The following is a 115,343-nucleotide window of genomic DNA, read 5'->3' on the forward strand; positions in this document are numbered from 1 at the left end:
GCTCGCTCACGCACCACTCGTTTGCACGCCGTCGAGCGAGGGCTCGCGGATCGGCCCGGTACGGTGACAATGCAGTTGCGGCACTGGGATCACGGGCGACCTTATGCGCCAGGGCGAAGTCTCCAGGTACGGTGCCGATTGTTCGAGGATGCCGACGTATTTCTCCCAGCGCGATTCGCGCGGTTGGGACTGTCGACGAACCTATGGTGATCGGCGCTGAAATCGGGTATCAGGATCCGGCGCAGGCGTGGAAATCGTTGCGGTTCTCATTGCTATGAATAGCATCGATCAAAAGAGCGGCGCGTAGAAGCGACAGGCCGGCAGGTGTGCGGGGATTATGCCCGGTGATCCTGGTGACACGGTCCAGGCGATAATCGACGGTATTGGCGTGCACGCCCATCACGCGGGCAAGTTTTCGCCGATTGAGCCCGTCGCCGGCATAGTGGCGCAGGGTTTCCATCAGAACGGGGTAGGCGCGCAGCGGCTCGATGATCGCGAGGAGTTGTTCGTGGCCGGGACCGGGTCTGCACAGCTGGTACTCGAGCGCCAGATCGCCGAAGCAGTGGAGTCGTCCGATCCGCCCCAGAGCTACCGCCATATCCAGCAGATGATGCGCATCGCGCGAAGCGACCGGCAGCTGTGCTGGCGCCGCGGTTACCACCGCAGCCGTGAGTTCAAGCCCGGTCTTATCGGATATCTCGGCGCGCAGCGTGTCGGCGGCCCGAGTTCCGGCGGTGGTTGCGGGCATGAGGACGGTCCCGCCGGTGACTGACAGCTGAGACAGCACATCGGCTTTGGCGGGTACGGCGAGCAGGTCGTGTATCAGCATCAGATTCCGTTCCGCGGACCCGTTGCGCGATGTCGGCCTTGGAATGGCGAGTGCTATGACCAGGTAAGAGTTGGCGACGGTTATTCCGCACGCGCGTGCCCAGCCGGCGATGGACTGGCCGGTGAGCAGCGCCGCCGCCAGCCGGGCGCGGTCGTCGAATGCCGGCGTCGCCCGTGTGACGCGGGTGCGCGACACCGCATCGACCGCACGGGTGAGGACATGAGCCAGGGTATCGGCCGGCAGCAGTGGGGCAGAGGTGTCCACCTGCACGCGTCTGACCGCCCGGGTAACCATCGCCGCGATCTGAGCACGTTCATCCGGCGACGGTCCCGCCGCCTGGGACCAGCTTGTCGCACAGGACACCAGGTAGGCGATGATCGGGGACCAGTCGAACTCGTCGCCGAAGCTCTGTTCACCGCTGTCGGCGGCGGAGATCGAATGACGGTGGGCTTGTCGCGGTTGCCGAGTGGACATCGAGGTCACCTTCTTGTTCAGTTCGTTCGCAACGCCAGGGTGGTCAGTAGTACAACGGTCAGCGACCGTGGACCGTGCACTCCCGAAACCCGCCGCAGTTCGATATCGCTCGTCGCCGAGGGGCCACTGATCAGTGTGACAGGACGCCCCGGCGACAGGCGCTCGAGCAGTTCCGGCACGCCGCCGACGAGATCCTCGTTGCGAACGACGCAGATGTGGTGGTCCGGCACCAATGTCAGCGCTCGGCGGCCCTGTCCTGGGCCGCCGTCCATGGCGATGGTGCCGGTCTGCGCGCAGGCCGCGGCGCAGAGCGTGAGAACCGTCGGGACCCTATCGAGCGCCGTCGTCGGCAACGGCGGATCATCGAGTACGGCCTCAGGAGGTGTCCAAGCGGCAGGGAAGCCGGCTGGGACGAGGCATGGCCCGCCATCGATGAGCTCACGCAGCAGACCGGGTGTGGAATCGGCTGTGGCGGTGAGAACTTCGGCGCCGTAGTCGCTGAGACGTTCGGCGAACAGTGTGTGGAGTGCGCCGGTGTCGATGCTGCCGCGACAGTAGTGGCGTTCGATCGCCGCGTTCGAGCCGTCACCGGTGGCGGTACGGATGCGGCGCAAAATGTGCTCGCGGGAGGTCATCGGTTCTGCCACCATTCTCGGAAGGTTCGCAGCGGTGGCCGGGGCAGGTCGCGGGTGTTTGTCCACGCCGACAGTGGGGGTGGCAGCGCGCCGATGGTGTCGTGGCGGCGGCCGAGCAATCGGGCGATCCTAAGTGTTCGGGTGGCAGCGGCGAACCGTCGCGGTGAGCGCATCACCCATGCGGTGGTGGCCATAACTGCCGACTGGGTGCTGCTGACTGCTTGTGCGACAGTGGCTTCGGCGCGTAGATGGACCAGCGCCGACGGGATGTCGATGGCGACGGGGCATACGTCGTAACAGGCGCCGCACAGGGTGGAGGCGAACGGCAGTGACGGATTGTCGGCGACACCGGTGAGCTGCGGGGTGAGCACCGCCCCGATCGGACCGGGGTAGACCGACCCGTAGGCGTGGCCGCCGGTGCGTTCGTAGACCGGGCACACGTTGAGGCAGGCCGCGCAGCGGATGCAGTGCAGTACCTCGCGGCCGTGTTCGTCGGCGAGGGTGCGCACGCGACCGTTGTCGACCAGGACGACGTGAAAATTCTGCGGGCCGTCGCCGGGATGGACCCCGGTCCACAGCGAGGTGTAGGGGTTCATCCGCTCGCCGGTGGCCGATCTCGGCAGTAGCTGTAGGAAGACTTCAAGGTCCTGTGTGGTCGGCACCAGCTTTTCAATTCCCACGACGGTGATCAAAGTCTTCGGAAGGGTCAGGCACATGCGGCCGTTGCCCTCGGATTCGACCACGGCCAGGGTGCCGGTTTCGGCGACGGCGAAGTTGGCTCCGGAGATGGCAACCTCGGCGGTCAACATCTTTTGTCGCAAGTAGCTGCGCGCGGCGGCGGCGAGCGCGCGTGGGTCGTCGCCGACGGAGGGGTCGAAACCGGGCATCGCGGCGGCGAAGATGTCGCGAATTTCGCTGCGATTGCGATGGATTGCCGGCACGACGATATGGGAGGGCCGGTCGTCGGCGAGCTGCACGATGAGTTCGGCCAGGTCGGTCTCGTGGGCGGTGATCTGCCGGGCGGCGAGCGCTTCGTTGAGGCCGATCTCCTGGGTGAGCATCGACTTGACCTTCACGACCTCGGTGGAGCCGGTCGTTGCGACCAGATCGCCGATGATGCGGTTGGCCTCGGCGGCGTCTGCGGCCCAGTGCACCGTGCCGCCGTGGGTGATGACCTGCTGTTCGAACTGCTCGAGCAGATCCGCCAGGTGGGCCATGGTGTAGCGCTTGATGTCGCGGGCGGCCGTGCGCAGTTGCTGCCAGTCCGGGAGTTCGGCGACCACGCGCGCCCGCTTGTCGCGGATGGTCGCGGTCGCCGCGAGCAGATTCCGCCGCATCTGGGCGTCGGTGACCGCAGTGCGGGCCGCCTCGGGGAACGGAATCGGCGCGTGTAGTGGCGAAGGGCCTGGTGGGGTGGGTACGCCGAGGAATACCTGGTTCATGCGGTGGCCGCCAGTATCTCGGCCAGATGCACGGTTCTACTGCCAGCGCGCAGCCGGGACAGTCCGCCGCTGATGTGCATCAAGCAGGAGGAATCGGTCGCGGTGCAGGTATGGGCGCCGGTGTCGAGGATGTGGCGCATCTTGTCGGTGAGCATGGCGGTGGAGACGTCGGGGTTCTTCATCGCGAAGGTTCCTCCGAATCCGCAGCATTCCTCGGCGGCGGGGAGCTCGACCAGATCAATGCCGGAAACGTTGCGTAACAAGCGAAGTGGACGGTCGTCGACTCGCAGCATGCGCAGCGAGTGACAGGTCGGGTGATAGGTGACCCGGTGCGGATAGTGGGCGCCGACCTCGTCGAGTCCGAGCACGTCGGTGATGAACTGCGATAGTTCCCAGGTACGTGACCCGATCTCTGTGGCCCGGGTCGCCAGGCGGTCGTCGCCCGCGCGGCGGGCCACCATCGCGTGCTGGTGCCGGACCGAGCTCACGCACGAGGCGGACGGTGCGACGACCGCGTCGAATCGGCCGAATGCTTTGGTGTGGTTGCGCACCAAATCCGTCGCGGCGCCGAGATATCCGGTGTTGATGTGCATCTGACCGCAGCAGGTCTGCCGATCGGGGACAACGACCTCGTGCCCGAGTCGTTCGAGTAACGTCACCGTGGCCAAACCCACCTGCGGGAATACTGCGTCGACGAGACAGGTGACGAACAGAGCGATCTTCATGCGGCTCGTTTCTCCGCGAGGGCCGCCACTCGGTCGGTGGCTCGGTGCCAAGCGGGGTCGCCAGTGGGTTCGTATCGTTGCGGTGGATGGGTGGCCGCGACCAGTGCGCGGGCTTGCGACCAGCTGCCGATGATGTCGGCGGTTATGGCCTGACCGAGCAGATTGCCCAGCGCAGTTGCCTCGACGGGGCCGGCTGCGACGGGCAGCCCGCATGCCTCGGCCGTGAGTCGGCACAGCAGTTCGTTGCGGGCGCCGCCGCCGACCAGATGAATGATCTCCACCCCGCGCCCGCTGGTGCGCACGGCATCGGCGACGGCTCGCGCGTGGCCGAGCGCCAGGCTGTCGAAGATGCAGCGCGCGAACTCGGCGGGCGAGACCGGCGCGGGACCGTCGCAGCGGGCGGCGATGCGGGCGGGCATCGATGCCTCTCCGGCCCCGGACGGTGCCCTGTAATCGGGATCGTCGACGTCGATAACGCTGGTCAGGGCGGGCAGTTCGGCTGCTCGTGCGATAAGGGTGGAGATATCGAGTCCGGGCCACTCTCGAAGACATTCCTCAAGCAACCACAACCCCATCACATTGCGCAGATAGCGGATGCCGCAGACGCCTGTTTCGTTGGTGAATCCGGTGTCGCGGGCCGCGACGGACAGCAACGGCGTGGGGCGCTCCACACCCACCAGAGACCAAGTGCCACAGGAGATATAGGCAAAGGCGGGGCCGGTGGCCGGTACGGCCGCGACAGCGCTGGCCGTGTCGTGGGAGGCGACGCGGACGACGGTGAGGTCGTGGCCGCCGACGACGCCGCGGGCCGGTTGCCGGAGGCGGCCGATGACGGTACCGGCCGAGCTGATCGGCGCGAAGATGCGTTGCGGAAGATCGAGCCGGGAGATCAGCGTCCGATCCCAGTCGCGCTCGGACACGTGGTAGAGACCGGTAGTGGAGGCGTTGGTTCGCTCGGTGCCCGTTCGGCCGGTCAGCCAGAAGCCGAGCAGATCGGGAATCAGCAGCAGCCGCCGTGCTGCAGCCAGCCGGTGCTCGGGCTCGGCTCGCAGCTGATGGATGGTATTGAACGGCAAATCGGCGATCCCGGTTCGGCGGAACAATTCTGATGTTTCGATCGGGGACGCCGGAAGGAGTGCTGTGCGACGGTCTCGGTAGTGGTAGGGCAATCCGAGCAGCGCGCCTTCAGCGTCGAGCAGACCGTAATCGACCGCCCACGAATCGATGCCCGCTGAACGCACCGGCCCGGCCGCGGCCAGACCGGTACAGAGCTCGGTGAACAGTTCGCCAATGTTCCAGTGCAGTCCGTCCGGCAGCTGGATCGGGGTGTTGGCGAACCGGTGCACTTCGCGAACCTCGATGCGGTCGGGCTCGACGACGCCCCGTACGACCCGTCCGCTGGTGGCACCGAGGTCGATGGCGGCGAAGGCGTTATCGGTCATGGCAGTGAACTCCGGTGCAAGGCGGTTGGGGCAGAGGAGCGCGGTTCATCGCAGGAAGGCGGCGGCGACGCCGCTGTCGACGGGAATGTGTAGTCCGGTGGTGTGCGCGAGTTCGCCGCCAGTGAGTGCGAACACCGCCGCGGCCACGTGGTCGGGCAGCACTTCGCGCTTGAGCAGGGTGCGCTGGGCGTAGAAGGCGCCCAGGTCCTGCTCCTCGACGCCGTAGACGGCGGCGCGTTGCGCGCCCCAGCCTCCGGCGAAGATTCCCGAACCACGCACGACCCCATCGGGGTTGACGCCGTTGACCCGGATGCCGTGCTCGCCGAGTTCGGCGGCGAGCAACCGCACCTGGTGGGCCTGATCGGCCTTGGCCGCACCATAGGCGAGGTTATTCGGCCCGGCGAAGACACCATTCTTGCTGACGATGTAAACGATGTCGCCGCCGAGGTTCTGGTCGATCATCGCCCGCGCGGCCTCCCGCGACACCAGGAACGAGCCGCGGGCCATCACCGAATGCTGGATGTCCCAATCGGATTCGCTCGTCTCGAGCAGTGGCTTGGAAATCGACAAACCCGCGTTGTTGACCACAAGGTCGATGCCGCCGAATGCCAGTACCGTTGCCGTGATGGCCGCGGCAACGGCCTGCGGGTCGGTGACATCGACGGTTACCGGAACAGCGACATCGGTGCCGCCGAGTTCTTCCGCCACGAGTGCCGCGGCGTCACCGTCGCGGTCGGCGACCGCCACGCACGCGCCTTCGGCGGCGAGTCGGTGGGCCACCGCGCGTCCGATACCGGAGCCGCCGCCGGTGACCAGCGCGATCCGAGTGGCCAGCGGTGCCGGTTCCGGCATTCGGGCCAACTTGGCTTCCTCGAGTGCCCAGTATTCGATACGGAACTTCTCCGCCTCGTCGATCGGTGTATACCGCGAAATCGCTTCCGCGCCGCGCATAACGTTGATGGCGTTGCGATAGAACTCACCCGCGACTCGGGCGGTCTGCTTGTTGCGGCCGAAGCTGAACATCCCCACCCCGGGTACCAGCACGATGGCGGGGTCGGCCCCGCGCATCGGCGGGGAATCCGCAGTGGCGTGGCGTTCGTAGTAGGCGGTGTATTCGGTGCGGTACTCGGCGTGCAGTGCGCGCAACCGGGCGATGATGTCCGGCAACGGCGCATCAGCGGCGGTATCGAGCACCAGCGGCCGGATTTTGGTGCGCAGGAAGTGGTCCGGGCAGGAGGTACCGAGTGCGGCGAGCCGGGAGTGTTCGGTGCGGCAGAGGAAGTCGAGGACGAGTTCGTCATCGTCGAAGTGGCCGATCTGCGGGGCATCGGTGCTCGCTAAGCCGCGGATCACCGGTGCGAGCGCGGCGGCGCGGCCGCGGCGCTGCTGCTGCGGCAGTGGGGCGTACGCGGCGACAACGGGGCCGAATGGTTCCGCGCATCCGTGACTCTCGATGAATTTCTCTGCAGTACGGATGATTTCGAGCGAGTGGCGCTCGCATTCGGAGGAGGTGTCGCCCCAGGCGGTGATCCCGTGGCCGCCGAGGACGCAGCCGATCGCTTGCGGGTTGTCGCGCCGGATAGCGGCGATGTCGAGTCCGAGCTGAAAGCCGGGTCGTCTCCAGGGCACCCAGACCACCCGGTCGCCGAAGCACGTGTGAGTCAGGACCTCGCCGTCGGCGGCGGTGGCCAGCGCGATGCCGGAATCCGGATGCAGGTGGTCGACGTGAGCAGCATCGACCAAGCCGTGCATGGCGGTGTCGATACTCGGGGTGGCCCCGCCGCGCCCGTGCAGGCAGTAGTCCAGCGCGGCGACCATCTCGTCCTCGCGCTCGACACCGGGGAAGCTGTCGGCCAGTGCCCGCAGCCGATCCACCCGCAGCACCGCCAGTCCGGATTCGGTAAGGGTGCCGAGATCGCCGCCTGATCCCTTGACCCACATCAGCGGCGCCGGGGCGCCGGTGACTGGATCGTGGGCGTGACCCTTGGCGGAGGCATTCCCCCCGGCGTAATTAGTGTTGCGCGGATCGCTGCCGAGTCGGTTGCTGCGGTCAAGCAGGTCGCGCACGGGTGAATCGGTCATGTCATGCTCCCCAGCCTGCGGCGATGCCGCCGACGCGTTGTGCGATGACCGATTCGGCGTAGCCCGATCGGGCGAAGGCGGCCATCGGATCGGGATCCAGTCCCATGTCGGCTCGCAACTCGGCCAGGAGCGGCCGAACATCGGTGTCGAAGGCGTCCATCAGTACCGCCTGCGCGCCGAGCACGTCGCCGGCCCGCTGGGCGGTGTGCAGGGCCGCCCGATCGACGAGCAGCGCCTTCGCGGTGGCTTCCTGCACATTCATCACCGAACGGATCACGGCCGCGACCTTGGGCTCGATATTGTGGCACTGGTCGAGCATGAACCGGACCTCGCCGCCGATGGCGTCGGCCGCGACGATCTCGTTCATGATCCGGAACAACTGGAAAGGATCGGCGGCGCCGGCCATCAGATCATCGTCGGCATAGAAGCGGGAGTTCAGATCGAACGCGCCGAGCCTGCCCTCGCGCAGCAAGAGCGCGACGATGAACTCGATGTTCGTGTGCGGTGCATGATGACCGGTATCGACAACCACTGCGGCTCGCTCGCCCAGTCTCAGGCAGTGCAGGAGCGCGGTGCCCCAGTCCGGCACGTCGGTGGCATAGAACGCGGGTTCGAAAAGTTTGTACTCCAACAGCATTCGCTGCTCTGAGCTCAAACGGTCGTAGACCGCGGACAGGGCCTCGGCGAGCCGTTCCTGGCGGGCGCGCAGATCGTCCTGGCCGGGATAGTTCAGGCCGTCGGCGAACCACAGTTTCAGCCGGCTGGAGCCGGTCGCGTCCATGACGTCCACGCAGGACAGTAGGTGGTCGATCGCCTTGCGGCGCACGCGCGAGTCGGGGTGGCAGACACTGCCGAGCCGGTAGTCGTCGTCCTGGAAGGTGTTGGAATTGATGACACCGATGGAGACGCCATGGTCGATGGCGAAGTCCGCCAGCTCCTTGTAGTCGTCGGTGGCATCCCACGGAATGTGCAGCGAAACTTCCGGCGCGGCGCCGGTGTAGCGGTGGACTTGTGCTGCATCGGCAATCTTCTCGAACGGGTCGCGGGGAACACCCGCCTGAGCGAAAACCTTGAACCGGGTCCCAGAATTGCCGAAGGCCCACGACGGCAACTCTATCCGCAGCGCCCGCAACGCCGCGCGGACTGCATCGGGTGTCACTGGCGTACCGCCATCAGCTCATTGAAACGTTTCATAATGTGATCGACACTACGATTCACTGCGACCGTCGTCAAGATGTCGAAGTCGATCGAGGGCGTGCGCAGTACGCTCGGGTGAACAGCGGAAGGGTCTGCATTGGTGGTGAGCATTCGGGACGTGGCCGAGCGCGCCGGCGTGTCACTCGGCACGGTGAGCAACGTGCTCAACCGGCCGGAGCAGGTATCGCTCGCGACGCGCCGCCGCGTGGAGAAGGCTATCGCCGAAACCGGTTACATCCGTAACGACTCGGCGCGGCAATTGCGCGAAGGCAGCAGTCGGACTCTGGCGATGGTGGTGCTGGATATGGCCAATCCGTTTTTCACCGATGTGGCTCGCGGCGCCGAAGCCGAAGCCGAAGAAGCCGGCGCGATGCTGGTGTTGTGCAACAGTGGCAACGATCAGCACCGCGAACAGCGCCACCTCGAGCAGATCGCGCAGCAGCGCATGCGGGGAGTGCTGATCACGCCGGTGGACGGCGACGGCGAGGACGCCTTGAAAATACTGGCAGCGCAAGATATCCCCGCCGTGCTTGTGGACCGCAGCAGTCGCCGCCACGACCGCTGCTCGGTAGCGGTCGACGACGTGCTTGGAGGTGAACTGGCCGCACGCCACCTCGTCGAATCAGGGCACCGTCATCTGGCCTTTGTCGGCGGCCCACTGAGCATCGAGCAGGTGGCGGATCGTCACCGCGGTGCCCGAGAGGCGGCCGAGGCGGCCGGTGCCAGGCTGGACGTGGTGTCGACGGCGGCATTGACCGTCGAGGCCGGACGTACGGCGACCGACGCCCTTCTGAAGGCCGATCCGCGGCCGACGGCCCTGTTGTGCGCCAACGATTTGCTGGCCTTGGGCGCATTGCAGGCGTTGACCGCCCGTGGGCTGTCGGTCCCGGCGGATATGGCGGTAATCGGCTACGACGATATCGATTTCGCCGCGGCCGCGGCGGTGCCGCTTTCATCGGTGCGGCAGCCGCGCGAAGAGTTGGGGCGGGCTGCGGCGAGGCTGTTGCTGGAAGACGCGGGAGCACGACAGCACCATCGTCATCAGCGTGTGGTTTTCGTTCCGGAGTTGGTAGTCCGGCGTTCGACAAGCGGTTGAACGTGGAGTCGTGGCCGAAGTTGCCGTGTATGTCGGCTGCACGATGACATAGATATCAGCGAACACCACATCGAAGTCGGCATGGTTGTCACCGACAGTGTCGAGGCCCGCGAGAGGGTGCGCTGCCCACGATCACCGGGCCGGCCGATTCCCGGTGCCGGATCTGCTCGGCCTGCACGGCGGAGGCGAGGTCGAGGTCGTCGGCGCCGATGAGCTCGCGGACGAGGGCGATCGGGCGCCGGTGCGGTAGGCGGAATCGAGCAGGTCCGCGACGCGGGAGACGGTCTCGGTGTTCGCGGCTGCTGTTCCGGCGCTCATTTCCGCACCGCCGTCACCACGGAGTAGCCTGCGATCCAGGCGGGGATCGCCTCGTAGAACCGGCTCTGCACCGCGTAGTCGCCGCCGGCGGCCAGGGCGGAGAAGGCAGCCACCCAGGTGCGGACCTCGTGCGCGGAGCCACCGCCCTGCTTCCCCATCCATTCCACGTTCCAGTCGTCGAACGCGGCGAGGTCACGGGTTTCGAGCAGATCGAGCAGCTGGTTGTCCCAGTCGCTGTTGATCGGCAGCATCCGACTGGTGCCGACCACGTAGTCGCGCCCGGCCTGCACCACCCGCTCCTCGCCGCGAGCGCGCTGCTGCGGGGTCGGCGGGTGTCCTTCGATCAGCGCGTCCGCCACGCGCGGCGGGGCACCGGCGAGCACCGGAACCGGCGGGTCGTGCGAGAGTCCGCCGGAGGCCAGGTGCAGCACCCGCTTATCCAGATCGGCGGCGGCCTGACCGATCGCGGTGCCGAGCGCCCGGATCCGGTTCATGGGCCCGAGCGGAGTGGCGACGCCGTTGACGAACACCGGAACCACCGGCACCCGGTCGATCCCGCCGAACAGCTGCTCGAGCGGCTGGGCGAAACCGTGGTCCACGGTCATCCGCGCCGAGATCGTCAGGTCGACGCCCCGATCCAGCACGCCCTGCGCCAGCGCGCTCGCAGCCGCAGTGTCGACAGACAGATCACCGGCCGAGGAATCGAAGTCGCCCACGGCGCGCGCGGCGGTGGCCAGGCAGAACGGCGGCATCTCCTTGTAGAAGAAGCCGTTGTAGTGGTCCGGGGCGTAGAGCACGACCAGCTCCGGATCGAAGTCGGTGATGAAGGCGCGGGCCTGCGCCACGGCGGCGTCCACCCGGGCCAGCACCTCCGGCTCGGGGTCGTTGCGCCCGATTAGTGGGGAGTGCGAGAGTCCAACGGCGGCAACGGAAGTCACGAGTCAGTCCTCGAGGTGGAGTGGGGTGCGTGGATGACGAGCTTGCCGGTGATGTCGCCGTCGATCATGAGCTGCAAGCCCTTGTGGATATCGGTCAGGGGCAGCACCCGGTCGATGGCGGGCCGGACCCCGGTCGCTTCGAGCATGCGCAGCATCGCGACCAGCTCGGCGCGGGTGCAGCCGGTGGAGCCGAGCACCCGCTGCTGCAGGTAGAAGATGCGGTTCAGGTCGGCACCGGGGTTGGCGCCGGTGGTCGCGCCGGCGACCACGATCGCGCCGCCGGGGCGGAGTGCCTTGAGCGAGTGCTGCCAGGTCGCCTCACCGACCGTCTCGATGACCACGTCGACCTTCTCGGGCAGCCGCTCACCGGTCGGCAATGCGGCGTGCGCGCCCCAGGCCAGCGCCTCCTCGCGCTTGGAGGCGCTGCGGCTGGTGGCGTAGACGACCGCGCCCGCGGCGGCGGCGAGCTTGATGGCCGCTGAGGTGACGCCGCCGCCTGCGCCCTGCACCAGCACCCGGTCGCCGGGGCGAATCCCGGCCTTGGTGAACAACATCCGGTAGGCGGTGGTCCAGGCGACGGGCAGGCAGGCGGCCTCGTCGAAGGAGAGCCAGTCCGGCTTGGGCACCAGGTTGCGGGTGGGCACCACCAGGTACTCGGCGAAGGTGCCGTCGTGGTGCTCGGACATCAGCGCCCGGCCCGGGTCGAGGGTCTCGTCGCCGCCGCCGGCATCCGGGTCGGCGATCACCGGGTGCACGATCACCGGGTTGCCCTCGGCGTCGTAACCGGCCGCGTCGCAGCCCAGGGTGATGGGCAGCCGCTCGGGTGGGTGTCCAACTCCGCGCAGGGCCCAGACGTCGTGCATGTTCAACGAGGAAGCGACCACGCGCACCAGACACCACCCCGTTTCCGGAGTGGGTATCGGGATGTCGTGCAGCTCCAGACCCGACAGCGGGTCGGTCGCGCTCTGGCGCAGGGCTCGTGCAGCAAGCATGGCCTCACCTTCGCCCCGCCGCACCGGCCGTTCCAGCGTCCGTGCCGTCGTGCGGAACGATCGGTGGAGCTCAGCGGCACGGCCCGGTTGCCTGAATGTCATGACCTCCACCATCGAACCGCCGCGGTCGGAGAGCGCGACGGCCGCCCCGTGCGGGTCGCTGCGCCGGCCGGCCGCGCTCACTCGCGACATCGACGTCTCGGGACTCATCGATGCCGAGGGCGGCCTCCTGGACCGGGCGATCTTCACCGACACTCAGCTGTATCAGCAGGAGCTGCGCCGGGTGTTCGCCCCGAGCTGGCTGTTCCTGGCGCACACCGACCAATTCCACAAGCCGGGCGACTTCTTTACCACCTATATGGGTGAGGACCCGGTGATCGTCACCCTGGACCGGAACAAGCGGATTCGGGCGTACCTCAACTCCTGCCGGCACCGCGGTGCGCGCGTGTGCCGCGCGGACATGGGCGCCACCCGCAACTTCACCTGCACCTATCACGGCTGGGCCTATGACCTGGACGGCAAGCTGGTCTCCATCCCGAACCAGGACGGCTACCCCGCCGACTTCGACACCGCCGACTGGGGTCTGGTCGAGGTGCCGAACGTGCAGACCTACCACGGCCTGGTCTTCGGCACCTGGAACCCTGAACCCGTGCCGCTCACCGAGTACCTCGGTGATATGGCCTGGTACCTGGACGCCATGATCGACCGCGACCCCGCGGGCACGGTCGTCGTCGGCGGGGTGCACAAGTGGGAGCTGGAAGGCAACTGGAAACTGGCCGCCGAGCAGTTCGCCACCGACTGGTACCACGTCAACATGAGCCACGCCTCGGCGCTCATGGTGCTCTCCAAGGACAAGAAGCCCAAGACCGAGATCGTGCATCGCACCGGACGACAGTACCTGGACCCCAACGGTCACGGCGCCGGGTTCCCGGTGCACCCGCGCAACCGGTTCAACGCCCAGACCGTTCACGAGTGGACCGACTACGCCGCGCTGCGCGAGCGCCTCGGCGACGCCCGGGTGGAGGGCCCGCTCACCGACGGCCACGCCACCGTCTTCCCGAACTTCTCCTACCTGCCCGTGATCGGCACCATCCGGGTCTGGCACCCGAAGGGCCCGGACCGGATGGAGGTGTGGTCTTGGACCGTGGTCGACAAGTCGATGCCGCCGGAAGTGCGGGAGGCGCAGCGACTCTACAACCTGCGCACCTTCGGTCCCAGCGGCATCTTCGAGCAGGACGACGGCGAGAACTGGAGCGAGGTGCAGGCCATCTCACACGGCTTCATCACCAACCGGGTGCCGCTGAACTACCAGATGGGGCTCGGCTCCGAGCGCGAGGACGGCCGCCACCCCGGTACGACCAGCGAGCTCTACAGCGACGCCGCCGGGCGCTCGTTCTATCGCCGCTGGCGCGACCTGATGAACACCCCCGCCTGGCACGAGGAGCAGCGTTGAGCGACAGAGAAATTCGAGTGGCGGCACTCGCCGACATCCCGGTCGGGGAGGGTATCGCGATCGACAAGTCGATCACCGGCACCGCCGACAACATCGCGCTGCTGCGCGACGACGACGGCAGCGTCTACGCCCTCGACGACACCTGCACCCACGAGGTCGCCTCGCTGGCCGAGGGGTGGGTGGAGGACGGCTACGTCGAATGCCCGCTGCACTCGAGCAAGTTCCGCCTCGAGAGCGGCGAGGTGGACTCCATGCCGGCCACCGAAGGGGTCTGCCCGCACCGGGTCGAAGTCCGCGACGGCGAGGTCTTCCTTTTCCCGGGGCTGGCGCCGTGATCGGCTCGATCATCGTGGTGGGCGGCGGCATCGCCGGGGTGAGCACCGCCGCCGCGCTGCGCTCGGGCGGCTTCACCGGGGATCTCATCCTGGTCGAGGCCGGGGACCTGCCCTACGACCGGCCGCCGCTGTCCAAGGAATTTCTGCTCGGCACCAAGAACCACGCCGATCTCGCGCTGCAGGCGCCACAGTGGTACGACGACAACAAGATCCGGCTGATCACCGGCCGTCGCGCCGTCGCGCTCCGCACCGCCACCGGGCGGGTCGAGCTCTCCGACGGCACCGAGCTCACTGCCGACCGCGTGGTCCTGGCCACCGGCGGACAGGCAGCCCGCCCGGCCATTCCTGGCCTCGACGGGCCGCGGATTCATGTGCTGCGCACCATCGAGGACGCCGAGGTACTGCGCGCCGCGTTGGCACCCGGCGCACGCCTGCTGGTGGTGGGCGCGGGGCTGATCGGCGCGGAGATCGCCTCCACCGCTGTCGATCTCGGATGTGATGTGGTGATCGCCGACCCGGTGTCCCCGCCGCTCGCCGCGGCGCTCGGCCCCGAGATCGCGGAATGGCTGCACGGCAGGCATGCCCTCCGCGGGGTGCGCACCGTCACCGCCGCCATCGGCTCCGCTCGCGACATCGGGCACTCGGTGGCGGTCGAGTTGCCCGGCGGCGACGGTGGCGAGCACTTCGACGCCGTCGTGCTCGGTGTCGGCATGCGCCCGGACATCGCGCTGGCCGAGGCCGCCGGACTCAAGGTCGATCGCGGCATCGTGGTAGACCCGACCAGGACCACCTCCAATCCGGCGGTGCTCGCGGTCGGTGACCCGGCCCGGATCCGCCACGACGGCGTCGTGCGCGCGCGCACCGAACACTGGGACGCCGCCCGCCACGATGGTATGGTCGCCGCCGCCACCCTGCTCGGCGCCACTCCACCGGCCGACCCGGCCCCCTGGTTCTGGACCGACCGCCACGGTCTGCATGTCGAAGCCATCGGCCACCTCGCCGACGCCGACCGTACCGTGCTGCGCGGCACGATCGACGCCGCGCCCTTCTCGGCCTTCGGCCTGGCCGGCGACCGCGTCGTCGCCGCTGTCGCCGTGAACGACTCGACCGCCGTACGCGCGGCACGGCGGCTGATCGAGCGCCGCACCACCGTGGATCCGGACCGTCTGGCCGACCTCGGTACCGAGCTGCGCGCCCTGCTGCGCGGCTGACGTGCCGTCAGGCGGAACGACGTCTTCGACCCCCCGCTTCTGAAGAGATGGAATGACATCGTGAGCACCACCACAGCGCAGGACGCGCCGGGCGCCCTCGCCGACCGCGACACCCATTTCGTAGTCGAGCAGTTCTACTACACCGAAGCCGCGCTGCTCGACGACAACCGGTTCGCCGATTGGCTGGACCTGCTCGCCGACGACCTCGAGTACTGGATGCCGGTGCGCACCAACCGATTGCGCCGCCAACAGGCGCTCTCGATCGCTCCGCGCGGGGAGGCCGCCTACTACGACGAGACCAAGGACAGCCTGGCGTTGCGGATCCGCCGTTTCGACTCCGGCATGGCCTGGGCCGAGGACCCGCCCTCGCGCACCCGGCACCTGATCACCAATGTGCAGGTGCGCCATGTCGATCCGGAGGAGCAGCCCGGTTTCGGCCCGGACGATCTGAGCGTGCGCTCGGCGTTCCTGCTTTACCGCAATCGGCTCGAACGCGAACAGAACATCTTCGCCGGGCAGCGCACCGACCTTCTGCGCCGCACTGACGGCCGGTTGCAGGTGGCGCGGCGCACCATCCTGCTCGACCAGAACATCCTGTTGTCCAAAAACATTTCGACGTTCTTCTGATCCGAGGAATCCTGTGAGCGACATCGACGTCAGCACCACCCGCCACACCGTGACCACCTCGCTCGGTGACATCTCGGTCGCCGAGGCGGGGTCCGGCCCAGTTCTGGTCATGCTGCACGGCGGCGGCCCCGGCGCCTCCGGCGTGAGCAACTACCACCAGAACCTGCCCGCGCTGACCCGCCACTTCCGGGTGCTGCTGCCCGACCAGCCCGGCTTCGGCACGAGCTACCGCCCAACCGAGGCGGACCTGAAGGCCAGGTCGATCACCGAGATCACCGTGGACGCGCTGTTCCAGGCACTGGACTCGCTCGGCGTCGATCAGTTCCACCTGCTCGGCAACAGCCTGGGCGGCGCCGCGGCCATCGCCATGGCCCAGGCACGACCCGAGCGGGTGAGCCGACTGGTGCTGATGGCGCCCGGCGGCGGGTGGCTGCCGTTCGGGCCCACCCCCACCGAGGGGCAGAAAGAGATGTTCCGCTACTACAACGGCGGCGGCCCGACCGAGAAGAAGATGGCCAACTTCATCCGCACCATGGTCTTCGACCACAAGCAGTTCGGTGCCGATGTGGTGCGCGCGCGCTACGAGGCCTCGCTCGACGAAAGCCATATCGAGTTCTACCACCGCTACAACGCCGCGTTCGCCCAGCGCCACGGCATGGACCCGCTCTGGCGTGACCTGCACCGCATCACCGCGCCCACTCTGCTGCTGTGGGGCCGCGACGACCGCACCATCACCCTGGACGGCGCGCAAATCATGCTGCGCAACGTCCGCGACGTGCAGCTGCACGTGTTCGGCAACTGCGGGCACTGGGTGCAGCTGGAACGGGCCGCCGAATTCGAGCGCTTGGTCACCGATTTCCTGGGAGCCGACGCATGAGCGGCTGGCTCGAGGGCTACTCCGCGCTGATCACCGGCGGCGGCACCGGCATCGGCCGGGCGGTGGCCGAGCGCTTCGTCGCCGAGGGCGCACAGGTCAGCATCGTCGGCCGCAACCTCGATCAGCTGCGTGCGGTGGTCGACGCCTCGGCCGATCCGGGCCGCTGGCACGCGGTCGCAGCGGATGTCCGCGATTCCGAGCAGCTACACACCGCGGTCGCCGAAACCGTCGACCGTTTCGGCAAACTCGACACCCTGGTCGCCAACGCCGGGATCTGGGACTACAAGCGCTCGCTGACCCGACTATCGGCCGCCGAGCTGTCGGCCACCTTCGACGAGCTGTTCGCGATCAACGTCAAGGGCTACCTGCTCGCCGCAGAAGCGGCGTGGCGGGAGCTGGTGCGCAGCCGCGGCAGCATCGTGATGACGCTGTCCAACGCCTCGTTCTACGTCGACGGCGGCGGCCCGATCTACACCGCCTCCAAACACGCCTGCCTGGGCCTGATGCGCCAGCTCGCCTACGAACTCGCACCCCGGGTGCGCGTCAACGGCGTCGCATGCGGTGGCATGAATACCGACCTGCGCGGCCCGGAATCGCTTGCGCTGCAGAGTCGCTCGCTGGCGGCGTCGTTCGCCAAGCGCGGCGCCGACGCGCCCCCTCCGCCGATTCCGCTGCACGACTCCAGCACCGACCCGGCGGACTTCACCGCCCCCTACGCGCTGCTGGCGGCCCGGGAGCAGAGTGGCCCGATCACCGGCCAGGCATTGTCGGTCGACGGCGGCATCGGCGTGCGCGGCTTCGGCGCCGCCGCCGGTGGTGACAACCTTCTCGACACTGTCGTATCTCGATCGCAGGACCTCTCGATATGACCGCCTCCACCAGCGCACCCGTCGATTTGAATCCCGCCGCCGCCATCCGCCGGATCGTCGGCTACCAGCCCGACGCCGTCGCCATCAGCTACCCCGGCACCGAACTCGATTACGCACACCTCGACGAACGTATCGCCCGGCTGGCCGGGGTGCTGTCCGCGTGCGGGATCGGGCAGGGAGACCGCGTCGCCTACGTCGGGATGAACAGTCCAGCCTTCCTGCTCACACTGTTCGCCGCCGCGCGGGTGGGCGCTGTCTTCACCCCGGTGAACTTCCGCCTCACCGGTCCAGAACTCCGCGCCGTACTCGACCGGAGCGGCGCGATCGCCGTGGTGGCCGAGGAGGGGCACCGCGCGGTGGTGGACAGCGTGCGCGCGGAGACCGCCGTACGGCACCTGTTCCTCGTCGACGACGACCCCGAGGTGCCGGCCCCGGCCGGCCCGGTCGCGCCGTGGAAACCGTGGTACCAGCTGATGCGGGACGCCGACCCCTTCGACGACGTGGTGCCGCGCGGCTTCGACGACCCCGCCGTGCTCATGTTCACCTCCGGTACCACAGGGCTACCGAAAGGCGTGGTGCTCACTCACGGCAACATCTGGTGGAACGGCGTCAATGTCGATTCCCGGCTGCACACCCGCCGCGACGACGTCACCTACGGTGTCGCACCGCTGTTCCACATCGGCGGGCTGAACGCGCTGCTGCTGCGCACCCTTACCCGCGGTGGCACCGCGGTGATCCGGCGGGCCTTCGATGCGGTCGCCTTCCTGGAAGACCTCGTCACTCACCGGGTCAACTCGTTCTTCGCGGTGCCCGCCATGCTGGCAGCGCTCGCCCGCGTGCCCGGGATCTGGGACGCCGATCTCTCCGCGCTGCACAGCGTCGTGGTCGCCGCCGCCCCGGTACCCCCGACCCTGATCGAGCAGTACGCCGCGCACGGCATCGTGCTGCAGCAGGCGTGGGGCCTCACCGAGACCGCGCCGTTCGCCACCCACCTACCGGCCGAATACGCCCTGACCAAACTGGGGTCCGCCGGTATAGCCATGCCGCACACCGAAGTGCGCGTCGTCGACCCGGCGACCAATGCCGTGGTCGCCGCGGGCACGCCCGGCGAGGTCGTGGTGCGCGGCCCCAACGTGACCCCCGGCTACTGGAACAACCCCGAGGCCACGGCGGCGGCCTTCGACGCCGAGGGCTGGTTCCACTCCGGCGATATCGGCTACCTGGACAGGGGCGGCTTTCTCTACATCGTCGACCGGCTCAAGGACATGATCATCAGCGGTGGCGAGAACATCTACCCCGCCGAGGTGGAGAACGCGCTCGCAGACCTGCGCGGCGTCACCGACGTCGCGGTAGTCGGAGTCGCGGACGACAAGTGGGGCGAAGCGGTAGTCGCGGTGCTGAGCACAGCGGACGGCGCCGCCGTCGAACTGGCGGACGTCCGCGAGCATGCCGCCCGCAGACTCGCCCGGTACAAGCTGCCCACCCGAGTGGAGAAGGTCGAGACCATGCCGCGCAATGCGGCGGGCAAGCTGGACAAGCGCACCATCCGCCGGATGCTCGCGTCGGAGCAGCCGTGACCGCCACCCCGGCGATCCCGGTTCCCGAGCCGGAAGCGCCGTGGACGTGCTCGGCACCGCGGCGCTCGGAAACCGGGTTGTCACTTGTAATGGACCGCCCGGGTCTCGACCCGATTCCCGTCCGGCTGCAACGCTGCGCCGACAGCAGGCTCGCACTCGCCTACCCTGTGACCGCGCACGACATCGACGTACTGGTCGAGGCGGCGCTGCCGCCGAGGGTCCGCACGGCCCTGCTCGGCGCGCTCGGTCCCGCCATCCTGCGGGCTGATCCCGGGTGTCGTCGGATCGTGGTCGCGGTAGCTGCAGACGACCACGAGGCACTGGCCGCGGTTGTCGACGCGGGGCTGCGGCCCACCGTCGAGGTCGATCTGCCGGAAGGCGAGTTCGTGCTGACGGTGGCCGAGCCGACCTGGGTGACCGCCGTCGATATCGACCTTGACCACGTCCCCGGTACCTGACCTCCGGCCCTCAGCTCACTTCTTCGATCTTGTTTCCGGCGGCGGTGTCGCTGAACTGGCGTACCTGGGGCACCGTCGTCACCATGTGCACCACCGCGCGGTCGCTCAGACAGACGTACAGGTGTGGCACGTCGCCGGGAAATCGCACGAAATCACCCGCGGCGAGTTCCACCGGATCGTTCACCGGTCCGGTCCGGATTTTCCCTCTCACCACGTACAGGTGGTGCAGCGTTCCGAGTGAGTGCCCGTCGATGATCTCGGGTTGCTTGCCCGAGCGCTCGAAGCGCAGCATGAGGGTGCGCACGTAGCCCGACCCGTAGACCTCGTCGAGCAGCCGCTCGGAGCGGGTGCCCTCCGCCGTCCACGTGCTGTCCGCGCCGCGTTGCACGTAGACCGGGGTTCCCCACTCGGTGAGCAGCCGCCGCGCCGACACGTTCAGCGCGCCGCCCAGCAGCGCGAGCGTCTCCACAGTCGGATTCCCCGCCCCCTGCTCGATTTTCGACAGCGTCTGCTTGGATAACCCCGACCTCCGGGCCAGTTCGCCCAGGGTCATGGAGCGCTCTCTGCGGTAGCGCCGGACGTTCCGAGCGACCAGCTCGTTCTCGCTGGCCTGGGCGTCACTTCTGGAGTTCATTTCGTCATTCTCAGCGAACACCGGGGGTGTCTCAAGTCGGTCCTCGGTGTCACTTTTAATATTGATATCGTCATCTTGACTAGCACCTCGGGGGTCCGCACGATAGAGGTCACGGATGGCCGACCGGCCATCGGAGCTGGGACACCTGGGAGTACGACCATGCCGGGAACCATGAGCGCGCGCGATGACCGGGCCGCCGTCGACAAGGCTGTGAGCCTTCTCGTCGCACTCGGCGATCACCGCCCATCCGGGACCGGCGTCAGCGAACTCGCCCGACGCACCGGACTGAGCAAGTCGACCGCTTTCCGCGTCCTCGGCGTGCTGGAACGCAACGCGGTGGTCGAACGGGTCGGGACCGGCTACCGGCTGGGCACCACGATGCGGCATCTGGGCCGCGCCGGTCAGCCGGCCGAGTACGACCACCTGCGCGACCTGCTGCTGCCCTTCCTGGCCGATCTCTACGAGATGTCGCACCACACTGTGCATCTCGGCGTCCTGTCCGGCACCGAGGTGGTGTACCTGGCCAAGTTGTACGGCCACCGCAGCATCCCCGCGCCCTCCCGGATCGGGGGCAGGCTGCCCGCCCACCTAACCGCCATCGGCAAGGTCCTGCTCGCCTACGACCCAGAGGCCGCGAGGGCGGCCGCCGCTCGCCCGCTGGTGGCCGCCACTCCGCACAGCATCACCGACCCAGGGATCCTCACCTCGCAGCTCGCGGAGATCCGGCGCACCGGGCTCTCCTTCGACCGCCAGGAGAGCCGGCTCGGGCTCAGCTGCGTCGCGGCGCCCGTGCTCGGCCGCAACGGCACCGTGGTGGCGGCCTTCTCGGTATCCGCACCACATCGCAGCGTCGATCCCGCGTCCTTCGGCCCGGGCCTGCGCCGCCTCGGCGCAGCCGCTACGCGCGCGATCACCGGCCGTCGGCCACCGGTACTCCCGGGCAACGGCGATGCCCGCCACGCAGCCGCATCCCGCACCTCTCGCCCGGCTCGCCGGAGCACGGACCGTTCCGCGCATGAGCATCCTGTCCGGGAGACGGCGCCCGCGTGATGACGGAGGGGGCTCGGCTCACCCGATGCTCACGAGCTTCGCAAAAGGGCCGTTCGGTAGGCAATCTCGCTGAAGGGGAGGACGGCACCGGACCGTTCCCGTCCCTTCTGAGCGCCACGACTCTCGGGCCGTCGTGTGAAAGGACCCCACATTGCCTGCGAACCACCGTGGTCAGGAGAATTACGAATGACGATCACGGACGCATGTATTCTGCGCCACCGGCGTTCGGCCGAGTCCCCCGCCGGGCTGCCGAATACTCGGCTGGATCTCCTCACGATCTCGACCGATGAAGGCAGCAAAGGTCACACATTCGTCAGCGCGCCGGGCTGTCGGCGGAACGTGAAAGATTTGCGTTCCGTTGACACCGGGCACGGGGCGAATGCGTGTTCCGGCGCATGATCTCGGCGACGTCGTCTGCGGATCGGTGACGGCGACGCGCAGGAGCACCTAATCGAGGACGGTGGTGACGCCGTCACCACCGCACGGGTGACGCCGTCTCCACAATCCCGTTACCTTCGGTACCGAAATGCAGCGACATGTTGTGAACCTGCATGTGAGAAGCAGGTCAGATGTCACCGGAAAGCCGCTGACCAGCGTGTTTCCGGGCGGCCGGGCGGAGGGATCGACACCCCACTTCCCGTCTGTGGCATCGCCATGGTGGCCTCGATCTAAAGGCCGCAACGAAGAGTGAGCCAGAGCCGTCTTCTGATAGACCTTGATGTACTACGGCTCGGAGAGCCCAGGAAATGGGCCCCGCGCGAGTAGGTGTTCTTCTCCGGTGAGCGATTGCAGTGCTCGGGCGACGTCGTAGATGCCGGGGCGGTTGTAGGGGAAGAGGGTGTTTCTGCCTTTGCGCCGCTGGTGGCCTCCGTAGGCGCGGGAGATTGCTTTGCCGAACTGCCGTTCTACGTAGTTCAGTGTGGTGTATCGGATTCGGGTGACGGTGACGCGTTCTTCGACGGCCCAGGGCAGATGCTTGCGGAATCGGTTGTGGAGGTTGTCGTAGCGGCGGTATGTGATCGGTTGGCCGGTGTGGTCGCGCAGTACTTGGGTTGTGGTGCGGGGGCCGCCGCGGGTGTCGATGTGTTCGAGCAGATGCTGCAGAAGGGTGGGGGAGATGGGTTGCCAGCGCAGATCGCCTGATTCGTCGCGCAGGCGCAGGGTGCAGTCTTCTTGGATGATGTCGCCGATGTGCAGGTGTAGTGGGCTGCGGCGGTGACAGGCTGTCTCCATGTGCAGGCGCACGATCAGTCCGTAGAGTTCTCGGTCGTTGCCGGTTGTTTCCGCAACGTCGGCGAGTTCGTGCAGGCGCTCGATGCTCAGCGGCAGTTTGGATCGGCGCGATTGGGGCGGCCTGGGGACTTGGCGAGCCGTGTTGTGCGAGGGGTCGATCAGTCCGTCGTACTCGGCGAAACGGTACAGGCAGCGCAGAGCGTCGACCAGACCGCCAGCGCCACCGCTGCCTGTTGCGTTGAATCTCGAGGCAGCGCGGTTCTGGTGTTTTTTCACCAGTTCGGTGATGTCTGCGATGGTGGGCTCGTTGAGGCGTCGGTCGCCCCATGCCTGTTCGACCAGCTTCCAGTAGCCGCTGTAGGTGTTGCGGGAGCCAGCGGGCACAGATTCGGAAACCCGGGAGATGTACTCGCCGACGGTCGGCATGGGCCGTTGCTCCTGCTCGGCGTGGACGACGATGTGTTCCAGTCGTTCGATGGTTCGTCGTAGGTGTTCAGGTAGCTTGTCAGGCTTCATGCTGTCCTGTGCAGTCGGTTCGGTCACCCGAGCGGTGAGTTGTCGCCGGGGCGGTGAAGTGCAGGTAGTGGCCGGAAAGCCGCGTGGTCGAGGCGACTCGGGCCTAGCGATTTCATCGAGTCCATAGGTGCGGGTGTTGGCGCTGCACCATGAGATGCATGCTGGTGGGCGGATAGAGCACCAGGAGCCGTTGTTCGGGTGCGGCGACAGCCAGTAGCCGGTCACCGGACTGGATGCGGTAGCAGCGGCGGACCTCAGCCGGCAGATGCAGATGATGCTGGGATGTCACCGAATAGGGACCATCGCCGCACTCGGTCACGACGATCACCTCATCGACCACCTCGATCGCCACAGCCTGATTCGGCTCCCAGCCAAGCCTTTTCAGTGGCGAGCTGTCGGCTAAGCGACCGTTGCCGCCGATGGTGGTCACCGTGTAGTACAACGCCGCAGCGTCCTCGGGCACAACAGGTGGTCCCGGCTTGCGGAACGGGCGGAACACCGGCTGCCGGTCGCTGACGGGATCGGCGGGCTTGGAGTTCATGCCCCCGTACATTCGGGAATCGACTGGCCAGTTCACGCGTCTCCTCGTCGACCGAGATCATCGGATGAATCCCCCACAGCGCTGCCACCGACAGGCAGCGCTCCTCCAGCATCCAGGCACCCCGAAGCCTGGTCAACCGATACAAACCCCCATCGGGCACGGTCCGATGCCGGCGACCGCTTGCCGACTTCGCGGATGTGTCCGGGCAAGTCTTCAAACACCCCAACAGGGCATCCATGCCCTGAAACAGAGCAGAAAAGGCCGGAACATGTGCGAGAACACACACTCGGAGCAACAAAAAACACGCATTCAGTGCATAGATGCACTGAATGCGTGTTTTTTCGTGTCCGGAGGGGGACTTGAACCCCCACGCCCGATAAAGGGCACTAGCACCTCAAGCTAGCGCGTCTGCCATTCCGCCACCCGGACCGGTGTGCTCAGCAAGATTATCGGATCGCTCCGCGTGGACCAAATCGCGGCTGGACCTGCGGATTCTCGGAGTGGATCGATGGGGAGCTGCGTGGGTCGCCGTGACGGTGTCAGCTGTGTGCGGTGCCGATCCATTGGTGTGCGCGATCGCGTTCTGGCGGTTCGGCTCTGCGGTTACAGAATGGTCGGTGTCGGAGGCCTCGCCACACATTTCGGAGGTGCCGGCAAGACGCGGCGATCAGCAGGATCTGCTGGATCACCTGCCGAAGTGGTTCGGCGTCGCCGTCGGCTGAGCGTGCCTGCACAATGATCATGTCCCGCGGGCTGGGATTCGGCGGATCCATGGCTCCACGGGTTTAACGGTCACCTGCGGCTCGTGCTCGGCGACCCACAGGACGGGATCGAACATGCGGAAGTCCGCGGCTACCGCAGGTGCGGGAAGCGTGCACGGTGGAGAGCCTTGATCGAGTCGGCGAGTTCGGCGACCGGCCCGTCGACCACGGCGTCCGGCACGACTTCGGTGATCGGCAGCGCCGCGACCGGGGCACGCGGGACGCCCCACTCCGCCAGCCAGGAGACGAGCTGACCGGAGGACACGGCGTACACGATCCGGCCGAGGCCGACCCATCCGTGGCTCGCCGCGCACATGGGGCAGTGCTCGCCGGAGGTATAGACGGTGGCCGCGGCCCGCTCGTCGGGCGGCAGATGGGCCGCTGACCACCGCGATATCTCGAACTCGGGATGTCGGGTGGCGTCACCGGCCTTGATCCGGTTGCGGTCTTCGAAGAGCACCTTCCCTTCGGCTGAAACCAGGAGCGAGCCGAAAGGCTCGTCTCCGTCCTCCAGCGCCTCGCGGGCGAGTTCGATGCCGCGGCGCAGGTGCGAAAGGTCGGCGGCTGTGATGGTCATGGAATCCTCCGCTGGGGAAGCGAATGGGCCTTGCCGAATCGGCAAGGCCCATTCGCCGACGCGGTCGAGCGGCTACGGCGCCGGCGCAGGTCCGCATTCCTTGCCCATCACGTCGGGAAGATGAGCCCATCCGGACGAGCAGCTCACGACCTCGCCACCGTTCACCATGAACGGCTGCGTGATCTCTCCGCTCATCGGCGCACCGTTCGCCGCCGTGCACTCCAGAGCGGTCACCCTGCCTTCCCACACCGGCGAGTGCGACGAACAGTTGTAGCTCCACATCTCCTGCGCGGAGGCGGTCGGCGGACAGAACAACAGTGCCGCCGCGGCGGCGAGGAAGGGGGGAAGACCCAGACGAATGCGACGTGTGGCTTTCATGACGATCTCCTTGTCCTGGTTCCGTGCGGTCTGAATCGGTAACCGTCCCGGACGGGTCGTCCGAGCGGTAGCGAGCAGAAACTGCGTGGTTGCTCAGGAGAGAACGTGCACACTGCGCCAGGAACGATACGCGTGGGTAGCAAGCCTCGTTACGGAATGCCGGATGCTGTGATCATCCGGATGCGACGGCCGCTCACCGGGGCCTCGAGCGGATTATTTCTCGACTACGTGCGGGTAACACCCACACGCTGTACAGATATTCGGGTTAAGGGTGCACACTCGCGAGACCGGGGTCGCACACTCGAGTGGGCCAATGCTTAGGACAGGAAGGAGCTGGCGAGTGTTCAGCCGCATCGCCATCGTGAATCGGGGAGAGGCGGCCATGCGCCTCATCCACGCCGTCCGAGATCTGGCTGCGGAGACCGCGCTGCCGATCGAAACCGTCGCACTGCACACCGATGTGGACCGCACCGCGACGTTCGTGCGGGAAGCCGACATCGCCTACGACCTCGGTCCGGCGTCCGAGCGCCCGTACCTGGACCTGAAGGCGCTCGAGCGCGCCCTGGTGGCGACCGGCGCCGATGCCGCCTGGGTCGGCTGGGGCTTCGTCGCGGAGGACCCGGCGTTCGCGGAGTTGTGCGAACAGATCGGCGTCACCTTCATCGGCCCCAGCCCGGATGCCATGCGCAAGCTCGGCGACAAGATCGGCGCCAAGCTGATCGCCGAAGAGGTCGGCGTGCCGGTCGCGCCCTGGAGCCGCGGCCCGGTCGAGACCGTGGACGCCGCACTGGCATCGGCCGCCGAGATCGGCTACCCGCTGATGCTGAAGGCCACCGCGGGCGGCGGTGGGCGCGGTATCCGGGTGATCACGAACGAGGCCGAACTCGTCGACGCCTACGAGCGCACCCGCCAGGAGGCCGCGCGGGCATTCGGCAGCGGCGTGGTCTTCCTGGAACGGCTCGTCACCGGTGCCCGGCACGTCGAGGTCCAGGTCATCGCCGACGGCCAGGGGACGGCGTGGGCGCTGGGTGTCCGTGACTGCTCGGTGCAGCGGCGCAACCAGAAGATCATCGAGGAGTCGGCCTCACCGGTGCTCCGTCCGGAGCAGGCCGCAGAACTGAAGGCCTCGGCGGAACGGCTGGCGATCGCGGTGGGTTATCGCGGCGCGGCGACCGTGGAGTTCCTCTATCACCCCGGTGACCAGCTGTTCGCGTTCCTCGAGGTCAACACCCGACTGCAGGTCGAGCACCCGATCACCGAATCCACCACCGGGTTCGACCTGGTCCGGGCGCAACTGCTGGTCGCCTCCGGAGGAAGGCTCGAGGGCGAGCCCCCGGCCGAACGCGGGCACGCCATCGAGGCCCGGCTCAACGCCGAAGACCCCGACCGCGACTTTGCGCCCGCCCCGGGCCGCATCGCGCGGCTGAACCTGCCTGCCGGGCCGGGCATCCGCGTCGACACCGGCGTCAGCGAGGGCGACACGATTCCCGCCGACTTCGACTCGATGATCGCCAAGATCATCGCCTACGGCCGTGATCGCGACGAGGCGCTGGGCCGGTTGCGCAGGGCGGTGGCGCAGACGCGGGTAGTCATCGAAGGCGGCGCGACGAACAAGAGCTTCGTGCTCGACCTGCTCGACCAGCCCGAGGTGATCGACGCCAGCGCCGACACCGGCTGGATCGACCGCGTCCGCGGCGAGGGCCGCCTCGTCACGCATCGCCACTCGGCGGTCGCGCTGGCCGCCGCCGCGATCGAGGCCTACGAGGAAGAAGAGCGCGTCCAGCGGCATCGGTTGCTGTCCACCGCCGCGGGCGGGCGTCCTCAGGTCCAGCACGAGAGCGGCAGGCCGCTCGACCTGAAGCTGCGCGGCGCGGGCTACCGTGTGCGCGTCGCGCGCATCGGCGCCCACCGGTTCCGGATCGGAATCGAGACCGGCGGCGATATCCACACGGCCGATGTCGACCTCGAGCGCTTCGATCGGCACACCGGGCAGATCGTGGTCAACGGCTCTCGCTACCGCTTGACCATCGGCACGCACGGGCCGATCCACCTCATCGACGTCGACGGTGTCACCCATCGAATCAGCCGCGACGAGGGCGGTGTCGTCCGTTCCCCCGCGCCCGCGCTGGTCGTCGGCACGCCGCTGGAGGTCGGTGCCGAGGTGGAGGCCGGCGCTCCGGTGCTCGTGCTGGAGAGCATGAAGATGGAAACGGTGCTGCGCGCGCCGTTCCGCGCTCGGCTGAAGGAGTGCGGTGTCTCCGTCGGGACGCAGGTGGAGACCGGTGCGCCGCTGCTGCGGTTGGAGCCGCTCGGCGAAGACGACGAGGCCGAGGACACCACGGCGACCGAGTCGGTGGAGCTGGACCTGCCCGGCTTGCCCGCCCAGGTCCGCCCGCACGAGCGCACCGCCCGCGGTCAGCAGGACCTGCGCAGTCTGCTGCTCGGGTTCGACGTCGACCCGCACGACGATCGCCGGGTGCTCGACGAATACCTCACCGCGCGCCGGGCCGCCATCGCGGACAACCGCAGGCCGCTGGCCGAGGAACTCGAACTCGTGCAAGTGTTCGCCGACCTCGCCGAACTGTCGCACAACCGGTCCTGGGACGAGGACGGCGGCCAAGGCCACGTGCACAGCGCCCGCGAGTACTTCCACACCTATCTGCAGAGCCTCGACGTCGAGCGGGCCGGGCTGCCCGAGTCGTATCAGGCCAAGCTCGCCAAGGCGCTCGGGCACTACGGAGTCACCGAGCTGGACCGCTCACCCGACCTCGAGGCCGCGGTCTTCCGGATCTTCCTCGCTCAGCAGCGCCCGTCCGACACCGTCGAGGTCATCACCACGCTGCTGCGCGAGTGGCTGCAGGAGCCGGTTCCGGACCGGGCGCTGCGCGAACCCGTAGGCCTCGTGCTGGAGCGGCTCGTGGCCACGACGCAGGTCCGCTTCCCCGTGATCGCCGACCTCACCCGCGGCCTGGTGTTCGCCTGGTACGGCCAGCCATTGCTGCGGCGTAACCGCGCACGGGTCTACACCAATGTCCGCAGGCACTTGCGCCACCTGGACGCGAACCCGGGCTCCCCCGATCGGGCCGAGCGCATCTCCGACATGGTGCGCAGCACGGAACCGCTGGTACGACTGCTCGGCCAGCGGCTGGAACGCGGCTACCCGGACCACACGGTCATGCTGGAAGTGCTGACCCGCCGGTACTACGGCAACAAGGGACTCACCGGCGTTCGCACCCACGAGGTGGGCGGCTGCACGTTCGTGATCGCCGAGCGAGCCGGCTCGAGCCTGGTGTCCACCGCGGTGAGTTTCGACGCGCTCGACACCGCGCTGCGCGGGCTCACCGAACTGGCCGCGAGCGCCGCGTCCATCGACGCCGACATCTACCTCAGCTGGGAGAAGCAGCCCGGCGACTTCGACGCGATGGCGGCGGCGCTGCACGAGGTCATCGCCACCCACCAGTGGCCGAACCAGGTGCACCGCATCACCGCCACGGTCGCGGGCAGCGGCGGCGCGGTGATGCACCACCACTTCACCTTCCGCCCGTCGGCCACCGGCATGGCGGAGGAGCGGCTGATCCGCGGCCTGCACCCCTACATCGCGCAGCGGATGCAGCTGGAGCGGCTGCGCAAGTTCGACCTCACCAGGCTGCCGTCCTCGGACGACGACGAGATCTACCTGTTCCGGTGCGTCGCGAAGGAGAACCCGGCCGACGATCGCCTCATCGCGTTCGCGCAGGTCCGTGACCTGGCGGCGCTGCGCGAGCACGACGGCAGGCTGCTCGCCCTGCCCACGGCGGAGAGCACCATCGCCACCTGCGTCGACTCGATCCGCCGGGCGCAGTCGCAGCGGCCGTCGGCGAAACGCTTCAACACCAACCGCATCGTGATGTACATCTGGCCGCCGATCGATGTCACTCGCGCCGAGCTGGAGACGATCGGCGGGCACGTGCTGCCGACCGCCGCGGGCGCCGGGCTGGAGGAGATCCTGCTCATCGCGCGGCAGCGGGACCCGGAGACGGGTGAGCTGGCCAAGATCGCCGTCCGCATCACGTTCAGCGCCACCGGCGGCACCGACGTGACCGTCGGCGAGCCCACCGACGAGCCGGTCGAGCCGCTGGACGAATACCGGCAGAAGGTGCTGCGGGCGAGCAGCCGCAACACCGTGTACCCGTACGAGCTGACCGGTCTGCTCGGTGATTTCGCCGAGTACGACCTCGACGACCACCACGCGCTGGTGCCGGTCGACCGGCCCAAGGGACGCAACACCGCGGCGATCGTCGCGGGCGTGGTCACCACGCGGACCGAGCGGCATCCGCAAGGCGTCACCCGGGTGGTGCTGCTCGGTGATCCGACCAAGTCGCTGGGCGCGCTGTCGGAGCCGGAGTGCCGGCGCGTGATCGCCGCGATGGACCTGGCCGAACGGATGCAGGTGCCGTTGGAGTGGTACGCGTTGTCCTCCGGCGCCCGGATCTCGATGCGGTCCGGCACGGAGAACATGGACTGGGTGGCGGCGGCGCTCAAGCGCATCGTCGAGTTCACCCAGGACGGCGGCGAGATCAACATCGTTGTCGCGGGCATCAACGTCGGTGCGCAGCCGTACTGGAACGCCGAGGCGACGATGCTCATGCACACCAAGGGCATCCTGGTGATGACGCCCGAGTCCGCGATGGTGCTGACCGGCAAGCAGGCGCTGGATTTCTCCGGCGGTGTGTCGGCCGAGGACAACTTCGGCATCGGCGGCTACGACCGCGTGATGGGCCCCAACGGGCAGGCGCAGTACTGGGCGCCGAACCTGACCGCCGCGCGAGACGTGTTGATGGCGCACTACGACCACACCTACGTCGCGCCCGGCGAGCACGCGCCGCGGCGAGCGCAGACCAGCGACCCCTTCGATCGCGATGTCTCCGACTTCCCGCATGTCGCGGCGGACAGCGATTTCACGACGGTCGGCGAGATCTTCTCCACCGCCAAGAACCGGGACCGCAAGAAGCCGTTCGACATCCGTACCGTGATGCGTGCCCTGTCCGACCAGGACCACCCGGTGCTGGAACGCTGGGCGGGCATGGCCGACGCCGAGACCGCGGTGGTGCAGGACGCGCATGTCGGCGGCATCCCGGTGTGCCTGTTGGGCATCGAGTCGCGGGGTGTCCCGCGACGCGGCTTCCCGTCCACCGACGGGCCCGACACCTACACCGCGGGCACGCTGTTCCCACGGTCGTCGAAGAAGGCCGCGCGGGCGATCAACGCGGCCAGTGGCAACCGCCCGCTGGTCGTCCTGGCGAACCTGTCCGGTTTCGACGGCTCGCCCGAATCGATGCGGAAGCTGCAGCTCGAGTACGGCGCCGAAATCGGGCGCGCGATCGTCAACTTCCGCGGCCCCATCGTGTTCTGCGTGATCTCCCGGTATCACGGCGGCGCGTTCGTGGTGTTCTCGAAGGCGCTGAACCCGAACATGACCGTGCTCGCGCTGGAGGGCTCGTTCGCCTCGGTGCTCGGTGGCGCTCCGGCCGCCGCGGTGGTGTTCGCCGGTGAGGTCGACACCCGCACCGCGGCCGATCCGCGGGTGCGGGACCTGGAGGCGCGCGCCGCGATCGCATCCGGCACCGAGCGCGCCTCGCTGACCGCGGAACTCGACGAGATCCGGTCGTCGGTCCGGACGGAGAAACTCGCCGATGTGGCTGCGGAATTCGACCGCGTGCACGATATCCGGCGTGCTGTCGAGGTCGGATCGGTCGACGCGATCATCCGCGCCTCCGAACTGCGTCCGCGCATCATCGAGGCCATCGAGGCGCGCCTGGGCGAGTGACCCGGCCGTTCGGACGGCGTGCCCGAAAGGCACATGACATCAGGCCCCGATCTCGGAGTACCGCCCTACAGCGGGTACCGGGTCGGGGCCTGGTGTCACCGGCCGCTGGGCGCGGTGTGGGCTTGCCCCAAGGCCTGAGCCTTCAGTTGCTCGAATTCCGCGTCGGTGATGACACCGGAATCGTGCAGGGCCTTCGCGTCGGCGATGCTTTCGGCGGGGGACTTACCCGCGACCTGCCGGATGTACTGATCGGTGGCTTGCTGGGCCTCGGCCTGCGCTCGTTGAGCGCGCAACGCCATGCCCCGCCCCCGCACGATCAGGTACACCAGCGCCGTGAGGTACGGGAAGATCACCAGGGCGATCACCCACACCGCTTTCGCGATGCCGGAGACGGAGTGGTCGCGGAACAGATCCACCAGAATCTGGAACAGCACGATCAAGTACGCCACGAAGGCGAACACGAGGATCGTGTACCACACGTAATCCCAGAACGAATCCATCTTGTGAACCTCCTCGGGCAGTTCTCCCGTATCGTTGCGGGGCTTCGGAGTCGACGCGGCATGAATCGGACCGCCGGTCGGCGCATGGAGCGAAAACAAACCTGCGTTTTTGCGGGTGGCCCGCATTGCGCTTCGCTGACGGCTATCGGTTCGGTTCGAAATTAATGAAGCGGCGGCGCGAGCGCCCGAAGAAATGCTGAGCATATGGTACACGGGTAACGAGCGTGGCCGAATGCAATTGTCGGCCGGTCGATACGGCGGATGCCGAAAGACACGATCATGCCGCCCTGTGGCTGCTAAACTCGCCGCGTATGGGCCGCCGCGAGCGGTCTTCGGTTATCCGAGCCGGCTCCGGCGCCGACCCGAGATGCGCCGCTGAAGACGGCAATCATAGTGATTCTATTCGATACCATATTGATTTCATTTCGGATTCGGCTCGGCTCGAACCATACGGCTGGAGACGGAGGCGGACATGACCACAGGCGACGGGGATTGGTCCAAGCCGGCCGCGATGGCCATCCCGAAGGAAGGGTATTTCGAGCTCGAGCAGGGACGTTACGGGCCGATCTTCCCTCGCACGCCGGCCAATTACGGCTTTTCGATCATCGCGAAGGTGAAACCCGGTCGCGAGGCCGCGATCCGGGAGTACGGTAAGCAGATCGAGGCCGCCGTCGAGGAAGACCCCACGGTGCTGGCGCCGCTGCGATTGCACTACCTGCGCTGGGTGCTGTTCGACCTCGGTGACGGGTTGTGTTTTCAGTACCAAGGAATCTTCGACACCGACTTCGACAAGTACGTCGAGGATGCTGTCGCCTTGTTCCTGTCGACCGGCATCACGACCGTCTTCGTAAATCTCGAGGGTTTCCCCGACGACTGGAGGACCAATACCGATGCGGTGGTCGACTTCTTCCGCAAGCATCAATGCCCCAGCTTCCTCGAGTACGGCGAGTACCCATACGTGACGGCGGACGAGATCAAGAAGGCATTGCGCGTGAAGGCGGCGTTCTCCGACATGCTCGACCAAATGCAGTAGCGCCACGAGGTCCGCTGATGCTCGAACTCGACGACATCCAGCACATTCTGCTGACCCGCGTCCCCGCGCTGACCGGACGCTACGAGTTCCTGTCGTTCGACGGTGCCACCAGCGGGCGGGCGTGGCTGTCGGCCATGGTGGACCGGGTGTCCTCGGCTGCCGACGCACAGCGCTCCGTGACCACCGACCGCCGATGGGTGACACTCGCGTTCACCTGGACCGGACTGCGCGCACTCGGTGTGCCCGAGCAGTCGCTGGCGACATTTCCCGACGAATTCCGGCAAGGCATGGCGGCACGCGCGGGCATCCTCGGCGACACCGGCCCGAATCACCCCGACCGCTGGGTCGGCGGATTGGCCGCGGACAACCTGCACGCGATCGCGATCCTATTCGCCCACGACGACGCCGAACGAGCTCGCTGCGTGCGCGCACACGACGAACTGGTCGCCCGCTGCCCAGGAGTGACAGTGTTGTCGTCCCTCGACGTGGCGGCCGTTCCGCCGCTGGATTACGCCCACGATCATTTCGGTTACCGCGACCGTTTGTCGCAGCCGGTGATCCAAGGCTCCGGTGAGCAGCCCACGCCGGGCACGGGTGCTCCGCTCGAGGCCGGGGAGTTCATTCTGGGATATCCGGACGAGGACGGCCCGCCGGTGGGACTGCCGCAACCGGAGGTCTTGTCGCGCAACGGCAGCTATATGGCCTACCGGCGCCTCCAGGAACACGTCGGGCGATTCCGCGAGTTCCTGGCCGAATACAGCGACAGCCCCGAGGAGCAGGAGTTGCTGGCCGCGAAGCTGATGGGCCGGTGGCGCAGCGGCGCACCCTTGGTGCTCGCCCCCGAGCAGGACGACCCCGAACTCGGGGCCGATATGCAGCGAAACAACGATTTCAACTACAAAGAGATGGACCCCTACGGGTATGCGGCGCCCTTGGGCTCGCACATCCGCAGGCTGAATCCCCGTGACACGGCCGCGAACATGCAACGCAGGCGGCTGATCCGCCGCGGCGCCACGTACGGACCGCACCTTCCGGAAGGCGTCCCCGAGGACGGCGCCGAGCGCGGAATCGCGGCTTTCGTGCTGTGCGCAAGTCTGGTGCGGCAGTTCGAATTCGCCCAGAACGTATGGATCAACGACAAATCGTTCCACGAACTCGGCAACGAGCGGGACCCGATCATCGGCAATCAAGACGGCACCCTGGAATACAAGATCCCCAAACGCCCGATCCGCAGGACCATCAAGGGGTTGCCGGCGTTCACAACTCTCCGAGGCGGCGCGTACTTCTTCCTGCCCGGTATTCGTGCCCTGCGCTACCTCTGCACTCTCACCGACGACGAGGTGGCACCATGAGCACCAGCACCCCGGCACGCACCTACAACCAATCCCAGCTGCCCCGCCCCTACACTCCCGGCAGACGCCGGTTGAGCATCTACTGGACCTGGAGCTACCCCTGGGAAGCCCAGCGCGACCCCGCCGCGCTGGACAACCGTTTCTCCACCATGACCGAAGTACGCCAAGCCGCTTGGCCGGCCTACGAGACGCCCGAGTACGACGCCGCGCATTTCCTGCAGGGGATCGCGGGAACGCTGGAGCTGTTCCACCGCTCCACGCTCCTTTTCCAGCAACTCGCCAGGGAGGCCACCGGTCACCCCGTCGCGGTCTTCCAGCGCATCGATCAAGCAGGGTTCGAACTACCGGTCGACGAACGCGTCCTCGCCGACACCGACACCCTCCTGATCTTCGGCCTCGATCACGTACTCGGTCAGGCAGAAGCCGGGCCCGACGAGATCGAAGCCATCGCCGAATGGCTGCGACGCGAAGACACCTGTCTGCTTCTGGCGCCACACCACGACGTCGGCTGCACCGACGATCTGCACCAGCGTCAAGTCGAATACGACCATCATGGCGACCCGCTCGTGCCACGCCAGCAACGCTTCAGCGCCTATACCCGCTCACTGATGAAGGCTCTCGACGTTCCGGTGCACAACATGTACGGCCTTCGCCCCGCCGTCGTGCCAGGGACGAAATCCATTGCGCCGTTGGCACCGTTCCGCGATTTGGACGACCTGCACCTGCTCGACAACGTCAGCACGTTCAACTTCCACCCACACCTCCCGCACTATCAGCTCACCAGACCCGCGAGCGAATCCCTGCGGCTGCTGGCACGGCAACCCGTCGACCTCGACCGGCCGCACCCCTTCACAGCCGAAGGCCACACCGAGTTCAACACGCTGATCTGGTTGCCGCCCAACGACCGGCGCGCAGGGGACATCGTCCTGATCGACTCCACCAACTTCACCACCTTGTTCGGAGGAACCGAAAGCCTCACCAACCTCTGGCGCAACCTCGCACTGATGAAATGACGGCACATCTCGGCTCGGCCCGCCGCCCGCATGCGCCCCGGATGGCAGAAGTAGGGGGTGACGATGAGTGACGTAACTGATGCCGACCACACACCACACCTGAGCACGACTGCCATGTGGCGTTACGTTCGCGGTGCTCCGTGGACATTCTCCTGGCTGGCATTGCTGTTGGTGACGACGATCGTTCAACACCTGGTGCCGCGCAGCGAGCTGCAGGACATACTGGGGGAGCGGTCCACCAATCTCCGTCACCTCGAATCCGACCCGGTGCACGTCCTCATCGCCAGTCTGCTGTGGATCGACGGCTATTTCTGGCTCCCCTACTTCTTTCTGTTCTGCGTCTTCCACGCTCCGGCGGAACGGTGGCTGGGCTCGTTTCGCTGGGCGATTGTCGGTCTCACCGCGCACGTCGGGGCCACCTACCTCAGCGAGGGAATACTCGCCCTTGCCATTCGCCACGGTTATGCCGATCCCGGAATGATCGACGCGCGCGACATCGGTGTCAGTTATTTTCTGGCCGGTATCATCGGGATTCTCACCTATCATCTGGCTCGCCCGTGGCGGTGGCTGTACCTCGGCGGGATCCTGGGGTGGTTCGCCGTTCCGCTGTTGATCCATCCGACCTTCACCGGTATCGGGCATTACTCGGCCATGCTGATCGGACTGACTGCCTACCCCATCACCCGTAGACGGAAGATGCCGGAGTGGAACCCGGCCGCCCTGTGGCGGCGACGGGTTCGCGTCCACCGACGCGGAGCCTAGGGATCGAGACGCGTAGGGCGAAGCGTTATCTCATCCATAGTGCTGTCAACTTCGTTCCGGGTGATCAGCTTTCGGTCTCTGCCGCGAGACGCCCTCGCCGGATCGCCTGCAGGAGTTCGGCATGGTCTCGTGCGGTCTGCTCGGCGTAGGTTTCGGCGTATTCCGCGACAGCGTGGTCGAATTCGTCGGTGGTTCCGAGGTAGGAAGCGATCGCTATCCGATCGCCGCCACGGGCATGCGCGTACGCCAGCACCCGGCCGCACAACCGGCCGTACAACCGCATTGCCTTGGGCCGCATGGTCTCGATCACCGCCGAGCCCTTCCCGTCGCGTAGTTGCCGGATATAGAAGTCTCGCGTCTCACCGTCGATGTCAGGGCCTTTCTGCCAGCCCAGCAGGATGTCGCTCACCGCCTGCATCAGCCGCTGGCCCTGCACGACTCGCTCACCCTGGTTCGCGAACGTCGGCCCTGTCAGATACCTTGCCAGCACGGATGGCTGTGCCTCTTTCGCCTGCAGGATCAACGGATCACCGTCCACACCCAGCAGCAGCACGATCCAGGCGCGCGTACCGACGCTGCCGACGCCGACCACTTTGCGCGCGGCTTGGACGAATTCGAACTGGTCCAGCAGTGCGCGGCGATTGTCCTGCAGGGTCGCGCGGTAATCGCTGAGACGTCGACGTAGCTCGCGATACAGGTCGTCGGCGTCCGCGTCCGCGAATACCTCCTCGATCGGCATGATCAGGGGAGGATCGCTGATGATCCTCGGTCTGCCGTCGACACGGGTGGTCAGTTTGGCAAGCGCCTGATTGCTGTCGCGACTCCGCGATTTCGCGACCGCTTTCCGCACTCGTTCGCGCGTCGACGTATCCAGTTCGTCGCGCAGTTCGGACAGCTCGGCCGTCGGATCGAAACGCGAGTACCACACGGCCATGGTGCTTTGCTCGGCCTGGTGCCGCATGGTCGTCCGGTATTCGGACGCACATGCCTGGATGACCCGAAGTCGCTGTTTGCCGGAGAAGTCGTTCTCGCGGGCGGCGATTCCGAGGCTGGTGACCAGTCGCTTGACGTCCCATTCGAACGGCCCCGGGTACGTCTCGTCGAAATCGTTGATATCGAAGGCCAACCGGCGTTCCGGACTGGCGAAGATGCCGAAGTTGCTCAGGTGGGCATCCCCGCACAGCTGAGTCGAGAGACCGGTCGCCGGCGTGTGAGACAGATCGTCGGCCATGATCAGAGCAGCACCCCGATAGAAGGCGAAAGCCGAACGCGACATGCGTCCGTGGCGCACCGGAATCAATTCTGCGATGCGGGATTCAGCCTGCCAGTCGAGCAAGCCGAGCGGGTCTCGCCGACGGGCCGCATCGTGTTCGGCGAGCGCGGCAAGGGGAGTCGTCCGCCGGGCAGACGCGCCCCGCTCGGCGCGTGCTTCGCGGGTGGCGATTCGATGGTTCGTACTGCTCGGGATCGGCTCGGTCATAAGTCTCCTTCCCTCTCGCCTGAACCTCTGATCGTTCGAATGCCCGTACCGCGCCGGGCTCGGTCAGTGCGTCATGAAAACCTTCACCACGACGACGGTGGTGGCCGCAGCCGCCAGCAGCAGGGCCTCGAGCAGGGTCGCACGCCGGGCCCGCGCACCATTGAGCCGCTCGATGACGAACACGATTCCGCCGATCCGGATCAGCATGACCACCTCGGCGAGCAACTGCCCCGTGCGTGGTTCGATCCAGCCGATACCGGCGATGGCCAGAATCACGCAGGGTAGTACCGCTGAGCTGAGGATCGGTACGGAGTCCCGCAGATCTTTCCAACGCTCGCTCGAGGAGATCGGGCGGTTCTGCTCGACACTTTGCCCGACCCCCTCGGCGAAGGCGTGCGCCAGGAATGTCGACAGGGCCGTCCCGAGCACGATCAAGATCCCGACGTGCTCGGCGGACGTGGTGACGGGGATGAGCGCCGCCAGGATCAGAACGTTCCCGTAAACGTAGGCGCTGATCCGGCTGGCCGCGTTGCGGCGGTCCAGCGGCGCGCTGCGCGAGAACAGCGGGCCGTGCAAGAGCGCTTGTTTGCCTGCTTCCATCGGCCCTCATATGGTCGTCGCCGCCAGGTGGCTTCCCGAACCGTACCGAGCCCACCGTGCGTGGTGCGCGGGAGGCCGATCGCACCGGTGGCACGCAGCGCCGCCGGTCGGCGAGCCGCGACGCCAGGCGCTGCAATTCGAAGGTAGCCATTGTATCGCTGGAGGTATGCTTACTCGATGAGGCGAGCGCCGGTAGCGGCGACCGCTGTGGTCGTCGGATTCCGATGGAATCCGGGTGTGGCAGACGCCCGAGGGGCGGGAGGGCGCCCTTCTCTTTTTCGGTGGCGATCCGGTGATCTCCCTCGCGCACAACGATTCTGCGCAGGCAGCTGCACTCAGCGGCCGTTCGCAGTCGATCCGCAGTTTCGGCAGGCTCGCCCATCGGGCCAGTCCTACCACCACTGACGAATCCCATCCCTATGTCACTGGTGAAAGAGGTGAACGGCAATGTCAGCAACCGATGAGCATTCCGTCAAGCAGGCGGTCGCGGCCGGGACGTCGATCGGCGCCGCAGTCCTGTTGGCGGCGGCCGGCATCCTATCGATCTTCCAGGGGATCTCCGCCATCGCCGAAGACGAGGTTCTCGTCTCCGGTCCCAACTACACCTACAAGTTCAGTACGACCAGCTGGGGCTGGATTCATCTCGTGCTGGGGATCTTGATCGTGATCGCCGCGGTCGGACTGATGGCCGGAGCCATGTGGGCGAGGGTGATAGCGGTATTCCTCGCGGCGTTGTCGATCCTGGCGAACTTCCTGTGGCTGCCCTACTACCCGTGGTGGTCGACTGTGGTCATCGCCTTGGACGTCGTCGTGATCTGGGCGGTGACGACTTGGCGGCCGGATCGGATGTGACCCCCGCGGGGGCCTCGGCGTCGTCGTCCGCCTCCGGCTCTTCGTGGTGCGGCCGGGCGAGCGCGGGACGAATCAGCAGTTCCAGCGCGAGCAGCGCCAGCAGCGCACCGAGGACGAGCCACACCACCACGAGCCCGGTGGGGTAGGGCCAGAACACCAGCAGGAGGGCGGCGATGCCGATGATCGCCCAGCGCAGCGCCGTGCGGGCGCGGAAAGCCCACGTTTCGATCGGGTTCGGCGGGCGTGATCGCCGCAAGTGCTGCACCGAGTCCATGCCGCGCCCGAACTCGCGGCGCAGCGCGGTGGCCGACGTCGAATTCCCGGTCAGGTAGGCGCCGAGGGCAATCGCCAGGCCGAGCACGGCGACCCCGCGCAGCGCGGTCCGCAGCGGCACCAGCACCGTGTCGATGATCGCAGTGGCGGCGTCGGGTGAAAGCACGTCGGCCGGAATCCGATCCAGATACAGCGCCCGGGCGACGATCAGCGCGATGGCCAGAATCAGCATGCCTACCGCCAGCGCGAGCCCGACGTACACCAAGGCGCGTCGGCGGCGGCCTGCGGGTGCCGCGGCGATCGCGGCCACGGCGGCCGCGATCGTCACCCACGGCAGCACTGCCGAAGCCTTGTCGAGATTGTCGACGGCGCGTTGCGCCCGGACGAGCTCCGGGGACCGGAACAACACGAATTGCTTGTCCACCGCGGGGACTTTTTCGGCGAAGGTGAAGCCGCGATCGAGAAGCCGCGCCTTCACGTTCTCGATCACCGTTCGCAGGGAAAGGGTCACGGTGCCGTTCTCGTCGACCGTCACCGACTCGGGACCGAGCTCACCGGTCACCGTCGCCACCAGCGTGCTGTGGGCCGCGCGGTTGGCTTGCAGCCACAGATCCTCGAACTGGTCGCTGCGCACGAATGACAGGACGGTGTCGCTGACGAACCCGCGCGCCTGCTGGGTGATCACCGGCGCGAGTCCCTCGATCGCGCGGTCCACTCGCGGCCGGTTCTGGGCCGCCGGGACCGCTTCGGTCAAGGCGGCCAGGGCGTCGGCGGTCAGGCCCTCGATATCGACCCGGGCGAAGATCTCGTCGGTGATGGTGTTCGAGATCTCGTTCTGCAGGATCGGGTCCGAGCCCAGAGGCGCCACCGTGGTCACGTACCGGTTCGTGTCGAGGATCTCGCCCCGGACGAACCGTGACAGCACCGTGGTGATCGCCAGTGCGGCGACCAGAACCGTCAGGATCGCTACGGCGGCCCACCGCCACGCGTGCCGCGGCGGCCGAGTCGCCTGCGCCGCCGCACCGCGAGTCTTCGCTCGCAACGCGGCCACCTCGGTGCGAAGCCGGGCGAGTTCCTCGCGCTCGTCGGTGTTCAGCGGTTCGCCGGGGACGTCTCCGGGTGGGTTGGCATCCATCTACACGCCTACTCCTGGAATGGATTCTGGCAAATGGGACAGCCGGTGGTCGGCTTCGCCGGGCGAGGAAGTCGAGTGACAACCCTTAGCCGGCCCCTCGGGTGGGCGGCGCCGCCCCGGTCTCGGGGGAGGGCGGCGCCGCCCCGGTCTCGGCGGTGCGGGCCGCCGAGGGCGCGGTGGTTTGCGGATTCCAGGTCGAGATCGCCCAGATCACTACGACGTCCAAGGCGATGATCAGCGTCGACCACCAGGGGTAGTAGGGCAGCCACAGGAAGTTCGACAGGATCGACAAAGCCGCGATGACGATCGCTGTCACACGCGCCCACGCGACGCCGGTGATCAACGCGATGCCGGTAGCGGCCATCACCGCTCCGACAACGATGTGGACCCAGCCCCAGGCGGTCGAGTCGAACGCGAATGTGTAGCGCGGGCCCTGGACGATCAGCTCGTCCTGAGCGACCGCCGCGATTCCCTGGAAGAACTGCAGGAGACCGATGGTCGTCATGATGATCGCGGCGCCGATCGACGTTCCGGCGGCGATACCTTGCTCGACCCTGTTGCCTCCTCCGGCGACACGCATATTCTCCGACATCATGGTTCTCTTTCGAAGCGGAACTAGTATCCGAGAAGCAGGTTTCACCCCACCTCGATTGGAATGGACCTCGATGGGGGGATTTGCCACCGCAGTCCACCGCACTGTCGCGATCAGCGGGCGTACGCTGTGCATGAGATTAGCATCATGGACGCCGCTACAACCGGGATTATCGTTCTACCGGCATTGCCGGCTGAATCTGTTGCCGCGCGACAGTGATCTGTAGCGAGACAAAGTGATCCGGCTTCTTTCTCGTAATGAAAAGGAGGCACTGTGACCGAAACCGATATCGACGCGTTAGGCCCGGTCGATTATCTCGTGATCGAATTTCCCGCCGATCGCCCTCCGGACGGTTCGGCTCTGCCCTTGCTGCGCGACCTCGTCGAGCGCGGCATCATTCGAGTACTCGATCTGGCATTCGTCCGCAAGGGTACCGACGGTTCCCTCGCCGGAATCGATATCGCCGACGTGGGACTCGAAGGGGACCTGGACATCAGCCTCTTCGCCGAGGCGGGGTCGGGCCTGCTCGACGATGCCGACCGCAGGGAAGCGGGCGCGGCGCTCGAGCCGGGATGCTCGGCTGCGATCTTGGTCTACGAGAACAGGTGGGCGGCGCCCTTCGCTTCCGCCTTGCGCCGCAAGGGCGCCCAACTCGTGGCTTCCGGGCGCATTCCCGTGCAGAGCCTCCTCTCTTCCCTCGACGTTCTCGAGACGGAAAGTCGGTAGAAAGACACCGGAATTCGCTGAGGCGAATCGACCCAGCCAGGAGAATGTCATGCCCGGATTGCTTCGTGGCGTAGCCCGCACCGCCATGGTCGCCGGAACCGCAACCGCTGTATCGAATCGGGTCTCCCGGCGTCAGGGAGAGCGCTGGGCAGCGCAAGAGCAGGCGCAGCCCGAGCCCTACGCACAATATGCGGCAGCACCTACCGCGCCCCCACCGCCGCGCAGCGGCGTCACCATGGACAGAATCACCGCGTTGAAAGAACTCGCTCAGCTGAGAGCGCAGGGAGTACTCACGGAAGCGGAGTTCGAAGCGGAGAAAGCGCGAATCCTCGCTTCGTGAGATTTCGGCACGGCCTCTGCGGCGAGTATCTCCGACCGCGCGGATCGGACGCACCCACGACTTGGGCCCCGCCGAAGCCTCGACCGAAATCGCGGATCGGACCGGCATCTGCCGGCGTGAAACGAGGTATTCGGCGGGACTTCACGCTGAGCCGTGCGGTGCGATGGGTGGCGCAGGTGCCACACGACGAGGAAGAAGACTCGCCGCGAGTAAACCGGCGAGTCCGATCGCCGCGAGGGTGATCATCGCGGCCGCGTAAGCGTGACCGGTGAGCTCGGCGACCAGGATCGTGCCGGCGACGGCGGTGCCGAGCGAGGACCCGAGGTTCGACACGCAGCGGGACAGCCCGGAGATCTCACCCTGCTGCTCTTCGCCGAAGCTGGACTGCACGACATTGACCGATGGCGTCAGCATCACCCCGAGCCCGAGTCCGATCAGCAGCAGTCCCGGCGCGAAGGCCCAGGGATTCACGGTGCTGCCTGCCAGCGTAAGCAGGACGGCAACGCCGACGACAGCCACCAGGAAACCCACCGTGATGAGGGCGCGGGGAGTGCGCCGACCCGCCAGCCGCTCTGCCGACAGCGAGGTGACCAGAAGACCGATCGTCGCGGCGGTGAAGATGACGCCGGTCTGGATCGCGTTGTACCCGCGGACGACCTGGAGATAGGCCGAGACGACGAACGACGTGCCCATCAGCAACAGCCACTGGATGCACTGGGTGATCAATCCGAGGTTGGACGTCCGGTTGCGGAACAGGGCGGTCGACAACAGCGGTTCGCGACCAGCACGCTCCTTGGCGCGCATGGCGAGGAAGAAGCCCGCGAGCACCGCCGCTCCGAGCGCCAGCAGCGCCAGCGTCAGCCAGAGATTGTCGTCGGCGGCGAGGATGCCCAGGACGAGCAGCATCAGTCCGACCGCCGAAAGAATCGCACCGCCGAGATCGAAGGGCCGCGTGGGATCGGGGGCCAGCGGGTCGCCGATCCGGCGGCTGAGCAGGATGATCAGGACGATGACGAGTGCTTGGAAGCCGAAGGCCGCACGCCAGCTGAGCCCGGAGGTGATGAGTCCGCCGATCAGCGGGCCTGCCGCGGCGCCGATGCCACCCATGGCCATGATGGCGCCGAAGGCCTTTGCCCTGGAGGTCGTTTCGGTGAACAGCAGCGTGGTGAGGATATAGACAGGCGGGATCAGTAGCGCGGTGCCGACACCTTCGAGGATGGAATTGCCCACGATCAGCACACCCAGTGTCGGTGCGAGTCCGCTGAGCACGGCGCCCACACCGTAGACGGCCAAGCCGACGATGAAGCATCGTTTGCGGCCGTACCGATCGGTGATCTTCCCGCCGGGAATCATCAGCGCGGCCATCACCAGCAGGAATATCGTGATGGTGACCTGCACGCCGTGCACAGTGGTGTTCAGATCCACGCTGATGTCGGTGATCATGACGTTCATGTTCGACCCGGCGAAGCTGCAGATGAACTGCGCCAGCGCGAGAGGTATCAGGACTCCGCGAGGCGGGCTGGAACTCCTTACTTCGGCCATTCGCCCGGCCTGGCTACGAACCATCCGGTCGAGCTTCGGCGCGGTCCAGTTGTTCGTCCAGGGCCATCGCCGCCGCGACCAAGGCCAGATGCGTGAACGCCTGCGGGAAGTTGCCCAACTGCTCGCCCGACGGTCCGATTTCCTCGGCGAAGAGACCGACATGGTTGGCGTAGGTGAGCATCTTGTCGAACGCGTAGCGGGCCTGGATCAACCGGCCGGCGCGTGCCAGCGCCTCCACATACAGGAAGCTGCACAGGTTGAAAGTGCCCTCGACCCCGCGCAGGCCGTCTGGGGAGGCTTCCGGATCGTATCGATAGACCAGGCTGTCGCTGACCAACTCCCCGTCCATCGCGTCGAGCGTGCTCAGCCACGCCGGGTCCTGGGGTGCCAGAAAGCCCATCCGCGGCATGAGCAGCAGCGAGGCATCCAGCACCTGGGTGGCGTAGTGCTGCACGAATGCCTGTCGCTGCGGGCTCCAGCCGCGGTCGACGATCTGGTCGAACACGGCGTCGCGTTCCCGTGTCCAGCGCGCCACGTCCGCGGGCCGCGAGTATTCCGTTGCCAGCCGTATGCCACGATCGAACGCGACCCAGGTCATCAGTCGGCTGTAGGTGAATTCCTGCTGGCCGCCGCGAGTCTCCCAGATCCCTTCGTCGGATCGGTCCCAGTTCTCGGCGAGCCAGTCGATCAGCTTCGCGAACGCTCGCCAGCCCGAGATACCGCCGATATCGGATGCCTGGGCCAGCGCGTCGGCCGCCTCACCGTAGATGTCGAGCTGGATCTGATCGGCCGCCGCGTTACCGACCCGCACCGGCGCCGAACCGCGGTAACCCTCCAGATGAGTGAGGGTCTCCTCCTCCAGTCGCGGATCGCCGTCTATGCGGTACATGATCTGCAAAGGCTCACCCGAAGCCGTGCCACCGGCTTCCAGGCGCTCGCGCAACCAGCGCCGGAAGGCGTAGGCCTCCTCGGTGAAGCCCAAATCGATCAGCGCCCGCACCGAGAGGGAACCATCCCGGATCCAGGTATAGCGGTAATCCCAATTGCGCTCGCCACCCACCTGCTCGGGCAGTCCCATGGTGGCTGCGGCGATGGGCGCCCCGGTGGGCGCGTACGTGAGCAATTTCAACGTGATCGCCGAACGATTGACCATGTCCCGCCAGCGACCCCGATATGTGGACGATCGCAACCACGTCTGCCAGAACTCGCGGCACGCCTCCAACTCGGCGAGCACGGCCTCCCGCTCGGGGGGCACAGGCGCCGCGCCATCGGTGTCCATGCTCGTCAGCACGATCACGGCCGTCTCACCCTGGGACAGAGTGAATCGCGCGGACACGTCACTGCCCTCGGCGTGTAACCGCACCGGGTCGCTCGTCTGCAGATGCAGATCGGTGTCCGGCCCCTGGAACAGCACCCAGCGCTCGTCGCGCACAGTCAGCGTGTGGGCGGCGCGCGCGTAGTCGAACCTCGGACGGCAGGTGAGCGTGAACGGCAGGCGACCCCGCACCACCCGCGCGATCCGCACCAGCCGATGCCGATCGCTGGGTGCGGGATCTCGGATCGGATCCATGAAATCGATGACCTCGCCGACCCCGCCCTCCGCCATGAAGCGGGTGACCAGCACGGCCGTGTCCGAAAGGTAGAGCTGGCGAATCGTCACCTCGTCCGCCGGGAGATTTGCAGCCAACTGACAGCAACCACCGCGTTCGCTATCCAGCAACGAAGCGAAAACGCTCGGTGAATCGAACCTCGGCGTGCACCACCAATTGATCGTCCCCGTCGAGGACACCAGCGCCGCCGTCTGTAGATCGCCCACAATGCCGTGCTCAGCGATCGCTGGATATGCACTCACAGGCACTCCTCCGTAGGAATCGACCGGACCGGACAACCCATCCAACTCCACCGATCGCCACGCCGATATCGGCGAGATGCGACTCTCACAGTGTGCGCCATCCGGCAGGAGAAAGTGAACAGCTCATCTCTAGCAAACGAACCGGGCGGCCCTCGAACGGTTGTTTGCTTACCGGTCGGTCCGGTTCCGTCTGCGAAGGGGCCGATGCTCGCGTGTGCTGGTGGAACTCGTGTGGCGACGCCTCGATCTGCTCCCGGCCGGCAATGACTCCGGCCGGAATTCCGATCAGCGGGTGGGACTGCGACTACGTCGCGGTAGTCGCCGTCCCGCTCGTGCCGATGAGCGTCGAACCGGTCTTTCAGGGGCGGAGTGGACGGGGTTGCTGTTCGGTATCGATGCCGGCGACAGCGGGCCGTCCGCCGACCGAGCCGACCCGCCGCATCTCGACGCCGGCGCGGCTGGTCGCGGGACAGGGGTCCGCTTTGTCGCGGACCCATGTGCCGGTCAGGAATTCGGTGGGGTCGGGTCCCGTATCGGAGGGGAACAACTCCCACTGAAATGTCGCGTTCGTGTACGGCTCGTTCGATCCCGCGAAACAGGGAAACGGACTGCTGTAGCCGGCCCGCCAGACCCCGCCTTGGAGTACGAACATCGGAGCGAAGACGGCGCGAGAATCGGTGCGTGGATCGGTGCGAGGATCTGCTTGTGTCGTCGCGGCGCAGCGGTCGCCGCTGCGCAGGCAAATGGTGTCGTATCGTTGCCGGATCCTGTTCGGGGGCGGGGGATCGAGCACATCCGGTGTCGCGGTGTAGGTGATGGTTACGTCGTAAGTGCCGCTGATCGGCGCGGGAGGCCGGGTGTCGACGCGGGCGGGAATGGTTTCGGGCGGTACGACGGTGACCTCGGGGTCGATCTCGCCGACGCGGGACAGTGTCATCCCCGCCTCTTGGATGTATGCACAGGGGCCGCCTGCGAAGCCGAGGTAGGTTCCGGCCTGCGACGGGTCGTCGGTTCGGAATTGGAGTCGCTGCCATGCCGAGACGATGTTGGGCGCGTGGGTGATCGGGCTTTCGCAATCGGTATCGGGCTGGGGTGGAGTCTCTCGTGTGATCACCCACGTGCCGTCGCGATAGTCCGCGACGAACTGAGTCGGGGATTTCTCCGGCTCCGAGGGGTTCTGGCTGGTTATCGAGGCTACGCAACGTTCACTGGGCGAGGGGCAGTCCGATCGGACCGACCACACCCGGGTCGCCGGAGGCCCGGTGTCCGGCTTCCCGTTGATGGTTCGGGGCGTGTAGGTGATCTCGTATCTGCCGTCGAAGGCGAGTTCGGGCTTCGAGTTGTGGGTCAGCCACCAAATCCCCGCCGCCGTCGCCGCAGCGATCAGCAGGGCGGCCACCGCTATCCCGATGACAGGCCGTTTATGTCCTGGCGGTGCGATGCCGTCCCGTCGGATCCTCCCCGGTTCGGACGGGCTGGGCTGGAGGCCAGGAAGGCGGGTGGAAGGTCCCGGGCTGATCGTCGACTTGTGGTCCGCGTTCGGTTCTGTGGCGGGGACAGGCGGTGCGCCGGGTCGATCGCTGTGACCGTCGAAGCCGGGCGTCGGTATCGATGGAGGGGTTCCGGCGGCAACTGCTGGGACGGTGGCGAGGGCCCGGCCGGCGGCGGCTGCCAGCTCTCCGGCGGTCGAGTAGCGATCGTCCGGGTTCTTCGCCATACCCCGGGCGATGACCTCGTCGAATCCGACCGGCAGATCGAGCCGTCGCAGGCTCGGCGCCGGAGGGGCGGCTGTCAGGTGCGCCGCGATCTGCTGTTCGGCGCTGTTGCTCGGGTAAGGCGGGATTCCGGTCAGACATTCGCACAACACGCAGGTGAGGGCGTAGACGTCGGAGCGAGCGTCGGCGATGCCGTTGGTGAATCGCTCCGGAGCCATGTAGGCCAAGGTTCCGATCATCGTGCTGGTGCTGGTCAGTGGGGTGTCGCTGGCGGAACGTGCGATGCCGAAGTCGATCAGGTACACGAAGCCGCTATCGGTGACCAGCAGGTTCGACGGCTTGACGTCTCGGTGCACCAAACTCTGGGCGTGTGCCGCATCCAGCGCCGCGGCGGCCTGCGTGATCACAGCAACCGCTGTCTCCGGCGTCATCGCACCCTCGCGGTTGAGCAATGTTCGCGCGTCGGCACCGTCGATCAGGCGCATGTCGAGGTAGAGGTGACCATCGATTTCGCCGTAGCCGTGAATCGGGACCACATGTGGTTCGCGCAGTTGAGCGGTGTCGTGGGCTTCGCGCCGGAATCGCTCCCGGAAACCCGGGATGACGGCGTAGTGTCCAGGCAGCAGTTTGATCGCCACGATGCGGTCGGTGTCGGTGTCGTAGGCCCGCCATACCTGGCCCATGCCGCCCTCACCGATTAGCTCGTGCAACTGGTAGCGACCGAACGCTATGCCGTTCACCGACCACCTCCCGCACGGATGGATCGCCTTCGTCAAGAAGGATTAGCATCGTGAAAAGGTCGCATATCGATCATATCGGCCCCGGCATTCGTCCTGCATCACTCGTTGCGGGCCCGCTCGTGCCGGAGATCGGGACAAGAGCCGCCGCATGCCGTACCGAGCGTTTCTTCGAACGGCACACGATGGCGGAGGACGGCTTCGGTATGACAGAGGACGGGCAGTGGGCCGTCCGGATCGACTTCCCACCCTGCCGGGGTCACAGCCCGAGCAGCACGGGGCGTCGCGGCATAGCTTCGGTCATCAGTACCTGCAACAGTGTCGCGAGATCGCGCGGTGCGAACACGTCCGCGCCGCGATAGCCGGAGATGCCCGGTAACCGCCACCAACGGAAGTCCGTGATGTTCTCGGCCGCAGGTTCATGGTCGCTCAGCGCGCCGCGCGGGGTGAACGACGTGGTCCGGACAAGGTAGAAGTCGCCGACCACGGCGTCGAAACCCGGCGCGTGGCCGGGTGCGTGAACTTCTTGATGCCAGATGTGCGGCGGATCGGTCTCGACCGCGAGGCCGATCTCTTCGCGCAACTCACGCCGCAGCGCGGCGAGCGGCGCTTCCGTGGGCTCGACTCCCCCGCCGGGAGCGGCCCACACCACGGTTGCCGCGCGGTCCTCGAGGGAGTGACGGCACGGCAGGAGGCGGTCGTCGGCATCGAGAACGATCGCGCGCGCCGCGTGTCGCAGAACCGACGACAGACTATCGAGCACAACTGGTCCACTCCCCGGCGCGCCGCCCGCGCGAAAGTGTTGTCTTGGCTCAGCCCCACCGCCGACGGCGTACCGCCCGTGCCGGCTGGATGCGGGTCACGATCCGAACATCAACAGCAACCGGTCGGCATCACCGACGACCAGTGTCCGCGACTGCGCGGGCGCACCGCGGATGTCGGCGTCGCGCCGAGCGAGCGGATCGCCGGCGTCGGGCTCGCGACGGAGCGATGGCGGATATCGACACGCACAGAACGAGTTTCGGCGGCATCGTCCATCATGGTGATGACCACGACCCAACTCGGAGGTGCGAAGCGGTGAGGCGATGACCACGACGGATACCTTGCTGTACGGCGGCACCCGCTGGGACGAGCGCGGCCGCTGGTGGTATGAGCTGATCCGCAATGACGGCACGACCGAGCGTGTGCCCGGTCTCGAGCGACGCCTCGCGTTCCGGGTCCGTGACACGGCGCGATACTGCCTGGGATACTACGGATTCGGCAGTTTCCCGGGGCGGCGAGCTTGTCCGGAATCCGCGCAAGTCACGAGCGGCCGGCAGTGTGCGGACTGCCGGGTGCAGGAAGGGTGGACGGCGGTACACGCGCACCGCGGACCGATCTCCGCTCTGCCGGAGCAGATTCGCGATTACGTGTCGCAGCCCCACCATCTCTATATCGCCTATTTCGGGGACGGGCTGGCCAAGGTGGGCACGGCGTCCGCGGTACGCAGGCATCGCCGCCTGTACGAACAAGGCGCGCTCGCCGCGCGATTCGTCGCCGACTCGCCGGACGGTTTGCACGTGCGCGAACTGGAGCGCGTGGTGTCGGCGCAGGCCGGTTTCCGCCAGGCCGTGGGCAGCGCGGCGAAGACTCGCATCCTGGCGAAGCCGCTGGCTCCGTGGGCGGCGTTGGAGGCCGCGGTGGCCGCCGCAGCCGCTGACGCGCTCGCCGTGCTGCCTGCCGGGACGTTGCGCACCGACACCGCCTGGTCGGGTGGCAGCGAGTTCTACCGCACCGTGGCGCAGCGGGGCCGCTACGCGACGGTCGTCGATTTCGGCGGGGCGGCGCTGGGGGAGTACGTTCTCGACGCGGTGACCGCGCATGGGCATACCATCGCTTGTCACAACGGGTCCGAGACCGGGGAACTCCTGCTGGTCAACGACACTCAGCTCGTCGGGCGACGTATCGAGCTCGACGACTCGATCACCGCCGCCCCGGTGGCCGCGCAGACCAGCTTGTTCTGACCCGCGCCGCCGGGTGTGTCCGAACGATCGCTCACCGAGGGGCGGTGGATCGGTGGACGAGGTCAGGCATCTGGTTCGCGTCCGACGCCCGGCCTGACCATGCGCTGTTCACCGGCACCGTCGGGCGAGCGGCCCGCGTCGGCGAATCCGTGGCGCCGATACAGTCGAATCGCGGCCTGGTTGTCGGCCTTGACCGACAAGCCGACGTCACGGCCGACCGCCCACTGCAGGACGGAGCCGATCGCCGCATCCGAGATGCCCCGCCCCCGGGCGAACGGCGCGACCCACATCGATACGAGCTCGACAGTGCCGATATCGGCGACGTAGGCGCCGGCCATTCCTGCCGGTGTTCCACGCCACCGGACGATCACGTTGAACGGAATGTCGGTCAGCCGAGCGCGCCACCGAGCTTCGGTATCGCGGGATCCACTCCAGTCGGCGAGTGCCGAGCCGAACGCTGCGGGTGCGTCCGCCAATGCCTCACGGCGAAGCCTGCGCCACAACCGCCAGTCATCGGGTGCGAGCACCTGCACCTCTATCACCGCTACCCCCGTATCGCCGCAACTGTCCGGGCTGCTGTCTCCCCACGCTATCGGGCACATGGACGACGCGGCGAACGAATATCGCTGCGGCTTCCGCGCCGATCGACATGTGCACGTCGCGGGCAGCGTCCGGCCACGAGCAGACTCCCGGGGATTCGCGATCGACCCAGTTGATCGCGTGGGCTGAGAGTCGCACTTCGGATACTCGATTCTTCGGGCAGTACTCACAGTTCCAGTGGTCGTCGACGCTCGTGTGCGTCGGGTGCAGCAGTATGGTTCCTGCCGTGCATCCCGGCCGCCTGCTTCAGCGGCGCAGCCACTCGCCGTAGATCAACTCGCTCAGAACATGTCGACAACCCATACCTCCATGTCCTTCAAGGGGTCGTTCGGATGGTTCGGATCGGCGATGCGGTGCTGCTGGATGACGGTGCCGAGACCGAGGATGTCGGCGCGGGGGGTGACGAACCGTTCTCGGTTCGATCCGTAGGTGAAGCGGCATCCACCGACCAGCGCCGACTGCGCCAGACGCCGGATCTCGTTCCGAGTCACCGCACTCAACTCCGTGTCGCGCATACAGATATCGCTGGCGCACCCATCTACCAGCGTCGAGGTCATCGGCCGGTTGCGGGCGAACTGGGGTTCGGTGGCGAAGTCGGTGAAGCCGACATAGTCTGTCTCACCTTCACCATAGATATTGATCTTCATCGCGGTGCCAATGGGGTTTATCGGCGTACCGCGATGCTGCGCGCGCCCGTCGGGGCCTGGGTTCACCACCCGTGGCGGAGTCGGACACGCTTGGTGATTGTGCGGCAGCCCCGCCTGGGTAGGCGAGACCAGCCCGGATTCAGGAGGCGTCGTATTCTCGAATTCGAATACCTCCTCGTCGAGGGTCTTGATCGTGCGCTTGCCGACGAGGCGATCGGCCTGGGTCTGCCCCGGAGCCAGAATGTGGCGCACGTTCTTGTAGTTCTCGACCGCGTCACCGGTATCCGGTCCGAATTTGCCGTCGACTTCCAGATCGGCGTCATCGACCTCGTTCAGCGCGATCTGAATTCGCCGCACATGCTCGCCGACTTCGTGAACACCCTCCCCGATATGCGCAGGATCGGACACCAAACAGTTCTCCAACTGCTGATCGGGTGTCGGCGAGGTGAGCAGCATGCTTCTGAGTCCCATGATTGTTTATTCCTTCCAGATAGGGGCCATGGCAATGCATCGTTCTCATGGTTGGATGACGGTTACGGTGCCCTCACCGCTGTTGGCGACGTAGGCGTGGCCGGTGTTGGGGTCGACCGCGATTCCGGTGGGTCGCAAGCCTGCTTCGACCGTGGCCGTGACGGTGTTGCTCAATGCGTCGATGATCGACACGGTGCCGGCGTCGTGCGTGACCCAGATCCGTTCCACCGGGCCCGCGGCCACGCCGAACGGCCGTGGCCCCACATCGACCGCAGCGATCTTCTCTTCGCCGCGAATCACCGTGAGGGTGCCGGATTTCGCGTCGGCGACATAGGCCAGTGGCTGATGCGGATGAGTGGCGACGCCCACCGGCCGCCGGCCGACCCGGGTGAGCGCTCGCCGGCGCGGGAAGCCCGCACTCGTGTCGAAGACCGAAACGCTGTCAGCGGCGGGATTGGTGACGTACACGAACCGGGTGGGATCGGATGCGAGTGCTGCCCCGTGCGGACTGCGCTCGGCACCGTCGAAGACGAAGGGATGATCGCCGCCGTCGAAGAAGGTGCCGGTCGCGGGTAGCGCCCCGCCGTGGTCGATCTTCGTCACCCCGCCGTTCCGGTTGATCACGACGACCATGGCCGCACCGTGCAGATTCACCAATCCGACCGGCCGTGGTGGACCACCGGCGCTGGTATCGAGTGCGATGGTGGCGCGCAAGGTGTGATCGCGGTTGAGAACCGTAATGGAGCCGTCGCCGCTGTTGGCCACGAAGACGCCGGACTGCGGATCGATCGCCACACCCATCGGGCGTGAGCCGACAGGCACCGTTGCGATGACGGTCTTCGTCGCGCATTCGATTATCGACACGCTGTCGTCGTCGGTGTTCGTGACCCACACGTGGTTGCCGGACGCGGCAAGGCACGTAGGCCGGGCTCCGACGGCGATTGTTGCGATAGTTTTCATTCGGTCATCGCCTCCCGAACGGAACGATTCCGGGCCGGGTCATCCGGCGACTCTTGTCGCCAGCGTCAACACCCCCGTGACGTTCGGTACGGCCGCGAAGTCGCGCAACGCGGCATCGAGGACGGCAGCCGAGGCGGCGGGCGTGTCGTCCACCGGCGCCGCCAGGATATGGACGATGTGACCGTAATCCGGCGCCTTGCCGATGACGATCTGCCTGGCGTTGCCGAGAGAAATCCGGAGGTCGTCGTCCGTGACGCCCGTTCCCTCGATGAGAACAAGACTCGAGTGCATGAACCTGCTCCTTCGTAGTGCTGTGTTCGTCGATGGCGTCGGCATGGGGCCGCTGCCACGCGTCATCTGCTGTGCGAACTGTCGTTCACTTCCGCTGTCCCTCGCCGCCAGGTTCATCGAAAGTCGCGGGGCTCCGGAAACAGGCCTCTCCCGGTGGGATGAGGTGCGTTCGGGTCGGCGGCGATGACGTCGGCGGTGTCGGCAGCGTCGCGGAAGAGCCGTGCGCTGATTTCCTGCCGCTCGGGTTTGCTGCTGAAGGTCAGCCGGGCGGTCTGCCGGAGCCACAATGCGATCTGCCGGTAGGTCTTCTCCCTGCTCTGCAGCATGTTCGCGATGTAGCCGTTGTCGAAGAACAATTGCGGGTCGGTCTCCGCGAAGTAGAAATGCGCGGCCTCGCACAATTCGGCAGGTGGCAGGAATCTCGCCGCGAAGGGATCTCCGGCCTCCTCCTTCTCGATGACCCAAGTGACGTGGCGGGCGTTCATTTCGTTCGCGAAATGCATGAAGACAAAGGCGGTCCCCGGCAAGCTCGCCGCGAGGATCGGGTCGAGGAAGGTGTCGGTGTCGAACGTCGGCGTCAACTCCAGGTTCGCGCCCTCGTTGCGCATGTGTGTGAGCTCGTGGCAGAGCTGGCCACGGAAACTGGCCTTCGCCCGGCGACCGTCGGGGCGGTGGGTCAAGAACATGCGTCCACGTATCAACAGATCGTTCAGCCCGATCACGCTACGTTGCCGCCCATCGGAGTCCTTGTATCCGACGGTGACGCCGGACGCGGCTGCCGGAAGCCGCGCGAGTTCGTCTTCGACATCGGCGGGGATCCGAGAATCGTTCAGGCCATGGGCCCGGCTGGCCGCGACGATAGCCAAGCAGTCGCCGGAGTTGAGACGGTCGAGCATGGTGAAGCCGAGGTCGTGACGTTGACTGGTCAATGGAGCCTGCAGCAGTGGCGCGAGATCCAATCCGACGAAGGGCTCCACGCGGTGGGCGGCGACGTGCCCGGCAAGCTCTCCGAAGTCGGCATCGCCCTGGACAACGGGATCGTTGAACATCATCGCGTCCAGGCGGCCCGAAGTGCCCTGACCTACGACCGGATCATCCGGGGACAGATGCTGTTGCCGCTTGAATTCGGCGACCGCCGCTCCGGTCTGCCCGCCGAAGATGCCGTCGAGTACTCCGGGGTCTTTGCCCAGCCTGCGCAGTGCTTCCTGCACCCGCATGACGGAAAGGTTCTCCTCCGGCTCCATCATTCGGTGGGAACCGGCCAAGCATCGTTCCAAGACCGGATCGCCGGAGAAACGGTTCGACATCAAGCCCATGTCTTGCCTCGCATTCGTTTCGGCTCGAACGCTCCCAACGTGATCTCGCCACGAGATGAGCAATTCGGGGGCGAGAATCTGCGGGGCGAAGGCTCGCACGATTCTCGCGTCATGGGACTATGCGCTCGAAGAGGGAGTCCGCACGCGAGTAGTTGGTACTCGATTCCGATGGCCGTGTGTCAGCCGAGAGTGAAGCGGATGATGTCGCGGTGGCGGTGATCGCTTGCCTCGGCCGTCGGCGCGTCAGATGCCCCCGCACCGGGGCAGCCGGGACCCGCCGTTTCGAACTTGGGAGGAAAATCCAGCGGGCGCGGTGGGCATGAAATCGGATGCCAGCAAGTTGCCTATGGCGCTCGGTCAGTGTTAGCCAAGCCAGATCGGTGCTGGGGCATGCCGAGTTTCGGGTGCGGCACTTGTGCCCGAACAATGCTTCTTATCTGCCCAAAGAGGTGGAAGTGCGGTGAGCCTATCCCCGCTGCGGCGACGATCGCCGGCGCGATTCCGCAGGTGAGCGTGACGGAAACGAGTAGTTAGCTACTCGCGTTACGCGGTCGGGGCAAGCCCACACTCGATTGGATTCCTGGGGCATACCGGTCTCCGGGGGAGGTGATCATGAGAAACGACTCGCCAGCACTTCTGGTCGTGGCAGCCATAGCGGGGCTGCTCGGCGCCGTGCCGGTATCGGTCGCGGCACCGGAGCCGATTCCCACCGTACCCGCCTCGCCACCCACCATGCCGGGACCGGTGTGGCCGATCGCTCCGACAGAGAACTTGCCGCCTACGACCGCGCACACCGATCCACCGACCACCACGACCGGATCTGACCCGACGACCACGACCAAACCCGAACCGACGACCACGACGACCAAGCCGGAGCCGACGACCACAACCACAACCACCAGACCGGAGCCGACAACCACCACGACGAGTCCGGAATCGACCACCGCTGCGACGAAACCGGATTCGACCACGACGAAACCGCTCCCGACAACTGCGCGACCACCGAGCGCGGGCCCGACCCCCGTACCGCGCGAGAGTTCCGATGTGCTTCCCGCCCCCATTCTCGCCGCACCGGCCACCGCCGAGCGAGGCACCGCGGTCACCGTGCACGGCGAGCGCTGGCCGTGCGACTCGGTTCGGGTCTTTCCGGACTGGTCCGAGGCAGTGACCGCCCGGGTCCGAGGTGGTTCGTTCGATGCTCGGACCGATGTGCCCGACGGAGCCGAACTGGGTCCGCACGCCGTTACCGCCGCCTGCCTGGGAACGGCTCAGCGCGTTGTCGTGAAGGCATCCGTCGAAATAGTCCCCGCGGGGTTCACCGCTACCGAGGAACCCACGAGTCCCGGGCCCACCGGCGGGCGGACCCCGAAGGACCGAGACGAGGACCGCGACCAGGACATCGGGGCCGGTGGCATCCTGGGCCTCGGAGGGTTCCTCCTCACGCTCGGGGGCGCAGCGCTGGCCCTGCGCAGCCGCCGGAAACGTCCGGATGAGGCGTCGCCCGACAAGGATTCGCATCCGCCTCGGGTGCGAGTGCACGTGGTCGCCGACGTCCCCCCAACAATCCACATTCGCCAAGTCACCCGCGCTCCGGACGTGCGGGTACGGCTGCGGGCCTGCGAGCCGTGGCTGAACGTCAAGGAGGTACTCGGATGACGAGTCCAACGTCGATGAGGGCCCGCGCAGTTCTGTTCCAGAACGCCCCGCACGATGCCGCGGTGGATGAGCTGGCCGAGTGCCTGCACGAAAGGGGTGCCGAACGCCTGGCCCTGCGCAGGGCACCGGGTGTGGCCTCGATGCTGGGGTCGGCGGCTCTGCGCGAGGTGGCCGAGACCATCGATGGGCTGCTCGAGGTCGACCTGGGCAGTGTCGCGATCGAGGGTTGGCGCCGCTACGACCGGCTGCGCAGGGCGGCGATGCGCACCCGCGCCGGTGGAGCCGAACAGGTGACGCTGTTCGAACACGAGATCACCCAGAGCTACCGTCCGTGCCTGGACGTCACCGTCGACGAAAACCCCGTGGGGGAGTTCACGATAGAAATCTGCGTCGCGATACTGCTCCAGCCGCTCGCCGCCACCGTCCGCAACGGGATGCTGATGGCACTCGGCCCCGGCGACTGCACTGTGACGGTATCGATCGGCGCGCCGGAACTCGGGCCGATCCTGAAGCGCGAACGCACATTGCACACCGCAACGATGGTCGACCTTCGATGGCCCATACCGCTCGTCGAGCAGCCTCCGGCCTCGCCTGGTGGTCACGTGCCGATGGTGCGCTTGCCGCAATCCCGATGGGCGGGCGGCTGACGGACCGGATGGGGATGAACCAATCGCTACTGGGGCCGCAGTCCACCACGTCGTGAAGCCGCTCGGAGCATGGAGACGGAATTCCGATTCCGACCCGGAAAGATACGAAAGGAATGATTCGATGATCAACACTCACACGCTCGTGGCAGGAGATTCCCTTGCGGCAATTGCGAAAAGATATTACGGGCAGGAGGAATTTTTCAAACTGATCGCCGCCGCCAGCGGTATACGGGATTTCAATGCGATAGAAGTGGGGATGGTGCTGATCATCCCCGATGTCAACCGCAAGCACACCGTCGCTGTCGGCGAATCCCTCGCAGACTTGGCAGCGCAATTCTATGGCCCGCGGAATTCGCACCTCTTCTCGTTGATCGTCGCGGCGAACGGTATCGGTCACCCCGACGAGATCCGCGTGGGCCAGGTGCTGATCATCCCCGGCATCTCCTACCGGATTGCTTCCGGTGACACTTTGCACCGGCTCGCCGAGCGGTTCTACGGTGACGCGACGCTGTTCCCGCTGATCGCCGATGCGAACGGGATCTCGGATCCCGGCCGCATCCGCATCGGCCAAGAACTGCTCATTCCCCCGAAGGACTAGGCGACGGCAATCGTGATCGTCCTCGTCCGGGTCTCGGCGGGCAGCTTCGTGGTGTCGACCATCAGCACCTCACCCGAGTCCTGCACGCCGTTGGCCAGGAGTTTCGCCTTCAGTCCGAACGGCGGCCGGTCGCCGGTGGCGGCCTCGATGCCGAAGTCGCTGTCGTCGGAGATGTAGAGGGTTCTGCCGCCGTCACGGGTGGCGACGCCTTCGATCTTGTCGTGGCCGAAGAACTCGCCGTCGGCGTTCAGTCCGTCCAGGAGGCCGCCGAGGTCCAGGTCGGACTTCTTCGTGACGGGGGCGATGCCCGCCTTCCGCAACACGGCGACCCCGTCGGCGGTGGGCACGGCGCCGACGAGGAGCTCCAGCGGCTTGCCGTCGACCAGCAGGCCCAGTTTCGGATCATATTGCGCACCGGGGATCTTCGCCTGCGGGCCGATGTCGGTGGCGCCGGTGATGTCGATGGTCCACAGTTTCTTGTTCGCCTTGGGCGTCTTGTTGCCGTCGCGTTCGTCGACCAGGAAGGTGGTGTTGGTCAGCGCCGTGATCTCGGAGACCGCGAGCTTCTGCTTCGGGTCCTCCAGTGGATACACGAATTCCCTGACCGCTCGGGTCTTCAGGTCCACGGTGACGATTCGGGTCATGGGCACCTCGCGCGCCGAAGCGACGCCCGGCGCGCTGAGCCCGCTCTGCACGATGCCGACCAGGGTGCTGCCGTCCGGCGTGATCGTGAGCCCCTCCATGCCCTGGTTGGGAGTGCGCAGCGAAAGCTCTTCGGGCAGACCCCGTCCCGGTGCCAGTCGCTCCAGCTCGGTGCCGTTGGCGTCGAAGTGCACAAGGAACGGCCCGTACTCGTCGGACACCCAGAAGCTGCCGTCCGGCATGGCCGCCAGACCCTCGCTGTCGATCCCGTGATCGGTGGGCGGCAGGATCAAGCCGTTGAGGTCGCGGATGGTCTCGCCGGTGCCCGCCGAGGTGTCGATCAGGCCGTTGAACGGCAGGCCCGCCGAATTCCTCAACGGAATGGTGCGCTCCAGCACCATTTTGGTGCCGACCATCTTGAATTCGGCGATGGCGGGCGTGAACGCCGGTACGGGAGTGAGCTTTTCGTTCTTACCCTTGCCGTCCACATTCGGACCGCGGTCGGTCAGACCGTAGAACTCGTCGGTCGAGCCGGGCACCGGTGTGAACGCCGACCCGTAGCCGCTGCCCTGCAGGCTCACCCCGCCGAAGTCGCCGAGCGGTGGGATATCGGTGGTGAACAACTTCACGGCATCGGTGGTGGTCACGGTAAGGCGGTCGGACCCGGTGTATCCGGCGGCCGGCGTGTACACGACCGCACCGTCGGGGCGCCGGGTGATCGTGCCGTGCTGCGGATCGGCGATCCCTACCGCGGCGCTGCCGCCGGTCTCGGCGAGCAGATCATCGAGCGAGATCACCAAGGGCTGGTCCTTGGTCGCGGTGAAGTCCGCCTCCGAACTCGGCGACGAGCAGGCGGGCAGAAGGGCGGTCGCGCACACGGCGGCCATGACGAGTGCGCTTCGGGTAGTGCGGTGCGTTCTCACCAGCGATGCGTACCGATCCGGGCCGACCATCGGTTGGCGTCCAGCTGAACACGAATCATCGATCCCCACAACCATCCGATTATTCTGTCGTGACACCAGCGTTGGCGAGTGTCGACCGGGACACCGGCGACGCTTCTCGCGCGGGTGCGCGCCGGGCAGTGTGACCGTGGGCGGGTGGCAACCCGCCGGTCGGTGGTGCTACTCGCGCCAGACGGGAGGGCGCTTCGCCAGGAAAGCCGCCATCCCCTCGCGGGCGCCGGGAAGTTGAGCGGCGGCGGCCATGACTTCCAGAGCGAGGGCGTAGGCATCGGCTTCGGGACGGTCGAGCTGGCGATAGAGGGTGCGTTTGCCGAGTGCCTTGCTGGCTCGGCTGCCCCGGGTAGCGCGGGCGAGCAACTCGCTCACAGCGGTATCAAGGTCGGCGTCGGGTACCGCTCGGTTGATCAGGCCCCACTGCTCGGCGGTGCGGGCGTCGATCGGGTCGCCGGTGAGCGCCAGTTCCATCAGTCGTTTACGGCCCACCGCGCGAGCCACCGGCACGGCGGGAGTGTGGCAGAACCAGCCACCCTTGCCGCCGGGGAGCGCGAAACCGGCCGACTCGGCGGCAACAGCCAGATCGCATGAGGCCACCAGCTGGCAGCCCGCGGCCGTGGCCAGACCTTGCACCCGGGCGATCACGACCTGCGGCACCGACTCGATGGTCGACATCAGCTCGGTGCACAGGGTGAGCAGTTCCCGCACGCCGAGCAGGTCGCGCGCGGCGACGTCGGCGAAATCGTGCCCCGCGGAGAACACCGGACCGTGCGCCCCGAGCACTATCCCGGTGGCGTCGGTCTCGCCAGCGGCCTGGAACGAGGCGAGCAGTTCGGCCAGATGCTCGCCCGACAGTGCGTTGCGCCGCTCCGGCCGGTTCATGGTGATGCGTACCGTGTCGCCATCCCGCGTGACCAGCAGATGCCGATACTCCAAGGCGGTCATCACCCCACCGTAGAACGGAACGAGCGACAACACGACACGTTGCCGCCGCCAGTGGTACGCACGATCGAGCACCGTGCGGGCAGCGCATCGCCCCTGCTGCGGTCAACTGCAGCAGGAGACTCCAGAGGCGATCGCTTCCTTCTTCGCGGTGGAGCCGCAGCACGCGCCTTCGGCGGCTGCCTCTTCGGCGGTTCCGCAGCATGCTTGGACCGCGTCTTCGCCGCCGAGTTCACCGCCGCCCGGTGCGGGTGCGGTGCCGAAGGTGTCGCTGTCGGCCAGGACGGTGTAGACCTCCCAGCGCTCGTCGTTCGGGCCGGTGACCCAGACTTTGTCCTGCGTGGCGAAGCAACAGGTCGTGGCGATCTGTTCCTCGGTGAACAGCCCGGCCTCCGACAGGCGGGCGATCTCGGCATGCACCTGGTCCGAGCTTTCGACCTCGACGCCCAAGTGGTTGACGCCGCCGCCATGGCCGGGGTTCTCGATCAGCACGAGTTTCAACGGCGGCTCGGCGATGGCGAAGTTGGCGTAGCCGGGCTTGCGCTTGGCGGGCTCGGTCTGGAACAGGGTCGAGTAGAACCGCACGGCCTGGTCGATGTCGTCGACGTCGAGGGCGAGCTGGATGCGGGACATGACTACCTCCACTTGTGTGACATATATCGAAGAACTGGGTCGATGTCGAGTCTGCCACCTTTTCGACATATGTCAACAAAGTGGGTAGGGTGGATCCCATGCCCAAGACGCTGCCCGTGATCGATATGTCCGCCCCGGTCTGCTGCGCGCCGGTCGCGGCCGGACCGGTCGACGACGCCGCCGCACTGGAAGTGGCGCTTCGGCTGAAGGCGATCGCCGACCCGGTGCGGGTGAAACTGCTGTCGCTGCTGCTGACCAGCGCGCCCGGCGAGGAGAACGGCGGCGACCTCGCCGCTGCGGTCGCAGTGTCGGAATCCACGGTCAGCCATCACCTCGGCCAGCTTCGCAAGGCCGGGCTGGTGGAATCCGAACGCCGCGGCATGAACACCTTCCATCGCGCCCGCCGCGACGCGCTCGCGGCGTTGTGCGTGGTGCTGGACCCGAACTGCTGCCGCTGACCGGGTATGGGGGAAACCCAGCCGTCGCAGACTTGCATCCTGTACCCGAGTACAGGCTTACCGTGGCGTCATGACGACTTCCTCTGCTCCTGCGGGGTGGGTGCCGGACGCGTGCACACTGCCGACGGTCGAGCAACCGATTCGCGTCGCGGAATTCGACCGATTCTTCGCCGAGTCGGTGCGGCGCGCCCGCCGGCGAAACCCGACTCGGCTGGATCTATTGCTGACCGTGGACGCCGGTCCGGCGGCGCGGGAGCTCGCCGCGCGAGAGGCGAACTGCTGTTCGTTCTTCACCTTCGGATTCGACTTCACCGATGCCGGGCCCGTCATGCGTGTCGGCGTCCCAGAGGCGTATACCGAAGTGCTCGACGTGTTCGCGGCGCGGGTCGAGACCGCAATCGGCGGTACGCGATGACGGCCGGATTGCGCACGGGCGAACTCGCTGCGGCCGCGGGTGTGCATGCGCAAACCCTGCGCTATTACGAACGGCGCGGGCTGCTGGCCGAACCGGATCGCTCACTGGGCGGCCATCGGCTCTATCCGGAGCAGGCAGTGACCGTCTTGCGTGTGATCAAGGCCGCCCAGCGTCTCGGGTTCACCCTCGACGAGGTCGCCGAACTGCTCGCCGCGACCCCTCTCGGCCGCCGCCGCGCCGAAGCCGGGTTACCGGCGCGGGTCGCGGCGAAACTGTCCGAGGTCGATGCGAAACTGGCCGAGCTGACCGCGGTGCGCGACATGCTGCGCGCCGCGGTGGCGGCAGGCTGTGACGACTTGATCGCGTGCAGCGAAAGACCGGGCTGCCCGGTGCCGTTCAGCACCGCTGCGCCGCGAGGTGGCGGCTGTGATCGTTGACGGTCGACACCGCGTTCGTGGGCTCCGATCGGGTCGGCGGTCTGTGTGCGTCGGCTGCTGCGTGGACCGGCACGGTCATCCGAAGCCAGACGCGACGACGACTGCGATGCCTTGATCACGGCGCAGGAACGAGGCGGCCTGCGACAGCAAGGATTCCTCGTCAGGCCGGTGGCGTGTGCCGCATGCCGCGCCACCCCAGCGGGAAGCGGACCCCGTGGGCCTGGACGTCGTGGATCAGCTGCGCATAGCCTTCGCAGACCTCACCGAGGTGAAGCCATGCCTCATGCCGCAGGTCCTTGTCGGAGACGTGCAGAACCGCCCACCACGCGTGGGCGTACGTCTGGGCGATATGGCTGATCACCTCGCCCAGGGAATGGGTGTGCCTGCGCGCTCCGGGGGCTTTCGGCACATGGACGGTCGCCCACGAATCGATCGCACCGATGATCTCGGCGATGCCGATGTGGACGCAGGCTTCATCGAAGTCGGCGGGTAGACGCCTTCGATTCTGGCGCACCGGGATCAGCGCCGCGTGCAGATCGCCCAGCTCTCTTGCCCATTCGATCAGCGACGACCCATGCCTGAGGTGGCCGGCGATCGCCGCCAAAAGCTGAGCGGGGCCGGGCAACGGTGCTTCATCTCGACCCGGATCGTCGTGATCGCGCTGCTGGGGTGGCTCGGCTCGGCAGCGAAAGGCCGTGGCGGTCACGACCACAACTCCTTCGGAGGTGCCGTGCAGGTGGGCGGAGGCCACCGGAATACTGCGAGGGTGGTTGTGGTCATGGTGATTTCCTTCGGCTGGGGGCGGGTTTGACGCCGAGGACCGGCATCCGTCGTCCTCGACGCCGCGGTCGAACATCCCGGCGCGTGGGCCTGCCGCACGATGTGGATCCGATCGCAGGCGATGGTCTCGCCGGGCCGGGGCTAGAGGGAGGGAAGCGGCGGGCGGTCTGTTCAGTCTCCTTTCAGGATCGGAAGGAGCAGGCGTGAGCTGGAGTGCACTGTGTTGACGCCCGAGATGCCGAGGGGGGCGTGACTGAACAGCAGCATGGGCTGGAAGTCCTCTCGATTGTCGTCGCTGGTGAGAATCAGCCGGATCCGGTGCCCACGCCGGAAACGGCGGGCGTTGGCGACCAGCGGGATTCGGTAGTCGACCGGCTCGCCTGGAGGTACGGGAATCCGCGCCCGCATCGGGAGGACGGGCCGGCCCGTCTCGCTCGCGTCCTCGTCGACCTGTCGCATGCCTGCGCGCAGCCAGCCTTGGGTGACGTCGATGGACTTGCCGTCCGGCCCGACGTCCTGCAGGAGCAGGATCCATGCCGTGTCCGCCGCGCTGCTGGTGGCGGTGAGGTGTAGTTCGGCGTGCCCGACCATGTCGAGGTCGCCGGGCAGGGGGTCGCTGGTCCAGCTCAACTGCGCCGGCATGCCGTTCGCGCCGTCCGTAGCGTATCTGCGCTCGCCGGGCCGCTCGTCGGCGGTGAGGGAGCCGTCGGCGTTCAGGGACAGGGGCATGTGTGTGGCCGGCGGGGGCCAGGTGTCGGCGGTGCGCCACTGTTCGGCTCCGGGCAGCCAGTAGCGGACGGCGGGGCCTTCGAGAATGCCGGTGTCGCGCCCCTTCAGCCAGTGGTCGAACCAGGCGAGGGCCTCGATGTGCATGCTCTCCCATGGCCAGGGCAAGCTGTGCTCGCCGAGCATGGCCATGCGCACGTGCGGATTGTGGGCGAGCGCTTGCCAGGCCTCGAAGAGGCCGGGCAGGTGGAGAGGCACGTTGGACCACTCCCCGCCGAGATAGACGGGAATGTCGACGCGGGCGAGCAATTCGGTCAGGTCACGCTCGTCCCACCACGCGTCCCGGAGCGGATGCTCGGTGGCCACCGCGCGCAGCAGGGCGTCCCAGGGATGGGCCTCATGGCGGAATCGGCTGACCAGCCGCAGGCCGCGGGTGGCCTGGATGCCGTCGGTGCGACCGAACCGTCGGTGGACGGCGGGAACGGCGAGCACTCTGCGCAGGAGGCGGGACAGGCCCTTGCGGTAGAGACGGTCGCCGTGGGCGGACAGAACGCCCAGCGCATGGAACCAGGGGGAGATGAAAGCTTCGCTCAACAGTCCGTTGTGGTAGGCGGCTTCCCAGACCTGCACGGTGACGTTGAAGGGAAACACGGCCTCGAGGTGCGGCGGGCGCTGGGTGGCTGCCTCCAGTTGGGTCATGGCGTAGTAACTGATGCCGATCATGCCTACCCTCCCGTCGCACCACGGCTGCGCGGCGACCCACTCGACGAGATCGAACAGGTCTTCGCGCTCCTGCTCGTCGAAGAAGGTGTAGGTGCCGCCCGAACCCACCGTGCCGCGCAGGTTGGCGATGACATGGGCATAGCCGCGCGGCACCCAGAAGTCGCTGGTGCCGGCCTCGATGACGGCAGCGGGAGCGCCCAGATCCTGCAGTTGGCGGGGATAGGGAGCCGCCGCGATGAGCGCGGGGAATCTGCCGTCCGCGTCGGGGCGGTGAATGTCGGCCAGGAGGCGGGTGCCGTCGCGGACCGGGACGGACACGTTGTCCTCGCGGGTTACCCCGTGCAGAGCCGGGGACAGGTTGCGGTACCGACGACCGGTGGTCTGCGGTCCGTTCAGCTGACGCTGACCGGGCTCCACCCCAGCTGCCTCATACCGGAACATCGCACCCTCATTTCCACATGTACTGAAATTATGGGGTTCACGGTACGCCTGCGGTGTTGGACCAGGCAAGAAAATTTCTACACAGAGTGAAATTCGTGCCGATGGCGACCGGCTGCCGTCCGGTTTGCCTTCGCGGGGTGTCGCTGACCTCGCAAGCGGCCGCCGCGCGCGTGGCTGTCAGGAGGTGCGCGTGCGCAGTCGCAGACCCCGACTTGGGCTTACGGCTGTCGCAGCGCGGGATGAAGGGGCTGCTTCACGGGGCGAGGTTCGCGCCGGTGGTCATCCGCCGCTCAGGTGCCCTGCGAGACATCGCTACCCAGGGTCCCGGTGAGGTAGTGCTGCACGGTCGGCCCGATCAGCCCGACGATCTGCTCGTCGAGCAGGGCGGCGATGCTGTCGAGGGCCCAGACGTAACGCGTCATGGCCAGTCCCACGATCTGCGTGGACACGAGGTCCGCGCGCAGCGCGGCCTCGTCGTCGGGAAGGCTGGCCGATACGACCTGCAGGACGAGACCGGAGAACACGGCGCGGAGGCGCTCCATGGCGAAGGGCTCGTGGCTCGCGGCCAGGATGATCGAGCGCAGGATCTCCGACGTGGCGGGATCGTCCCACATCCGCAGTGCTGCCTCGACGAAGGCCCGTCCGCGCTGCTCCAGCGGCACTTGGGCGGCCTCGGCGATTGCCTCGCCGAAGGCTTCCGGCGGCTCCAGCGCTGCCTCGAGCAGTCCCGTCTTGTTGGAGAAGTAGTAGTTCACCAGGGTGGGGTCGACGTCTGCTGCCTTCGCGACGGCCCGCAATGAGGTCCCGCTGTAACCGCGCTCGGCGAAGGATTTGCGCGCCGCCGCCAGGATGTGGTCCGCCTGCGCGCCGCGTTCCCCCCTGGGGCCCCTTCCTGCTCGTGCCGCCATGGTGCGCCTTGTCTCCTTTGCCCGTCCGCGTTCGCCCGACTGCTCGCGACGAAGTTTCCACACATGTTGAAATATGTGTCAGCTTACCGCGCAGCCGAGCCCTCGACGGCGTTCCGGCGTACGATTCACCTCGTCCTTCTGGACAATGACCGGCCTGGCGCCGACGCGCTCACGACCGGGGCGCGCAGTGCCGCGCCTCATCCGGTGTCGAGGTCGGACTTGTGAGTTTCCAGTGACGTTCGCAAGCCGTAGTGCGGAGCGATATCGAGAAGCGAAGGTGCGGCCCCGTCGGTCCCCGATCCAGGCTTGGTCGATTCGGCGTCGAGTATGCGGCGGCAACGGTCGATTCGGGACGGTCATCGGCGGCCAGTGGGTGGCGGGCAGTCTATTCGAGCGATGGGGAGATGATGTCGTCGGCGAGGGGTGCGACCGCCGCGATGATCTCGGCCGTAAGCGCCCGTGGTGTACCAGCCGCATGAAGAGCTTGTGCCAGATGTCCTGCGACACAGTCGAAGTGGTGCCGAGTTATCCCTCGGCCTTGGTGGACCCGCTTCATTCCCGGCCCCGTGTATGGTCCCGGTCCTCCCAATGCGGCGGCGAAGAACTCGACTTGGCGGCCCTTCACTCGAGGCAGGCTGACGCCGGTGAAGAACGGCGCCAGTTCATCGTCGGCCAGAATGCGGACATAGAGGTCTTCCACGACGATCTCGAGGGCCGCGTGGCCCCCCACTCGCTCGTACAGCGTTCCGGCGCAGGGCGTGTCCGGCGTTGTATCCACGGTGGTTCCTCGGGTTGCTGGGCTGGCTGGGGCGCCGATATCCGCCCCGTGCACCTCGTTCATGGCCGTCCTCTCGCCTCTCGGGTACCGACTGATGGTTGAAGTACCCGACGCAGTGATAATACGAGACTGCCTATGAACTTCACAGCATATTTCCGCACTTCATCGCCTGAATCAAGGGAAGAATGCGTAGTCACATAATTCGTCGCCGGTCGTCGCCGACGCGTCATCGCCTGCGCCGAAGGTGTGGACGAGGTCGATCATCGAGCGGGGGTCCGGCTGGCCCCGGCAGACATCTTCGCGGCCGTAGGCCACCGGACCGCCGGACGCCGGGTGGTGTTTCAGTGCTTTTGCTTCGGGAACCGCTCGTTCAGCGCGGGGGTGCTGGCACCCAGCTATCGCCCAGGGGCTGCCGGAAGACGCGCAACCCTTCGCGGAACCGCGTGATACCCGCAAGCTCGGTGAGGCGGAGAAGGAAGCGGCTCAGGCCGCGAAGTCGGTTCGGCGCGGGTGATGGGGCAAGCGCAGTACCGGTTTCACCGTCAAGCGGGGAGGTGGCCGTAACCGACGAGGTTGATGAAGTAGTTGCCCGGGATCAGTTGGTTCATCGCGTGCCACTGTCCTGCCGGGTCGCGCTGGTAGTAGCTCACCGGTAGCGAACCGACGTCGTAGCAGACGATGTCCGCGGTGCCGAACGGGCTCCAATAGGTGCTCGCGCCCGGGCGGCCGGGTTCGAGCGGAGTTGTGAACAGGTGACTGCACGGGGTGATGCTCGGTTCGTAGATCGAGGGCGCGGCTGCGGCGGTCGGCGCGAGGCCGGCCATCGAGATACCGCCCAATCCCGCACACACCGCCGCGGTCAACGCACGAGGGACGAGTCGTCCCATATCGGTTCTCCTCTACTCTCCCGACCGGAAACAGTGAGCACACGATAGTGGCTGGAAGCGAGGGCCGGGGCGTCGTGGGCGGGGAGGAATCGTCCGGCAACGCAGCCGCCAGTAGGTCCGGCGCGCCGCCGGTCAGGGACGCTGGTAGTACCTGGAATGAGCGGCACTCCCGCTGGAGAATGCCGCTCACGTACATGGACTCGGCGGACCGGTCCGCCAGGACTCGGTGGCGGGCCTGTTCGCGAGCGATGACCGCGCCGAGCCGGATGGCCGGTGACACGTGAGCTACGCGGAAGGCGGCTTGCTCGCCCGTGAGCTCGGGCCCTGGCAGACCGTCTCGTGGGCTCTGGTCCTTTCCTCTCCTTTGATGCTCACGCTCACCGGTGTCGCTGTCGCTCGTCAGGCGCCGTCCGCGCCCGGCTGGGTCTCGCCGCACCGGCTGCGCAGCGGTGACGTGGACCATGCGCGATCGGGCCGGTGCGGTCTACGAGCACCTCGCCGGGTGGGGCAGCCTCTCGTTGCTGTGAGATCGCCGTTGTTGGGGTCGCGTGCCCCATGGATCTGTCGGTGGTGTGCGGTAGGCAGAGGTCATGACTCATTTCGTCCCAGATCAGGACCCCTTCCTTCCTCCATCGGGCCCCCGCTTGCTGAATGTTCGCCGCATATGGGCTGAACCGGACGCGCTGGCGAGCCCGCGCGGTCGGCAGGTGCGAGCGCGCTTCCCCGATGCCGAGATCGTCACCGTCGCCTCGCATTGGAACATCGACCGGTTACACGGCAATGCGGGCAATGTCGACCGCTGGATCCGGGTCAAGACCGAGGACTTGGTGCTCGGAGTCAAGAAGTCGCTGACGGCGCGGCCGAACGGCCGTTCGGCCGATTGGATCGCACCTTCGACATCCAACGGCTGCGCGATGGCGTGCGCCTACTGCTACGTCCCCCGGCGCAAGGGTTACGCCAACCCGATCACGGTGTTCACGAACATCGACAAGATCGTCGGCTACCTGGAACGTCACGTGCGCAGGCAAGGGCCGAAGACCGTGCCGAACCAGTGCGACCCCCACGCATGGGTCTACGACCTGGGCGAGAACAGCGACTGCTCGGTCGACGCGCTGGTCAGCGACAACGTCGCGGACCTGATCACCGCGTTCCGCGCGTGGCCCACCGCGAAGGCGTCGTTCGCCACCAAGTACGTCAACCGCGACCTGCTCGATCTCGACCCCCGCGAGCGGACCCGGATCAGGTTCTCGCTCATGCCCGAGGCCGACTCCCGGCTGCTGGACCTGCGCAGCACGCCGATCCGGCAGCGCATCGCCGCGATCGATGACTTCGTGGCAGCGGGCTACGAGGTGCACGTCAACTTCTCACCCGTCGTCGTTCGTCCCGGCTGGGAGGAGGACTGGGCGGAACTGCTGGAGCAGCTCTCGGACGGCACGGGCGGGGCCTTCAAAACGCAGGCCGCCGCGGAGATCATCATGCTCACTCACAACGAGCAACTGCACGAGGTCAACCTCGGCTGGCACCCGAAATCCGAGGACCTACTGTGGCAGCCGCCGATCCAGCAGGCCAAGCGCTCACAATCGGGCATGTGGAACGTGCGCTATCGCAACGACGTGAAGGCGGCCGGGGTCCGGGCCTTGACCGACCTCATCGCCGAACGGACGCCCTGGTTGACGGTGCGTTACGCGTTCTGAGCGCTCGAGCAGTGCGGTTGGCCGGTTGCTCATCGGCCCGGCACGCCGGATAACGATGTCGAGCGCTGCCCACGGACCGGCCTGCCTGGCCGCATCGGCGGGCGGGGAGTCGACTGGTTCGTTCGCGCGAGCAGCGCGATGCCCTCGGCATATCGCTGTCGCGCCGAAGTTCGAAGCGTGCCGCCCGCTATATGAATCCCCTCGAGGCGATATGCGCTGGTTGTGGGCGGTCACAGCAATCACGCATACTACCGGCTGGTAATGATAGGCGTCACATGCCGGTGGCGGTCCAGGAATTAGCTGGTCCTCGGATGGTCCGAAGGCGTTGGCGCGCAGAGTGAAAACGTCGTTACGTGACTTCATATTCTTGCCCCGATGCGGTAGGAGCGATTCGAGTTATAAATACCGATGGGTTGGTATTTGTTCCGGATGGCCCGGCGGGTGAATGCCGCATGAACAGCACGGTCTCCGAAAATGACGACTTTATTGTGTCGCGCGGTGACAGTTGACGCAGGCGCACCGTGAACGCCTGTGTGTCAAATCGTCTGGGACAGCGCCTTTCCCGGGGTGTCTCCCATGGGGTTCCGCTTTGTTTCCGGAAACACAGTGGCGAAAATTAGCCAGAAAATTGCATTCTAGCGAAACGTGCCGTTCGTCAGGGTTTTTCGAATTGCAGCCCGCATAGTGTGGGTGTACAGATGTGTGAACGTGTGACGCTGCGGTGAGACGCCGCACGCAGAAGGCGGGCAGTGAGATTCGCAGTCCCGTTCGCAGATATCGGAGGGTGCGTGGGTGCGGGCTCGGCAGGCGTGAAAATTTGTCTTGAACTGTGTATATGCGGCCTTGATCGACCGGGTGGGCATAGCGCTGTGGGTGTATTTCGCGCCACCGGAAAGGTTTTGTGTGCGGCTGAGGAGGCGCATAATGAATGAATTCGATGCCGTGACCGACCGGGTTGTCGCCATGTTTTCACGCGGCCTGCACACGGTGGAAATAGAACTGGACACGCCATTGCTGGATTATGGCCTGGACTCGGTGCGGTCGGTGGAGTTGGTGATCGAACTGGAGCGTGAGTTCGGCATCACCATCTCCGATGAGGAAGCGGCGACGTTGCATACCGCGCGCCAGGTGATCGCGTGCGTGACGGCGAAGTCGAGCCGGACCCGGCACACCCGGGCCGGGGCACGGGCGTGACCGGGCGTCCAGGGCAGCAGGAGCAGCTGCCATCCGCGGGATCCGACCCGTTCGGCGACTTCGCCGCGTACAACCGTCCCGGGCTGGCCGCGCTGCTGCGAGCCTGCCACCTGGACGTGGTGTACACGGTCGCGGACGGCGACCATCTCGTTCGCGAGGACGGCACCCGGGTGCTGGATCTGGTCGGCGGCTTCGGCGCCGCACTGTTCGGCCACAATCATCCGGCGCTGGTGCGTGCCGCGACCGCGATGTTGAACCAGCAGGTGCCATTCGTCGCGCAGGGCAGTGTCCGGCCCGGCGTCGGGCGGTTGGCGAAACGGCTGTCCGAGTCGGTCGGCGCGTGCACCGGGCGGCGATATGTGGTGACATTCGGTTCCACCGGAGCCGACGCCGTCGAGGCGGCGATCCGGCACGCAGCCGTCGCGCACGCGCGCGCCCTGTCCGAGCTGGACGCCGAGCTGCGGCGGGCGCTGCGCAGGCTCCGCCGCGACCGGCTGGACGATGTGCGCCCACTGGCGGCCGCGGGGGACGCCGAAGCGCGGACCGCCGCGGCGGTGCTCACCGAGTCGCTGGATCGGATCGCGCGATTGCGTGAGCGTGGGCCGGTGTTCGTGTCCCTCGCGGGGGCGTTCCACGGAAAGAGCGCCGGAGCCTTCGCGCTCACCGAACACGCCGATACCCCGCCCGATCTGGTCGTGCCCGGGCCGCCGCGCCGACGGCTCGCCACCTGGGCGCCGGACGAGGTGGCCGCCGCGTACGCGGACGAGCTGTGCACCGTGGGCGTCATCGGCTTCGCCGCCGACGGCGCGCCCGTGCGCACATGGCGGCGGCTCTCACCCGTCGCGGCGGTGTTCGCCGAGCCCGTCCAAGGCGAAGGCGGTGTGCGGGAGGTTCCCGCCGCCACCCTGCGCGCGCTGCGTGACCTTGCCGATCGGCACGCCGCGGCGCTGGTCTTCGACGAGATCCAGTGCGGCATGGGCCGAACCGGCACGTTCCTGGCATCGGCGCCGTCGGGTGTGCGTGCGGACTACTACCTGATGTCGAAATCGCTCGGCGGCGGACTGGTGAAGATCGCCGCGCTGCTGGTGGACAGTGCGCACTCCGTGGCCGATTTCGGGCGGTACCACACCTCCACCTTCGCCGACGACGAGCTGTCGGCGGCAGTCGCGGACGCGGCGCTGGATCTGTTGCGCGACAATCAACTCCGGATCAGTGATGCGGGAGCGCGGTTGCGGTCGCGTCTGGACGAGGTGGCCCGCCGCTGGCCGCGCGAGATCGTTGCCGTGCGTGGGCGCGGGCTCCTGCAGGGCGTACAGCTGCGAGCGCCGGAGCCGGAATCCGCGCTGCTGCGGGAGATCTGCGCGCCCGACATGTTCGGCTATGTGGTGGCCGGATACCTGCTGCACCGGCACGCGATCCGTATGCTGCCCACTCTCTCGGCCCCGACCACCCTGCGCGTCCAACCCTCGGCTTTCGTCACCGAAGCCGACATGGCGCGGCTGGCGGCAGCACTGGACGACGTCGCGGCGCTGCTGCATCGCGGCCGGTACGACGTACTGCTGGCGCACCTGGCCGCTGCGGCCGCGACGAAAGCCGTCGTGACGGACCGGGCCCCGCTGCCGCGGCGTGCCGACCTGCCACCGGCGCGGGATCCGCAGGCGCCGGTACGGGTGGCGTTCCTGGCCAACCTGCCCGAGACCGCCGACCTGCGCCGCTCGGCTCCCGAGCTGGACGCGTGGACCGACTCGGAATTCGCCGCCTTGCTGGAACGGCTGCGCGCCGTCGCCGATCCCTTCGAGCTGACCAGGCAGACGATCTCCTCGCCCACCGGCGCCGAGGTCGAGATGATGCTGTTCGCGCTGCCTTTGACGGCTGAACAGATCGTCGCGCATCAGCGTGCCGGCGAGCGCACCCACGTGCGGGAACTGGTGTGGCACGCGGTGGAGCAAGCGATCGCGGCCGGAGCCACGGTGATCGGGCTGGGCGGCTATACGTCGATCGTCACCGACGCCGCCCGCGAGGTGGCGGAGGACACCATCACGGTCACCTCCGGCAATTCGCTCACCGCGGCCTGCGCCTACGAGGTGCTCGGCGCCGAACTGGCCGCGTTGCCGCCGGGACAGCGGCGGGTCGGCATCGTCGGCGCACTCGGCAACATCGGCGCGGTGATGGCCGAACTCCTTGCCCCGCTGGCCGATTCGCTGGTGCTGGTGGGAAGGCCGGGGGCGGGGACGCGCTTGCGCCGGGTAGCCGCCGGGCTGCCGGGCGAGGTGGCGGTGAGCGAGGACCTGGCGGCACTGAGCGCCTGCCGGGTGGTCGTATCCGCCACCAACTCGGCGGAGCCGCTGATCACCGCACATCATCTCGCCGCGCACCACCCGGTGCTGATCTGCGATCTCGCCGTACCGGGCGACGTGGACCCGGCGGTCGCCGAGCAGCCGCACCTGACCCTGGTCGGCGGCGGCCGCATGGCGCTGCCGCTGGGCCAGACCCCCGCGCTGCCCGAAACCGGGTTGCCCGCCGGAGTCGTCTACGCCTGCATGGCCGAGACGCTGCTGCTCGGTTTCGAACCGCGCACCGCGAGTCCGTCCTATGGCGCGCTCACCGTCGCCGGTGTGCGCGCGGCGCGAAGTCTGGCCGCTCGCCACGACCTGCGCCCCGTTCTGCTTCCGACAGGAGCCACCACTGTGATCACCACGGCCGAAGCCTCCGCCCCGATGTTCCTGGGCGCGGCCGATTTCACGCCCACCCGGGCGGGCGGCAAAGCCGCCACCCTGCACGAATTGCTGGCCGACGGATTCGCCGTGCCACCGGGCTTCGTCGTGCCCGCCGATCTGGACCTGGACGGTGTCGGCGACGACGACCTGTCCGCCTGGGTGCGGGCCATCGGCGGGTTCCCGGTGGCCGTGCGCTCCAGCGGCGTCCTCGAGGACCTCGACGACGCCAGTTTCGCCGGCCAGTACGAGTCCTATCTGGATATCGCGGAGGTGGGCGCGCTGCGGGCGCACATCGAGCGGTGCCGGGCGTCGGTGCGCAACGAGCGTGTGCGGGCGTATCTGTCCCGCCGTGGCATGGCCGACGCCGAGGCGACGGTGGCCGTCCTGGTGCAGCGCATGGTCGAGGCACGCTGCGCGGGCGTGGGTTTCAGCATTGATGCGCTCACCGGCGCCGAGGAGCACGCGGTGCTGGAAGTCTGCCACGGCGTGGGCGAGCGTCTGGTGTCCGGGCAGGTCACGCCGACTCGCTACACGCTACGGCTGTCCGACGGCGAAGTGGTGGCGCGCGAGGCAGGCGACGAGGATGTCCGGCTCGACGGCGCCGACACCGAGGCGCTGGCGGCGCTGCTGCTCGCGGTGCAGGCGCGCAGGCATCGGCCGCAGGACATCGAATGGGCGATCGATGGCGACGGCGCCTTATGGCTGCTGCAGTCGCGTGCGGTCACCGCGATCAGCTGGCGCACCGACATCGACCAGTTCTCCGACGCGGACCTGCGCGACGGCGGCGTCTCGGCCCGGGTGTGCACACCGATGATGTTCTCGCTGTACGACAACGCCTTCCAGTACTCGATGCAGCGGTTCTTCGAAGGCTTGGGCTTGGCCGGGCCGGGCGAAGAGCCGGACTGGATGGCGATGTACTACGGCCGGGCCTACTGGAACGTCAGCGCGGTGAAGAAGTGCTTCCAGCGCATACCCGGTTTCGACGAACAGCACTTCGACGACGATCTGGGTGTCCGCAACGACTACGGCCCGGAGGGGCCGATCCGCACGCCGAACACGCCACTGGCCGTCGCCCGCGCACTGCCGGTCGCGCTCGCGGTGCAGCGCGCCTACCGCGAACAGCTCGCCGTCGTGGACACGTTCGCCGCGAGCTGGCCCGCGAAGTACGCGGCGTGGCGTGAGCGGGTACTCGCGCTGCCGCATACCGACGAGGCGACTTTCGCCGCCGATCTCGCCGACTGCCTGCTCACACTGCACGCCGCGACCGAGCGCACCTACTTCACGACGATCTATCACAACTCCAGCGTGCAGACCGACTTCAAACAGCTACTGGACAAGGTCGACGCGGCCACCGGCGCGACCACCTCGGCCATCGACCTGATGGGCGGTCTCGCCGAGATCAGCCACATGGCGCTTCAGCGCGGCATCGTCGAACTGCACCGAGTGGCGACGCGTTCCGGACTGGACGGCCGGGAATGGGACGAGGCGCTCGAGTCCTTCCTCGCCGAGCAGGGCTTTCACGCCGACGCGGAACTCGACCTCACTTGCCCGCGCTGGTCGGAGGACCCGCAGCGGGTGCGATCGATGATCGCGGCGATGCTCGAGAACGGCGCCGCGCCCGCGGATCCCGCCGCCACGCTGGTGGAGCAGCGCAAACGTTTCGAGTCCGAATCTGCCGCGGTGCGAGCCCGGGTCCGTGCCCGGCCCGCGATACGGATGCGGTTCGCCAAGGCGCTGGACAAGCAGATCGAACGGATGCGCCGCTATCTCGTCGCCCGGGAACGGATGCGGGAATTCTCGTCGCAGTGTTACGCCGTCGTGCGCGCCTACGTGGTCGAAGCGGGCATCCGCTTGGCCGCCGCGGGTGCGCTGGAGCACGCCGATGACGCGTTCCAGTTGACCATCCACGAGCTCACCGACCTGGTCGCGGGTCGCGTGCAGGCAGCCGGTCTCGCCTCCGTGATCGCCTACCGCCGTGCGATGTACGCGGGCTACCGCGATCTGACACCACCACACGAGCTCGGTGGCGGGGTGACCGTCGCGGCGGTGCGCGCCGTCGCCGACGGCGACCTGTCCGGCCTCGGCTGCAGTCCCGGTGTCGCGGAGGGAACGGCGCGGGTGATCACCGCGCTCGCCGACATCGGCCGACTGCGCGAAGGCGACATCCTCGTCACCCGTTTCACCGACCCGGGGTGGACTCCCGCGCTGGGATTGGTGGCCGGTGTGGTGACCGAGGTGGGCGGGATGCTGTCCCACGCCGCCGTGATCGGGCGTGAGTACGGCATCCCCGCCGTGCTGAACGTGGCGGGGGCGACGAGCGCCGTGCGATCGGGTCAGCGGATCCGGATCGACGGCAGCAGGGGAGTGGTGCGGATCCTGGAGGCGGATTCCGCCGAGGCCCCCCAGGCGGACGAACCGGCCACTGCCCACCGGCGAACGGACGTCGCTGTTCGCGCGAAGCCGGAGCGGGATTCGCCGCCGGCCGCAGTGCTCGACGAAACACTCACGACGGCGACGGATGCCGCCGGATCACCTCGCGCCCCGCGCCGCTCGGGAAAGGACACGACACTGACCGCACGTAAACGTCTCATCTGCCTCGCGGGTGGCGACGGCTCGGGCAAGACCACCCAGGTGGCCAGGATCGCCGCCGAATTCGAGGCGCAGGGGCACAGTGTCGCCGCGGTGACGATCTGGGACGCGTTCCTGGACCCGAAGGTCTCCTCGAAACTCCCCTGGGGCAGTCCCGCCGAGATCTACGGCTACCTCCAGTTGCTCACCCCGCTCAGCCGTGCGCATTTCCTGTTCCACGCCATGCAGCTGTCCCTGGACCTGGCCGCCGAACGCGGCGCGGACATCGTGCTCGCCAACGCGTACTGGTACAAGTACTACGCCACCGAAGTGGCCCACGGCGGCGATCCGGCCGTCCTGCGCAGTCTGGCGGCGGGTTTCCCGGAACCCGACCGCACCTTCTATCTCGCGGTGCGGCCGCAGGACGCGCTCAGCCGCAAACGGTTACGCAGCGACTACGAGAGCGGGTACGGCGACGAGGAGTCGTTCCTGACCTTCCAGCAGCGCAGCCACGAGGCGCTCGACGCGCTGTCGGACGAGTTGGGCTGGATCCGGCTCGACGGCGCGGCGGCGCAAGCCGAGATCACCAGCGCCGTGCTCGCCCAGTTGCGCGAGGACGACCGATGAGCGGCGCGCACACCCGCCGGGTCGCCCTGGTCGGCATCGACGGCGCGGGCAAGTCCTCGGTGCTGGCCGCGCTTCGCGCGCTGGCGGCCGAGGACAGCGGCTTCGCGTCGATGACCTGTCCCGACTTCCACGACACCCGCGACGTTCCGCTCGCCGATCTGTCCCGGCAGCTCCGGGCCTTCAGCGTGGGCTGTGACGAGATCGGCGACGTGGCGATGAAGGCCACCGCCATGTATCTGCAGATGACCCTGTTCGGGCCGGTGGAAGAGCACTTCCTGCGCACCTGGTCGCCGAATGTGCTGGTGTGCGAACGGCACCCGCTGATCGAACTGCTCGTCTACGGCCCGCTGTACGTGGCGCTGGCGGGCACCGACGGGCGCTGCCGCGAGCGGCAGGACGAGATCGCGGCCGTACTGGAACGGCATCGGCCGGGCACGTTCGCCGACATCCTGGCCTGGCAGCACGCCCAAGCCGCACGGCTGGGCAGCTCACCGGACCCGTGGCTGCTGCTGTCGGAGATCGCGGAACTGGTCGGTCGTGACATCGCCGGTGCGGTGTCCGGCTTCGCCGAACGGTTCCGCACCACGCTGCCGGACGCGGTGCTGTGGCTCGACGCGCCGCCCGAGCAGGCCGCGGCGCGGTGTGTGCGGCGATCGGCGCGCGGTCCGGTCGAGGCCCACGAGACCGCAGAGCGGCTGACCGCTCTGCGCGCGGGCTACGAGCGGGTGCGCGAGACACTGACGACCACCTTCCCTGAAGTGGCGTTCCACCGTATCGACACCGGCGACGACGTCGACCTCGAGCAGACGGTGCGCGCCTGCGTGACGGAAGGGAAGTTGCTCGGATGAGCGGGCGCGACGACATCGGCACGGCCGATCTGGAGGCGCGGGTCCGCGCGATCGTCGGGGAGGTGCTGTGGGTGCCCCCGGCCGACCTGAACCCGATGGCGCCGTTGATCGACTACGGACTCGACTCGCCGACTGCCATCGAACTCACCATTCAGCTCGAACAGGCCTTCTCCGTGAGCATCCCGGAGGACGTCGCCGTCCGGCTGACCACGGTCGCCACGATCGTGCGCTACGTCGAGGACCAGACATGACCACACCATCCGGGGCTTTGCGCCCACAGCACCCGAGCATCGTGCACGCACTGCTGTCCGGCGGTGAACGAGGGACCGCGGCGGCGTCGACGGTCATCCTGCCCGAGCGCGCGGCGCGGGACGACGACGAGATCCGTTGGCGGCACGATGATCTGGCGAGCGCCGCGGGCCGCGCAGCGGCGGGCCTGGCCGCCGAGGGCGTCCGCCGGGGCGACCGCGTACTGCTGTGCCTGCCCACGTCTGCGGAGTTCGTCACGGCCTTCTTCGGTGCGCTGCTGCTGGGTGCGGTGCCCACCGCCATCGCCACTCCGGGCGGTTTCGGGGCCGCCGACCTCTTCTTGGACCGGTGCACCCGGCTGCTGGCCTATCTGGAGCCGACGGCCGTGGTGAGCACGTCCGCAGTGCTCACCACGTTGCCGCTGCCCGCCTCGGTTGCCCCGATCGACGCCTCGGCGCTGTATGGGCTGGCCCGCACACCGAACGCTCCCGCGCTCCCGCCTCGCCTTCCCGCGCCGGACGATGTCGCGTTCATCCAAGCCACCTCCGGCTCGACCGGCACACCGAAGGGTGTTCAGGTCACCCACGCGAATCTGGCCGCCAACTGCGAGCAGATCGCCGTAGCCGCAGCGATCGGCCCCGGCGACACCTGGGTCGGCTGGTTGCCGCTGCACCATGACATGGGCCTGATCGGCGGCTTCCTGACGCCGCTGTTCCGTGGTGTCGACGCGGTGGTGATGCCGTCGAGCCGGTTCCTGCGCCACCCGGCCGATTGGCTGCGCGCGGCGAGCAGACACCGCGGAACCCTCACCGCCGCACCGAACTTCGCCTACGGTTACGCCGCCGCGCGAATCGCCGACGGCGAACTCGACGGGGTGGATCTGTCCGCGTGGCGGTTCCTGTTCTGCGGCGCCGAACCGATCCATCCCCCCACGGTGCGGCGGTTCGTCGACCGGTTCGGGGCCTGGGGACTGTCCGCCGACGCGCTCGTGCCGTGCTACGGGTTGGCCGAGGCGTCGCTCGCGGTGACGGTGTCGGACCCGCGGGCGCCGATCGGGTTCGACTCGGTGTCGCGCCGCGCGCTCGCCGAAGAAGGTGTCGCCGTGGATGTTCCGCCTGGTGACGGGGACGCGCTCGACATCGTCGACTGCGGTGCGCCGGTGGTGGGCACCGAGGTGCGCGTGGTGGACGAGGACGGCACGCCGCGCGGCGCGAATCTCGTCGGCCGGGTGCAATTCCGGGGACCGTCCACCACGCCGGGCTATTTCCGGCTGCCCGACGCCACCGCCGCCACCCGGGCGGAGGATTGGTGGGACACCGGCGATATCGGCTACCTGCGCGACGGCCGGTTGCGGATCACGGGGCGGGGCAAAGACCTGATCATCATCCGCGGCGCGAACTACTTGCCGACCGACTTCGAAGTCGCCGCCGAGCAGGTGCCGGGGGTGCGGCCGGGCGGCGTCGTCGCGGTGGGACGACCCGACGCCGACCGCGGGTCGGAAGAACTGCACCTGATCGTCGAAACCGCCGTGGCGCGTAGCGAGCACGACGCGCTGGCCCGTGCGGTACGGGCCGCGGTGAGCAAACGTACCGGGGTGCTGGCCGCCGGTGTGCGGATCGTCGCGCCGCGCACCATCCCGAAAACCACCAGCGGCAAAGTCCAGCGCATCGCGGCGCGTCGCCTGCTGGACGGCGATGCGGGCGAACTGGTCGGCGCCGGGCGCGGGGGAGACGTGGTCCGGTGACGCCGCCGACCAGGACCGGTGAGCGCCGCCTCGACGGACCGGCCCTCCGGCATCCGCTGGGTGCGTACGCTCGCTACCGGACGGACCCGCTCGGCCTGTTCTACGAGTCCGCGGTGCGCTACGGCAGCGTCCGGCTGCGCCTGGCGCACCAGCACGTGCACCTGCTGGTCGAACCGGAACACATCGAGCAGGTGCTGGTCACCCGTGCGGGGCGCTACGAGAAGGGGATCAGCTACCGGAGCTTGAACCACCTGCTCGGGCCCGGCCTGCTGACCAGCGGTGGCGAGCTGTGGAAACGTCAGCGCGCCTTGATCAAACCGGCCTTCGCGCGCCGGCATGTGGAGACCGAGATCCCGCTCATGGTCGAGTGCGGACAGCGCATGTATACCCGCTTGGACGCACGCGCCGCCGACGGCGCGGCCTTCGACCTGGTGCCGGAGCTGATGGGATTCGCCGCCGATGTCGTGTGCCGGGCGGTGCTCGGCGCGGACATCGACGGCGTGCTCGCGCAGATCGAAGACGATGTGCGCGAGGGAGTTTCGTGGGTCATGCGGCACATGGCCGCGCCGATCCAGCTGCCGCCGCGGGTTCCGACTCCGGGTAACCGGCGACTGCGGGGCGTGCGGCAACGGCTGGACGGCGTGGTGGACGAGGTGATCGGCAGGCACCGGCGGAGCGGCGACGACCGTTCGCTACTGGCCCGGCTGCTCGCCGCCCGCGACGACGCGGGGCACGCGATGGACCACGAGCAATTGCGGCACGAGGTGCTCACCTTCTTGCTCGCCGGTCACGAGACCACCGGCGCGGCGCTGGCCTGGACGATCTACGAACTGGGCCGAAACCCCGCCGTGCTCGATCGGGTGCGCGCGGAGATCGACGCGCTGCCGGGCGCGCCGGACGAGCCGGATGCCGTTCGGGCCGCGCTGCCCGAGCTGGAATACACCGGGCGCGTGATCGATGAGGCGATGCGTCTGCATCCTCCGGCTTGGGCGTTCAGCCGCACCGCCCGCGAGCCGGACCATTTCGACCGGTTCGATCTGCGGCCCGGCGCGATCGTCGTGATCAGTCCGTTCGTCAATCATCGACTGTCCCGGTTCTGGGATGCGCCGCTGACCTTCGATCCCGACCGGTTCACCAAGGAGCGGAATCGGGCCCGCCCGCCGTTCCGGTACTTCCCCTTCGGCTGGGGCGCGCATCTGTGCGTGGGCCAGCAGATGGCGCTGATCGAGGCCCGTGTGGGTCTGGCGATGGTGCTGTCGCGCTACGACTTCGAACTGGTGAACGGGATGCGGGTGCGCGAGCACCCCGAGATCTCCAACACCCCCGACCCGGTCCTGGTGCGGTTGACCCGGCGCCTGCGCGCCGTCCCGGCGACCCGGACCAGACAGGAGGCAGCACGATGACCAGTGCTACCACCGGCGCGATACTGCGTGCCGAAACCCTCGCGGCGGATCCGGCGGCCGCCGTGCGCGCGGGCGCCAAGGCCGCCAACCTCGCCAGGCTGGCGGCCGCCGGATATCGGGTGCCGCCGTTCGCCGTACTCGGCACCGACGCGTGCGCGCGCCTGCTGGCCCCGTCCGCCGATGCCGTCGCCGCCCTGCTGGGCGAACTCGACCCGGACGATCCGGCCGCCTTACAGTCGGTGTCGTCCCGGATCCGCGCCCTGGTCGAGGGACAACCGCTGCCCGGTGACATCGCCGCCGAACTCGACGCCGTGGCCGCCGAACTGGCCGCCGGCAGCGGAGTGCGCTTCGCCGTGCGATCCTCGGTGCGCGGGGAGGACTCGGCCACCGACTCCTTCGCCGGACAGCTCGACACCGTGCTGAACGTCCCGGCGGCCGATCTGGCCGCCGCGATCGGGACGGTCCTGGCCTCCGCCTGGTCGGAGCGCGCGCTGTTCTACCGAGCACGCCGCGGGCTCGACGACGTGCCGGTCGCCTGCGCCGTGGTGGTGCAGGTGCTGCTCGACAGCGCCGTGTCGGGGGTCGTGTTCAGCTGCAATCCGCAAACCGGCGATCCGTCGGAGATCGTCGTAGCGGCCGCGCTCGGATTGGGCGAGGGCGTGGTGGCGGGCACGGTGGATTGCGATACCTACTTCGTCGACCGTGACACCGGCGCCATCACGTCCCGGGTGGTCGCCGACAAGCGCAGCCTGGTGGCGCCGTCTGCGCACGGCACGGGGACCGCTGTCGAAGAACTCGCCGAACCGGTGACGGCGGCGGCGCTGTCGGATACGGAGATCCGCGAGCTGGCGGAGGTGGCGGCCGCGCTCGCCGGCCACTTCGGCGCACCGCAGGACATCGAGTTCGCCTACTCGCCCGACGGGCGATTGCACCTGTTGCAGGCCAGGCCGATCACGGCGACCGGGGCCCGCGAGACGATCTTCGACAATGTCAATGTCGCCGAATCGTATCCGGGACTGTCGAGTCCGCTGACGTTCTCGGTGCTGCGCGCCGCCTATGAGCGAGTCTTCCGCACTTGTCACCGCGATTTCGGCGCCACCGCGCGGATCGTCGAACGCAATGCCGCCGATCTGTATCCGTATCTGGTCGGCACCGCCCGTGGCCGGATCTACTACAACATCAGCAACTGGTATCGCCTGTTCCTCGAGATTCCCGGCATGGAATTCGCCATCGAAGGGTGGGAAGCCGCGCTCAACATCGAGAACCGATACCAGCGGCGGCCCCCGCCGGTTCGCGGCGTCGCTCGGCTGCGCGCGATCGCGCTGCGGCTGCGCGTGTTCACCATCATCCTGCTGGGCTGGCTGCGTCTGCCCCGGCGGCTGCGCGCGTTCTTCACCGCGCTGGCGGCGGCTACCGCGGATCTCGAACGCAGGCTGAAGGGGGAAACACCGGAGCGCGAACGCGACGCACACGCGTTGCTGGCGTGGACGGAGCGCTTCTTCGACGAGCTCGTGCCCGCGTACTCGGTGCAGATCTTCAACGATTTCCTCGCCCAGCAGATGTTTCATGTCGTCGGACTGCAGTTGCGCCGAGCAGGGCTGGCCGAGGACGCGGCGCTGACCCTGCGCAACGAATTGTTCTGCGGCGAAGACGGGGTCGAGAGCGTCGATCCGGTGCGGTCGGCGCTGGCGTTGACCGCGCGGGTGCGCGCCGACGCGCAGTTGCGTGCGCTGTTCGACGGCCCCGCCACCGCCCAGCAGGTGTGGACGGCCCTGTCGGAAGACCGGTTCACGGCTTTCCGAGCGGCCTGCGTGCGCCACATCACCGCCTTCGGCGACCGCACCGTGGACGAACTCAAGCTGGAGACCGATCCGCTGAGCGAGCACCCTGAGCGGCTGGTGCCCATGCTGCGGAATTACCTGCGCGGTGGGCAGAACGCCGACGACATGATCGCGCGGGAGCGGGCGATCCGGCGCGCGGCCGAGCGGACGGCGGCCGAACTGTTCGCCCGCGAACGCGGGCGCCGCTGGGTTTTCCGGGTCGCGCTCCGTCTCGCCCGCGAACACGTCAAGCAGCGGGAGAACATGCGGCTGGGCCGAAGTCGCGCCTTCGGTCTGCTGAAACGGGTGTTCCGGGAGTACGGCAGGCGACTGCACGCGGACGGCCTGCTGGGTGATCCGCGCGACGTCTTCTGGCTCACCTACGAGGAGATCGCGGCCCTCACCCGCGGAACGGCGGTGGACACCGACACCGCGCGCACCGTCGCCCTGCGCAAGGCGGATTACGAGCGCTGGCAGGCGCAGCGTCTGCCGTCCCGCATCGTCACGACGGGGATCGCCGCGACCGGAATCGCCGATCCGGCGCTGGAAGAACCGGGCCGGGAGGCCGCCGCCGCGCCGCGCGTCCTGCACGGAATCGGCTGCGCCCCAGGGCGGGTCGAGGCGCCCGCGCTGGTTGTGCACACCCCGGACCCGGATGTCGCGATCGACGGGCAGATCCTCGTCGCCGCGACCACCGATCCGGGCTGGGTGTTCCTCATGGTCGCGGCGGGTGGCCTGGTCAGCGAACGGGGCAGCCTGCTTTCGCACACCGCCATCATCGGACGCGAACTCGGTATTCCCACGGTCGTCGGAGTCGCGGGCGTCACCGGCCTGATCGGAAACGGTGACGTCCTGGTGCTGGACGGCCGCGCGGGAACCGTGAGTATCGGACGGGAGCAGCGATCGTGACCGCACTCGAGCCGGCCCACGGCGAGAACTTCAGCCTGGAGCACTACCTCGACCCCGCCGCGCACACGTTCGACCAGCGCTTCGCGGAGTTCCGGCCCTACGCGCGGCGCGCTCGCGACAGCGGCTTCGTGTTGCGGGAAGTGGCCGGGCCGTCCGGTCCGGTCGTCCCGGTGCGCGATCCGTCGACCGGCGAGATCGACGAGCTGATCATGCTCGGGTCCAACAACTACCTCGGCCTGGGCAACGAACCGAGCGTTGTCGGCGCCGCCATCGCCGCCATTCGCGAGTACGGGGTTGGCCACGGCGGCCCGCCGTTGCTCAACGGCACCACCACCCTGCACCGGCGGCTCGAGGAACGGCTGGCCGAACTGAAGGGCTGCGAATCGGCCATGGTCTTCTCCTCCGGTTATGCGGCCAATGTCGGCTGGGTGACCGGTCTGCTCCGCAGAGGCGACGTGCTGCTCTACGACGAACAGAACCATGCCAGCCTGTACGACGGCATCCAGCTCGGCCGGGTCCGCTCGATGGCCTTCGCGCACAACGATCTGCGCCATCTGCGCCACCGGCTGATGCAGATCCGCTGGCGCAACCCAGGGGCGAATGTGGTGGTGGCCGTCGAGGGCGTGTACTCGATGGACGGCGACGTCGCACCGCTGCCGGAGATCCGGGCGCTGTGCGACGCGTTCGGCGCGTGGCTGGCGGTGGACGACGCGCACGGCACCGGCGTGCTCGGCGCGCGCGGGCACGGCACCGCCGAGCATTTCGGGCTCGGGCCGGGGTCGGTGGAGTTGACCATGGGCACGTTCTCGAAGGTCTTCGCGGGTACCGGCGGCTTCGTGGCCGGATCCCGGGATCTGGTGGACACCCTGCGCTTCTTCGCCCGCTCCTATATGTTCTCCGCCGCCCTGGCACCCTCGGTGGTCGCGGCGGTGCTCGCCGGAATCGACTTCCTGGGAGCGCATCCCGAGCGCGTGGCGCGGCTGCACGACAACGTCGACTATTTCGTGCGCGGGCTGCGCGCGATGGGGTTCGCAGTCGACCCGCAGACCGCGATCATCCCGCTGCTCGTCCCGCAGCGCCTCGCCGTCGCCGACGTGGTCACCGCCCTGCATCGGGAGGGTGTGTTCGTCAACGGCGTCGAATTCCCGGCCGTGCCCCGCGACCAGCAGCGCCTGCGGATCAGCATGATGGCCACCCTCACCCGCGACCACCTCGACCGCGCACTGGACCGCATCGACACCGTCGCCCGCCGCTTCGGCTTCCATCCCGAACAAGAAGGGATCGCTTGACATGACCGACACTGTGATCGCCGCGGGCGGGACGGCCGCCGAACGGCTGCTGGTGCACGCCGCGCTGGCCACACCCACCGCAGAAGAACGCGCCGAACTGGTCGAGCTGGCCCACCGGGTCACCGACTGGGCGGCCTTCTTCGAGCTGGCTCAGCTCAACGCGACCGTCCCGCTGGTGCGTCGCTCGCTGATCGCCGCCGAGGTGTACGAACTGCTGCCCCCGCTGGTCCGGGTGCGGTTCGACGCCGTGACCGAGCGGATCGCGACCGCGAACGACCGCCGCCTGGCCGGCGCGGTGCGGTTGTTGCGACGGTTCGACGAACGCGGCGTGCGCTGCGTGGTGCTCAAGGGCATGCTCTTCGCCACCGAGGTCTACGGCGACCCGCACTACAAGCGCATGAACGACCTGGACATCCTGCTGGAACCACATCAGGTCGACTCGGCCGTCGAGATCTACCGCGAACTCGGATTGTTCGCGACCTCCGAGCTGCTGGGTAAGGCGCCCAGCGTGCGGACCGAGCGCTCCCACCACCTGCCGTCGTTCGTCTCACGCGACGGCGCTCTCGTGGTGGGCACGCATTGGGGACTGATCACGCCGCTGGCCCCCTACACCGTGGACTACACCGCGATATGGGAACGCGTGCGTCCCATCGACTTCCACGGCGTACCCGCATGGGCGATGGCGCATGAGGACAATCTGCACCATCTGGGTATCCACCTGCCCTATTACAAGACCGGGGTACGCGAACTCGGCGACATCTGGAACCTGGCCCGGCACACCGGCGCGGACCTCGACTACAACCTGCTCGCAGGCCGGATCGCAGCCGCGGGCAGCGAGGGCCTGATGTATCACGCCCTCGCGCTGGCGCACCGGCTGGTGCCGAACCCGGACTTCGCGAGGCTGCTGGACCGGATCGCGCCGCGCGTGGACCGATTCACCCGCGCCGACACCGCGCGCAAGGTCTCCGACGTGCGCACGCTGCTGCGCAGCCGTTCCACGCACACCTCCCGCATCGAGAAGGCCTACACCGAATTCAATATGACCTCCGACAAGCGGGAGAAACTGGACAGCTTCGGGCGGCTGTGGGCCGGGTTGCTGCTGGTCCCCGGTGACGAGGCGGCCCGGATGAGTTCGCTGCGCGATCCGGGGGCCCTGGCCGCCGTCGGCGCCCGCTTGATCGCCCCCTACCGCCTGACCCGGGTGTTCCAGCGTGACCTCGGCCGGTGGTTGTTCCCTGCCGCGCTGGCCAAGACGGTCTACGACCTGGGCGCGGCATACGCCGGGGAACTCCGGTCCCGCACCGGGCTCGGCGGCTCCCGCCCCGAGCCCCTGGGCCTCGACGACTACGCCGCTCGTCTCGGGCTGACCAGAGCGGACCTGCAAGCAGTGCTGGACAGCCAGGAATGAGCCCACGACCGACCGTGCTGTGGGATCTGGACGGCACGCTGATCGGGCAGCGGCGGCGCACCTTCGCGACGCTGATGCCCGCGGGCGCGGCCTGGGTGTTCCGTGATCTGGTTCCGCCGCAGCGTTTTCTGCCGCTGCTGCGCCGAACGATCAGTGACGTGCGCGCCAACGACAGTGACCACACCAACACCGAGCTGATGGTGCGGTTGCTCGCCGAACGCCTCGGCGCCGGTCGCGAGGTGGTCTCCGACCGGCTCGAGCGGCTCGCGGAGGTCGAGTTCGCCCGTTTGCGAACATGCTTCCCGCCGCGACCGGCTGCGGTGAGCGCGGTGCGCGGACTGGCGGAGACGGGGGCGCGGCAAGCGATCGCGACCAATCCGCTGTGGCCGCGCAGCACCGTCGAGGCGAGGATCCGCTGGGGCGGACTCGAACCCACCTTGTTCGCCTTCGTCACCAGCGGCGACATCATGCGCCGCGCCAAGCCGCGGCTCGAGTTCTATAGCGAACTGCTCGACCACCTCGGCGCGGCCGCTGGTGACTGCGTGATGGTCGGCAACGACCCGGCCCACGACGGGCCTGCCGCGCAACTGGGCATCCCGGTCTTCCTGGTCGGCGCGCGCGCCGCCGACATCCCACCGGCCGTGGCCCGGACCGGGCTCGTCACGACGGGAGATCACCGCGCACTACGCCGATGGCTCGGCATCGAGGAGGATTCGTGCTCGTCGTCCTGAACCCCCGGGCCAACGCGGGCGCCGCGCTGCGGCGCTGGGAGCCGGTGGAATCCGCGCTGCGCGCACGTCACACGGACCTGTCCGTCGAACTGCCCGCCGACGCCGAGCATGCCACCGATCTCGTGCGCGCTGCCGTCACCCGGCCGGATCCGCCACCTGTGCTGGTCGCCGCGGGCGGCGACGGCATGGTGAACCTGGTGCTGAACGCGCTGATGGACCCGGCCACCGACCGCCCGCGCGCCCCCGGCTGCGCGTTGGGCGCGGTGGGTCTGGGCAGCTCGAACGACTTCCACAAACCGGTGGCCGACAGCGGGCGGATCGGAACCGTTCCGGTGCGGGTCGACGCCGCGCGCGCCGAACTCGTCGACGTGGGCAAGGCAGGCGTGCTGCTGGCCGACGGTACGCGCGCCGTGCGCTATTTCTTGCTCAACGCCAGCATGGGGCTGGTCGCCGCGGGCAATGATTCGTTCAATCAGGCCACGGGGGTGGTCGGCTGGCTCAAATCGCGCAGCGTGGAAGCCGCCATCATCGCCACCGCGCTGGCCACCATCGCCACCTATCGGCCGCTGCCGGTCGCGGTGCGTGGCGGCGACTGGGTGCACGCGGCCCCGATCACCAACGTCGGCGTGCTCAAGAGCGTGCACTTCGCAGGCGGCATGCGCTACGACACGGCGGTTACCCGCGGCGACGGCCGGTTCGACGTGAACATCTGGACCGAGGCGGGAAGGCTCCGGACGCTCGGCGTGGTCGCGGGACTGTACGCGGGCCGCTTCCGGCGGTCGCGCCTGGCGGTGTGCCATCGGGATTCGGTGGTGGAATTGCGGCCGGATCGTCCGGCGCCGCTGGAACTGGACGGCGAGATCACCATGGTGGAGTCGGCGCGGCTGGAGGTTCTGCCGCGGGTACTGAAGGTGTGTGCCGCGTGACGGTCGTCCTCGTCACGGGAGCCGCCAACGGCATGGGCGCGGCCACCATGGACCACCTTGCGGCGCTGGGGTACACGGTCGAAGGATGTGACCGGGTCGCCGCGCCCGGAATCGCTCGGGTCGACGTGCGCGACGAGGAGGCGGTGAACGGTTGGGTTCGGGACGTGCATGCCAGGCACGGCAGCATCCAGGCGGTTGTCACGTTCGCGGCGTACGGCGTCGTCGGCGCGGTCGAGGAGACCACACCCGCCGAGGCCGCGGCGCTCCACGACACCAACGTCCTCGGCACGCTCCGTGTACTGCGCGCAGTGCTGCCGTTGCTGCGCTCGCGAGGCGCGGGCCGCGTGATCGTCGTGAGTTCCGGTGCGGGGGCCGTCGCCGAGCCCTACGGCGGCTGGTACTCGGCCACGAAGGCCGCGGTGGAGCGGATCGGCGAAGCCGCGCGCATGGAGGCGGCGGGGTCGGGCATCCATGTGTCGGTGCTCATCCCGGGATGGACCGTCACCCCTATCGTCGACACGGCGGTCCATGTGTCGAGGCCGATCACCGCCTACGACGGCGATCGTGCCGCCGTGCTGAACCTCGTACGCGGTTACCTGGCTGCGGGACAGCCCGCCGCCGCCGTGGCCCGTAAGGTCGCGATGATCCTGGCCGCGGACCGGCCACGGCAGACCTACCTGTGCGGCCGTGACGTCCGCTTGTCCTTCTGGTCCCGCAGGTTTCTCCCGAGCCGTGTTTACGAGCGGATGGTGTGGCGATACTACGGTTTCCAGCCGTAGCCGGTCCTCCTGGATTCACCGTGCTTCCGTAACGATCTCGTGGGACTCGAGGCTGCCCATGATCATGTCGGTGAGTGCGGTGATCGCATCGGCGGTCGTCGTCCGGCCGTGGTTCAGTTCGGCCGCGATGGCCTCCGCCGCGCCCAGGATGCCGACACAGCGCAACCGCAGCGCCGAGGGCGCCAGGGCCGAGTGTGGCTGGAGTGCGGCGGCCATCAGGTCGGTATAGCGGTCGTACATCTCGCGTTGGGCCGCCTCGAGGTCCGGATTTCCCTTCAGGGCCGCGGAAATCGCGGTGAGTTCCGGCATGTCGGCGGCACAGGCGAAATAGACGGCACTGGCGACGCGGGCGACCTCCGCCGCGGTGGGTCCGGCATCTCGCAACGCTTGTATCGACGCGGCCCGCTGCCGTTCGTCGAGCCGCCGATAGAGAGCGAGCAGCAACCCGGGTCGGGTGCCGAAGTGGTCGTACACGACCGGCCGGGTCACTCCGGCGGCCTCCGCGAGCGTGACCAGAGTGAGGGCGTCGGCGCCGTGAGCGCGCACGACCGCCAGTGCGGTCTCGAGCAATTGCTCGCGTCTGGCCTGTTTGGACAGGCGAGGCGGCGTGGTGGCCATCGGTCCTCCCTTGCGTTCTCGGTCAAGTTTACCTACATTCTGTATCTACAAAACGTACATACAAAATGTAGGTTCGGCGTAGGAGTGGAACACATGTCGGTACGGTCGAAATCGGTGCTGATTCTGGGCGGTTCGGGGCAGGCGGGCGCCGGAGCTGCCACCCAGCTGCGGCGGTGGCACCCCACGCTGCCCCTGACCATCGCCGGCCGCGATCTCGCGCGCGCCCAGCGGGTCGCCGACGAATTGGGCGCGGCGTCGGCGGTGACCATTGATCTGGAGCGCCCGGACCTCGGTCTCGCGGCTGATCACGGCTATTCGGCGGTGGTCGCGGCGCTGTGGGACCGCAAGTTGTCCGGGCTGCGCTTCGCGCAGGACCGTGGACTGCCGTATCTGAGCATCTCCAGTGGCTTGGTGGAGATCGCGCCGGAGGTCGTCGCCGGCGCGCAGCGCGCGGACGCCGCGCCGGTTCTGGTGGCCAGTCACTATCTCGCCGGTCTCGTCGTGCTCGCGACGTTGGCGGCGGCGGAGGGCTTCGCTCGGGTGGATGCCGTCCGGATCGGTGCCGTGCTGGATGAAACGGACGCGGGCGGCCCCGCGGGGATGGCGGATCTGGAGCGGCTTTCGGCCGCTACTTCGGCGGGGTGGGTGCGGCGTGACGGCGTCTTCACCTGGCTGGCAGTGGCCGACGCCGAAGCCGGTGTGCGCGGCGTCGACGGTGTCGAAGTGCCCGGGCAGAGCATCCCCGTCCTCGATGTGCCGAGTATCGCGCTCGCGACGGGCGCGGACGACGTTCGCTTCGACCTCGCCGTAGGGGAGTCCGCGGGCCGCCGCCGCGGCGGATCCGCTTCCACGGAGGTTCGGATCGACATCGAAGGAGCGGATAAGGCGGGCGATCCGGCGCGGACGAGCCGCTACCTGGTCCATCCGGCGGGGCAGCGGCCTTTGACCGCGCTCGGCATCGCCTTGGGCGTCGAGCGTTTGCTCGGGTTGCGCGGGCACGCTGTCGCCCCCGGCATTTACACGCCCGAAGCGTTGATCGATCCACGCCACGCGGTCGAGTGGATGCGCGAGATCGGCACCGAGTTCATCGACGTCCAACCGACTCGGGTGAGAACAGCGACTGCTCGGTCGACGCGCTGGTCAGCGACAACGTCGCGGACCTGATCACCGCGTTCCGCATGTGGCCGGACGCGAAGGCGTCGTTTGCCACCAAGTACGTCGACCGCGACCTGCTCGATCTGGACTCCCGCGGCCGGACCCGGATGACGTTCTCGCTCATGCCCGAGGCCGACTCCCGGCTGCTGGACCTGCGCAGCACGCCGATCCGGCAGCGCATCGATGTCGTCGGCGTGCATCGGCTCGCCGCCGTGGACGCAACACCGATCGCTGACTCCAGGACAGCACTCGCTACGAGAACACGGAGATTTCAACCGCGCCAGGTCTCCAAGACGTGGTCGACGGTCGGGCGGATCCGGGCTCTGGCCTCCGAGCGGGGGACGCCGGTCATGAGGAGGTGGTCGTAATCGGTGTCGCGGTGTCGGATGGAAGCGATGACGGCGAGGGTGAGCGCTTCGGGGGAGAAGAGTTTGGCTGCGGCCGTGCGGCCTACGCGGCCGCTGCCGCGGACGGCGGCGTGTTCGGCGATCTGGGTGGCGCGGTCGGCGGGGCAGCCGGGGAACAGCCGGCGGATCTCGTCGGACATGCGGGCGCAGTATTCGACGTCTCGGGCGGTGCGTCGGATGCGGTCGCGTTCGCGGCGGCGGGCACGGGCATCGTCGTCGGCCAGGCATTGCTGTTCGGCGCGAGTGAGGGCGGCTTCTTCGACGAGGATGCCCAGCCGTTCGTAGCGTTTGCGTCGCCGATTGAGGCGGACCACGACGGCGGCGAGGGTGCTCTCCTTCTTGGCACGCCGGCTCAGCGCCGCGTTCCCGGCGGGCAGGAACTCGAGATGGTCGAGGTCCGAACAGGTCAGGCACAGCGGCCCGGCCGCGGAGGTGATCGAATACGGGCCCGTTTCGGCGCATTCGGCGCACGTCCACGGCTCTGCGGCCTCGACCACCGTCAGATCCGGCGCCCGGTTCTGACGTTGGACGACCTGTTCGCGGCGCGCCGGGCTGAGCTGCGCGGAGAGCCAGTGCACCCGGAACACCTCGTCCGCGCCGTCGTCGGCGAACCGCAATGCCTCGCGATCGCGCCCACCCGATAGATACGTCGCTGTGCTCGCGATGAGCCCGTGCTCGCGGGCCCACTCGCCCAGTAGTTCCGCCGCCTCGTGCATCCGCCGTGAGTCCACCGCTGCGACCTGCTCCAACGACCGCACCTGCCCTTGCCGCCAGCGATCGATCCGACTGGTTCGCACCCACCCCAGAGCGGCGAAGACGTCGACTGCCGACACATATTTGCGTTGGGCCAGAGCCGCTTCCGCAGCCTCTGTCACTCGCCGCCGCAGCTTGGACACGGGTTCGAACCCTAGCGCACGTCGCGGACCGGCTCGGCGATCGGATGGCGACGGTGTACGAGGGGCAGCATCGGCCGACCGATCCGGCTGAGGGCACCGGGATCGAGATGGCGGCCTTCGCCGGGCGGCTGGTGGCCACGCTCGGGACATTCTTCCGGCTGCCGGAGATCGAGTATGGGCTTGGTGCCCGGCAGCCGGTGGGACCGTCAGCATCCCGCGCCGCATCGGGCGGTGGCGCGTGGCTTGGATGATGCTGACCGGCGATCGCATCGATACGGAAACCGCGTTGCGTTGAAGACTGTTCGACGCCGTGCAGCAGATCCAGGGCCGGCGGTGTCCGGAGCGCGCGGACTCGAAGTGCCGGGTGAGATCCGAGCAGTTCGGCGGAAAGGGCGGCGCGATTCTCGGTTATCGTGTGCCGCTGCGGTGTTCGGCCTCCCACCGATCCAGCAGAGCGGGCAATTCCTTGCCCATCCAGACGAAGAACTCGTGCATATCGCGCACTCGCGCCGCGTCCGCGCCGTTCGGATCATCGAACAGGGCCAGGCCGCGGGAGGTCATATCGGTGAGCTGGTCGTACATGCCGGATTGCTGCCTGGTGAGTTCGGGCAGAATGCCCGGTCGCACCGAATAGTAGTCGCGGCGATCGCCGGGCTTGCTGGTCTTGTCGACCCATCGCATGGTGGTGAGTGTTTTGAGCGCACTGGAAATGGAGCCCTTGGACGCGCGCAGCGCCTCGGCGATCTGGTTGAAGGTCTGCTCCGGCGGGTCGCAGATCAACAACCAGCCGACTGTCCGGCCGACCATGCGGACCAGACCCATCCGTTCGAAGACGAGCGCGAGATCCTCCACGAAGGCCAGTTGGGCGTCGGTGGGGGCAGGTGCCGATTCGGATGCGCTGGTCATGGGATCAGTATTCTTCCTGCGGGAAACGGGGATGCGGGGCGGGTCGGTGCGAACCGCCCCGCAGGAGTTGTCAGACCGCGAGGTCCCGGCGATCGAATGCGATGAGCGACAGCCCGCAGGCGACGGCGACGAGGATGGCCAGCACGAGAAGGTGTCCCGGATTCCAGCCGTTCACCAGCGGTGAGTCGCCGATGGCGTAGTAGAAGGGCGAGAACTTCCTCAGCCACGACGCCCCGTCGACGATTCCGCCGAGGCTGTTGGCCAGGTATCCGCCGAGCACCAGCAGCGCGGTGAGCCCCAGAGTCTGCGCCCGTCGCCCGGTGACCGCGCCGACCAGTTGGGTCAGGGCGGCGACTGCCAGTCCGAGTAGGCCGAGACCGGCCACGGCGGCGAGAATATTCCCGGCCGGCACGTCCAATTGTCCGGCTTCGGCTCCGACGAGCACGCTCGATCCCAGTACGCCGGTGACCACGCCGATCTGGACCGCGAGTGCGGCGAACCGCTGCCGGACCAGGCTGGTGCGGCTGATCGGTTGCGCGAGGAGCAGATCCAGCGTCCCGCTCTCTTCCTGGGTAGCCGAGCGGACGCCCATGGTGACCGCGAAGATCACGACGAGCAGCAGGCCCATCAGGGCGAAGATGGTCGAGTGCAGATAACCGGCGGCGGTGGCGAAGTCGCCCATGCCCATCGCGTCGTAGATGCTGCTCTGTTCGATGTTCAGCGAGCCCTGCTCCGCCAATGACCGATAGGACGGCAGGTATATCAGCGGCACGATGGCCATGCCGAGCGACCAGCCGATCAGGGAGCGCTTCTGTTCCTTCAGGGTCTGCGTGTACACCGAGCGAGTCATGACGGGGTCCTTTGTGCGAAGAGACTTCGGGCTGGATGGGGCAGTGGGTTCAGCGGTCGTAGAGGCTGAAGAACATCTGCTCGAGATCGGGCTCGCTGGACAGCACGCTCACCAAGGGATACTTGGCGGCCGTCTTGAACAGTGCGTCGACCTCGCCCTCGGTGGTGCAATGCAGGGTGCGACCCTCGACGGTCAGATCCCGCACACCGGGCAGGTGTGCGAAGTCGTCGGCGAAGACATCCGCGCCGAAGACCATGTCGACGGTGCGTGGGGCGCGACGACGGAGTTCCTCCACATCCTCGGTGGCCAGTAGCCGTCCGGCGCGCATGATGACGGCGCGGTCGGCGGTCTGCTGCACCTCGGTGAGGATGTGCGAGGACATGAAGACGGTCTGCCCGTTGTTCTTGGCGTCGGTGACCAGGTCCAGGAATCGTTGCTGCAGAAGCGGATCCAATCCGGAGGACGGTTCGTCGAGGATCAGCAGATCCGGGGAGTGCATGAAGGCGGCGATGATTCCGACCTTCTGTTTGTTACCCTTGCTCATCGCCCCGACCTTCTTGGACAGGTCCAGATCCAGTAGTCGCGCCAGCTCCTCGATTCGCCCAGCGGGAACGGTGCCGCGCTGATCGGCGAGGAACGCCAACAGATCTCGCGCGGTATTGCGGCCTTCGAGGGCGAGTTCACCCGGCAGGTAGCCGATACGCCGTCGTAATTGCGCACCACCAGTGCGGGGATCGGTGCCGAAGACCTCGACGCGTCCGGCGGTGGGACGGATGAGGTCCAGCAGGATGCGAATGGTGGTCGACTTGCCGGCGCCGTTGGGCCCGAGAAAGCCGAACACTTCACCCTGGGCGACCTCGAGGCTCAAGTCGGTGAGGGCGATGTGCTTGCCGTAACGCTTGCTCAGGCCTTCGATGCGGATGGCGGGGGCGGTCATGTCACTCCTTCGCTGCAACTTGCAACGAGTTCTGCAAGTACGGTGTGTTCAGTAAATATTGAACACAATGAATTGTCAAACCTAATGTTCATCAAACCAATTTGATGTATTCTGGCGGTGTGGTCGCCTCCGATCCGGTTCCTGTTCCGTTGCTGATGCGCATGGCTTCGCATCCGTTGCGCTGGGCGGTGATGATCGAGTTGGCCGGTGGGGATCGCCGGGTGCGTGAACTGGTGAACGCCGTCGGCGAGCCGCAGAATTCGGTGTCGTATCACCTGCGGCTGCTGCGCACTGCGGGCTTGGTGAGCGCACGCCGCAGCAGCTTCGACGCACGCGACACCTACTACCACCTGGACCTGTCTGCCTGCGCGAACGCTCTCGGTGACGCGGCCGTCGCCCTGCACCCCGCGCTGGTTCCTACCCGCCGCGAGTGGCCCCGCGGGAGTTCGGTGCTGTTCCTGTGCACCGGCAACAGTGCGCGCTCCCCGATGGCAGAGGCGATGCTGCGGCATCGGGCCACCGGGATCCAGGTCACGAGTGCCGGCAGCCATCCCGCGCCGCGGATGCATCCGAACACGGCACGAGTCCTGCGTGCGGATTACGGCATCGATCTCGAACCTCGGCGGCCGCAGTCGCTGGAGGCGATCACCGGGCGGCGTTTCGACTACGTGATCACGTTGTGCGACAAGATCCGTGAAGTTCCCCGCGATCACGGAGCGGCCGTAACGACACACTGGAGCCTGCCCAACCCGTCCACCGCCGCCGACACCGATTGTGCGACATATCCGGAATTCCAGCGTGTCGCAAGCGAGCTCGATATCCGGATCGGATTCGGGCCCCCACCATCGCGGCAACGTCGCGTCACCGCGCCTCTGTAGCCACCGCCGGCTGGTGACGGCCCGCTCCGATCAGCTCCATACCGAGAAACAATCACGAGGAGACTCGAACATGACGACCGCGCCGACCGAAGTCGCCCGCGTCCGCTACCTCATCGATGATGTGCGCGCGGCGGTCGAGTTCTACACCACCCACCTCGGCTTCACCGTCGACCTCGACGCCGCGCCCGCCTTCGCCGCCGTCCGGCGTGGCCCGTTGCAACTGCTCCTGTCGGGGCCCGGGAGTTCCGCCGGGCGCCCTCTGTCCGACGGCGTCACCCCGGCGGCGGGCACCGGCTGGAACCGCATCCAGCTCGTCGTCGATGACATCGCCGCCGAATCCGCACGACTGCGAGCGGCCGGAGTCCCCTTCCGCAATGACATCGTCAGCGGCCCCGGCGGCCGGCAAGTCCTGCTGCAAGACCCCGCGGGCAACCTCGTCGAACTGTTCCAGCCCGCCGCCGCGTCGTAAGCGCGCTTCCATGTCGGACAACGCACCGGCCGGTCCCGCAGTACCCGACGAGCTCAGCCGCCGCCTGGGAGTGGCGGACGCGGTGGTGATCGGGCTGGGCTCCATGATCGGCGCGGGTATCTTCGCCGCCCTCGCGCCGGCCGCGCAGGCTGCCGGATCGGGGCTGCTGGTGGGATTGGCGATCGCCGCCGTGGTGGCCTACTGCAACGCGACATCCTCGGCGCGGCTGGCCGCACGCTATCCGACGTCGGGCGGCACCTACGTCTATGGCCGCGAACGGCTCGGCGACTTCTGGGGCTACCTCGCCGGATGGGGTTTCATCGTCGGCAAGACCGCCTCCTGCGCGGCGATGGCGCTGACCGTCGGCAGCTACCTCTGGCCGGCCCACGCGCACGCGGTCGCGGTCGCGGCGGTCCTCGCGTTGACCGCTGTCGACTACGCCGGAGTGCGGAAGTCCGCGTGGCTGACTCGCGCGATCGTCGCGGTCGTCCTCACGGTGCTCGCGGCCGTGGCCGTGACCGTCCTCACCTCCGACGGCGCGCAGGTGGCGCAGCTGCGCATCGGCGGAGAAATGACCATCTCGGGTGTCCTGCAGGCCGCGGGCCTGCTGTTCTTCGCCTTCGCGGGATACGCGCGGATCGCGACACTCGGGGAGGAGGTGCGCGATCCCGCCCGCACGATTCCGCGGGCGATTCCCCTGGCGCTGGGCATCACCCTCGTCGTCTACGCCGTCGTCGCGGTCGCGGTGCTGATGACGCTCGGCGCTGCCGACCTCGCGTCGGCCACGACGCCACTGACAGATGCGGTGCACGCAGCCGGGGCCGGGTGGCTGGCGCCTGCGGTGCGAGCCGGTGCCGCGGTGGCGGCGCTGGGCTCGCTGCTCGCGTTGATCCTCGGCGTCTCCCGCACGACCCTGGCCATGGCCCGCGACCGGCACCTGCCCCATGTGCTCGCCGCCGTCCATCCCCGGTTCGCCGTGCCGCATCGGGCCGAGATCACGGTGGGCGTGGTTGTCGCGCTCCTGGCCGCCACCGTGGATCTGCGGGGCGCGATCGGGTTCTCCTCGTTCGGTGTACTGGCCTATTACGCCGTCGCCAACGCCGCAGCCTGGACGCTTTCTCCGGCAGAGAACCGACCGCCCCGTGTCATCCCCGGCATCGGCCTGGCCGGTTGTCTGCTGCTCGCCTTCGCTCTGCCGTTGACGTCGGTGCTGGCCGGGGCCGCCGTGGTCGCGGCCGGCGCGCTCGCCTACCTCGCGCGCCGCACGCTGACCCGCGGCGGCAGGAAGTCCACCGAGACCACGACCACCGCCGGACCGACCGAGGGCGCCACCCCGATCGGAGGCGAGAACACACAGCGGCGCGGCGCCTGAGGGCCGCCCGATCGAGAACGCCGAACCGCCGCGGCAAGGCACTCTCCTCGGTCCATGCCCTCTCGGTCGTGTCCGTTGTAGCGGCCGGCGGTCGCGCTGGATGCCGCGGAGCACCGGGCAGTCCTCGTGTTGGGTGGCTCCCGGAGGACGCCCGGGATAGCGGGAACGACTGATCGACTCAGCATTAAGTGACCATATATTCGTCGATTTTCGTCGGGATTGCGCATGGTGGTTCTTTGAGCCGGGGGGCGCCCCTGGAGGGCTCCCCTCGGCAGTGGAGTCGCGGTTAACTCGCGCTGTACCTGTGCAAATGGCAACCTTTGAGCACTGAATAAGCGACGCGCGCAGCGTCGGCCGTTCCTTTCCGAATCGCCAGCCAGACAGGAGCCGCTTCGGCTACTATGTGAATAACGATTCACTAACGAAGGAGCGCGATGATGCGTACCCCACTCCGCCTTGCCGCCGCCTCGGTCGCGGCTGCGACGCTTGTCGTCACCGCGGCCGGCGCGACGGCGGAACCGAGCGGATCGGCCCCGGTGATCGCTGTCGCGGGCGAAACCGGCTCGTCGGCGCTGGACTCCGGATCGGCGGCAGCGCGCACGGGTGCGTGGTATCTCCAGCGCGGCGATGTGATCGGCATTCTCACGTTGCTGGTCGCCGCTCCCTTGCAGATATTGACCGGCGGCATCTGCGACCTGGCCACGATCTCGGCACTCCCGAATCCATGCGTCAGCGCAACCCGCTGAAACGGAGCCGGGTCCGTCACGAACTTCAGGTGTGAAAGTGATTGCGAGCGAGATCATCCCACCGCCCGCGCCGCGGCGGCGCTGAACTCGTCCACGCCGGTGCGGGAGTGCAACGGCCGCAGTCGGATGACTGGGCGGCACCTTGCGTGCCCGCAACAGGAGTAGCTGTCGGTTCCAGAATGTCGGCCGAAGGGCGCGCTGTGCACGGACAGGTGCGGCTGGGCGGCGGTCGAGCTTGCAAGTTCGTTGCGGGGCAACCATTGTGCCGAACGTCCGGCGCTACGACAGGCTGCCCGGCGACAGGCTGTGCTGGGATCCGTTGCCCGCGTCGACGATTGCGCCGATCAGCAGTGGGCCACCCCTAGGCTGGTGAGGCGGTTGCTGTCGAGGAGCGGGAGGGTTCCGGGTGGATGCTCGTCTTGTGTGGGGTTTCGTGGCGGCGGTGCTGGTCGCCTACGTGGTACCCGGTCCGGATTGGTTCGTGGTCCTGCGTCAGGCCTCGCGTTCGCGGGCTGCGGGTCTGTGCGCGGCGGCGGGCGTCCAGTGCGGTTTGATCGTGCACATGGCGGCTGCCGCGGTCGGTGTGTCGGCGATCTTGTCGACCAGCGCCGCGGCGTTCACCGCGGTGAAACTCGCTGGAGCGGCCTATCTGGTGGTGCTCGGTGCCCGCGCCCTGCGTGACGGGTATCGCGGCTGGCGCTGCTGGAATGTCGCGCGGCTCTCCAGTATGTCGCCACCGTCGTCGGTGACCAGGGTGACGGTGTATGCGCAGGCATTCACCGCCAACGTATTGAATCCCAAAGCGGCGCTCTTCTTCGTCGCGGTGCTGCCCCAGTTCCTGGCTCCGGCGAAGCCGGTGACACCACAGATACTGCTCCTCGGTGTACTCGACGTAGCCATCGGCTGCGTGTGGTGGCTGCTGCTGGTGGTCACTGCCACGCGTTTCCGCTCGGTGCTCCGACGACGACAGGCGCAGGTCGCCGTCGACACTCTCGCCGGAGTCGCGCTGACCGGCCTCGGTGGCGCGCTCGCTTTCACCGACCGTGCGCGGGTATAGCCCTGCTCGCGGCCGAGGGTGGGCGGCTTCCGGGGTGTTCTGCCGGCCGGCGTCGGTGAGGCGGGATTCAGCGGGGTTCCGGGGTGATTATGTCCGGCTTGCGGGGTATTCGCGGGCTGGGTGAACGGAGGTGGCTCATGCCAGGGATCGAGAGCCGTGACGATCGGGAATGGTTCGCGACGGAGTCGGCGCGGGCACGATTCGCGCAAGAGTTGTTGCGGTCCGCCGCGCGGCCGGAGCGCATCGCGGGGGTCATCGAGGAGATCGTCGGGGACCGTATCGAGGTAGGCCCGGTTCAAGCCGGCCCAGGTGCGCTGGTATGCGTCACCGCCATCGGTCGGCCGGGGGACGTCCGGGCCGAAGCGTATGAGGGTCAGGGGTGGGATGTCGCCGTCGAGGTGCCGATCACGCTTAGGCTGCGGGTGGAGTTGGCCGGTGTGCCCGCACGATTCGCCGCCGCGGTCCGGGTCCGCATGCGAGTTCAGTTGGTGCTGGAGGACCCGTGCGCGGTTTTCGTCCGTACCGAGGAGGTCGGCGAGGAACACGTGGACGTGCGGGTCCGTGCGGTGGATGGTCCGGCACGCCTGCTCGGTCGGCTCGGTGACGTGCGTTCCATGGTCGCCGAACATGTCGTTGCTTACATCGGGGACCTGCTGTCCAGCCCGGAAGTCCGTGAGCTGCGGCGCATCGACATCGCGCAGGTCATCGAGCGCGCGTGGGAGGCCGGTCTGATCATCAACCAGGCGGCGCGGCCGATGACCCGCAGCGCCTGACCGCGCCGGCTGTGTGCCCTCCCGGCGCTGCCGACCGTTGGCGGGGTGGTGAAAATCGGCATCTGGGCGGGATCGCGTCGGGTGATCCCGGTGGTCGCCGTGCCTATGGGCAGGACGACGGCGTCGAGGTCGTCGCGGCACCGTGCGGGCTGCTGATCCCAGCCGCAACCGGCCTCGGCCCGTTGCAGCCCGTGCGGGCTGAGCCCATCAGGTGGCCGAGCGGAGTTCCACGCAGCACTCCCCGGCCTTGGGGGAGAGCACCGCGTCGAGGGTTTCCGCTTCGAGTCCGGTGAGCACGCCCGCCAGGTAGGCGCGGTTGAGCCCGCACACCAGTTCCGGTTCGGTGGCGGCGAGCGGATGAAAAGGGCAGTTCCGCAATCGGAGACAACTCGGTGTAGGGCGGGCCGGTTCGAAGCCCTGTTCGGCGAGCAGCGACTGCAGGACCGAGAGAGCGCGTTCCGCGCCGAGCCGGCCGGGCCGTGCCTGTTCCCGCGCGGCCCGGCCGAGGGCTTCGCCGCGATCGGTCGCGACCCGGTGCGCGGCGTCGCGAGCGGTCTCGCCGGCGCCGTGGGTGAGCACCGCGCCCAGCAGAATCTCGGCCAGTACTTCGTGGCGGCGTTCGGGGATGCTCACCCGCACCTCGGTGTCGGCGGGCTGGTAGACCTTCGGCGCGCGCCCGACCTTCCGGATGCCGCCGACCTGCTGGTAGCTCGCCTGAAGCAGTCCTGCGGCGACGAGCTTGTCCAGATGAAAGGCCGCGAGTTTGCGTGAGATCCCGACCTGTTCGGCGGCCTCGTCTCGGGTGACCGGCCGTCCGGCGCGGCGGATGAACCCGTACATCCCCCGCCGCAGCTCGTCATCGAGCGCGGCGACGGCGCCGATCGCCGATTCGCTGGTCACCAGACCACGATAACGCCGACCGCGATGGTCGCAATGCGGCGGGTGCCTGAGTGAGGTGCGGGACTTGACCGGCACGGTGAATTACGCCAATAATCTTTGGCGTAAATAAAGCCAGGTTGGGAGGTTGTCGTGAGCGGGGACATGCAGCAGGCCAAAACCCCGGTCAGCGCCGCGCTGGCCGGCCCGTACGGCCATCCGTTCCACCCGATCCTGGTCACCGTGCCGATCGGTGCATGGGTGGCGAACTCGGTGTTCGACATCGGCTCACACGCGGTCGAGGACCCGGCTTTCCTCGCCCGGGGCGCGCTCTGGCTGATCGCGCTGGGCGTGCTCGGTGCGCTGGCCGCAGCGGTGATCGGGTTGCTGGACTTGTTCGCCATCCCGGCCGGCACCCCGGCATTTCGCACCGGACTGGTGCACATGAGCCTCAACCTGGCCGTCACCGCGGCGTACGCGATCAACTTCTGGTGGCGCACCACGGGCACCGGCCCCGATGGGGCCGTCCCGGCCGGGCCGCTGCTGTTGTCGCTGGTCGGTCTCATGACCGTGGCCGTGTCCGGCTACCTCGGCGGAAAGCTCGCCTACCGCTACGGCGTCCGGGTGGCCGACGAGACCACCCAGGCCACCGGCTACCACCACTGATCCCTATCCGATTCCATTTCCGTCAGGAGACACCATGGGCATCGCGGCATTGATTCTCTGGCTGCTCACCGCCGTAGGCGGCTTCGTTCTGCTGGGCACCTGGATCGCCAAAGGCGGCGCTCGGCAACCGAACAGCAGTCATTTGCCCCCGCCGGTCGTGTTCGGGCACTTCCTGCTCGCCGTGGCCGGGCTGATCGTGTGGATCAGCTACCTCGTCGTCGACGAAGACGCGCTGGCGTGGGTGGCGTTCGTGCTGCTGATCCCCGTCGCACTGCTCGGGTTCGCCATGCTGGTGCGCTGGCTGCCCGCGTACCGAGCGAGCACGACGACCGGAACATCCGAACAGGCCGAACCGCCCGAACGGCATTTTCCGGTCGCGGTCGTCGGAGGCCACGGCGTCCTCGCCGTCGCCACCGTCGTGCTGGTGCTGCTGACCGCCCTCGGCGTGGGCGGGAGCTAGCCGTGCTACAGCCCGCGCTACGGGTCGTCCACGAACCCGCCACCGAAGTGGACCTGGTTGCTGCCGAGCACGCCGCGCGGCAATTCCTGACCGCGCTCGGCGTCGGCCTGGACGAAGAACACCTGCACGCCACTCCGCGGCGCATGGCCCGCGCCTACGCCGAACTGTTCACGCCCCGCCCGTTCGACCTCACCACATTCCCCAATGACGAGGGCTACGACGAACTGGTGCTGGCGCGCCGTATCCCGCTGCGATCGGTGTGCGAACACCATCTGCTGCCGTTCGTCGGCGTCGCTCACGTCGGCTATCTGCCCGGCGAGCGCATCCTCGGATTGTCCAAACTGGCCCGCATCGTCGAGCACTTCTCCCATCGCCCCCAAGTGCAGGAACGGCTCACCAAACAAATCGCCGACTGGCTGGCCGAGAATCTGCAACCGATCGGGGTCGGCGTCGTCATCGAAGCCGAACACACCTGCATGACCCTGCGCGGCGTCCAAGCGTCCGGTACGACCACCGTCACGTCGACGCTGCTCGGCACGCTGCGGGAAGACGCCCGCTCTCGCCAAGAGTTCTTCTCGCTCACCGGAATCGCGCCCTGAGCGGTCGAGAGCCAGAAGATGCGTCTCGGCGCCGATCGCCACCTGGAGTGTCCCAGTCGCGCGGTGCACGGTATGCCGGGCGTGCACCGATCCGGCTTCCCGGCCGGTCAGCGTGAACAGGAACTCGGCGCGGTCGTCGTCCGGGACGCCGGGCAGGCTACGGGCGAACGCGATCCGGTCGGCGTTTTCGCCGCGCTGATGGTGGTATGCCCCCATCGATGACGACCTCGTCCGCCTACGACAGTCGACTGCGAAGTCTGGCCGCCGAGAAATTCGGCTGGGCGCACCTGCGCGACGAGCAGTTGACGGCTATGGAGCACATCATGGCCGGTAGGGACGTGCTGGTCGTGCTGCCGACCGGTGCGGGTAAGTCGGCGATCTATCAGGTGCCCGCGTTGCTGCTGGACGGTCCCGCCGTGGTGGTGTCGCCGCTCATCGCGTTGCAGCACGATCAGATCGAGAGCATCGGCGACAGCCGGGCCCCGGATGCGGTCGCGTTGAATTCCACCCAGAGCAGAAGCGAGCGCCGAGCCGCCTGGGCTGCCCTGCGCCGCGGCACAGCCGAATACATCTTCCTGTCGCCGGAACAACTGGCCAACGATGATCTGGTCGACGAGCTCGCCGGTCTGCGGGTTTCGCTGTTCGTGGTGGACGAGGCGCATTGTGTGTCGGGGTGGGGGCACGACTTCCGGCCGGACTACTTGCGGCTGGCCCCGGTGATCGACCGACTCCGGCATCCGAGGGTGATCGCCTTGACGGCGACGGCCGCACCACCGGTCCGCCACGAGATCGTGACCCGGTTGGGCATGCGCGACCATCGCGAGGTCGTCGCCAGTTTCGATCGGCCCAACCTGTACCTGGCCGCCGACCGATACACCGCCGACTCCGAGAAGCGTGACGCAGTCATCGCCGGTATCCGATCCCTGGCCGCCGACCCCGCCACCGGCCCTGGGCTCGTGTACGTGGCCAGCCGCAAGGACAGTGAGTTCTACGCCGGAGAATCAGCGGCGGCCGGTATCCGGGCGGCGGCCTACCACGCGGGCATGAAGGCCGCCGTCCGCGACGAGGTGCATCAGCACTTCCTTTCCGGCGAGATCGACGTGGTGGTGGCCACCTCCGCCTTCGGGATGGGCATCGACAAGCCCGACGTCCGTTTCGTCGTGCACGCGTCGGCTCCGGATTCGCTGGACTCCTACTACCAGCAGATCGGCCGGGCCGGGCGGGACGGCGAGTGCGCGCAGATCCGGTTGTTCTACCGTCCCGAGGATCTGAGCCTGCAGAAGTTCCTCACCGCGCGAGCGGTCCCGGAGGACGCCATCGCCGAGGTCGTCCACGCCCTGTATCGGCATGGCCGGCCCGTTCGACCGGCTCAGCTCGAGGTCGACGCCGCCCCCGCGCGGCGTACGCGGGCGATCAACCTGCTCGAACAGGTCGGCGCGATCACCACCACGGAAGCCGGTCGCCTTCAGTTCGATTCCGGCCGGACTCCCCGCCGGGCGGTCGAGCAGGCGTCGGACGCCGCGCGGGCATACGAGGAACTGACCCGCTCGCGCATCGAGATGATGCGCGGCTACGCCGAAACGACCGGCTGCAGGCGACAACACCTCCTCGGCTACTTCGGTGAACAGTTACTCGACCCGTGCGGCAACTGTGACACCTGCACCGCGGGGACCGCCGCCCGCCGCCCACCAGGCGTCGCGGAGTTCTCCGCGAACACCACTGTGCGACACCGTGAGTGGGGTGACGGAATGGTCATGTCCACCGAGGCCGATCGCATCATCGTGCTGTTCGAGGAAGTCGGCTACAAGACCCTGTCGCTGCCGGAGGTGCGTAAGCACCACCTCCTCAGCCGAGTCTGAGCCGGGCCTTCCCGTCGGCAGTTGCACCGGGATCGTTGGAGTGCATTCTTTCGCGCGGGCGTGCCCGACAGGCGCGGAGCGCAGGCGCATAGCCGGAACCGATCGACGTAGGCCGAACGGAACCGCCGATTCGTGGCCGTGCCCGCCGGGTGAATCGCGCGCACCGCGTCATGGGCGGTGGAACTGCCATTGCTGGGTGCTGCTGGTGGATGCGTAGCGAGTCAACCCGATCTGTTCGGTCCCGATGTCGTGCGCGGGGAGCGCGAGGACGAATTCACTCGCAGGCCAGACGGCGATGCGGTAACAGTCGGGGTGTGCGTCGTCGGTCATGATCTGCCATCCCAGCGGGGTCCCGCTGCATTCGACATGCGCGCCTTCACACACCAGGCTGTCGAGTCCGAGCCGCGTGCCGGTGCGGCCGTTGGCGATGAACCAGATTCCCTCGCCGAATTCCGGCGCGCTCGACAACAACCAGTGCTGCCAGCCGTCCTCGACACCCGGTTCGCCTACGACTCTGACCTGGTCGCCGCTGTCGAGCGCCAGCACATGACCGGTACCGACGTTGACGATGCGATACACACCCTCGCCCAGCTCAGTCACAATCCGCCGTCCTCACCGTGCGACCGGATCCTTGCCACTCGCAGCACCGTGCCGGCGAAAGATCGGCTTCTGGTGGTTGCGCCGGAATCTGTGGTCCGGGGATCCGTGCACTATCGAACTACCCGCCCAGCGGTGAGTGAATCACGTCGATGCGGCGAACGCCCTGGGCTCGTGCGGCCGCGCATCGCTTTCTCGCACTCGCGTGCCGGCGCATGCGGGCGATGGCCGAAGCACACGACGCGCGGCGTCGGCGGTGGGTCGATGTGCTCTGGTTCGGTCCAGGCGCGGCCCGGCCACGGTGGGGTTCGGGCGGCGAGTTCAGCGGGTGGCGGCGAGCGCGGCGAGGGTCTCAGCGGAAGTATGGGCCGGTTTCCAGCCGAGATGCCGCTTCGCGCGGCTGGTGTCCATGACGACGGGTGTGCGGACGATGTGCACCCACTCGAGGGTCGCCGGCACGAAAGGGAGGCGGGCGAGGGCCGCCGAGGCGGCGGTGGCGGCGATCGCGGGGACACGTACCGGTCTGCCGCCGAGTGCGGACACCACGTCGGACAGGGTGAGCGTGCCGTCGCCGGCGATGTTGTAGGCGCCGGGGGGCGCATCCGCGGTGGCGGCCAGCGCGATGGCCGCGGCCACGTCGTCGTGGTGGACGAGTTGCAGCGGGTGGCCGGGATCGGGAACCAGCGGCTTGAACAGGGGATTGGACCGGGCCAGTGTGCGCAGCGGGCCGGGAATCCTCTCCCACGGCAGGTCGTGCAGGGCCGGCGCCTTCGGGCCGGCCACGATGCACGGCCGCAGCACGAACACCTCGAGATCGGAGCCCGCGGTGATCCTGGCGAGCGCCGCCTCGCACGCGGCCTTCTGCTCGGAGTAGTAGTGCTCGGTCGAGCCATCGGGCGGGACGTCCTCGGTGATGGGGGACGGATTCTCCGGGTGGTAGCCGTAGGCGGCGACCGAGGACGTGTAGACGAGGCGGCGGACCCGCTCGGCGGCTACCGTCGCCTCGAAGACGTTGCGGGTGCCAACGAGGTTCACGCGTGCGCTCTCCTCCCGCGAGCCCATGATCACGAACGCCAAGTGGATCACCACGTCGGCATCGCCGACGAGGGCGTCCACGGCGGCGCGGTCGAGGATGTCGCCGCGCCGGTATTCGGTCTTCGTCCAGCCGTGCGCGGCGGGGTCGAACGGCCGACGGGCCATTCCGACGATCCGGTCCACGGCCGGGTCGTGTTCCAGTGCGGTGACGGCGGAGATGCCGATCTCGCCGGTAGGCCCGGTGACGGCGACGGTGATACCCATGCGGCCGGAATTCCCCGGCGTCGGTGGGCGAAACGGTCCCGGCCGCACGGCGGACCGGCGATCCGAGTAATCCATTACTCGCGTTCGGCCGACCTGCGGACCATATTTCCTTGTACCGGCGATCCGGCCGCTAGGGAGAGGGACGAGCCGATCGCGCGTGGAGCCACCTCGCCGGAGCGCTTGACGCAGGCTCCTCCCGGGCCATCGGTTCCGGCGAGCAGACGTCGCGCCGAACCTGCCGATCGCGACGGGCCGCGCTCATGCCGAGGGCACCGGCGACGCATCGACTTCGAAGGGGTGCCGCAACCGTGGTCCACGAAGCCTTCGACGGCGGCCGACGGCCGGGCTCGAGCGCTGCCACGGAGTCGGGTAGTTGGCTACGCATGTGCCTATTACTGCGCGGATCTACCGTCGACATGTTCTACCAGCGTTTCAGCTAGATCTATGGGAATAGCTAGGAGGAAACCGTGGACCCGAAGGAGTTGTTGGCCCGGGTAGCGGGCCTCCTGTGGGGGTTGGCGGATCGGTCGGCGGCGTCGGTGGCGAACGCGGTGAACGCACTGCCCGAACTGCCGGGGGAGACCGAACCGGCGTTGAAGGGCAGACTGCTCGAGCCGCTGGCGGACCTGCCGCGGCAGGAAAGCTTGTTGAAATGGGCGCACGATCTGCTGGGCAATCCCACCGATGCGGGCGCGCCGATCCTGGCACACGGGTGGCGGCGGGCTCCGGGCGCGCTCCGTGGAATCGCATTCGTGCTGGCCAAGAACGGGTCGCGGGCGGTGCTGGCCGTGTCCCCCGGGCCGGTGGTCGATCTGGTCGTCACTCCGAATGCGGCACTGGACCATACGGTGCTCGCCCCGGAATTCGATCTGCGGGTGAAGCTTCGGACAACCGGTGCATGGACCGCGTCGTTCGCACCCGGCGCCACCGCGGTGACACCGGGTGGCGAGGCCCATATCAAGATCGGAAAGACAGATCTCACGGTGGGGGCGGGCGGTCCCGGTGTGTCGACCGGACGCATCGAGGCGGTGATGGACGTGTCGACCGCAGTCGCGGCGCATGTCGACATCAAGATCCTGGGTTTTGTGGCCAGGGTGCTGCCCGCCGCTCTTGCTGGCTTCCTCGGCGGGGACGCCCGATCAGCCACGACGCCGACCGATTTGGCGCTCACGCTGAGCCGCGACACAGGTTTGCGTTTCGTCGACGGCGGCGTCCGCGTCGAGAAGAAGGTGAACCTGGCACTGCCCGGCGTCTCGCTGCGCGGCTTCGCCGTCGAATTGGGTATGCAGGGCGACCGGCTGGAGCTGAGACCGACGGTCTCGCTGGTGGCCAAGCCGCCCGGCCTGCCGCTCAGCGCGACCCTGGATGGACTCGGCGTCGGCGTCCCGATGCTGCTGCCGGACCGGTTCGCCGCGGATACCGATGTGCTGCCCGCCTCGCCCAGCGGTATGGGGATCGCGCTCCTGCTGGGCCCGGTGTCCGGCGGCGGCTTCTTCCAGCAGCGACCCGGTGACGCCTACGCGGGCGGCATCGATGTGGACCTCGGTCTGGTCCAAGTGCAGGCCTTCGGGCTGTTGCAGCTGCCCGCGGGCGGCAAGCCGCTGTCCCTGCTCGTCTTGCTGGGTGCCGAATTTCCCTATCCTGGAATACAACTGGGATTCGGATTCGCGATCGACGCGGTGGGTGGCCTGGTCGGCATCCACCGCCGCGCGGACACCGGCAAGTTGCGCGAACTCGTCAGCGGCGGCAACGTGGACCGGATCTTGTTCCCCGGCAACGCGATGGCGCGGTCCGGTGAGATCGTCGGCGCGCTGGAGAGCGTCTTCCCGGTCGCCCGTGGTCGTTTCCTGGTCGGGCCGATGCTGCGGATCACCTGGGGCGGGCGCCTGGTCAGCGTGGCCGTTGCGGTGATCATGGAGTTGCCCGGGCCCGGGCAGGTGCTCATCCTCGGCCGGGCGTTGATCGCGCTGCCCGATCCGGCGGCGCCCTTGATCCGCCTGCAGGGCAGTGTGTTCGGGCGCATCGTTCCCGGAGTGCCCTTGGTCGAGTTCACGGTGTCACTGGCCGGATCGTGGATCGTCGGTATGCCGGTGGCCGGTGAGGTCTACGCACTGTTCCGGGGCGACGACCAGTCGGTGATCGTGTTGTCGGCGGGCGGTTTCCACCCGAAGTACACCCGGCCGCCCGGCGTCCCGCAGCTGCAACGCCTGTCGATGGATCTCGGTGGCGGCGTCATCGGCCTGCGCGCCGAATCCTATCTCGCGCTGACTTCCAACTCGGTGCAGTTCGGCGCCGATCTGCATTTGGACGCGACTATCGCCGAATGCGGGCTGGAGGGCTCGCTCGGGGTGGACGCTCTGTTCGTCTGGGAGCCGACGCTGGCCTTCAGCGCCTCCGTCCACGCCAGCGTCGCCGTGCTCGCGTTCGGTGAGCGTCTCGCGGGCATCGGCCTGGACTTCACGCTGGAAGGCCCTGCTCCGTGGCACGCCTTCGGCAGGGGCAGCATCGAGGTGCTGTTCTGGGATGTTTCTCTCGATTTCGATGTTCGCTGGGGCGATCCGGCCCTGCCGGTGCGATCGACCGAGGACATCCCGGCCCTGTTGGCCGAGGCGGTAGCCCGGCACGATGCCTGGACGGTGGCCCGACCCGCGAGCGAGCGGGCGGGCATCCGCTTCACCGGCGCGGCCGCGCGGGAGCTGGCACAAGGCGTTGTGGTGCACGCCGATTCGACGCTGCGCTTCGCCCAAACGGTGGTGCCGATCGGGACAACGTTCAACCGATTCCACCGACTGACGGTTCCAGAGCAAACCTGGACGATCGAGAATGCCCATTTCGGAGGTGCGACTTCCCCCAGGGGCGATCCGGTGCCCAAACGATTCGTGCCCGGCGAGTACTTCGCGATGACGAACGACGAACAGCTGGCCAGGCCCGCGTTCGAGGAGCTGACCGGTGGTTTCGAATTCTCCGACACCGAGCCCGAATTGGGTGGCGCACATCTGATGAACGACAGCTACGAGATCGGTTACAAAGTCCAGGACGGGTGGTTCCCGAACCCCCCTGGGAACATTCGCGTCTTTCTCCTACTGCGCGCGGCCTATCGAGCAGAACTGTTCGCCCGGCCGGTGCGCGCCGCCGAACGAGTGGACCGCTGGCGCTTGGCGCAGCGCTCCATGGACAAGATCACCCCGAAGGTGGTGATGAAGCGATGACTCGCCGCTGGTTCCTGTCCTCGGTCACGATCGGTGCGGCCGCAGCCGCGAAATCGGTGACGAAAGCGCGGCCGACCTTCGAGCCGAAGGTCGATCTGATCCAGACGGTGGACGGACACGGAACCCCTCACACGTTGACCGGGCCCCCCTTGCACATGCTCGGGCCCGGCGACACCCTCGGCTTCGAACCGTCGATGGTCGTGCGTCGCGAACCGCCACCGGGCCGGTCGGACGCCGTCGCGGACTATCTCGCGCTGATCGAGTTCTCCGACGCTGCCCTGCCATGGTTGTTCAGCACGCCTGCCGCTGTGCGAATGCCGTGGCTGACGCTGCTGGTCCTGCGCGCGGGGGAAGGTGAGGTGCGCCCGGGCGATCCGCTGCCGGTCATCGACGTGCCCGCCGCCGCCCGACCGAATCTCGCCGAGGCCGCGTCCTGGGTGCACGTCGAGGCACGGGTGGAAGGTGACGGACCGCCGCACGACGCCGTGAAACAGGACGTTCGCACCGGACTGGATACCGTGGTCTCCCGCGTGATCTGCCCGCGCAAACTCTCCGAGGGCGACTGGATCGCCTGCGTCGTGCCGACCACCACGGCGGGCGTCGCGGCCGGGTTGAACAAGGACATACCGGCGAACGGCGCGCAGCCCGCGTGGACACCGGGACAAACCGGAGTGATTCCCCTGCCGGTGTACGACTGGTGGACCTTCGGGGTCGGCGACGGCGGTCAGTTCGAAACGCTGGCCCGCAAGATCAATCCGATCGTCGCGGAAAGCGCCGGCTTGGGATCCCGCCTGGTGGATGTGCGCAAGCCATGGCCGCACGAGGTTCCGCCCTCGGGCACCCCCACTGAGGTCATGGTCCGGGTTTCGGGTGCGCTCCGCCTGCCGGGACCGGCGACGCCGAAGGAGACCTGGACCCACCAGCCGAGTCAGGAAACGTTCGTCGGGCACATCACCGATCGCGTCAACGCCCCCGCGGCCCGTCGCGAACAGTTGGGGCGACCGCCGGACCAAGGCCCCGCGGCCGTGGCGCCACCGCTGTACGGCGGCAATCACGCCGGTACCGAACGCATACCGGCCACCGGCTGGCAGCAATCGCTGAACACCCAGGTGCGGCATCGAGTGGCCGCCGCCATCGGCGCGCGCTTTGTCCAGCTGGAGCAGGAATTCCTGATGGCGCGGGCATGGGAACAGGTCGGCGCGGTGAACGCGGCGAACCGGTTGCTCGCCGCCACCGAACTGGCCGAACAGAGCGGTGAGAGCGCCCAGAGCAAACACGTCGCCACCATGGCGGCCGCGGCGCTCACCGGCCTCTCGGACCCGATGAGTGCGAAGGTACCGGTTCCCGCCGCCCGATCGATGCGTGAGGCGCTCACCGAATCGGCGGCTCCGCGCGGCATCGAATCGGCCGGGTTCCTCCGGCTCACCCGCCCCCGCGGTGGCCTGGCGCGGCGCTGTGCCCGCGTGGCGGGCACCGAGACGTCGACCATGGCGACCGGCTCGATGCTGACGATCTCGGTCGGCGGCGCCGAGGTCGTGCCCGCCAAACCCGCATTGTGGCTGGCCGCCACCGCCGCGGCGGACAGTGGACCGATGGCCGCGGCCGAGGTCGTCACCGACCCCGCGTCGCTGTTCGCGGCGCAGACGATGGTCGCACTGCTCGGCGTGCAACAGGAATCCTTCGCCGTGCGCGGCGCTTTCACAGGCGGCGCCCCAGTGGCGGAACTGGCCGCTGTCGGCGCGACCATGTCGGCGTCGATGACGGGCACGGCCGCGCCGGTGCCGCGCCCGATGCTGCTGCGCAAACTGCGCCGTTCGATCAGCGCGGAAGCGCTCACCGCGCCGAAAGCCGTCGAATTCCGCGTCGCGATGGGCATCGACGTGTTCGCCGGCAGCGTGCGCACCGCTATGGTTCCGATGAAGCAGCAGTTGCCGCGTGTCGCGGGGCTGATCGGCACCACCGCACTGCCCGGCCGCACAGGCGCCGACACCCGCCCACTGCGCCCGATCATGGCTCATCCCGAGTTCGGGTTTCCGATCGCCGCGGAAATTTTGGAACGGTGGCCGGAGTGGGCGGTTCCGGGCATCACCGCCTTCCCGGACAACAGCGCCACCCTGCTGCAGGTCAACTCGCCGTTCGTGGAATCGCTGCTCGTCGGGTTGAATCAGGAGTTCAATCGCGAGTTGCGCTGGCGCGAATACCCGACCGACGAAGCGGGCACGCCGTTCTCGCGGTTCTGGCCGCCAGGTGGTGCGCAGCCTCAGTACGGCGAGATCGCACTCTGGGAACCCGAGGTGGCGCTGGGCGAACACGCGCCCGCGCTGAGCGACCTGCTGGTGCTGCTGGTCCGCGGCGAGGTGCTGCGACGTTATCCGGGCACCGTGGTGCTCGCGGCCAAGTCGGTCGATCGGCGGGTGGAAAGTCCGCAGGTGCAATGGCGCCATCCGCGTTTCGTGCTTCCCTTCGACGAGCGCACCAGCCTGTTCTGCTTCGACCTGAAGCCGCAGCAGGTGCGGACCGAGGAGTGGATGTTCGTGGTCCGCGAGCCGATGCGCGGCACCCAATTCGGATTCGACCCGACGACGCGACCGGAGTTCGAAACCTGGTCCGACCTCGGATGGGATCGAGTGCCGCTGGACGCGAGGGGATTCGTCGCGGTCCGTACGGGTGGTGTGGTCGGATCGCCGAGCAGGCCGGACCCGCCCACCTGGCCGGGCGCCGACTCGGGCGATTTCGCCCGGATCGCCTTCCAACGCGCGTTCCAGCTGGCGTTCTCGCCCGAGATGATGCTTCCGCCGCAGTAGCAGGAGTCAGCCATGACACGGACACATACCGTCGTCGCCGGGGAAACTCTCTTCCGTCTGGCGCAGCGTTTCTATGGCAACGGTGAGCGGTTCCCGGTGCTCGCCGCGGCGAACGGCATCGTCGACCCGAATCGCATCACCGCCGGTCAGGTGCTCGTCGTACCGGAGATATCCCGTACCCATACCGTGGTGGCCGGAGACACGCTGTTCGACCTGGCGCGGCGCTTCTACGGTGACGGCGGCCTGTTTCCGATACTCGCGGCCGCCAACGGCATCGCCGATGCCGGCCGAATCCGCGTCGGCCGGCTACTGGTGATCCCGGAGCTCATGGCGGGCGGGGGAACGACGATCCCGTCGATGGTTCGCATCCACACCGTCCGAACGGGGGACACCCTGTTCGGCCTCGCGCAGCGGTTCTACGGCAACGGAAAGCTGTTTCCGGTCATCGCCGCCGCCAACCACATCACCGATCCGACTCGTCTCCAGGTGGGGCAGAAGCTGATCATCCCGCCGTTCAACCGCACATACGTCGTGGTCAGAAACGACAACCTGTTCAACGTGGCCCGGCGGTTCTACGGCAAAGGCGAGCTGTTCCCGATCATCGCGGCGGCCAATGGCATCCGGGATCCGGACCTCATCTTCCCCGGCCAGGTGTTGATCATCCCGGATTTCGGCGAAGGTCCCCCGGTCCACGACGACAGTCCGTTCATGTTGCGCCGCACCATCGACATGATCCGGCTCCAGCACGACAACAAGCTGGCATCGGCCGACGACAAGGAATTCGAACTGGGCCGGGTTCGCCGCTGGGCCGCGAGCCACCCGGTGGACATCCCGCACGGCAATACGCCCCAATCGATCCTGGATTCGGTGGAGCGGGCGCAAGCCGCGCGCCGCGCCGAACTCGATCAGCTGCGCGACCGTCTGACCGAAGCCACCGATCACCTCGCGGCAGTCCTGGATTCCGGGGAACCGCTGTTCGGCACCCACAGTGCCGAGCCCATCGCCCTGCTTCCGGTGCGCCTGGAGACGAAATGGGCCGCCGACGGCCGGAGCATCAAAGTCCGCGTCTATCCGGACGATCTCCATATCGAGAGCTTCGACCCGGCACTCACCCCGGACGAAGTGAAAGCGGCGCGCGACTATTGGAAGCACCCGGGCGAGATCGCCTGGAAGGAACTCCTGGCTACGGTCAACCCGGTCCGGGCGGCATGGGTGACTCGGGCGGCGCGGCCGGGTGCACCGGCCCCCACGATGCGCGCCCCGGGTAAGCGGCGCATGCCCGAGGTCGGTACGTTGCCGACGCGCTGGCGTTTCCTCGGCCTGGTCGGTGGCCTGGTCGTGGTCGACCGAATCGGGGCCGAGATCCCGGACCCGCTGACGCTCGGCTTCCTGGCGGCCGACGAGGCGGCTCCCGACCGCGAACATGCTTCCTGGGCAGTGGATTTCGATGAGGCGGTCCGGCAGGGCATGGGTGCCGTGCTCACCCTGCCCGAGGACGTCGACCACCTCGACGAGTTGTTCGTGGTCGGGGTCAGCCAGCGTGGGCCCGAGGCGGCGGCCGACCGGCTGCGGGCGAATCTGCACGGGCACGCCTTCTCCGACGGCCTCGCTTTCCTGACGACCGGTACCCCGACCAACAACACCCCACAGACCCGCACGTCGTGGTCGGCGCAGCCGAGCGGACGCCCACCGGGGCCGACGCCCCCGCGCGAACCCGATATCGCGCGGCGTTTCCACGTGGTCCAGTCCTCCGACACTCTCTTCGGCCTTGCGCAACGCTTCTACGGTGACGGTAGGTTGTTCCCGATCATCGCGAACGCCAATAAAATTCGCGACCCGAACGTCATCGAAGACGGTCAGGTGCTGTTCATCCCGGCCCGGCCCGGTGAGGCGGAGCCGAATCCGCCGGACGCCGATCGGCTGGCCCGCGCCCTCGGACTTCCCGACGCCGGATTCCTCACCGAATGCGACGGCGCGGACGGGATCGGTGACGCGGCTGCCGGTGCGCTGTCGCTGTTCGCCTGGTGGGGCCTCGCGCGGGAATTGATCAGGGATCAGGATCTGATGGACGGTCAGGACATGACGCCGGGGCTGCGTGCCTGGCTCACCATTCGAGACCACCTGATCGACTGCGTCCGCGGGCGCGGGCCGTTGCCGACCATCCGGGTCGGCAGGCAGCCCTACGGCGTATTGCCGGTGTCGACCCTCGACGAATGGGTGCCCGACGGGCCCGAGGATGCGGCCGCCCACCTGCTGCCCTGGCTCCTGCGGTTGCGGCATCATTGGCGCGGCGCGCTGCTGTCCGGCTGGATTCCCCGGGTGACCGACGGCGTACCGGCGGACCGCGTCGCGGCCGGAATACTCTCGCGCATCCCGGTATCCAACGACTTGCTGATCCGTCGCGTTCTCTCCACCACGGGCGGCCGGGAGAAATTCGACAAACTCAGCCTGCGCTCACCAGGCCCCGCCGTGGCCGTGGGCGGAATTCTGTCGGGCCTGCGCTGGGCCACTCCGACCGAAGATGTCAGCAATCTGGCCTGGGTCTCCGACACCGCGCCCGCGAACTATGACCTGGTCGCGCAGCGGCTGGTCCCGAATCGGGCGAAATACCGAGAACTGTTCGCGCACAGTCGCGACCGGTTCCGCGACGCTGTCGGCGTCCTCACCGGCGATCTGACGCACGAGGAGTTCACCTCGCGATGGCCGATCACCATCGCCGGCGTTTCCCCGGATCGCCCCAACACCATATTCGGTGATGTCGGCTTCAGCGACGAGAGCGGATCGGCGGTCGACTTCCTGCCGTGGCTGGTCGCAGTAGGACAGGAAATCGCCGGGGGCGCGGAACCGGAGACGCTCGATCTCGCCCTGGCGATACCGGCTACGGTCGATCGGCTGATCGGTCAGCTGATCATGGCACCGGATACCCCGCAGGACGAGCTCGACTCCATCCTGGATTTCGGCCGCCGCGGACTGCCCGCCGCGGGCCGGGTCCTCGCCGGGCTCGAAGCGCTGACCGAGGTGGCGGCCGAGGACTTCCTGCCGCTGCTGTTGGAGACCCTGGACCTCGCCTCGCACCGGCTGGATGCGTGGATAACGTCGCTGGCGACGCAAAGGCTGCAGCGCACAAGGGCCGCGGGCGCCCAGGGGATCCGGCTCGGCGGCTACGGTTGGGTGGAGAATCTGCGGCCGGGCACGGTCCGCGAATCCGACGGCTACATTCACGCGCCGTCCATGCACCATGCCGCCACGGCGGCCGTACTACGGTCCGGATTCCTCTCGCACGAGGGCGATTCGACGCTCGCCGTCGACCTGAGCTCGCGCCGGGCCCGTACCGCTCGCTGGCTGCTCGGCGGGGTGCGACGCGGGCAGAACCTCGGCGTATTGCTGGGCTACCGATTCGAGCGCGCACTGCACGACGCTGGTCTGGACATGGTGAAACCTGCCTTCCGGAAGGTTTTCCCGGCGCCGGTCGTCCCCGAGCCCGTCGACGCCGACGATCCGACCGGTCTGTGGGAGCGCAGCTCCGAGTCGATCGCCGCCGCCAATGTGGTGGACGGTATGGCGCTGGCACGCCGGCACGGCGCACAGGCGGTCTTCGCTCTGCTGGCCGAGCAAGGCTATCCGTTCGGCAACAACGATGTGCCGCCGCTGGCCGACCTGCCTCGCGCCGTGGCGCCGATGCTCGATGATCTGATCGAGTCCCTTGATGCTGTCGGCGATCTCCTGCTGGCCGAGAGCGTGCATCACCTGGTCGGTGGTAACCCAGTGCGGGCGGGTATCGCCGCCGACAGCCTCGGTCGCGGCGAGGACGTCCCGGACCGCTTCGACGTGCTGCGCACACCGCATCGCGGGCGAGCGATCACGCATCGGCTCGCCACCGTGCTGCCGCCGGACCCGCCACGCCCTCCCGGGTGGGGAGCCGACGCCTTCTCCCGCCTGGAACCGCGTGTCGAGGCGTGGGTGGCCGGCCTGCTCGGCCCCGCCGCGAACTGGCGACTGACAGGTACGGTGCGGAAAGACGGTCGCAGCGAGCGGTTCTCGGCCGATGCCGCCACCCTCGGACTCGGCGCCCTCGGTCTGGTGTTCGATGTGGTCGTCGGCGGGCAGCGCCGGATCACCGCGATCGTGTCCGCCCGGCACGGTATGCCCGGGGCGACCGCGGAATTCGACGGCGATTTCGCCGAACTGCATGCCGTCGCCGAACGGATCAATCGGTTGCTCAACGGCGCTTCGGCTCTGCTGCCGCGACATGTGCTCGGCGACCAGGTCCGTGCTCCCGCGCCCGATGTGGAAAAGGTGCGCAGCCGGGTGAAGGCTTTCCTCGACGAGGTGAAGACCCCGGCCCAGCGGCTCGCATTGGGTATCGAGGGCGATGTCCCGGAGCAATTGCCGAAGCTGGCCGCCGACGCCACCAGCCAGGGCTGGCTCGGCGCGGTGACCCGCCTGCTCGCCGACTTCCTCGGCACGACCGTCCCGCTCACCGCGGAGTTGCCCGGGGTCGCACTGCCCGCG

General features: G+C 67.9%; 100 protein-coding genes and 1 tRNA gene (1 of these 101 only partly in view). 54 read left to right on the forward strand and 47 right to left on the reverse strand.

Annotation, left to right across the window (positions count from 1 at the left end):
• Positions 1 to 229: 229 nt before the first annotated feature.
• The 7 genes from NNI01S_RS21180 to rhaI are packed head-to-tail and all read right to left on the reverse strand — an operon-like array spanning position 230 to position 8,788.
• Positions 230 to 1,303: a PucR family transcriptional regulator gene (locus NNI01S_RS21180; RefSeq protein ID WP_063021874.1), complete on the reverse strand. Its 1,074-nt coding sequence runs from the start codon at positions 1,301 to 1,303 to the stop codon at positions 230 to 232.
• A 17-nt stretch (positions 1,304 to 1,320) separates the two neighbouring features.
• Positions 1,321 to 1,953: a LutC/YkgG family protein gene (locus tag NNI01S_RS21185; RefSeq protein WP_245676312.1), complete on the reverse strand. Its 633-nt coding sequence runs from the start codon at positions 1,951 to 1,953 to the stop codon at positions 1,321 to 1,323.
• Complete coding sequence (locus tag NNI01S_RS21190) at positions 1,935 to 3,380, reverse strand: lactate utilization protein B (RefSeq protein WP_063021876.1); 1,446 nt, start codon at positions 3,378 to 3,380, stop codon at positions 1,935 to 1,937. Before NNI01S_RS21190 ends, NNI01S_RS21185 begins: the two co-directional genes overlap by 19 nt.
• Positions 3,377 to 4,105, reverse strand: coding sequence for a (Fe-S)-binding protein (locus tag NNI01S_RS21195; RefSeq protein ID WP_063021877.1), 729 nt, complete (start codon positions 4,103 to 4,105; stop codon positions 3,377 to 3,379). The genes NNI01S_RS21190 and NNI01S_RS21195 overlap by 4 nt, the downstream gene beginning before the upstream one ends.
• Positions 4,102 to 5,547 carry a rhamnulokinase gene (locus NNI01S_RS21200; RefSeq protein WP_063021878.1) on the reverse strand — a complete coding sequence of 482 codons (1,446 nt, stop codon included), beginning with the start codon at positions 5,545 to 5,547 and terminating at the stop codon, positions 4,102 to 4,104. Before NNI01S_RS21200 ends, NNI01S_RS21195 begins: the two co-directional genes overlap by 4 nt.
• 45 nt (positions 5,548 to 5,592) lie before the next feature.
• A complete protein-coding gene (locus NNI01S_RS21205) occupies positions 5,593 to 7,629 on the reverse strand; it encodes a bifunctional rhamnulose-1-phosphate aldolase/short-chain dehydrogenase (protein WP_063021879.1) in 2,037 nt (678 codons plus the stop codon).
• 1 nt (position 7,630) lies between these two features.
• Positions 7,631 to 8,788, reverse strand: a complete 1,158-nt coding sequence (rhaI, locus tag NNI01S_RS21210) for an L-rhamnose isomerase (RefSeq protein ID WP_063021880.1) — start codon at positions 8,786 to 8,788, stop codon at positions 7,631 to 7,633.
• Between the two features lie 135 nt (positions 8,789 to 8,923).
• On the opposite strand from rhaI, the gene NNI01S_RS21215 reads away from it, so the two are divergent.
• Entirely contained in the window at positions 8,924 to 9,922 is a 999-nt protein-coding gene (locus NNI01S_RS21215; protein WP_174554454.1) for a LacI family DNA-binding transcriptional regulator, read from the forward strand.
• Between the two features lie 314 nt (positions 9,923 to 10,236).
• Here NNI01S_RS21215 and NNI01S_RS21220 read toward each other — a convergent pair whose 3' ends face one another.
• Together NNI01S_RS21220 and NNI01S_RS21225 are read right to left on the reverse strand one after the other, a co-directional pair.
• Positions 10,237 to 11,178: a 3-carboxyethylcatechol 2,3-dioxygenase gene (locus NNI01S_RS21220; RefSeq protein ID WP_063021881.1), complete on the reverse strand. Its 942-nt coding sequence runs from the start codon at positions 11,176 to 11,178 to the stop codon at positions 10,237 to 10,239.
• Positions 11,175 to 12,170, reverse strand: coding sequence for a zinc-binding dehydrogenase (locus NNI01S_RS21225; protein ID WP_063021995.1), 996 nt, complete (start codon positions 12,168 to 12,170; stop codon positions 11,175 to 11,177). Before NNI01S_RS21225 ends, NNI01S_RS21220 begins: the two co-directional genes overlap by 4 nt.
• 283 nt (positions 12,171 to 12,453) lie before the next feature.
• On the opposite strand from NNI01S_RS21225, the gene NNI01S_RS21230 reads away from it, so the two are divergent.
• From NNI01S_RS21230 to NNI01S_RS21265, 8 genes are read left to right on the forward strand one after another with little or no spacing between them, the layout of a single operon-like run.
• The gene (locus NNI01S_RS21230; protein WP_218019235.1) at positions 12,454 to 13,623 is read left to right on the forward strand and encodes an aromatic ring-hydroxylating dioxygenase subunit alpha; all 1,170 of its coding nucleotides are present in this window, start codon (positions 12,454 to 12,456) and stop codon (positions 13,621 to 13,623) included.
• Positions 13,620 to 13,958, forward strand: coding sequence for a non-heme iron oxygenase ferredoxin subunit (locus tag NNI01S_RS21235; RefSeq protein ID WP_063021883.1), 339 nt, complete (start codon positions 13,620 to 13,622; stop codon positions 13,956 to 13,958). The genes NNI01S_RS21230 and NNI01S_RS21235 overlap by 4 nt, the downstream gene beginning before the upstream one ends.
• Positions 13,955 to 15,169, forward strand: coding sequence for an NAD(P)/FAD-dependent oxidoreductase (locus NNI01S_RS21240; protein ID WP_245676313.1), 1,215 nt, complete (start codon positions 13,955 to 13,957; stop codon positions 15,167 to 15,169). The genes NNI01S_RS21235 and NNI01S_RS21240 overlap by 4 nt, the downstream gene beginning before the upstream one ends.
• A gap of 57 nt (positions 15,170 to 15,226) precedes the next feature.
• Positions 15,227 to 15,796, forward strand: a complete 570-nt coding sequence (locus NNI01S_RS21245) for a 3-phenylpropionate/cinnamic acid dioxygenase subunit beta (RefSeq protein WP_063021884.1) — start codon at positions 15,227 to 15,229, stop codon at positions 15,794 to 15,796.
• A gap of 22 nt (positions 15,797 to 15,818) precedes the next feature.
• Positions 15,819 to 16,673: an alpha/beta fold hydrolase gene (locus tag NNI01S_RS21250; protein WP_063021997.1), complete on the forward strand. Its 855-nt coding sequence runs from the start codon at positions 15,819 to 15,821 to the stop codon at positions 16,671 to 16,673.
• The gene (locus NNI01S_RS21255; protein WP_063021885.1) at positions 16,670 to 17,542 is read left to right on the forward strand and encodes an SDR family NAD(P)-dependent oxidoreductase; all 873 of its coding nucleotides are present in this window, start codon (positions 16,670 to 16,672) and stop codon (positions 17,540 to 17,542) included. Before NNI01S_RS21250 ends, NNI01S_RS21255 begins: the two co-directional genes overlap by 4 nt.
• Positions 17,539 to 19,119: a long-chain-fatty-acid--CoA ligase gene (locus tag NNI01S_RS21260; RefSeq protein ID WP_063021886.1), complete on the forward strand. Its 1,581-nt coding sequence runs from the start codon at positions 17,539 to 17,541 to the stop codon at positions 19,117 to 19,119. The genes NNI01S_RS21255 and NNI01S_RS21260 overlap by 4 nt, the downstream gene beginning before the upstream one ends.
• Positions 19,116 to 19,577: a GNAT family protein gene (locus NNI01S_RS21265; RefSeq protein WP_157114896.1), complete on the forward strand. Its 462-nt coding sequence runs from the start codon at positions 19,116 to 19,118 to the stop codon at positions 19,575 to 19,577. Before NNI01S_RS21260 ends, NNI01S_RS21265 begins: the two co-directional genes overlap by 4 nt.
• A 10-nt stretch (positions 19,578 to 19,587) precedes the next feature.
• Here the strand turns inward: NNI01S_RS21265 and NNI01S_RS21270 are convergent, their stop codons facing one another.
• On the reverse strand, positions 19,588 to 20,211 hold the full coding sequence (locus NNI01S_RS21270; RefSeq protein WP_063021998.1) for a helix-turn-helix domain-containing protein: 624 nt from the start codon (positions 20,209 to 20,211) through the stop codon (positions 19,588 to 19,590).
• Between the two features lie 171 nt (positions 20,212 to 20,382).
• Here NNI01S_RS21270 and NNI01S_RS21275 point away from each other — a divergent pair, with 171 nt between their 5' ends.
• Positions 20,383 to 21,261, forward strand: coding sequence for an IclR family transcriptional regulator (locus tag NNI01S_RS21275; protein WP_245676314.1), 879 nt, complete (start codon positions 20,383 to 20,385; stop codon positions 21,259 to 21,261).
• A gap of 723 nt (positions 21,262 to 21,984) precedes the next feature.
• On the opposite strand, the gene NNI01S_RS21280 is transcribed toward NNI01S_RS21275, so the two are convergent.
• The 5 genes from NNI01S_RS21280 to NNI01S_RS21305 all read right to left on the reverse strand — a co-directional run bounded on the left by NNI01S_RS21280 (position 21,985) and on the right by NNI01S_RS21305 (position 25,267).
• Positions 21,985 to 23,037, reverse strand: coding sequence for a site-specific integrase (locus NNI01S_RS21280; protein WP_157114897.1), 1,053 nt, complete (start codon positions 23,035 to 23,037; stop codon positions 21,985 to 21,987).
• An 85-nt stretch (positions 23,038 to 23,122) separates the two neighbouring features.
• The gene (locus NNI01S_RS33710; RefSeq protein WP_063021889.1) at positions 23,123 to 23,551 is read right to left on the reverse strand and encodes a hypothetical protein; all 429 of its coding nucleotides are present in this window, start codon (positions 23,549 to 23,551) and stop codon (positions 23,123 to 23,125) included.
• Between the two features lie 344 nt (positions 23,552 to 23,895).
• A tRNA-Leu gene (locus tag NNI01S_RS21290) sits at positions 23,896 to 23,980 on the reverse strand.
• A 423-nt stretch (positions 23,981 to 24,403) separates the two neighbouring features.
• A complete protein-coding gene (locus tag NNI01S_RS21300) occupies positions 24,404 to 24,889 on the reverse strand; it encodes a nucleoside deaminase (protein ID WP_063021891.1) in 486 nt (161 codons plus the stop codon).
• Positions 24,890 to 24,961: 72 nt separating this feature from the next.
• Entirely contained in the window at positions 24,962 to 25,267 is a 306-nt protein-coding gene (locus NNI01S_RS21305; protein ID WP_063021892.1) for a hypothetical protein, read from the reverse strand.
• A 340-nt stretch (positions 25,268 to 25,607) separates the two neighbouring features.
• Here NNI01S_RS21305 and NNI01S_RS21310 point away from each other — a divergent pair, with 340 nt between their 5' ends.
• Positions 25,608 to 31,073, forward strand: a complete 5,466-nt coding sequence (locus NNI01S_RS21310; RefSeq protein WP_063021893.1) for an ATP-binding protein — start codon at positions 25,608 to 25,610, stop codon at positions 31,071 to 31,073.
• Between the two features lie 95 nt (positions 31,074 to 31,168).
• Here NNI01S_RS21310 and NNI01S_RS21315 read toward each other — a convergent pair whose 3' ends face one another.
• On the reverse strand, positions 31,169 to 31,573 hold the full coding sequence (locus NNI01S_RS21315; protein ID WP_063021999.1) for an SHOCT domain-containing protein: 405 nt from the start codon (positions 31,571 to 31,573) through the stop codon (positions 31,169 to 31,171).
• A gap of 472 nt (positions 31,574 to 32,045) precedes the next feature.
• Between NNI01S_RS21315 and NNI01S_RS21320 the strand changes: the two genes are divergently transcribed.
• From NNI01S_RS21320 to NNI01S_RS21335, 4 genes are all read left to right on the forward strand, one after another.
• A complete protein-coding gene (locus NNI01S_RS21320) occupies positions 32,046 to 32,606 on the forward strand; it encodes a hypothetical protein (protein ID WP_063021894.1) in 561 nt (186 codons plus the stop codon).
• Between the two features lie 17 nt (positions 32,607 to 32,623).
• On the forward strand, positions 32,624 to 33,958 hold the full coding sequence (locus tag NNI01S_RS21325) for a Dyp-type peroxidase (protein ID WP_063021895.1): 1,335 nt from the start codon (positions 32,624 to 32,626) through the stop codon (positions 33,956 to 33,958).
• Positions 33,955 to 34,971, forward strand: a complete 1,017-nt coding sequence (locus NNI01S_RS21330) for a hypothetical protein (protein ID WP_063021896.1) — start codon at positions 33,955 to 33,957, stop codon at positions 34,969 to 34,971. The genes NNI01S_RS21325 and NNI01S_RS21330 overlap by 4 nt, the downstream gene beginning before the upstream one ends.
• 63 nt (positions 34,972 to 35,034) lie before the next feature.
• Complete coding sequence (locus tag NNI01S_RS21335) at positions 35,035 to 35,733, forward strand: rhomboid-like protein (protein WP_245676315.1); 699 nt, start codon at positions 35,035 to 35,037, stop codon at positions 35,731 to 35,733.
• Positions 35,734 to 35,797: 64 nt separating this feature from the next.
• On the opposite strand, the gene NNI01S_RS21340 is transcribed toward NNI01S_RS21335, so the two are convergent.
• Positions 35,798 to 37,213, reverse strand: coding sequence for a DUF2252 domain-containing protein (locus NNI01S_RS21340; protein ID WP_063021898.1), 1,416 nt, complete (start codon positions 37,211 to 37,213; stop codon positions 35,798 to 35,800).
• A gap of 63 nt (positions 37,214 to 37,276) precedes the next feature.
• On the reverse strand, positions 37,277 to 37,813 hold the full coding sequence (locus NNI01S_RS21345) for a hypothetical protein (protein WP_063021899.1): 537 nt from the start codon (positions 37,811 to 37,813) through the stop codon (positions 37,277 to 37,279).
• A 447-nt stretch (positions 37,814 to 38,260) separates the two neighbouring features.
• Between NNI01S_RS21345 and NNI01S_RS21350 the strand changes: the two genes are divergently transcribed.
• Positions 38,261 to 38,665, forward strand: coding sequence for a DUF7144 family membrane protein (locus NNI01S_RS21350; protein ID WP_063021900.1), 405 nt, complete (start codon positions 38,261 to 38,263; stop codon positions 38,663 to 38,665).
• Here NNI01S_RS21350 and NNI01S_RS21355 read toward each other — a convergent pair.
• Together NNI01S_RS21355 and NNI01S_RS21360 are read right to left on the reverse strand one after the other, a co-directional pair.
• Positions 38,604 to 40,073 (reverse strand): hypothetical protein, encoded by a 1,470-nt coding sequence (locus tag NNI01S_RS21355; protein WP_063021901.1) that lies wholly within the window; start codon positions 40,071 to 40,073, stop codon positions 38,604 to 38,606. The two genes, NNI01S_RS21350 and NNI01S_RS21355, sit on opposite strands and share 62 nt — an antisense overlap.
• Positions 40,074 to 40,158: 85 nt before the next feature.
• Entirely contained in the window at positions 40,159 to 40,665 is a 507-nt protein-coding gene (locus NNI01S_RS21360; RefSeq protein WP_084489148.1) for a DUF7144 family membrane protein, read from the reverse strand.
• A 273-nt stretch (positions 40,666 to 40,938) separates the two neighbouring features.
• Between NNI01S_RS21360 and NNI01S_RS21365 the strand changes: the two genes are divergently transcribed.
• Positions 40,939 to 41,391 (forward strand): DUF6325 family protein, encoded by a 453-nt coding sequence (locus tag NNI01S_RS21365; protein WP_063021902.1) that lies wholly within the window; start codon positions 40,939 to 40,941, stop codon positions 41,389 to 41,391.
• Positions 41,392 to 41,440: 49 nt separating this feature from the next.
• Positions 41,441 to 41,731 (forward strand): SHOCT domain-containing protein, encoded by a 291-nt coding sequence (locus NNI01S_RS33715; protein WP_084489108.1) that lies wholly within the window; start codon positions 41,441 to 41,443, stop codon positions 41,729 to 41,731.
• 141 nt (positions 41,732 to 41,872) lie between these two features.
• Here the strand turns inward: NNI01S_RS33715 and NNI01S_RS21370 are convergent, their stop codons facing one another.
• The 5 genes from NNI01S_RS21370 to NNI01S_RS34665 all read right to left on the reverse strand — a co-directional run bounded on the left by NNI01S_RS21370 (position 41,873) and on the right by NNI01S_RS34665 (position 48,630).
• Positions 41,873 to 43,297 carry an MFS transporter gene (locus tag NNI01S_RS21370; RefSeq protein WP_245676316.1) on the reverse strand — a complete coding sequence of 475 codons (1,425 nt, stop codon included), beginning with the start codon at positions 43,295 to 43,297 and terminating at the stop codon, positions 41,873 to 41,875.
• Positions 43,287 to 45,176 (reverse strand): glycoside hydrolase family 15 protein, encoded by a 1,890-nt coding sequence (locus tag NNI01S_RS21375; RefSeq protein ID WP_357990679.1) that lies wholly within the window; start codon positions 45,174 to 45,176, stop codon positions 43,287 to 43,289. Before NNI01S_RS21375 ends, NNI01S_RS21370 begins: the two co-directional genes overlap by 11 nt.
• Before the next feature lie 307 nt (positions 45,177 to 45,483).
• A complete protein-coding gene (locus NNI01S_RS21380; RefSeq protein ID WP_084489150.1) occupies positions 45,484 to 47,580 on the reverse strand; it encodes a serine/threonine-protein kinase in 2,097 nt (698 codons plus the stop codon).
• Positions 47,581 to 47,836: 256 nt separating this feature from the next.
• The gene (locus NNI01S_RS21385; protein WP_218019232.1) at positions 47,837 to 48,340 is read right to left on the reverse strand and encodes an NUDIX domain-containing protein; all 504 of its coding nucleotides are present in this window, start codon (positions 48,338 to 48,340) and stop codon (positions 47,837 to 47,839) included.
• A 110-nt stretch (positions 48,341 to 48,450) separates the two neighbouring features.
• Entirely contained in the window at positions 48,451 to 48,630 is a 180-nt protein-coding gene (locus NNI01S_RS34665; RefSeq protein WP_157114898.1) for a hypothetical protein, read from the reverse strand.
• 32 nt (positions 48,631 to 48,662) lie between these two features.
• Between NNI01S_RS34665 and NNI01S_RS21395 the strand changes: the two genes are divergently transcribed.
• On the forward strand, positions 48,663 to 49,580 hold the full coding sequence (locus NNI01S_RS21395; RefSeq protein ID WP_063021907.1) for a DUF2797 domain-containing protein: 918 nt from the start codon (positions 48,663 to 48,665) through the stop codon (positions 49,578 to 49,580).
• Between the two features lie 62 nt (positions 49,581 to 49,642).
• Here the strand turns inward: NNI01S_RS21395 and NNI01S_RS21400 are convergent, their stop codons facing one another.
• The 6 genes from NNI01S_RS21400 to NNI01S_RS21425 all read right to left on the reverse strand — a co-directional run bounded on the left by NNI01S_RS21400 (position 49,643) and on the right by NNI01S_RS21425 (position 54,836).
• On the reverse strand, positions 49,643 to 50,107 hold the full coding sequence (locus tag NNI01S_RS21400; RefSeq protein ID WP_218019233.1) for a GNAT family N-acetyltransferase: 465 nt from the start codon (positions 50,105 to 50,107) through the stop codon (positions 49,643 to 49,645).
• 354 nt (positions 50,108 to 50,461) lie between these two features.
• On the reverse strand, positions 50,462 to 51,298 hold the full coding sequence (locus NNI01S_RS21405) for a peptidoglycan-binding domain-containing protein (protein WP_063021909.1): 837 nt from the start codon (positions 51,296 to 51,298) through the stop codon (positions 50,462 to 50,464).
• A 45-nt stretch (positions 51,299 to 51,343) separates the two neighbouring features.
• A complete protein-coding gene (locus tag NNI01S_RS21410; RefSeq protein ID WP_084489109.1) occupies positions 51,344 to 52,258 on the reverse strand; it encodes a YncE family protein in 915 nt (304 codons plus the stop codon).
• A 39-nt stretch (positions 52,259 to 52,297) separates the two neighbouring features.
• Complete coding sequence (locus tag NNI01S_RS21415) at positions 52,298 to 52,549, reverse strand: hypothetical protein (RefSeq protein WP_063021911.1); 252 nt, start codon at positions 52,547 to 52,549, stop codon at positions 52,298 to 52,300.
• Positions 52,550 to 52,662: 113 nt separating this feature from the next.
• The gene (locus tag NNI01S_RS21420) at positions 52,663 to 53,766 is read right to left on the reverse strand and encodes a peptidoglycan-binding domain-containing protein (RefSeq protein WP_169813005.1); all 1,104 of its coding nucleotides are present in this window, start codon (positions 53,764 to 53,766) and stop codon (positions 52,663 to 52,665) included.
• Between the two features lie 629 nt (positions 53,767 to 54,395).
• Positions 54,396 to 54,836, reverse strand: a complete 441-nt coding sequence (locus NNI01S_RS21425; RefSeq protein WP_063021913.1) for a hypothetical protein — start codon at positions 54,834 to 54,836, stop codon at positions 54,396 to 54,398.
• Between the two features lie 73 nt (positions 54,837 to 54,909).
• Between NNI01S_RS21425 and NNI01S_RS21430 the strand changes: the two genes are divergently transcribed.
• The 3 genes from NNI01S_RS21430 to NNI01S_RS21440 all read left to right on the forward strand — a co-directional run bounded on the left by NNI01S_RS21430 (position 54,910) and on the right by NNI01S_RS21440 (position 56,766).
• Entirely contained in the window at positions 54,910 to 55,521 is a 612-nt protein-coding gene (locus NNI01S_RS21430; protein WP_063021914.1) for a hypothetical protein, read from the forward strand.
• Positions 55,518 to 56,168, forward strand: coding sequence for a hypothetical protein (locus tag NNI01S_RS21435; RefSeq protein ID WP_157114899.1), 651 nt, complete (start codon positions 55,518 to 55,520; stop codon positions 56,166 to 56,168). The genes NNI01S_RS21430 and NNI01S_RS21435 overlap by 4 nt, the downstream gene beginning before the upstream one ends.
• Before the next feature lie 121 nt (positions 56,169 to 56,289).
• Positions 56,290 to 56,766 carry a LysM peptidoglycan-binding domain-containing protein gene (locus NNI01S_RS21440; protein ID WP_084489110.1) on the forward strand — a complete coding sequence of 159 codons (477 nt, stop codon included), beginning with the start codon at positions 56,290 to 56,292 and terminating at the stop codon, positions 56,764 to 56,766.
• On the opposite strand, the gene NNI01S_RS21445 is transcribed toward NNI01S_RS21440, so the two are convergent.
• From NNI01S_RS21445 to NNI01S_RS21455, 3 genes are all read right to left on the reverse strand, one after another.
• Positions 56,763 to 58,331 (reverse strand): esterase-like activity of phytase family protein, encoded by a 1,569-nt coding sequence (locus NNI01S_RS21445; protein ID WP_245676317.1) that lies wholly within the window; start codon positions 58,329 to 58,331, stop codon positions 56,763 to 56,765. The two genes, NNI01S_RS21440 and NNI01S_RS21445, sit on opposite strands and share 4 nt — an antisense overlap.
• A gap of 198 nt (positions 58,332 to 58,529) precedes the next feature.
• Positions 58,530 to 59,309 carry an enoyl-CoA hydratase-related protein gene (locus tag NNI01S_RS21450; protein WP_063022002.1) on the reverse strand — a complete coding sequence of 260 codons (780 nt, stop codon included), beginning with the start codon at positions 59,307 to 59,309 and terminating at the stop codon, positions 58,530 to 58,532.
• 102 nt (positions 59,310 to 59,411) lie between these two features.
• Complete coding sequence (locus tag NNI01S_RS21455; RefSeq protein ID WP_063021917.1) at positions 59,412 to 59,939, reverse strand: ArsI/CadI family heavy metal resistance metalloenzyme; 528 nt, start codon at positions 59,937 to 59,939, stop codon at positions 59,412 to 59,414.
• Positions 59,940 to 60,037: 98 nt separating this feature from the next.
• Between NNI01S_RS21455 and NNI01S_RS21460 the strand changes: the two genes are divergently transcribed.
• The 3 genes from NNI01S_RS21460 to NNI01S_RS21470 all read left to right on the forward strand — a co-directional run bounded on the left by NNI01S_RS21460 (position 60,038) and on the right by NNI01S_RS21470 (position 61,249).
• Positions 60,038 to 60,397, forward strand: a complete 360-nt coding sequence (locus NNI01S_RS21460; protein WP_063021918.1) for an Rv2640c family ArsR-like transcriptional regulator — start codon at positions 60,038 to 60,040, stop codon at positions 60,395 to 60,397.
• Between the two features lie 70 nt (positions 60,398 to 60,467).
• Positions 60,468 to 60,812: a hypothetical protein gene (locus NNI01S_RS21465; RefSeq protein ID WP_063021919.1), complete on the forward strand. Its 345-nt coding sequence runs from the start codon at positions 60,468 to 60,470 to the stop codon at positions 60,810 to 60,812.
• Positions 60,809 to 61,249, forward strand: a complete 441-nt coding sequence (locus NNI01S_RS21470) for a MerR family transcriptional regulator (RefSeq protein WP_063021920.1) — start codon at positions 60,809 to 60,811, stop codon at positions 61,247 to 61,249. Before NNI01S_RS21465 ends, NNI01S_RS21470 begins: the two co-directional genes overlap by 4 nt.
• 160 nt (positions 61,250 to 61,409) lie before the next feature.
• Here the strand turns inward: NNI01S_RS21470 and NNI01S_RS21475 are convergent, their stop codons facing one another.
• The 5 genes from NNI01S_RS21475 to NNI01S_RS21495 all read right to left on the reverse strand — a co-directional run bounded on the left by NNI01S_RS21475 (position 61,410) and on the right by NNI01S_RS21495 (position 66,492).
• Positions 61,410 to 61,955 (reverse strand): hypothetical protein, encoded by a 546-nt coding sequence (locus NNI01S_RS21475; RefSeq protein ID WP_157114900.1) that lies wholly within the window; start codon positions 61,953 to 61,955, stop codon positions 61,410 to 61,412.
• Between the two features lie 245 nt (positions 61,956 to 62,200).
• On the reverse strand, positions 62,201 to 63,919 hold the full coding sequence (locus NNI01S_RS21480; RefSeq protein ID WP_063021922.1) for a CocE/NonD family hydrolase: 1,719 nt from the start codon (positions 63,917 to 63,919) through the stop codon (positions 62,201 to 62,203).
• 290 nt (positions 63,920 to 64,209) lie between these two features.
• The gene (locus NNI01S_RS21485) at positions 64,210 to 64,827 is read right to left on the reverse strand and encodes a TetR/AcrR family transcriptional regulator (RefSeq protein ID WP_063021923.1); all 618 of its coding nucleotides are present in this window, start codon (positions 64,825 to 64,827) and stop codon (positions 64,210 to 64,212) included.
• Between the two features lie 385 nt (positions 64,828 to 65,212).
• A complete protein-coding gene (locus NNI01S_RS21490; protein WP_084489114.1) occupies positions 65,213 to 65,668 on the reverse strand; it encodes a group I truncated hemoglobin in 456 nt (151 codons plus the stop codon).
• A 479-nt stretch (positions 65,669 to 66,147) separates the two neighbouring features.
• Positions 66,148 to 66,492 carry a hypothetical protein gene (locus NNI01S_RS21495; RefSeq protein ID WP_063021925.1) on the reverse strand — a complete coding sequence of 115 codons (345 nt, stop codon included), beginning with the start codon at positions 66,490 to 66,492 and terminating at the stop codon, positions 66,148 to 66,150.
• Between the two features lie 590 nt (positions 66,493 to 67,082).
• Between NNI01S_RS21495 and NNI01S_RS21500 the strand changes: the two genes are divergently transcribed.
• The 13 genes from NNI01S_RS21500 (at position 67,083) to NNI01S_RS21560 (ending at position 87,398) form a co-directional block, all read left to right on the forward strand.
• Positions 67,083 to 68,186 carry a spore photoproduct lyase family protein gene (locus NNI01S_RS21500; RefSeq protein WP_063021926.1) on the forward strand — a complete coding sequence of 368 codons (1,104 nt, stop codon included), beginning with the start codon at positions 67,083 to 67,085 and terminating at the stop codon, positions 68,184 to 68,186.
• 924 nt (positions 68,187 to 69,110) lie between these two features.
• On the forward strand, positions 69,111 to 69,380 hold the full coding sequence (locus NNI01S_RS21505) for an acyl carrier protein (protein WP_063021927.1): 270 nt from the start codon (positions 69,111 to 69,113) through the stop codon (positions 69,378 to 69,380).
• Positions 69,323 to 75,292, forward strand: coding sequence for an aminotransferase class III-fold pyridoxal phosphate-dependent enzyme (locus NNI01S_RS21510; protein ID WP_084489117.1), 5,970 nt, complete (start codon positions 69,323 to 69,325; stop codon positions 75,290 to 75,292). Before NNI01S_RS21505 ends, NNI01S_RS21510 begins: the two co-directional genes overlap by 58 nt.
• Positions 75,289 to 76,140, forward strand: a complete 852-nt coding sequence (locus NNI01S_RS21515) for a nucleoside/nucleotide kinase family protein (RefSeq protein ID WP_063021929.1) — start codon at positions 75,289 to 75,291, stop codon at positions 76,138 to 76,140. The genes NNI01S_RS21510 and NNI01S_RS21515 overlap by 4 nt, the downstream gene beginning before the upstream one ends.
• Positions 76,137 to 76,391 (forward strand): acyl carrier protein, encoded by a 255-nt coding sequence (locus NNI01S_RS21520; protein ID WP_063021930.1) that lies wholly within the window; start codon positions 76,137 to 76,139, stop codon positions 76,389 to 76,391. The genes NNI01S_RS21515 and NNI01S_RS21520 overlap by 4 nt, the downstream gene beginning before the upstream one ends.
• The gene (locus NNI01S_RS21525; protein WP_084489119.1) at positions 76,388 to 78,133 is read left to right on the forward strand and encodes an AMP-binding protein; all 1,746 of its coding nucleotides are present in this window, start codon (positions 76,388 to 76,390) and stop codon (positions 78,131 to 78,133) included. Before NNI01S_RS21520 ends, NNI01S_RS21525 begins: the two co-directional genes overlap by 4 nt.
• Positions 78,130 to 79,536: a cytochrome P450 gene (locus tag NNI01S_RS21530; RefSeq protein ID WP_063021932.1), complete on the forward strand. Its 1,407-nt coding sequence runs from the start codon at positions 78,130 to 78,132 to the stop codon at positions 79,534 to 79,536. Before NNI01S_RS21525 ends, NNI01S_RS21530 begins: the two co-directional genes overlap by 4 nt.
• Positions 79,533 to 82,265: a PEP/pyruvate-binding domain-containing protein gene (locus NNI01S_RS21535; RefSeq protein WP_063021933.1), complete on the forward strand. Its 2,733-nt coding sequence runs from the start codon at positions 79,533 to 79,535 to the stop codon at positions 82,263 to 82,265. Before NNI01S_RS21530 ends, NNI01S_RS21535 begins: the two co-directional genes overlap by 4 nt.
• A complete protein-coding gene (locus NNI01S_RS21540; protein WP_063021934.1) occupies positions 82,262 to 83,554 on the forward strand; it encodes an aminotransferase class I/II-fold pyridoxal phosphate-dependent enzyme in 1,293 nt (430 codons plus the stop codon). Before NNI01S_RS21535 ends, NNI01S_RS21540 begins: the two co-directional genes overlap by 4 nt.
• A 1-nt stretch (position 83,555) precedes the next feature.
• A complete protein-coding gene (locus NNI01S_RS21545) occupies positions 83,556 to 84,962 on the forward strand; it encodes a nucleotidyltransferase domain-containing protein (protein WP_063021935.1) in 1,407 nt (468 codons plus the stop codon).
• On the forward strand, positions 84,959 to 85,693 hold the full coding sequence (locus NNI01S_RS21550; RefSeq protein ID WP_084489121.1) for an HAD family hydrolase: 735 nt from the start codon (positions 84,959 to 84,961) through the stop codon (positions 85,691 to 85,693). Before NNI01S_RS21545 ends, NNI01S_RS21550 begins: the two co-directional genes overlap by 4 nt.
• Positions 85,678 to 86,619, forward strand: a complete 942-nt coding sequence (locus NNI01S_RS21555; protein ID WP_063021937.1) for a diacylglycerol/lipid kinase family protein — start codon at positions 85,678 to 85,680, stop codon at positions 86,617 to 86,619. The genes NNI01S_RS21550 and NNI01S_RS21555 overlap by 16 nt, the downstream gene beginning before the upstream one ends.
• Positions 86,616 to 87,398, forward strand: a complete 783-nt coding sequence (locus NNI01S_RS21560) for an SDR family NAD(P)-dependent oxidoreductase (RefSeq protein ID WP_157114901.1) — start codon at positions 86,616 to 86,618, stop codon at positions 87,396 to 87,398. Before NNI01S_RS21555 ends, NNI01S_RS21560 begins: the two co-directional genes overlap by 4 nt.
• Positions 87,399 to 87,413: 15 nt before the next feature.
• Here NNI01S_RS21560 and NNI01S_RS21565 read toward each other — a convergent pair whose 3' ends face one another.
• Positions 87,414 to 88,016, reverse strand: a complete 603-nt coding sequence (locus NNI01S_RS21565; RefSeq protein WP_063021939.1) for a TetR/AcrR family transcriptional regulator — start codon at positions 88,014 to 88,016, stop codon at positions 87,414 to 87,416.
• A 93-nt stretch (positions 88,017 to 88,109) separates the two neighbouring features.
• Between NNI01S_RS21565 and NNI01S_RS21570 the strand changes: the two genes are divergently transcribed.
• The gene (locus NNI01S_RS21570) at positions 88,110 to 89,180 is read left to right on the forward strand and encodes a saccharopine dehydrogenase family protein (protein WP_063021940.1); all 1,071 of its coding nucleotides are present in this window, start codon (positions 88,110 to 88,112) and stop codon (positions 89,178 to 89,180) included.
• Between the two features lie 262 nt (positions 89,181 to 89,442).
• On the opposite strand, the gene NNI01S_RS21580 is transcribed toward NNI01S_RS21570, so the two are convergent.
• Entirely contained in the window at positions 89,443 to 90,474 is a 1,032-nt protein-coding gene (locus tag NNI01S_RS21580) for a DUF2293 domain-containing protein (protein ID WP_245676319.1), read from the reverse strand.
• A gap of 44 nt (positions 90,475 to 90,518) precedes the next feature.
• Between NNI01S_RS21580 and NNI01S_RS35725 the strand changes: the two genes are divergently transcribed.
• Complete coding sequence (locus NNI01S_RS35725; RefSeq protein ID WP_063021942.1) at positions 90,519 to 90,725, forward strand: hypothetical protein; 207 nt, start codon at positions 90,519 to 90,521, stop codon at positions 90,723 to 90,725.
• Between the two features lie 157 nt (positions 90,726 to 90,882).
• On the opposite strand, the gene NNI01S_RS21590 is transcribed toward NNI01S_RS35725, so the two are convergent.
• The 3 genes from NNI01S_RS21590 to NNI01S_RS21600 all read right to left on the reverse strand — a co-directional run bounded on the left by NNI01S_RS21590 (position 90,883) and on the right by NNI01S_RS21600 (position 93,167).
• Positions 90,883 to 91,380: a GbsR/MarR family transcriptional regulator gene (locus NNI01S_RS21590; RefSeq protein WP_063021943.1), complete on the reverse strand. Its 498-nt coding sequence runs from the start codon at positions 91,378 to 91,380 to the stop codon at positions 90,883 to 90,885.
• A gap of 70 nt (positions 91,381 to 91,450) precedes the next feature.
• Positions 91,451 to 92,230: an efflux permease Rv1217c-related protein gene (locus NNI01S_RS21595; protein WP_063021944.1), complete on the reverse strand. Its 780-nt coding sequence runs from the start codon at positions 92,228 to 92,230 to the stop codon at positions 91,451 to 91,453.
• 49 nt (positions 92,231 to 92,279) lie between these two features.
• Positions 92,280 to 93,167, reverse strand: coding sequence for an ABC transporter ATP-binding protein (locus NNI01S_RS21600; protein WP_063021945.1), 888 nt, complete (start codon positions 93,165 to 93,167; stop codon positions 92,280 to 92,282).
• Between the two features lie 119 nt (positions 93,168 to 93,286).
• Here NNI01S_RS21600 and NNI01S_RS36375 point away from each other — a divergent pair, with 119 nt between their 5' ends.
• The 6 genes from NNI01S_RS36375 to NNI01S_RS21630 all read left to right on the forward strand — a co-directional run bounded on the left by NNI01S_RS36375 (position 93,287) and on the right by NNI01S_RS21630 (position 98,462).
• Positions 93,287 to 94,045: an arsenate reductase/protein-tyrosine-phosphatase family protein gene (locus NNI01S_RS36375; RefSeq protein ID WP_281180671.1), complete on the forward strand. Its 759-nt coding sequence runs from the start codon at positions 93,287 to 93,289 to the stop codon at positions 94,043 to 94,045.
• A 70-nt stretch (positions 94,046 to 94,115) separates the two neighbouring features.
• Positions 94,116 to 94,514, forward strand: a complete 399-nt coding sequence (locus tag NNI01S_RS21610; protein ID WP_063021947.1) for a VOC family protein — start codon at positions 94,116 to 94,118, stop codon at positions 94,512 to 94,514.
• Between the two features lie 10 nt (positions 94,515 to 94,524).
• Positions 94,525 to 95,886, forward strand: coding sequence for an APC family permease (locus NNI01S_RS21615; protein ID WP_084489128.1), 1,362 nt, complete (start codon positions 94,525 to 94,527; stop codon positions 95,884 to 95,886).
• A gap of 437 nt (positions 95,887 to 96,323) precedes the next feature.
• Complete coding sequence (locus NNI01S_RS21620; protein WP_157114902.1) at positions 96,324 to 96,632, forward strand: hypothetical protein; 309 nt, start codon at positions 96,324 to 96,326, stop codon at positions 96,630 to 96,632.
• 406 nt (positions 96,633 to 97,038) lie between these two features.
• Entirely contained in the window at positions 97,039 to 97,689 is a 651-nt protein-coding gene (locus NNI01S_RS21625; protein WP_063021949.1) for a LysE family translocator, read from the forward strand.
• 137 nt (positions 97,690 to 97,826) lie between these two features.
• Positions 97,827 to 98,462 (forward strand): hypothetical protein, encoded by a 636-nt coding sequence (locus tag NNI01S_RS21630; RefSeq protein ID WP_063021950.1) that lies wholly within the window; start codon positions 97,827 to 97,829, stop codon positions 98,460 to 98,462.
• A gap of 207 nt (positions 98,463 to 98,669) precedes the next feature.
• Here the strand turns inward: NNI01S_RS21630 and NNI01S_RS21635 are convergent, their stop codons facing one another.
• On the reverse strand, positions 98,670 to 99,362 hold the full coding sequence (locus tag NNI01S_RS21635; protein ID WP_063021951.1) for a helix-turn-helix transcriptional regulator: 693 nt from the start codon (positions 99,360 to 99,362) through the stop codon (positions 98,670 to 98,672).
• 129 nt (positions 99,363 to 99,491) lie between these two features.
• On the opposite strand from NNI01S_RS21635, the gene NNI01S_RS21640 reads away from it, so the two are divergent.
• From NNI01S_RS21640 to NNI01S_RS21660, 5 genes are all read left to right on the forward strand, one after another.
• The gene (locus NNI01S_RS21640) at positions 99,492 to 100,004 is read left to right on the forward strand and encodes a DUF2231 domain-containing protein (protein WP_435825066.1); all 513 of its coding nucleotides are present in this window, start codon (positions 99,492 to 99,494) and stop codon (positions 100,002 to 100,004) included.
• Positions 100,005 to 100,038: 34 nt separating this feature from the next.
• A complete protein-coding gene (locus NNI01S_RS21645) occupies positions 100,039 to 100,464 on the forward strand; it encodes a hypothetical protein (RefSeq protein ID WP_063021953.1) in 426 nt (141 codons plus the stop codon).
• 2 nt (positions 100,465 to 100,466) lie between these two features.
• On the forward strand, positions 100,467 to 101,063 hold the full coding sequence (gene folE, locus NNI01S_RS21650) for a GTP cyclohydrolase I FolE (protein WP_063021954.1): 597 nt from the start codon (positions 100,467 to 100,469) through the stop codon (positions 101,061 to 101,063).
• Between the two features lie 72 nt (positions 101,064 to 101,135).
• Positions 101,136 to 101,285, forward strand: coding sequence for a hypothetical protein (locus NNI01S_RS21655; RefSeq protein WP_157114903.1), 150 nt, complete (start codon positions 101,136 to 101,138; stop codon positions 101,283 to 101,285).
• A complete protein-coding gene (locus NNI01S_RS21660; RefSeq protein WP_063021956.1) occupies positions 101,282 to 102,922 on the forward strand; it encodes a RecQ family ATP-dependent DNA helicase in 1,641 nt (546 codons plus the stop codon). The genes NNI01S_RS21655 and NNI01S_RS21660 overlap by 4 nt, the downstream gene beginning before the upstream one ends.
• A 168-nt stretch (positions 102,923 to 103,090) precedes the next feature.
• Here NNI01S_RS21660 and NNI01S_RS21665 read toward each other — a convergent pair whose 3' ends face one another.
• Positions 103,091 to 103,522, reverse strand: a complete 432-nt coding sequence (locus NNI01S_RS21665; RefSeq protein ID WP_063021957.1) for an RICIN domain-containing protein — start codon at positions 103,520 to 103,522, stop codon at positions 103,091 to 103,093.
• A gap of 318 nt (positions 103,523 to 103,840) precedes the next feature.
• Positions 103,841 to 104,818 carry an NAD-dependent epimerase/dehydratase family protein gene (locus NNI01S_RS21670; protein WP_063021958.1) on the reverse strand — a complete coding sequence of 326 codons (978 nt, stop codon included), beginning with the start codon at positions 104,816 to 104,818 and terminating at the stop codon, positions 103,841 to 103,843.
• 467 nt (positions 104,819 to 105,285) lie between these two features.
• Here NNI01S_RS21670 and NNI01S_RS21675 point away from each other — a divergent pair, with 467 nt between their 5' ends.
• The 3 genes in view from NNI01S_RS21675 to NNI01S_RS35730 are tightly spaced (at most 12 nt apart) and all read left to right on the forward strand, a layout consistent with a single transcriptional unit that may run on beyond the window.
• On the forward strand, positions 105,286 to 108,027 hold the full coding sequence (locus NNI01S_RS21675; protein ID WP_157114905.1) for a DUF6603 domain-containing protein: 2,742 nt from the start codon (positions 105,286 to 105,288) through the stop codon (positions 108,025 to 108,027).
• Positions 108,024 to 110,831: a hypothetical protein gene (locus NNI01S_RS21680; protein ID WP_063021960.1), complete on the forward strand. Its 2,808-nt coding sequence runs from the start codon at positions 108,024 to 108,026 to the stop codon at positions 110,829 to 110,831. Before NNI01S_RS21675 ends, NNI01S_RS21680 begins: the two co-directional genes overlap by 4 nt.
• A gap of 12 nt (positions 110,832 to 110,843) precedes the next feature.
• A protein-coding gene (locus NNI01S_RS35730) for a LysM peptidoglycan-binding domain-containing protein (protein ID WP_063917604.1) crosses the window boundary here: on the forward strand, positions 110,844 to 115,343 show its 5' portion. 624 nt of this gene lie beyond the right edge of the window; 4,500 of the gene's 5,124 nt are visible here — the first part of the coding sequence; it begins with the start codon at positions 110,844 to 110,846; the stop codon falls past the right edge of the window.

Origin of the sequence: Nocardia niwae NBRC 108934 = DSM 45340 (assembly GCF_001613465.1) — a bacterium.
GTDB lineage: Bacteria > Actinomycetota > Actinomycetes > Mycobacteriales > Mycobacteriaceae > Nocardia > Nocardia niwae.

Coding starts and splice junctions, on each gene's coding strand:
- NNI01S_RS21180 (WP_063021874.1), bottom strand. CDS start 1,303: ATGTCCACTCGGCAACCGCGACAAGCCCACCGTCATTCGATCTCCGCC.
- NNI01S_RS21185 (WP_245676312.1), bottom strand. CDS start 1,953: ATGGTGGCAGAACCGATGACCTCCCGCGAGCACATTTTGCGCCGCATC.
- NNI01S_RS21190 (WP_063021876.1), bottom strand. CDS start 3,380: ATGAACCAGGTATTCCTCGGCGTACCCACCCCACCAGGCCCTTCGCCA.
- NNI01S_RS21195 (WP_063021877.1), bottom strand. CDS start 4,105: ATGAAGATCGCTCTGTTCGTCACCTGTCTCGTCGACGCAGTATTCCCG.
- NNI01S_RS21200 (WP_063021878.1), bottom strand. CDS start 5,547: ATGACCGATAACGCCTTCGCCGCCATCGACCTCGGTGCCACCAGCGGA.
- NNI01S_RS21205 (WP_063021879.1), bottom strand. CDS start 7,629: ATGACCGATTCACCCGTGCGCGACCTGCTTGACCGCAGCAACCGACTC.
- NNI01S_RS21225 (WP_063021995.1), bottom strand. CDS start 12,170: ATGCTTGCTGCACGAGCCCTGCGCCAGAGCGCGACCGACCCGCTGTCG.
- NNI01S_RS21255 (WP_063021885.1), top strand. CDS start 16,670: ATGAGCGGCTGGCTCGAGGGCTACTCCGCGCTGATCACCGGCGGCGGC.
- NNI01S_RS21260 (WP_063021886.1), top strand. CDS start 17,539: ATGACCGCCTCCACCAGCGCACCCGTCGATTTGAATCCCGCCGCCGCC.
- NNI01S_RS21270 (WP_063021998.1), bottom strand. CDS start 20,211: ATGAACTCCAGAAGTGACGCCCAGGCCAGCGAGAACGAGCTGGTCGCT.
- NNI01S_RS21275 (WP_245676314.1), top strand. CDS start 20,383: ATGAGCGCGCGCGATGACCGGGCCGCCGTCGACAAGGCTGTGAGCCTT.
- NNI01S_RS33710 (WP_063021889.1), bottom strand. CDS start 23,551: ATGAACTCCAAGCCCGCCGATCCCGTCAGCGACCGGCAGCCGGTGTTC.
- NNI01S_RS21300 (WP_063021891.1), bottom strand. CDS start 24,889: ATGACCATCACAGCCGCCGACCTTTCGCACCTGCGCCGCGGCATCGAA.
- NNI01S_RS21305 (WP_063021892.1), bottom strand. CDS start 25,267: ATGAAAGCCACACGTCGCATTCGTCTGGGTCTTCCCCCCTTCCTCGCC.
- NNI01S_RS21315 (WP_063021999.1), bottom strand. CDS start 31,573: ATGGATTCGTTCTGGGATTACGTGTGGTACACGATCCTCGTGTTCGCC.
- NNI01S_RS21320 (WP_063021894.1), top strand. CDS start 32,046: ATGACCACAGGCGACGGGGATTGGTCCAAGCCGGCCGCGATGGCCATC.
- NNI01S_RS21325 (WP_063021895.1), top strand. CDS start 32,624: ATGCTCGAACTCGACGACATCCAGCACATTCTGCTGACCCGCGTCCCC.
- NNI01S_RS21330 (WP_063021896.1), top strand. CDS start 33,955: ATGAGCACCAGCACCCCGGCACGCACCTACAACCAATCCCAGCTGCCC.
- NNI01S_RS21335 (WP_245676315.1), top strand. CDS start 35,035: ATGAGTGACGTAACTGATGCCGACCACACACCACACCTGAGCACGACT.
- NNI01S_RS21340 (WP_063021898.1), bottom strand. CDS start 37,213: ATGACCGAGCCGATCCCGAGCAGTACGAACCATCGAATCGCCACCCGC.
- NNI01S_RS21345 (WP_063021899.1), bottom strand. CDS start 37,813: ATGGAAGCAGGCAAACAAGCGCTCTTGCACGGCCCGCTGTTCTCGCGC.
- NNI01S_RS21350 (WP_063021900.1), top strand. CDS start 38,261: ATGTCAGCAACCGATGAGCATTCCGTCAAGCAGGCGGTCGCGGCCGGG.
- NNI01S_RS21355 (WP_063021901.1), bottom strand. CDS start 40,073: ATGGATGCCAACCCACCCGGAGACGTCCCCGGCGAACCGCTGAACACC.
- NNI01S_RS21360 (WP_084489148.1), bottom strand. CDS start 40,665: ATGTCGGAGAATATGCGTGTCGCCGGAGGAGGCAACAGGGTCGAGCAA.
- NNI01S_RS33715 (WP_084489108.1), top strand. CDS start 41,441: ATGCCCGGATTGCTTCGTGGCGTAGCCCGCACCGCCATGGTCGCCGGA.
- NNI01S_RS21370 (WP_245676316.1), bottom strand. CDS start 43,297: ATGGTTCGTAGCCAGGCCGGGCGAATGGCCGAAGTAAGGAGTTCCAGC.
- NNI01S_RS21395 (WP_063021907.1), top strand. CDS start 48,663: ATGACCACGACGGATACCTTGCTGTACGGCGGCACCCGCTGGGACGAG.
- NNI01S_RS21405 (WP_063021909.1), bottom strand. CDS start 51,298: ATGGGACTCAGAAGCATGCTGCTCACCTCGCCGACACCCGATCAGCAG.
- NNI01S_RS21410 (WP_084489109.1), bottom strand. CDS start 52,258: ATGAAAACTATCGCAACAATCGCCGTCGGAGCCCGGCCTACGTGCCTT.
- NNI01S_RS21415 (WP_063021911.1), bottom strand. CDS start 52,549: ATGCACTCGAGTCTTGTTCTCATCGAGGGAACGGGCGTCACGGACGAC.
- NNI01S_RS21420 (WP_169813005.1), bottom strand. CDS start 53,766: ATGCGGGTGCAGGAAGCACTGCGCAGGCTGGGCAAAGACCCCGGAGTA.
- NNI01S_RS21435 (WP_157114899.1), top strand. CDS start 55,518: ATGACGAGTCCAACGTCGATGAGGGCCCGCGCAGTTCTGTTCCAGAAC.
- NNI01S_RS21440 (WP_084489110.1), top strand. CDS start 56,290: ATGATCAACACTCACACGCTCGTGGCAGGAGATTCCCTTGCGGCAATT.
- NNI01S_RS21450 (WP_063022002.1), bottom strand. CDS start 59,309: ATGACCGCCTTGGAGTATCGGCATCTGCTGGTCACGCGGGATGGCGAC.
- NNI01S_RS21455 (WP_063021917.1), bottom strand. CDS start 59,939: ATGTCCCGCATCCAGCTCGCCCTCGACGTCGACGACATCGACCAGGCC.
- NNI01S_RS21460 (WP_063021918.1), top strand. CDS start 60,038: ATGCCCAAGACGCTGCCCGTGATCGATATGTCCGCCCCGGTCTGCTGC.
- NNI01S_RS21465 (WP_063021919.1), top strand. CDS start 60,468: ATGACGACTTCCTCTGCTCCTGCGGGGTGGGTGCCGGACGCGTGCACA.
- NNI01S_RS21470 (WP_063021920.1), top strand. CDS start 60,809: ATGACGGCCGGATTGCGCACGGGCGAACTCGCTGCGGCCGCGGGTGTG.
- NNI01S_RS21480 (WP_063021922.1), bottom strand. CDS start 63,919: ATGTTCCGGTATGAGGCAGCTGGGGTGGAGCCCGGTCAGCGTCAGCTG.
- NNI01S_RS21485 (WP_063021923.1), bottom strand. CDS start 64,827: ATGGCGGCACGAGCAGGAAGGGGCCCCAGGGGGGAACGCGGCGCGCAG.
- NNI01S_RS21490 (WP_084489114.1), bottom strand. CDS start 65,668: ATGAACGAGGTGCACGGGGCGGATATCGGCGCCCCAGCCAGCCCAGCA.
- NNI01S_RS21495 (WP_063021925.1), bottom strand. CDS start 66,492: ATGGGACGACTCGTCCCTCGTGCGTTGACCGCGGCGGTGTGTGCGGGA.
- NNI01S_RS21500 (WP_063021926.1), top strand. CDS start 67,083: ATGACTCATTTCGTCCCAGATCAGGACCCCTTCCTTCCTCCATCGGGC.
- NNI01S_RS21505 (WP_063021927.1), top strand. CDS start 69,111: ATGAATGAATTCGATGCCGTGACCGACCGGGTTGTCGCCATGTTTTCA.
- NNI01S_RS21515 (WP_063021929.1), top strand. CDS start 75,289: ATGAGCGGCGCGCACACCCGCCGGGTCGCCCTGGTCGGCATCGACGGC.
- NNI01S_RS21520 (WP_063021930.1), top strand. CDS start 76,137: ATGAGCGGGCGCGACGACATCGGCACGGCCGATCTGGAGGCGCGGGTC.
- NNI01S_RS21525 (WP_084489119.1), top strand. CDS start 76,388: ATGACCACACCATCCGGGGCTTTGCGCCCACAGCACCCGAGCATCGTG.
- NNI01S_RS21535 (WP_063021933.1), top strand. CDS start 79,533: ATGACCAGTGCTACCACCGGCGCGATACTGCGTGCCGAAACCCTCGCG.
- NNI01S_RS21545 (WP_063021935.1), top strand. CDS start 83,556: ATGACCGACACTGTGATCGCCGCGGGCGGGACGGCCGCCGAACGGCTG.
- NNI01S_RS21550 (WP_084489121.1), top strand. CDS start 84,959: ATGAGCCCACGACCGACCGTGCTGTGGGATCTGGACGGCACGCTGATC.
- NNI01S_RS21565 (WP_063021939.1), bottom strand. CDS start 88,016: ATGGCCACCACGCCGCCTCGCCTGTCCAAACAGGCCAGACGCGAGCAA.
- NNI01S_RS21570 (WP_063021940.1), top strand. CDS start 88,110: ATGTCGGTACGGTCGAAATCGGTGCTGATTCTGGGCGGTTCGGGGCAG.
- NNI01S_RS35725 (WP_063021942.1), top strand. CDS start 90,519: ATGGCGACGGTGTACGAGGGGCAGCATCGGCCGACCGATCCGGCTGAG.
- NNI01S_RS21590 (WP_063021943.1), bottom strand. CDS start 91,380: ATGACCAGCGCATCCGAATCGGCACCTGCCCCCACCGACGCCCAACTG.
- NNI01S_RS21595 (WP_063021944.1), bottom strand. CDS start 92,230: ATGACTCGCTCGGTGTACACGCAGACCCTGAAGGAACAGAAGCGCTCC.
- NNI01S_RS21600 (WP_063021945.1), bottom strand. CDS start 93,167: ATGACCGCCCCCGCCATCCGCATCGAAGGCCTGAGCAAGCGTTACGGC.
- NNI01S_RS21610 (WP_063021947.1), top strand. CDS start 94,116: ATGACGACCGCGCCGACCGAAGTCGCCCGCGTCCGCTACCTCATCGAT.
- NNI01S_RS21615 (WP_084489128.1), top strand. CDS start 94,525: ATGTCGGACAACGCACCGGCCGGTCCCGCAGTACCCGACGAGCTCAGC.
- NNI01S_RS21620 (WP_157114902.1), top strand. CDS start 96,324: ATGCGTACCCCACTCCGCCTTGCCGCCGCCTCGGTCGCGGCTGCGACG.
- NNI01S_RS21630 (WP_063021950.1), top strand. CDS start 97,827: ATGCCAGGGATCGAGAGCCGTGACGATCGGGAATGGTTCGCGACGGAG.
- NNI01S_RS21645 (WP_063021953.1), top strand. CDS start 100,039: ATGGGCATCGCGGCATTGATTCTCTGGCTGCTCACCGCCGTAGGCGGC.
- NNI01S_RS21655 (WP_157114903.1), top strand. CDS start 101,136: ATGCCGGGCGTGCACCGATCCGGCTTCCCGGCCGGTCAGCGTGAACAG.
- NNI01S_RS21660 (WP_063021956.1), top strand. CDS start 101,282: ATGACGACCTCGTCCGCCTACGACAGTCGACTGCGAAGTCTGGCCGCC.
- NNI01S_RS21670 (WP_063021958.1), bottom strand. CDS start 104,818: ATGGGTATCACCGTCGCCGTCACCGGGCCTACCGGCGAGATCGGCATC.
- NNI01S_RS21680 (WP_063021960.1), top strand. CDS start 108,024: ATGACTCGCCGCTGGTTCCTGTCCTCGGTCACGATCGGTGCGGCCGCA.